The organism is uncultured Maribacter sp., from assembly GCF_947495965.1.
Classification (GTDB): Bacteria; Bacteroidota; Bacteroidia; order Flavobacteriales; family Flavobacteriaceae; genus Maribacter_B.
Map to the genome: position 1 here is coordinate 519,042 of NZ_CANMBB010000002.1, position 115,343 is coordinate 634,384.

The window sequence follows — 115,343 nt, forward strand, 5'->3', positions numbered from 1 at the left end:
GGGTAAATATACAGTAGTACATTACAAACAAAAACAATTAAAAGTTTCTTTTTCATGAAAAAAACACCTAATTATTAGTCATATATGACAAAAAAACAATCCATTTTTTAATCAAAATCATTAAAATATGTAGTTCCTGTTGTTAAGTCTTTAATTTTTAAATAATCTAGCATTCCAGAACCTTTAAAAGAATTTTCTACTCCTACAATATTCCCATTAGGATTGGTGTAATTGCCAGTATAAATTACAATATTGTTTACAGAAACTTTTACATTCTTTTTATGAACCTTTATATATAAAGTATTCCATTCTTCAGGGTTTATCTTAAAATCTGATAAGTTCTCATGACTTCCATTAATTGTATTTTCTCCAAATTTTAATCCTGAAAATTGGGAGCAACCTGTCTCCATTAATTTTATACTATTCCTATTATTTTCACAATACAATCGTAAAATAAAATCGTAACAAGTAATGCCTCCAAATGCTTTGGCATTTTTAAATTTTGTTTTTAATGTAAAATTATCTCCGTCTATATTAAATTTCTTAAAAATTCTATTTACCAAATAATAAACTGGAGGCACTTTCATTCCATTTTGCTTCATTTCATCTGGAGAATAATACAAGAAACCTTTTGTCGTATTCTTAGGCATTTTGTTGTCCATCCAATATCTACCAATGTAACCTTCATCTGTTAAATAACTATTCCAACCTTTAGACATTGCTAATATATTTTTAGTTTTTAAAGTGTCTAGATTGTCTTTTACTATCATTTGATAATAGCCAGGAATTTGGTATGTAAAGTTATATGCAAACTTGTTCTTATCTGGTTTTATTATTTGATCTCCCATTACAGGATGCTTAAAATCATAATCTATATAAATACTATCTGAACTATTTTTTGAAAAATCATAATTAGCTTGTACTGTAAAAGGCACCGTACCCACAGAGTCTTTTAAAGCAAATAAAAAGGGCTCTTCTACTTTAATTTTTTTATGTTCTTTGCTTTTAACACTATACACAACAAAAACTATAGCAACAATTAATAAAGGAATTGCATAAAGTAAATTTCTTTTATTTTTGGTAGTAACAGCAGCCTCCTTTTTATAAATATTTTCTTTATTGTTTTTAACAAAATCTTCCCATGAGGCGTATCCCAAAAATTTAGACAATGCATTTTTAGTAGCCTGCTGCGGATTGTAATGCTCTTTATACTTTATCTTCCCAAATAATCTTTTTAAAGTATGCGGGCTAATAGATATTTCTGATGTATTAGAAATAGTATCTGCAAGTTTTATAAAGTCTGACTCTTTCCATAAAGAAGATTTTCTCCAATTTAATTTCTTCTCTACTTGCGATAAACAATAGTTTAAGTAATCTTGTTCTATCATCCCTTTTTGTACTATATGCAAAACTTTGAATAGGTTTTGCATACCTAATTTTTCTTTATTTATTCAATATTCTCTTAAATTTAAAGAAGTATTAATAATTTTTACCTCCAAAAATTGAATTTAACATAATAACCTTTAAAAAAGACTATATATAATGAAAAAAACAGAACGTAATTATTTTACATTTTTTGCTCTCTTTATTTTAATAAGTACCAATAGTCTTTTTGCACAAGTAAGAATGACCGAAGAATCTTGGACTTTACCAACATATAAAGTTATGCCTTCTGAAAAAGCTCCTATGTTTTTTACAAATGGTAATTTCCAAGGGGCGCAAAGGGTTATATATCCGTATGCCGCTAATGATGAAATTTCTGGGGAGAGAACCACACAAGATTGGAAAGCTCTTATATTAGAAAATGAGTATATAAAATTATGTGTTACTCCTGAAATTGGTGGTAAATTATATTACGCTACAGATAAAACTAATGACTATAATTTTATTTATAAAAATAATGAGGTAAAGCCTGGTAATATAGGAATGACAGGTGCATGGGTTTCTGGAGGAATAGAATGGTGTGTTTTACACCACCATAGAGCTTCTACTTTTTTACCTATGGATTATGATTTGGTTGAAAATAAAGATGGTAGTAAAACAATTTTTATAGGCGAAACAGAACCAAGACATAGAATGCGGTGGAATGTAGGTGTAACCGTATCTCCTGGTAAATCTTATTTTGAAGCAGAAGTGTCTATTTACAACCCTACACCTTACACTCATAATTTTTTGTATTGGGCAAATGTTGCCGCACATACTAACAATACATACCAAACTATATTTCCGCCAAGTGTTGAGTTTGTAACTTTTCACCAAAAAAACCAGTTTACTAGATGGCCTATATCTAATGATATTTATAGAGGGCAAGACTTTACAAAAGGGGTAGATATAAGCAGGTGGAAAAATGTTAAAGAACACGCTTCCTTTTTTGCTCATGATTTAAAAGAGGATTTTATGGGAGGCTACGACCATGGAAAAAATAGTGGAACAGTACATATTGGCGATCATAATATTGTAAAAGGTGCTAAACTTTGGGAATGGGGCTCTGGAAAGGTAGGACAAGCTACAGAGGGAAGATTAACAGAAACTAGTGGCCCATATGTAGAAATTATGGTTGGTGCATTCTCTGACAACCAACCAGACTATACTTGGATAAGACCATATGAAGTAAAAAAATGGAAACAATACTGGTATCCTGTTAAAGACATTGAAGGTTTTAAAAACGCAAATCTAAATGCTGCAGTTAATTTAGAGCAAAGACAAAATAACACCATTTTTTTGGGGTACCATTCTACCCAAAAAGTAAAAAATGCTAGAATTATCTTAAAAAATGGAAACCAAGTTATATTAGAAAAGAACCTCCTAATTTCTCCTGAAAAAGCATTTACAGAAAAGGTTAAAATAAATTCTGACTATAAATTTACAGAACTATATACAGAACTAAGAGATTTGGATACTAATGCTATAATCATATCCTATCAGCCAAAAAAACCTAAAAATACTAAAAACCTACCTCCTGTGGTTACACCCCCTGCTGCCCCAGAAGATATTACTAGTGTAGAAGAGTTGTTCATTGTTGGCAATAGAATGGAACAATTTTACAAAACTGCAAACGGAGGAGAAACGCCTTATTATAAAGAAGCTCTTAAAAGAGACCCTAATCACACTAAAACAAATATTGCAATTGGTAATAAATTACTTAAAAATGGGGACTATACTACTGCTAGAACTTATTTTTCTAGAGCTATAAAAAGGCAAACAAACAACTATACAAGACCGTCTAACGGAGAAGGACTGTATCTACAAGGCATAACATTAAAAAAACTAGAATTATATGAAGAAGCTATTGATACGCTCTATAGAGCAACTTGGGATAATGCTTATTTTTCTGCTGCTTTTTTTGAATTAGCACAAATATCTTCTATAAATAAAGACTACAAAAAGGCTCTTAAAGAAATTAATGAAGCTATTTCTAGTAATACTAAAAATACTAGATTATATGGCTTAAAATCTGCTATTCAAAGAAAATTAGGGAATTACAATAATGCCTTAGAAACACTACAACAGGTTTCTACTATAGATCCACTTAATTTTAGAATACAAAATGAACTTTATTTAACAGCTAAAGAAACAAACAAAGAACAAGAAGCTTCCAATTTACTTGCATCGTTAAACAAAAAAATGCGAGATTTTGAACAAAACTATATAGAGTTAGCTGTAGAATATCTTAATGACGGAATGCTAAAAGAATCTGAAGAGGTTTTAAAACGGTATAAAGGAAAAAATCCTATTTCTATATATTACCTAGGGTATATACAAGATAAATTTAAAAATAAAGATGCCGCTAAAAAACTATTTAGTGAAGCACAATCTTTATCGGAAGAGGGTATTTTCCCTTATAGATTAGAAACTATTGAAGTTTTAAAAAAAGCAATAGAATATAACCCCAAGGACGGTAAAGCGTATTACTATTTAGGTAACATTTTGTATGACAAACAACCAGAAAAAGCAATACTACATTGGGAAAATGCAGTAAAAAAAGCTCCTAAATTAGCAATGGCACATAGAAATATAGGTTTTGGTTATTACCGCCACTACAAAGATTATCCTAAAGCCATACTTTCTTACGAAAAAGCAATTGCTTTAGATAAAACTGATGCTGTTTTTTACAATGAGTTAGATGTTCTTTATGAATTAAATAATAGTCCTGTAAAAAAGAGGCTTGCTATATTTGAAGGTAATAACAAGTATGTAAAAAATAGAGATGATGCTTTTGTTAGACAAATGCAAGTGCTTACACTAGCAGGGCAAGCAGACAAAGTGGTAGCTTATTTAAAAGATAAAACATTTAGCTATAGAGAAGGTACTTCTAGAGTTAGAGAAAATATTATAGACGCACAATTATCTTTGGGAATTAAATTTTACAAAGCCAAAAACTACGAAAAAGCATTAGAACACTTTTTATTAGCACAAGTACCAGATGAGGCAGCTGGTAGAGCAAAATTTGGAAATAGAGAAATACAGGTTAATTACTTTATAGGTTTAGCTTATGAAGCCTTAAATAAAACTTCCGATGCCAAGCGTTTTTACACTTTATCAACTAACGTAGAAAGTGTAAAAAACATAACGCAAAGAAGCGGTTTTATGAGTTATTATGAAGGGTTAAGTTTTTTAAAACTAGGAAACAAAACTAAGGCAAATGAAATTTTTAACTCTCTTGTTGCTAATGGAGAAAAACAACTTAATTTTAATTCTGATGAGAATAGTTACTTTCAAATCTTTGGAGAAAAAGATAGCGAAAACACAAAGAAATCTTTAGCATATACAATGAGAGGTCTTGGGTACAAAGGTCTAAATAAGAAAAAACAAGCAAAAGAGGATTTAAAGAAAGCCATACAAATATCAGTAAGTAATTTGTGGGCAGGCATAGAGTTAGAATAGAGATTATAAAGGCAAAAACAACTAGGTTCTAGTTATTTTTGCCTTTACTTACTATATTTTTTATTTGAATATGATTATACAAACAAGACCTCCATTACTAATTATTTTAATAATTTTTTAATCTTAATTACTTCGTGAGCTGTTTTAACATACCTTTAAAAATAAAACCGTGAAATGGTAACACAGAATACCAATATAACCTTCCAGATAACCCTAAAGGCCTAAATGTTGCAGTTTGGATTAAAACTTCGTCTTTAATCTTAAACTCTAACCAAGCCTCTCCTGGTAATTTCATTTCTGCAAATAACAATAACCTACCTTCTTTTTTATTTGCGTAAAGTACGCGCCAAAAATCTATAGAATCGCCAGCTATTACGGCATTTTCATTTGTTCTTCCTCTACGTAAGCCAACACCTCCAAATAGCTTGTCTATGTAGCCCCGTATCCTCCATAACCAATTTGCATAATACCAACCTGTTGTACCTCCTATACTCCATATTTTTTCTATACAATCTTGTTTGTTATTATATTTTCTTGTTCGGGCATCTGTAAAACAACCAAATTTTGGCACTTTAATGTATTGTGCTATTTTCATATCCATGCCTCCACTACTAAAAGCATCTTTCCAGCTAGAAGCTATTTGGTTACTTTTGATTTTCACAAAAGCTTTATCTAAACTTTCCCTATAAGAAAGAGGTGTTATGCCTAAAATTTCTGATAGATCATTATTTTTACAAATAACCTCAACTTTCATACTACTTACTAGTGCTGTTGCTAATTTATAAGAGGTGGAAGTAACAAAATATAACCAGTAAGAAGATAGCTTAGGCGTCATTACAGGTATCGTAATTATTGTTCTTTTTAAGTTTCTAGCTTTTCCAAACTGAAGCAACATTTCTTTATATGTAAGTATATCTGCACCTCCAATATCAAAACTCTTATTAAAGACCTCTTCTCTAAATAAGGCTTTTTCTAAAAAGGACAAAACATCGGTTATTCCTATGGGTTGACACTTTGTATTTAGCCATTTTGGTGTAATCATTAATGGCAATTTCTCTACAATATCCCTTATAATTTCAAAAGATGCGCTGCCAGACCCAATAATAATACCTGCTCTTAAAGTGGTAAAATTATACGTTCCTTTTGCAAGTTCATTCTCTACATCTTTTCTAGATGATAAATGTTTAGATAAATTTTTATCATTTACAATACCGCTTAAATAAATAACATGTTTAACCTTAATTTTATCTAATGCAGTTCTAAAATTAATAGCGCATTTTAATTCTAATTCTTTATAGTTACTGGAGGTGGACATAGAGTGTATTAAATAATACGCACCATCTATATCTTCTGGTATAGAATTAAGAGTGGTAGCATCTAATAAATCTAACTTTATTACAGTTACGTCTTGTTCTAATTCTTCCGGAACTACAAACCTATCTAAATCTCTTACTCCACAAATTACATGAAATCCTTTTTGAATTAGAATAGGTAAAAAACGCTTACCAATATATCCTGTTGCTCCAGTAAGCAATATTTTCTTTTTAGACATCATTGTATGTATTTATAGATTTTCTAGATATAAATTTCCTTTTTCTATATGTTGTTTTCGTTTTTCCATAGGCATTTTATCAAACATACGAACTAGCATTCCTAGCCTAGGGTTAGATAAAAAGAAATCTCTTTGAGTATGCATAAATCTCCAAAAAAGACCATCCCAAGTAGCTTGCCAATCTCCCTTTTTATAATTACTCATTTTCATTATATAATTACTGCCACTTATATAAGGTTTCGTGGCCATTAAGCCACCATCTGCAAATTGGCTCATGCCATAAACATTAGCTACCATAACCCAATCGTAAGCGTCTATAAAAAGCTCCATAAACCATGTATATACCTCATCTGGGTCAAATTCACACAACAACATAAAGTTACCTAAAACCATTAAACGTTCAATATGATGGCAATATCCTGTTTTTAACACCTTCTTTATAGTTTGGTCTATTGGCGCTATACCAGTGGTTCCATTATAAAAAGAAGTAGGAATTTTTCTTTTAAATTTCCAGAAGTTAGTAATCCGCTCTTTACTACCATGAACTTCATAAATACCTCTCATAAACTCTCGCCAACCCATAATTTGACGCACAAAACCTTCGGTAGAATTTATAGGAATAGCATTAGCCTTTGCGTATTTTAAACATGCTTCTATAACATTTTTTGGAGTTATTAAACCCACATTAAGCATTGGTGTTAAAACGCTATGATTTAATATAGAATTTTCTGCAACTATAGCATCTTCATAAGTCCCAAATTCTAAAAAGCGCTGTTCAAAAAATTGCTGTAACCAATCTTTGGCACTTTTAAAACTAGTAGGATACAAGGAATACGTAGTAAGTAAACCTATATTTTTAGAGAAATTAGTTTCTACATAAGATGTTGCTTCTTTAAAATAACTATCCACATCTGGAAATTGAATAGATGGCGGTATTTTTTTTGCAGGGTATTTTTTTCTGTTTTCAGTATCAAAAGTCCATTTTCCTCCACTAGGCTTTCCATCATGCTCTATAAGTATATTTCTTTTTTTACGCTGTTCTTTGTAAAATGTAGTTTGATGGAATGTTTTTTTATCTTTTTTAAAGAAAACTTCTAACTCTTCTTTAGTATTTAAAAACAAAGGAGAATCATAAATTACAGTTTCTATTTTATGATCCTTACAAGCATTCTGCATCCTTTTTTGTAACCAATTATCTGTTGGATCTATGTAGTTAATATGTGTAATTCCTTTTTTCTTTAAAGCTGGAATTAATATTCTTATATCCGATATGTCTTTTATTGCTTCAATATAATGAACTTCCATTTTTTTTTCTTCCTCAAGAAAATCTGCATAATGTTTCATGCTTGCTCTATGGAAAGCAATTTTTTGTTTATGAAAGGAGTATTGATTAAAAAAAAGATATTCTTCTACTAGATATACGGGGTCTTTTCCTTGAAAAATTGGAGATTCTTCAAATAATTGATGCGGAAATACTACATTACATTTTTTCATTTATTTCTTCTACAACGTTCACTACAATATTTTACAGCACCCCAATTCTTTTCCCATTTTTTTCGCCAAGTAAAAGGTCGCTCACAAACAACACATATTTTTTGAGGAAGATCTTGCTTTTCATTTTTAAAACTCGGGTACATCTTCTATTCTTACATAAGGGTGTTTAGCAATCTTTTTTAAAGAGTAGTAACTATTTAATCCAGAAATACCTATACCACTAGTAGCCTCTAAATCTATATCCCCATCTACAAAAGCATTATCCGGAAAAATTAGATGTTCTATTTCTCCTATAATTAACTTAGTTCCATTTTGCTTAATATCTATTGCTTCTACAAAACGCATACCTATTTTAAAATTACTTTCTTTTACAAAAGGAGCTTTAAAATCTTCTAAATATTCTTCGGTTAGGTTACAGCGCTTAAACTCTGATATATTTTTATTAAATTTTGCTGAAGTGTAATGTGCATTTTTTATAAAATCTTTGTGAATATGATTTATAGTATAAACCTTATTTTCTATAATATTAAAATAAGTATGCCCCACTTCTTCTGTTTGTGGTCTTGTAATAAACCCTAATAATGGCGGAGCACTCCCTAGGTGAACTACGGAACTAAAAATTGCTACATTAGTTTGCGCATTATTGTTTATGGTACCTATTAGGTTCGCTGGTTTTATTCCTGTTACTGAATTTATTATTTTTAATTTTGTAACACGGTCCAGCTCCTCTATTTCTTTTTTAGTATACTTCATTATTTTTTATTTACGTGCATTTTTAAAATACGATGCTTTTCTTTTTGCACTGCCGGATGTTTTTTATGTTCCCAATTTTTTTCTCTTGCAAGCCTTGCACTTTCTTGTAAATTAACAATTGGCAGTGGGTAATCTTCCCCAATAATTGTTTCACAAAAAGTTTGCTCTATTAGTGTCATTTTCCAAGGCTCATGAATATGAGCTAGAGGAACTTTTTCTAATTCTGGAATCCATTTTTTTATAAAAACACCTTCTGGGTCGTGTTCCTGAGAATTTTTCACTGGATTGTATAAACGTATGGTATTAACTCCTGTTGTTCCTGCTTGCATTTGAAACTGCGTATAATGTATTCCTGGCTCGTAATCTAAAAATTGCCTTGCTAAATGGTAAACGCCATGTCTCCAATCTTGGTCTAAGTTCATAGTTAAGAAAGAAACTACCATGGCACGCATTCTAAAATTAATCCAACCCGTTTTTTCTACAGCACGCATACAGGAATCTACCAAAGGATAACCCGTATTTCCTGTTTTCCATGCTCTAATAAAAGCTTCGTTTTCTTTATGTGGTAATAATTCATACCCCTGATTAATACAAACAGTTTCGTATCTACACTCTACTTCAAACTTTTGTATAAAATGACAATGCCAGTGTAAACGAGTTAGCATTGCCGAAAATGCCCTAGCACTGTTCTTCTTTTTAGGATGTGTAGCTACAAATTGATACGCTTGTTTTACACTTATATTTCCCCAAGCTAAATAAGGAGATAATCTACTACAAGATAGTCTGCTTTCTGCAGGTTTTGATATATGTCGTTGGTAATTAACACCTCGTTTATCTACAAAAGATTTTAAATATTGCCAAGCCTTTTTTTCCCCTGCTGGTTGATATTTTTTTGGGTATTGCCTCCACCCTGCTTCAATTACTTTAGGAATTAAAAAAGGATGTTTTAATGGTGCTATTTTAGATATTGAATACTTGTTTTGTATAACGGGCGAATGCATTTTTAGATACCAAAGCGTATTCCAATCCTTTCTATTTTTTATTCCACGTATAATGCCATCGCGTTGTAACTCTTCCCAAACTATATTCTTTTGTTTAAAAAACAAACCTACTTCTTTGTCTCTGTCCCAGGTTATTTGCGTACCGCTTTCTTGATAACTAAAAACGTTCTTTATTAAAAACTCTTTATCTAAGTATTTAAATATAGTTATAGCCTCTCCATAAAGTTCCTCTACACACCTATGAAAAGGTTTTAAAACCGTATTTAAATCCTGTATTGAATTATATATAAATTTTAAATGTCTTGGACTTGTATCTGGATATTCTATAATTGAAGGCTCGTATATATACAGAATTTTATAAGGAATACCAGATTGCTCTGCTTTAAATAAAGGTTCATGGTCTTGCGAACGAATATCTCGTTTTAACCAAACAATATTTATAGGTTGTTTTTTCAATAGTTAAGTTCTCCCGTAGTAGCTTTATTACCGCTTACTTATTTTATTTCCAGATATTGCTCTTTGTCGGGAACACTTAAAACGAGAAATATCTGGATTACGTTTTTTTAAATGTTTTTGACTAACGCCACTATTTACTCTTTTTCGCCAACGTTTAAAGCTTGAAGTTTTAAGATTTAGGCGCATTGTCTTTACAACCTCTTTTTCAGGCAAACCAAACTGAAACAATATAGCTTCAAAAGGCGTACGGTCTTCCCAAGCCATTTCTATGATACGGTCTAATTCTCTTTCTGTAAATTCTGTTTTAATACTTCTCATTTATCACGTAATTTTTTCCCAAATCTGGTCTACATTTAAATAAAAACTTCCAACTAAATTAAATCTGCATTGATTTGGCGCTATTATGGAAAGGAAAAAATCATTGCTTTCTCTTTTGTATAAATGGTACACTTCTCCAATAATAGGCTCAAAGCTAAAATTTGCACTAAAAATGATTTTATTATATTCAAATTGCTCCATCATTTTATCATAAGAAGCCTTTAATTCTAGATATTTTGTTTTAGTTTGATGATTTAGCTTATTAATACTTCTTTTTTTCCATGGAGTGGTATCCTCAATAGTAATTACAGGAGCACCAACAGATGTTGCATAAGGTTTTAAAGCGGCATCGTACTTTTTAGTTTTACTATTAAAAACTACATTATCTGGCTTCTTATCCGTTTTCATGTAATTACAATTTCTCAATTTTTTTTAGAATTTCTTCTGCCTCGAAGATTTTTTGATCACTCATTTTTCTATTTGTTGTAGAAAAATTATGTGCCTCACTTAAAAGCTTTTTATATGTAGCTTCTAATTTTTCTTTTTCTGATTTCTTTTTGAATACCCCAAACATATCTTGCTATTTTCTATAAAAATACAACTTTTGTTTAATTTTTAATTGAAAAAATTAAACAAAATAATTTTCGCCTTCTATACATGTAATCTATTTAATAGGCTATTACTCTATTTTATATAATTTTTATGAATAAAAAGCTTAAAAATTAAATTCGTAATCATAGCTTTGCATGTTATTTTTAAAACTACATTTTCTTTGATACAAGATTATATCATAGCATTCTTATGGAGCATCTCCCCTTTTGGAGAGGCCAAAGTTGGTATTCCCTATGGTTTATTAAAAGGAGCTGATAAATATTTAGTATTTACTATTTGTTTTGCTGCTAACGTATTGGTATTTCCGCTTATGTTTTTCTTTTTAGAAAAAATAAATAAGTATTTACTACGTATGCATTTTTATAAAAAATCTGCATTATATGTTGCACGTAAAGCAAAAACAGGTTCTGGAGATAAAATAAAAAAATATGGATTCTGGGGATTAATATTCTTTGTAATGTTACCTATACCTGGCACAGGAGTTTATGCAGGTAGCATAGCTAGTTATTTATTTAAGATGGAAAAGAAAAGAGCTTTTGTTGCAAATACTATAGGCATATTTATTTCCTCTGTAATTGTATGGGTTACAACCATACTTACTATGAAAGGTGTTAATTAAAAAGGCACAACACATATAGTTTGCATTTTCATATTTGTTCTATCCTTTCCAAATACTTTATAAACAGCGGTAAAATTATCTTTCCCTTTCAAATATTTTTTAGTGAATACAGCCAAAGAGTCTTTATTAGAAAAATACTCTACAGTAGATAACACTCCTATATCATGATTAGAGAAAAACAAAAATTGTTCTTTAGCATTAAGACTCTTTGATCTAGAAACTATAGCATATTCCATATCAGGAGCGGTATTAATTAAATTTAGAACACTATCCTTTTTATTAGGAATGTTTACCATCTCTAAAGTAGTATCAGAAATTTTAAAATGACTGTTTTCGTTATTAAATAAAGTGGCAAATTTGGATCTTTTATGAAAAGGACCAACATAAATTATATTCCCTTCTTTTAAATCGTTATAAGTAGTTTTAGATGCAAAACGTATAGAAAAAGATTTAGTATACTTAGAAAACACTCTAGATATATTATTTGCCGCATAGGCTCCCATTCCTGTAATATAGGAATAAGGAGCAGGCTTTAATAGATCTTTATACTCTGTATTTTTCTCTATAAAATTATAATATTCTGTTGCATTATTAATTTTAAAATCTCTAGTTACTCCTTGCCCACCAGTAATAGTTTTACCATAAAGGCTATAAGCATCTCCAATAAACATGGTAGTTTTAAAATCGTTTTTAAAATAATCTTTCCAAATTTTAGGAGCATTAAGGTTACTATTACTTACAAAAAAATATAATAAAACTAATAGTAAACCTAAGTATGGTAATAGTTGCCATAAATTAATGTTTTTTGTCTTCTTTTTTATGCTAGAAACTTTTGCGTACCGTATTCCATACTGCCCCTTATCTATAATTAATCGCCAAGCATCCTCTTTTCCTTCAGAAGCATAATAAATATTTAGTTTTTTTCTTAAATTATAGACATTAACTCGTACTCTAGCATTTGTTTTATCTCCCTCTAAATCTCCTCCAAAAAATTCTATATCTATTATATTTTCCTTTAAGTAGTTCCCTTCTAAATCTGCTTTTACTAAATATCTTAATAAAGCGGAACTCTTAGGTGCTTTTAAGAAAATTTTACTTTGTAATATTTTAGAACTTATCTCTCTTTTATCCATAGAACCATTAAAACAGCAACTTACAGTTAATTTTTAACCGTTATAAGTACCGTTAAATATAGGTTAAATCTAAATACCCAAATAACTTCCGCTATATTCCAGACTAGAAATGCCTTTAAAATATACTTACTAAGCAACTCTTAAATAATTTATTTTATGACCACCTCTTTATTAAAATACGTATTAATTATCCTTATTCTACTAAATTTTAGTAGTTGTAAAACCTTCTCTAAAATTCCTTCTTCAACCAGCATAAAAGCTATGAATAATAAAGTAGCAAATTGGCAAATAAATACTTTTGAAGAAATGGGAAAGTATAGGGCGCTACCTCCTATAGAAAAAAGAAAAAATTGGCATACTAGAGACAAACATAATGAATTAGATTGGACTAACGCTGCATTATATTCTGGCATGTTCCAATGGGCAGAAATTTCTGGAGACAATAAATATTTAGAATGGCTGTATTCTATAGCAGAAAAGAATAACTGGCAACTTCTTAAAAGAAAATACCATGCAGATGACCATGCCGTTGGGCAATTATATTTAAAACTAAAAACAGTTTATGGTAACAGTCATGGCAAACGTAAAACACATTTAGAACAACGTTTTGATTCTATTTTAGTAGATACTAATAAAGACAAATTACATTGGAATTGGTGTGATGCCTTATTTATGGCTCCTCCTGTTTGGACTAAAATGGCGAAGCAAAAAAATGATGCCAAATATTTAGATTACATGCATAGTCAATATAAAAAAACCTACGATTTATTATGGGATAAAGAAGAGGCTTTATTTTATAGAGATGCAAATTATTTTGACAAAAGAGAAAAAAATGGCAAAAAAATATTTTGGTCTAGAGGAAATGGCTGGGTATTTGGTGGTTTAGCTCTTATGATACCTGATTTTCCTGAAAATTGGGAGCATACCAATTTTTATTTAGAGACCTATAAACAAATGGCCAACACTTTAAAAAGAACCCAGCGTAAAGACGGCACATGGTCTTCTGGTATTCTTGGGGACATAAACACATACAAAAACATAGAGACAAGCGGAACTTCTTTTTTCGTATTTGGGTTGGCTTGGGGTATAAATCAAAATATACTAGACAAAACTACTTACGAACCAGTATTATTAAAAGGTTGGGATGCATTGGTTAATGCTATAAACCAAGAAGGGATGCTTACCTATGTACAAGGCATAGGAGCAGAACCTGGGGTTAGTTACAAAAATTACAGTGAAGTATATGGTATAGGAGCTTTTTTAGCTGCAGGATCAGAAATGTATAAATATGCAAAAAAGAATGAATTAAACTTAAGCAAAAATACCGCAACACATACAAATGTATTTACATTTATGAAAGATGGTGGTTGGTGCTGGTACCAAGATCCTAGAGCAATAATTAAAAACAACAAAGTAATATTAGGTGGTCTTAGTGGTCAATCTGGAGACGTAAAAATTTCTGTATTCGATTTAAAAAATAAAGAAAATGAAGGAGAATATATTCTACACAAAAATTTTCAAAAAGACGATCATAATGTTCCTGCACTATTTGCAAAAAAAGATGGAAGCATTCTTGCATTTTGGGCAAAACACGGTACGGAGAAAAAACATTATTACAGTTCTACATCTTCCAGTAATTATTTAGACTGGAATACTACTAAAGAATTTAATCATGAGTATGAAGAAAAATTTGGGGTAACCTATATGAATTTGCATTATATGCAAAAGGAGAACCTACTCTATAATTTTTTTAGAGATGGCCCTACATACAACCCAAGTTTTATTACCTCTAAAGACCATGGAGAAACATGGGGTAACCGCAGTCATTTTATAGCCGACGATGTAGAAGGAAGACAAAGACCCTATGCTAAATACTTTCAGAAAGATGCTAATACCATAGGCGTTTCGTTTACAGATGGGCACCCAAGGAATTACGGAAATAGTCTTTACTATGTTGAATTTAAAAACAATGCATTTTATAAGGCCGATGGAACTTTAATAAAAAAGTACACGGGCAAACCACTATTTACATCAGAAGCCGAAAAAATATTTATAGGAAGCGAAACCAAAGAAAAACCTGAATATTGTGAGAGCGTTCCTAATTCTGCTTGGACGTGCACTAGCGCTAAGGACAAAAAAAACAATCCATATATTGGCTATACACTATACATAAATAATAACGACCATAGATATAGAGTTGCACATTGGAACGGAAACAAATGGATAGATAAAGAAATTGCGTACGCAGGAACTTGTTTATACGGTATAGAAAGTAGTTATACAGGTTTAATGGATTTTGATCCTGAAGACCCATCTATTGTATACATATCTACAGATGTAAACCCTAATACTGGAGAAGCCACAGGAGGTACTCATGAAATTTATAGTGCTAAAATTAACTCTAACGACTCTATAGAAACAATTGCATGGAAACCAATAACACAAAATTCTGAATACAGAAACATTAGACCTATTGTAGTAGCCAATGAAGGTAAAAAAGTATTATTATGGCTTAATGGTGTTTGGAACTCCTATATAAACTATAATGTTGATGTAAAAGGGGTTATTCTAGAATAGATTATATCTTTTTGTAATTCATAAAAAAGTTAATCCAAATATTTCTTGAAATCCTTAAAATAATTGGTAAAGAAACTATCATAACACCAACTATAACAAGGTAAGAATTTACTATAGTTAAATTAAAAAAGTAATACGCTATTACTAAAGCGGCAGTTGCAAAAGCAATACCTACAGGGTAGCTAACATACATTGCTCCATAAAAAAAAGAAGGCTCTATTTTATATTTTGTACGACAATGAGAACAACGTTCTTCCATTTTTAAAGTACTCCCTAACTTGTATGGGTTAGGTTCTACATACATACTTTCTTTTTGACAAACAGGACAATTTCCTGTTAAAATACTATATACTTTTGTTCCTTTTAACACCTTCATCACTTCCTATTAAAACACGAATTAAAAATAACTAAATACATAATTATTAGATAATTACAAAATTATAACACTATAACTTATAAATTCTAGGGTAATTTTCTCCATTTTTTGTACTTTTAAGACATATATAAGTATATGAATACGGTACCAATACTAAACATTAAGCAGTTTAACCAAGAAGAAACACAACTAAATTTTTATAGCAATGTACTTTCTACACATTTAAAGAAAAATGAAAAAATTATACATAAGGCCCATAAGCACGACTTTTACTTATGTGTACTTTTTACAAAAGGAACTGGTATTCATGAAATTGATTTTAACTCCTATACCGTAAATCCTGGAAGTGTTTTTTTCTTAAAGCCTGGACAAGTACATAGTTGGTTATTTAAAAGTCCTCCAGAGGGATTTATCTTTTTTCATACACAGGAATTTTATGATTTTTATTTTTCTTCAAAAAGCCTATCACAATTTCCCTTTTATTATTCTTATAAAAACCCTCCAAACTTACATTTAAAAACTACAGAATTAGCAATTCTAGAAAGTAGGTTTAAAGAAATAAATAATGAGAGTAATAGTAATCATATCTACAAAAAACAAAAAATAGCTAGTCTTCTTAATGTAACTTATATAGATTTAAGCAGAATTTATTCTACAGAAATAAAGCCCAGAAAAGTAATTTCATCAACTTATCTAGAAACTTTAGAAGGATTAGAAATTCTTATTGAAGAATTTTATAAAAAAGAAAAATCTGCTCTATTTTATGCTAACAAACTTAATATAACCACAAAGCATCTTAATAGAATAACAAAATCATCTATAAATAAAACTACTAGCGAATTAATCTCTGAACGAATTATACTAGAAGCTAAGAGACTATTAATACATTCCAAAAACACACTATCTCTGGTATCAGAAACATTAGGTTATGAAGATTACGCTTACTTTTCTAGAATATTTAAATTAAAAACAAAAAGTACTCCCAAAGAATTTAAAAGACAATTTTAAAAAAACCTTCTTGTAATACTTACTAACAAAAAACTATGAATTTTTGCTAATGATAGATTTAGAATGTTTCTGCAACTTTGACAAACAAACATTTAAATCTTACGTTATGAAACACAATTTAACCTACAACATGTTGCTTTGCTGTGTATTTAGCATAAGCTTCCTTACCCTTTCCGCCCAAACCCCTACTTCTTCTAAAAAAATTAACAATAGAGTAAAAGAATACTTAGAACTCCAAAAGCTTGGCTATTCTGATAATGCAATTTTTCAGGATTTAGGAAATGCACATTTTTTAATGGAAAATTATGATACTGCTGTTTTTTGGTATTCTAAATTAAAAGAAATGGGAGATTTAGAAGGAAACTACACAGAACGTTATAGTTATGCCCTTGAAAAAATTAAAACACCAAGCGGAATAACCAGTAATAAAGACTGGGTTGCAGAAATAGAAAAAGATTATGAAGTAAATAAAACTAGTAAACATACTAATTTTAGAAAATTAGATTTCTTAAACACTAATACTACAGCAAGTTTAGAAACCTTAATAGAACAGGAAACCACTCCAAAAGAATATACTACAGATAAAGCTTTACTCTATAAAAATGCCTACAAGTCCCCTATTTCTGTGACTAAAGATGGTAAAACTGCTTATTTTAGTAAACCTTTTTATATTAAACCTAAGGTAGGCGTACTATCAAAAAAACAAATGGTTTACAAAACCTATTCTGCAAAAAAAGTAAATGGAAAGTGGACAAATATAAAAGAAATTGCACTTTGTCCTAAACACTATTCTAGCATACACCCAACAGTATCTGACGATGGCAAAAGACTATTCTTTGCATCGAATATGCCAGGAACTTTTGGGAAATATGACATTTATGTATCCGAAATTAATACAGATGGTTCACTTGGAGTAGCTAAAAACCTTGGACAAAAAGTAAACACAAAAAAGAACGATTTATATCCAAAAATTATAAATGGAACGTCCTTATTTTATGCATCAGAAGGTCATAAAGGATATGGTGGCTTAGATGTTTATGTTTCTAATGTTTACAAAAGAAAAGTTAGTCCTTCCACTAATTTAGGAGCATCTATAAATAGCAATAAAGACGATTTTGCAATTGCTTTTAAAGATAATGGACAAGGGTATGTTGTTAGTAACAGAGGTGCCACAGAAAATGGTTTACAGCAAATTGCCTTTTCTATAAAACCAAAAGCAACAGAAAAGAACATATATAACTCTTTAGAAGCCTTAACAACACATGCCACACATACAAACTATACTAACTCTGTATTTGAAGATGAATAGCGTCATAAGAATCCTAAACACTAACCATTTTATATTCCAGACTATCTATTTAGATATATGCACAAATAACGTATCTAAATTTGGTAGAAGCCCCATAGAAAATATACCCCGGGGCAATCTCACGAGGTGTTAGAATGAAAATTAACATTGATTTCGACGCAAGCTTCGGAGCATTTAAATCTCGATTATCGAGTAATAAAGAACCCAAATTTTAGTATCATGCAAAACTCCACCCCCCAAATTTTAAAAAGTTGCGTGCTAATTATTGTTTACTACCTATTACAAATGCAAACAATAAATGCACAGGAAACAGTTACCAATAGTAACAGTAATAATGGTTACCACAATCAATTATTCTTTAATAGATATTTAGTAAACCCCACGTTCTCTCTAGTTCGTGAGAATAAATCTTATTTAACAATTTTACACCGTAACCAGTATACCACCTTTGAAGATAATAATCAGAATTATTATTTAGGGTTTAGTAATTTAATAAATGAAAATACCGCTTTAGGTATTGGCGTATATAGCCAATGGTCTGGCGTGGTGCAACAATTTGGTTTTAATGCTAATTATGCTACAGGCGCACAATTAGGTTCTAATAGTAGACTTACTTTTGGCACTAATATTACTTATTATAATGAAGGTGTAGACAAGAATAAAATTGTTGCCAATACAAATGATGTGCAAATTAGTAATGCTAAAAAAGAAAGTAAACTAGCAATACAACCCGGCATGGCTCTTTCAATTGGTAAATTTGATGTTGGTATATATGCTACTGATTTATTAAAGTACAATCAAAGTACAAATGAGTTTAGCACAAATATTAATTCTAAAACTATAAAAGCATCTTTACAGTATACCTATGATTTTAATAACACACGAGGTATTTTTAAAGAGGCTAGGCTGCTTCCGCTACTACAAATAGGTCAAAACATAGATAATTCTATTTCTTATATGGGTTCATTGGTGTTAGACATGCCTAAATATGGATGGTTACAAGGTACCTATGATATAGAAAATGGAATTTCGGCAGGAGTTGGATTTAACTTAAGTAAAAAGATGTCTTTAGGATATTTAATGGAAAAAAATGTTGCCAAAGAGGAAGCAAATCTTGGGTGGAATCACGAACTATCTCTTGCGTACACTTTTAAAGATACAAATGCTTATGGTGGTGCATTTACAGAAAACTCACAAGACAAAAAAATAGATGGTATTATTCGTAATTATGAAGAACAAATAGTACAACTCATAGCTGATAAAAATGAAATGCTTGCAGAAAACCAAGCAATTAAAATAACAAATGCCATAAAGGAAGAAGAAAAAAATGAAGAAAAGAAAGAAATAGTAGTTGAAAAAATAATTAAAAAACCTCTAAGCACAAATGATTTGGCCTATGAGAATAGATTAATATTAGATGCACTAATATTAAGACAAGACTCTATTGAAGCCGCTCGTAATGCGGATTTAGAACAGCGATTTAAAACTTTAGCTCGTTTAGTAAAATCAGAAATTAGAAGAAATACTATAGAAAAACCTACTACCATACCCGTTAAAAAAACATATAATAGCCTAGCAGTACACAAAAAGAAAAGCACCCCTAAAACAAAAATTACAAAATCATTACCCAATAAAGAAACAAGACATTACGTAAAGCTTCCTATAAAAGTATTGGACCAAGAAGATATTGTAGGAGTAAAATCTGGCTACTATGTTATAGCAAACGTATATAAGACTAAAAAGTATTTAGATGCATTTATACATACTTTAAAAGAACAAGGTTTAGATGCCAGAAAATTTTTTAATAAAGAAAACGGACTCTACTATGTGTATTTAGCAGATTATAATTACAAGCAAGATGCAGAAATTGCATATACATCAAACTTAAATGGAAAATACAATCATGAAAAATGGATTATGCAAGTAAATAATAATACAGCAACTGCTGCTAATATTTACGAAGATTAATAGAGTCACTAAAAAACTAAATGTTTTTGTGCAGATAAAAGGAGGGACTCTGGGGGGAGTAACACTTCCCTCCTTTTTATTATTAGTGCACTTCATCTAGTAAAAAATATAAAAACTGTCAAAAAGAATGCATTTGAACGAATTTTCATACGATTATGACGATTAAATACAATAAATTAATATATTTAAATAAGTGAAATGATAGTTTAAGTTTAACCTTTAAAATCCCCCCAAATATGGAAGTAAAACTTTACTCTAAAAAATCTAGTATTCTAAAATCCTTAAAAATAGCCCCTAGAATACAACAACTTTTACACCAAGTAATGCATCTAAATTTTCTTAATCTACGACAGCATTATAATTCTTTTATTATTTCGTAATAAAGAGCTTTAAAGCTAATACCTACAATAGTTTTAACACTATCTAAAAAAAATATTTTTCTTTTAGAAAGGGATTCTTATGTTTTTTTTGAAAAGCATAACACACTATTTATTTATAATACTACTTGCATTTTTAATCCCCCAGATAAAAATGCAAGTATTAAAACAATACACTATGAAATCTAATTTGCACAAAATAATAGTACTAGAAAAAGACCCAAATTATAATGCTATCTATAAAGAATATTTTAAAAATTATGAGGAGTATTCTCTTATTGGCATTTACACATCGGTACAAGAAGTACTTGATAAATATGATACTTTAAAACCAAATATTATAGTTTCCGAGGTAGACTTATTAAAAAATAATGGAATAAATGGTATTGCATTGTTAAAAAGAAAAGACCCAAACGTAAAAATTATAATGATAAGTAAAAACCCTTCTTTTGAACTTATAAAAAAGGCTTTTAAAAATGGCGCAAATGGATATTTAACAAAACCATTAAGCTCTAAAAGACTACGCAGAGCATTGCATACAATAACAGCAGAAGGAGCAATTATGAGTAATGATATTATAAAACAAATAATTCATAATTTCCGAAAAAAATCCTACGCTTTTTTCTCTAGTAGAGAAAATCAAATTATAGACTATTTATGTAAAGGCGCTACTTATAAAGATATAGCAGAAAAGCTATTTGTAACCCATAGTGCTGTTAACTACCATATACAAAACATATATGAAAAGCTAAATGTAAATAGCAAATCTGAAGCCCTTTATAAATTACAACAGATGTAAACAAAACTGTATTGTGCCCAATTATAACCTCTATGCCATAAAAATCATAGGGGTTATATATTTTATATACTATACAAAATTCTTATCCCAATCTTTCCAAACCACTTCATATCCTTGTGATTTTATCATGGTAGCAATTTCTTCCGTAGAACGCTCATCAGATATTTCAAACTGCTCTAAAGATTGTGGTTCTACGCTATACCCACCAGGATTTGTTTTAGATTCTGCGCTTATAGAAGTTATTCCTAATTTTATAATATTATTTCTAAACACTTCGCTTTCTCGAGTAGACATAGACAATTCCACGTCTTCATCTAACAACCTATACGCACAGATTAGTTGCACCAAATCAGAATCGGTCATTTCCACTTTTGGTTGCACTTCTCCTTGGTGCGGACGTAATCTTGGAAAAGAAATAGAATACTTTGTTTTCCAATACGTTTTTTGTAAATATTTTAGGTGCAAAGCGGTATAAAAACTATCTACACGCCAATCTTCTAATCCAAATAATGCCCCTATTCCTATTTTATGAACACCCGCTTTACCTAACCTATCTGGAGTATCTAAACGATAATCAAAATTAGATTTTTTCCCTTTTGGGTGATGTTGTTTATAAGTTGCTTTATGATACGTTTCTTGATAAACCAAAACTGCATACAAACCTTCCGCAACTAATTCTTCGTATTCTGCTTGATGTAATGGCTGTACTTCTATACTAATATTAGAAAAATGTTCTTTAATTAAACCAATAGCATGTTTTAAATAAGAAACTCCAACCGTTCTATTCGCTTCTCCTGTTACTAATAAAATATGGTCATACCCCAATTTTTTAATATGAGAAACCTCTTTTAGTATCTCTGTATCGGTAAGTGTTTTTCTAGGAATTTTATTGGTCATGCTAAATCCGCAATATGTGCAAATATTCTGGCATTCGTTAGATAAATACATAGGCACATACATTTGCATTGTATTCCCAAATCTTTTTTTTGTAATTGCACTACTACGTTGCGCAATCTCTTCCAAAAATGGTTTGGCTGCTGGTGAAATAAGAACCTTAAAATCTTCTAAATCTATTTTTTCTTTTAGTAAAACTCTACTAACATCTTCTCTAGAAAAAGAGTAAATTTCTTTTTCCAGTGCATTCCAATTATAAGTATCAAAAGTATTTTTAAAAGACATTTATTTTTTCTTTTGGTCTTTAGCTATTTGCCTCTGACTATTTACTTTAGCTAATTGCTATTTTAATTTAAAAAAGAAGTTAACGGACTACTTGCCTCAGCATGTTTTTGCTTTGGTGCTAGTTTTGCATTATATGCCATACGCCCTGCTTCTACTGCCATTTTAAAAGCTTTTCCCATTGCAATAGGATTTTCAGAAACTGCAATTGCAGTGTTTACTAATACTGCATCTGCACCTATTTCCATAGCATAAGCCGCATGCGATGGTGCTCCAATACCTGCATCTACAATCACAGGAACATTACTTTGTTCTATAATAATTTCTAGAAAATCTTGTGTTTTAAGCCCCTTATTACTACCAATAGGAGCTCCTAAAGGCATTACACACTGTGTTCCTACTTCTTCTAAACGTTTACATAAAACAGGATCTGCATGTATATATGGCATAACAACAAAACCTAATTTTACCAATTCTTCTGCTGCTTTTAAAGTTTCTATAGGATCCGGTAGTAAATATTTAGGATCTGGATGAATTTCTAATTTAACCCAATTAGTTTCTAAAGCTTCTCTTGCTAATTGTGCTGCAAAAACAGCCTCTTTAGAGGTACGTACACCTGATGTATTTGGTAGTAAATTTATATGATTTTCTTTTAAATGTACAAGTATATCATCACTTTCATTTTTTACATCTACTCGTTTTAAAGCCACTGTAACCAACTCACTTTCAGAAGCCAATATAGCTTCTCGCATTTTTAACGAACTACTAAATTTACCCGTTCCAGTAAATAATCTAGAGTTAAATGTTTTATCTGCTATTTTTAATATATCACTCATTTTCCTTTCTGTTATTTTTCAAAACTGTGGCGCTGCTCTAAAGCACTTCCTGTATTTAATAATTTATGGAACTCCCCTATTTTATTAAAATCTTGTGTAATCTCTCCTGATATTGCAATACCAGAAATTCCTGTTTCCAAAATTTCTTTTACATCATCAACTAAAATACCTCCAATTGCAATAATTGGTGTATTTGTTTTTAGCACATCTAAAATTCCTTGATATCCCAAAATTCCTAGTACAGGACTCAAATTTTTCTTTGTTGTTGTAAATCTATACGGTCCTAAACCTATATAATCTACTTCTTTTTCTATTAAAGCTTCGCAATCTTGTAAAATGTTTGCTGTACCTCCAATAATCTGCCAAGAATACAAATGTTTTCTTGCTTCTTTAGGGCAAGTATCTTCTTTACCTAAATGCGCCCCATCTGCTTTTACTTTTTTAGCAATTTTATAATGGTCGTTTATGATTAAACGTGTTTGAAAATGCGACGTTATTTCTCTTGCCTGTTCTGCCGCTTTTAATATTTTTTTTTTTGAAACATTTTTTAGGCGTAATTGTACTAACTCTGCTCCAGATTGACAGGCTTTTTGTATGTTTTCTAGATGCTCTTTAACTGTAGCGCCTTGTGATATATAATGGAGTTTTGGTATAATCATGGTTATTTGAATATGAGAATTATGGGAGTTAAGAATTTGAATAGTTAAAACTGTTTTTGTAATTATGAACTCCTAACAAAGACTTATTACTATTTAAAAACGTTTCGGTATAGTATTTAGAGTTTTTTGAAGCATCCTCTAAGCTTTGCTCTAATAAAATATTACTTGCTAAAGCAGAAGATAAAACGCAACCGCTACCGTGTTTTTCCGAAATTTTTTCGGTTGTTGGCGGTATGTTTATCATTACAATTTTATTATAGTACAGTACATCCCATCCTTTTTTATCGATTCTATGTCCCCCTTTTAGATAAATATTTGTAAAACTACTGATGTGTTCAATGGTTTCTTCGATATCTTTTTCTGGATATAGCTGTTGAATTTCATCATAATTTGGCGTGATTAAAAAACATTGTTCCCAAATATTATCTAATAACTCTTGACTTTCGGTGGTATGAAAATCAAAACCAGCACTTGCTTTTATAATAGGATCTAGAACAATTTTTACTTCGGAATTTAAAGCGTGTAATTTATTGATTACGATTGATAATACATCCCAAGATTGAATGATGCCAATTTTAACTACTGAAATTTCAAAACGGTCAAACAGGGTTTCAATTTGCGCTAGAATCACTTCTACATCAGTCCAAATACATGCTTTAAAATCAATATCATTCTGAACGGTTATTGCGCTACAAACGGACAAACCATACACACCATGTGCTTCAAAAGTTTTAATATCTGAAGTTAAACCAGCCCCTCCCGAAGGATCGTGACCTGCTATAGTTAATATGTATTTGTTGTTACTCAAAATAACGCTTCATTTTTTTAAACTCCTTTAAAGGCTCGCTACTATTCCATATGCCTCCTAAAACACCAACACCTTTAAAACCTAGTTTATCAAATTCTACAAGGTTTTCAGTGGTAACTCCGCCCATACCAACAATCCTTTTATCGATGTGATTTACATCAAAACCGCGACCTTCATAACCTTGTTTTGAGATAGACGAAAAAACCGGACTTAACAGGTGATAATCGAATTCAAAATAACAGGTTTCTAAATCTTCAGGTTCGTGAAAGGAAGAACTTATGGATTTACCAAACATGTTTAAATTTTTAAAGTACTGCCCAGGATTATCAATGTTATCCCTTCTTTTTTGCTCCTGAAAATGAATACCTTTTAAATTGAAATCGTTAATCAATTCATGAAAATAATGCACTACAATTCTATGGTGATATTTTTTATCTATTTGATTTAAATAAGCGCAATGTTGTTCGTAATTTTTATTTGGTTTCCTTAAGTGATAGTACTGCAAACCTTCTTGAAATAACTGATGTAGTATTTCAATTTCGTTTGGAACGTCTTTTTCTGGTGCTATTAAAACTATCATAATCTTAGCTCTTGGCTTTTAGCCCTTTGCTATTCGCTCTCTTTTTTATTCAAAAGCAAATAGCTAAAGGCTAACAACTATAAATATACCTCTGAACCTTTCTCTTTAAATTCTTTCGATTTTTCTTCCATTCCTTTTTGCAACACTTCGTTATCATCCGATATTTTATTTTCTGCAGCAAAGTCACGAACTTCTTGAGAAATTTTCATAGAACAGAATTTTGGTCCACACATAGAACAGAAATGTGCAATTTTAGCACCTGCCGCTGGTAGCGTTTCATCATGATACTCACGAGCACGTTCTGGGTCTAATCCTAAGTTGAATTGATCTTCCCAACGGAACTCAAAACGAGCCATACTTAAAGCATTATCTCTATGTTGAGAACCTGGGTGTCCTTTAGCTAAATCTGCAGCATGTGCAGCTAATTTGTATGTAACAACACCTACACGTACATCTTCTTTATTAGGCAATCCTAAATGTTCTTTTGGTGTTACGTAACATAACATGGCGCAACCGTACCAACCAATCATGGCAGCACCAATACCAGAAGTAATGTGGTCGTAACCAGGAGCAATATCAGTAGTTAAAGGTCCTAAAGTATAAAAAGGCGCTTCGTCACAAACCTCAATTTGCTTTTCCATGTTTTCCTTAATCATGTGCATTGGTACGTGACCTGGTCCTTCTATAAAGCATTGCACTTCGTGCTTACGCGCAATTTGAGTTAATTCTCCTAAAGTTTCTAATTCTGCAAATTGCGCCTCGTCATTAGCATCGGCAACAGAACCTGGACGTAAACCATCTCCTAAAGAAAAGGCTACATCGTAAGATTTTAAAATTTCACAAATCTCCTCAAAATGCGTGTACAAGAAACTTTCTTTGTGGTGCGCTAAACACCATTTTGCCATAATAGAACCACCACGAGATACAATACCTGTTACACGTTTAGCTGTCATGGGTACATAACGTAATAATACCCCAGCGTGAATGGTAAAGTAATCTACGCCTTGTTCTGCTTGTTCAATTAAAGTGTCACGGAAAATTTCCCAAGTTAAATCTTCGGCAACACCGTTTACTTTTTCTAAGGCTTGATAAATGGGTACGGTACCAACTGGTACTGGAGAATTACGTACAATCCACTCGCGCGTTTCGTGAATGTTTTGCCCTGTAGATAAATCCATGATATTATCTGCTCCCCAACGGCAAGCCCAAACTGCTTTTTCTACTTCTTCTTCTATTGATGATGTCGTGGCAGAATTACCAATATTTGCGTTTATTTTTACTAAGAAGTTGCGACCTAAAATCATAGGTTCTGCTTCTGGGTGGTTAATGTTAGATGGTATTACTGCACGTCCTCTAGCAACCTCTTCACGTACAAACTCCGGAGTAATTTTAGCTGGAATTGATGCTCCAAAATGTTCTCCTGGGTGTTGCTTTCTAATTTCGGTCATTTCATCTATTCGCTGATTTTCACGAATAGCAATATATTCCATCTCTGGAGTAATAATACCTTTTTTTGCGTAGTGTAGCTGTGTTACGTTTTGTCCTTTTTTGGCACGTTTTGGTTTATGCTTTAAGTCAAAACGCATGTGATCTAAACTTTTATCGTTTAAACGCTCATTACAATATTCTGAGGTAAAAGCATCTAATTCTTCTACATCGTCACGATCTAAAATCCACTGCTCTCTAATTCTTTCAATACCATTGTGTACATTGATTTCTTTGTTAGGATCTGTATAGGGCCCGGAAGTATCATAAACTGTAACTGGTTCGTTTGGCGTTTTCTTTTTCGTCATAGAATCAACCGTATCACTCAGTTCAATTTCACGCATGGCCACCTTAATTTGTGGATGTATTTTTCCTTGTACGTAAATCTTTTTAGAATTAGGAAATGGCTTTCTTGTAATTTGCCCTTCTTTTGGTGCTGTGTCTTTACTTTTCATTTTGTCTAAGCTATTAGCAGTTGGCTTTTGGCCGTTAGTAATTAGATATTTGGTTTTATAGTATTGCTAATGGCTAACAGCCAAAAGCTAATGGCTATCTTATCCGCCTTGTGCGGCCTGAATTATTAAAATTTTATTGTTAGGATTTAAAAGATGGGTTTCCCAGGAGGAATTAGGAACTACAGTATCGTCTATTGCTACAGCAACGCCTTGTGTTGGAGATTTTAACTCGTTTAAAAGGTCTAAAACATTGCTATTCTCTCGCATTTTTAACGGAGAATCATTTACATAAATAGTAATCATATACAGTATATTTAAATATGCTGTAAATAATAAAGGCTTAAGAAATCTTTGAAAAAAAACACAAAAAGAACAAATGTGTTTTATGAAAAGGTTGTAAATGTATATTGCAATACACTTTTCAACTTTTCCCTTCGGCGGTACTAACCGCATCAGGTTCAAAGGGTATGTCTCAGTTCCCAAAATAGGAACACCCCTAAAGTTTACTCTGTAAATGTAGCAAATTATCTAAAACAAGAATATAAAATTCTATAATTTTATTTTTCCTTTTAATTACCTTGCACCCATGCAAAACGCTTTAGTAAGTATTCTTATACCAGTAAAAAACACCGAGACATTTTTAAAAGAATGTATAGACTCTATAGTAAAACAAGAATATAAAAACTGGGAAGTTTTAGCTGTTGACGATACATCAACCGATTCTAGTTTAGCTATTTTAAAGAGCTTTTCAGAGAAAGACATTAGAATAAAGGTATACTCTAATTCTGGCACAGGGATTATAGATGCCTTACGTTTGGCTTACGCAAAAAGTAATGGGAAATTCATAACAAGAATGGATTCTGATGATATAATGCCAACTAATAAATTAGCTGTTCTAGTAAATAATTTAATAGAAAATGGCAAGGGGCATGTAGCAACAGGAAAAGTAAACTACTTTTCAAAGGAAGGTATTAGCAATGGTTATGCGCGTTATGAGAAATGGCTAAACGGGCTGACCGAAAATGGAAATAATTTTAAAGAGATTTACAAAGAATGTGTTATTCCCTCTCCTTGCTGGATGGTTTATAAAGAGGATTTTGAGGATTGCGGTGCTTTTTTTTCTAATAGATATCCAGAAGATTACGACCTAACATTCCGATTTTATGAAAAAGGGTTAAAAGTTATTCCTTGTTCCAAAATGCTTCATTATTGGAGAGATTATACTACACGTACCTCTAGAACTAGTGAACATTATGCGGCCAATTATTTTATAGACTTAAAAATGCATTATTTTCTAGAGTTAGATTTTAACCCAAACAGACCATTAGCCTTATGGGGAGCGGGCAATAAAGGAAAAGAAATTGCAAAAATCCTAGATAAAAAAGGTGTTGCCTTTACTTGGCATTGTGATAATCCAAAAAAAATAGGAAAAGAAATTTATAATAAGCTATTAGAACATTTTAATTCTATTTCTGATTTACAAAATCCGCAATGTATAATCACCGTTGCAAACGAAGAAGAACAGCTAAAAATTAAAAGCTTCTTTATAGAAAAAAACAAACGACAGGGAAAAGATTACTTTATTTTTTGCTAGAACACTTCATAAATAAAAAAGGAACTTATGCTTAATTTTTTAAGTATCTTTGGGAAATTAATAAGAGGTATGCAGTTTAAATATCCAGAACTTCTTTGGGGGCTTTTTCTACTAGTTATCCCTATTATTATTCATCTTTTTCAGCTTAGAAAATTTAAGAAAACACCTTTTACGAATGTAAAACTTTTACAAGAAGTTATTTCTGAATCCAGAAAAAGTAGTTCTATAAAAAAATGGCTCCTATTATTAAGTAGATTAGGTATTCTTGCAGCTTTAATACTTGCTTTTGCACAACCATTTTTTGCTAACAAAACGGCTTTAGTGGCTAAAGAAACTGTAATTTATATAGACAATTCTTTTAGTATGCAAGCGCCTACAGAAAATGAAACGGTATTAACTTCTAGTATTCAAGAATTATTGAAGACCTCTCCTAAAAATGAAAAAATAAGTCTTTTCACAAACAACAAAGTCTTTAAAAATGTAGCTATTAAAGAAATTCAGAATGAATTGCTTTCTCTAGAGCATAGTACCTCTCAATTACCTTTAGATGCTATTTTATTAAAAGCTAGGACACTTTTTTCTGACAACTCCAACTCCCCCTCTATCAAAAATACCATACTAATTTCTGATTTTCAAGAAAATAACAATTCTATAGTTCTAGATAGTTTGCAAAAAAACAACACCAACTTTATTGTTAAAAGGCCAAGTAGCATAACTAATATTAGTATAGATTCTCTTTTCCTAAAAGAAGTAAAAGATGAAAACATAAATATTGTAGCAAATTTAACTAGCAGTACAGCTATTAAAAGTACACCAGTTTCTCTCTATAACAAGGATAAACTCATTGCTAAAACCGCAGCCGTTTTTAATAATAACAAAAAAGCAAGTTTAACTTTTACCATCCCAAAAAACGAAACTATAGATGGGAAGCTACATATTATAGATAACGGGCTTAAATACGATAACAACTTATATTTTAACCTAGATATTGAACCCAAAATAAAAGTGTTAGCAATTGGAAAAAATAATTCATTCCTTAAAAGAATATATACCAAAGACAAATTTAGTTTTAAAACCTACAGTCTAAAAAATCTTAATTATAGTTTATTGCAAAAACAAAATACTATAATTCTTAATGAGTTGCCTGCCATTCCTAATTCGTTAGCTACTGCATTACATTCATTTACAAAAGAAGGAGGTACACTAATTATTATTCCAGACGTTATGATTGATGCAAATTCATATAAAACGTTAACAACACCTTATAATAATACTAGTTTACAAAAAAACATAAACAAAGAGCAAAAAATAGCAAACATTACTTTTAGTCACCCATTATATACTAATGTATTTGAGAAAAAAGTCACCAATTTTCAAAACCCAATTACTAAAACTAATTACACAATAAACACTAATGCTCCTGTTGTATTATCCTATCAAAATAATGCAGCATTCTTAATAGGTTCTAAAGGGTTTTACCTTTTTTCGGCTTCTCTTTCTACAGAGAATTCTAACTTTAAAAATTCGCCATTAATTGTTCCTACCTTTTATTCCATGGCTACACAAAGTTTAAAATTGCCGCAACTGTATACACAACTAGGAACCAATACAACTACAGATTTAAATATTTCCCTAGGAAGAGACCAAATTTTAACAGTTAAAAAAGGAGAATATCAATTTATACCAAGACAAGAATCTCATGCTAATAAAGTAAGTTTATCCTTTTTTGATAACCCTACGCAAGATGGTATTTATCAAGTAAACAACAAAGAAAAGACAATACAAAATATGAGTTTTAATTATACTCGTTCCGAGAGTAATTTAAACTATGTACCAATAGAAAATTTGAATGCAAAAAGTGTTGGAACAAGTATAGAAAATCTTTTTACAGAAATGCAAAAAGACAACTCTATAAATGCCCTTTGGAAATGGTTTATTATTTTAGCATTGCTTTTTGTATTTCTTGAAATAATATTTCAAAAATTTTTAAAGTAAGTATTATACTTTATATACTAAAGAAGACCTATTAAAAGAAAAGTACCTTATATGAATTTACTTTTAAAATCTGCCACAATAGTCGATAGTTCTAACAAAGGACTTCATCTTAAAAAAAGAGATATTCTAATAAAAAATGGAAGCATAAGTTCTATAGCTTCTAAAATAGATACTCCGGCAAATACAAAAGAAATAAAGTTAAAAAACTTACATGTATCTATTGGTTGGTTTGATAGTAGCGTAAGCTTTGGAGAGCCAGGTTATGAAGAAAGAGAAACTATTGCAAATGGAATAGCAACCGCTGCCAAAAGTGGTTTTACAGACATTATTTTAAACCCTAGCTCTACTCCTGTTCCAGATACTAGTTCTGATATTGTTTTCTTAAAAAATGCGGCACAAAATAAAGGAGTTAACTTATATCCTTTAGGATGCTTAACAAATAACGCAGAAGGAGAATCTTTAGCAGAATTGTTTGATATGAAAAATGCGGGCGCGGTTGGTTTCTATGACACGAAACACCCAATAACCAATCCTAATCTTTTAAAAATTGCTTTACAATATACCGAAAGCTTTGGAGGGCTAGTATACTCCTTCCCTCTAGACAAAAAAATAGCAGGAAAAGGTATTGTAAACGAAGGTGCAGTAAGTACAAGGCTAGGATTAAAAGGTATTCCTGCTCTGGCAGAAGAACTGCAAATTGTTAGAGATTTATTTATATTAGAATATGCTGGAGGTAAATTACACGTACCAACAATATCTACAGCAAATGGCGTAAAATTAATAGCCGACGCAAAAAAGAAAGGACTTAATGTAAGTTGTAGTGTTGCTATTCATAACCTAATTTTTGACGATACTGTTTTACATGATTTTGATAGTAATTATAAAGTAATGCCTCCTTTACGAACCAGTAAAGACTGTAAAGCTTTAATAAAAGGGGTTAAAGACGGAGTTATAGATTTTGTGACATCGGACCATACACCAATAAATATTGAAAATAAGAAAGTAGAGTTTGATAATGCTGACTTTGGTACTATTGGTTTAGAAAGTGCGTTTGGGTCTCTTAACCTTCTTTTTGGATTAGAAAAAACCATTGAACTTTTAACAAAAGGTAGAGAACGATATAGCTTAGATACCCCTCAATTTAAAGAAGGAGAAAAAGCTTGTATTACACTTTTTACCCCAGAAGAAATTTTTAACCTTAAAAAAGAAGACAGTGTTTCTACCAGTAAAAACTCTGCCTTTATAGGAAAAGAACTTAAAGGAAAAGCATATGGTATTATTGCTAATAATGAAATTCTTTTTTAACTATCTTTAAATTTTATTACAAACAACCACTAAAAACTAAATAAAATGGATCAGAGTACAAAAGAACAAGGAAAAACAATGGCTATCATAAGCTATATTACCGTTATTGGATTATTAATTGCTTATTTTAGCACTAGAGGCGATAAAGAAAATGAATTTGTTTCTTTCCATATAGGACAATCTTTAAGAGTGTTTATTCTAGGAATTATAATTTCTGTTTCTATTGGTATTATAATATCTGTTACAGGACTTTCTATATTAAGATTTTTATCTTATGCTCCATTAGTTTTTATGGTATTAGGAGTAATGAATGCCAATAACTTAAAAGATGAAAAATTGCCTATTATTGGTGCTATTGGATAATAAAGTATTCTATTTTAAGGAATAACAAAAAGAGGTGCAAATTGCGCCTCTTTTTTTGTTTCAAAATGTATAACTTGCAAAAAATTTTAAGAATGCCCGAAGGAAAAACTACAGCAATAACAGCATACTTTACTATTATAGGTGCTTTAATAGCAATTACCATGAATTTAGAGCCAAAGCATGATTATGCCAGATTCCATACTAGACAGGCTTTTGGTTTACATATTACATTTTTAGGGTTTGCCCTATTTTTAAGTCAGTGGTTTAATGAATATGCTTGGTACGGACTTTATATTTTTTATATTGTTCTTTGGGGTTATGGCTTTATAGGCGCCATTACAGATAAAAAACAATCGGTTCCCGTATTAGGCCCTTTATTTCAAAAATGGTTTACTTTTATTCAATAATATGACTACAGCTCCTTTATCTTTAGAACACCTTATTAAACCTTCTACTATTACTGAAGGAAAAATCCCTGTTTTATTCATGTTTCATGGCTATGGTAGTAATGAAGAAGATTTATACTCTTTTGCTCCAGAATTACCAGAAAAACTGTGCATAATATCTGTAAGAGCACCCTACCCTATGCAACCATATGGTAATGCATGGTACGCTATTAATTTTGATGCTGAAAAAGGAAAATGGAGTGATGATGAACAGGCAATTGAATCTAGAGAAAAAATAATAGCTTTTGTTGAAGAAGCCTGTGAAACCTATAGTTTAGATAAAGACAATGTTACCTTATTAGGATTTAGCCAAGGTACCATTCTTAGCTTTGCAGTTGCTTTATCTTATCCAGAAAAAATTAAAAATGTTATTGCCTTAAGTGGCTATATTAATGAAGGAATTTTAAAAGAAGGATATACTAAAAAAGAGCACTCTTCTTTAAAGATATATACTTCTCACGGTTCTGTAGACCAAGTAATTCCGGTAGACTGGGCACAAAAATCGGCTCCTTTTCTTTCTAATTTAGGAATAGAACATGTATATGAAGAATTTCCTGTAGGACATGGTGTTGCGCCACAAAATTTTTACTCCTTTAAAAAATGGTTAGAAGATAAAATTTAATTACTACGGGTATATAAAAGATGGTCTACAAGAGAAAAATCTACTCCCAAATCGTCCTTAAGCTCATATTTAATTAAAACTTCTCCCCAATATTTACCATCAGAGAAATCGGCAATAATCCATTTGTGGTTTAAGATTTTAATCTTATTTATCTTAAAATCGTTATCCATACCTTCATAAGGTATTAAAGGATTATTTCCTTTTGTTTCATTTGTTTCCAATAATTTATCCGAAATGTAACGCGTAGCATCTTCTAGATTTAAATGATCATAATACGCTAAAGCATCATCATTATTTTCTAAAGAAAAATATTGCATTTCTAACGCCTTAAGCTCTGTACTCTGTACTGAATCTTGTAATTGAACTACTTTATTCTCTAACCCTACAATTCGCTTTTTTTTGGCATCTACCATAGAGCCACCGCTAACAAAAAGATATAACGCTATTAAAGATGCAAAAATAAATAAGTAAAGAAAAAGTTTATTTTTCATGAATTAGTTTTTTATTATATAGTAATAGTAAGGTTATCGTATGCCAAATGTACGTTTTCTGGCAATTTTTTCTCCACATCGTCATGAAAACCTAAAAGATGACTAATATGCGTAAAATAGGTTTTTTGTGGTTGTACTTTTTTTACAAAAGCCAAAGCCTCTTCTAAATTAAAATGAGAATGGTGCGCTTCTTCTCTAAGTGCATTAATCACTAAAACTTTTGAACCCTTTATTTTTTCAATCTCTTCGTCTTCTACATACTTAACATCCGTTAAATAAGTAAAGTCCAGAAATCTGTAGCCAAAAACTTGTAAATTATTATGGTCCCCTTCTATTGGTATTACTTCTATATTTCCTAGCGGAATATTTTTATTATTTATAACTTCAGTAGCAGAAACTGCAGGTGCACCAGGGTATCTATTTTTTTGGGCAAAAATATAGTCAAACCTTTTATTTAAAGATTTTAAAACCCTTGTATGCGCATAAATAGAAATATCTCCCTGTCTAAAGAAAAAAGGTCTAATATCATCTATACCCGCAGTGTGATCAGCATGTTCATGCGTAAATAACAGACCATCTAATCTAGCAATTGGGTTTTTAAGCATTTGCTGCCTAAAATCTGGGCCACAATCTATTACATAATTATAATTTTCCCAACTAATTAGTACAGAAACTCTAAGTCTTTTGTCTTTTGGATTACTGCTTAAACATACAGGATGTGTACTCCCAATAACTGGGATTCCTTGCGAAGTTCCTGTCCCCAAAAAAGTAATTTTCAAACTATAATTATTTTCTTTCAAATTTATAACATAAATATTTAATTGATTGCGCAAACTTTCTAACTTTGTGAAAATTAAATTTTAAAAAATGGCTTCAGTTCTTAAAAGGGATAATAATGTATTTGAAAACATTCCTTCCATAAAAGCAAAAACACTACGTATAAATCTTAATCCAGATATTTACGGAACTTTTGCTGAAATTGGTGCAGGTCAGGAGACTGCAAGGCATTTTTTTAGATCAGGCGGCGCATCTGGTACAATTGCAAAAGCAATGAGTGCTTATGACAAAGATTTTAGTGATGCTATTTATGGTGTAGAAAATGATGGGCGCTACGTATCTCAAGCACGTTTAAAAACAATGCTAGATTATGAGATGCAATTAATGGAAGAGCGTATTAGCAGAGAAAACCACCCAGAGCGTTTGTTTTTCTCCTATGCAAATACTGTAGCAACTATTGATTTTTCTAAACGTTATAAAGGTCACGGTTGGATTGGTATTCGTTTTCAACTAGACCCAAAACAAAAAGAGTTAGACGAAATTATTTTACACGTTCGTTTTAAACAAAATGAAGCTCGCTTACAACAAGAAACTTTAGGTATTCTTGGGGTGAACTTAATATATGGTGCTTTTTACAAATACCACAATCCAAAAAAATTATTACAATATCTATACGACCATATAGATAAGGATACTGTTGAAATTGATATGATTAATTTCTCTGGTCCTAATTTTGAAAGTGTAGATAACCGCTTAATGAGTTTAAGACTTATTAAGAATGATATGACAGATGCTGTTATGTTTGGGCCTGATGGTAATAATTTATTACCTGCTGCTGTCTTATACAAAAAGAATATTCTGGCACTTAGGGGTAGTTTTAGACCTGTTACTAAGGTGAACGAGGATATGTTTAAAAAATCGTATGATATTTTTATACGAGACAAAATGGTAGATGAAGAAAAAACCATTGTTATTTTTGAAATAACCTTATCTAACTTAAAAGCTTCTGGAGAGATTGATGAACAAGATTTTATGGATAGAGCGCAATTACTTTGTTCTTTAGGGCACACTGTAATGATTTCTAAATTCCAAGAATACTATAAACTTGTAGAATACTTTAATAAGTATACCAAATCTAGAATTGGTCTTACCATGGGTGTTAATAATTTGGTAGATATTTTTGATGAAAAATACTATAGAGAATTAAGTGGTGGTATTTTAGAAGCATTTGGTAAATTATTCTTTAAAGACTTACAAGTTTACCTTTACCCAATGAAAAATGCCGAAACTGGTCAGATAATGACTAGTAATAACGTTAAAGTACACCCAAGAATGAAAGAGCTTTATAAGTTCTTTAAATACAACGGAAAGGTTATGGACATTTTTGATTATGACCCAGAAATTATGCATATCTTTTCTAGAGATGTTCTCAAAAAAATAACAAATAATGAAGAAGGTTGGGAAGAAATGATACCAAAAGGTCTTGCCGAAATGATCAAAGAAAAGCAGCTTTTTGTTAGAAAAAAGGATGTAATTGAAGCTAAGAAAAAATAATTTTCCTGTAAAAAAGCTTAAAAAAAGGCATCAGATTTATAAATCTGATGCCTTTTTTGTTATTCTAAAAGTTGTGCTGCATGATCTTTAGTTTTTACTTTATCTATAACTAAAGTAACAACACCATCTTCATCTACTTTAAAGGTTTTTCTATGGATACCGTCATATTCTCTACCCATAAATTTTTTAAGCCCCCAAACACCAAAGGCATTAATTACGGTATGATCTTCATCTGCAAGTAACGGAAATGGAAAATCATATTTATCTTTAAACTTAGCTTGTCTTTTTTCAGAATCTGCACTAACACCAAGTAAACTATACCCTTGTGCTTGTAACGCTGCATAATTATCTCTTAAATTACAGGCTTCTGCCGTACAACCAGGTGTACTTGCTTTAGGGTAAAAAAATACAATAAGCTTTTTTCCTTTATAATCGGATAAGCTAACCGTATTACCATCTTGATCCTTAACAGAAAAATGTGGAACTTTATCTCCTACTTTTAATGTTTTCATATATATTTTTATTTAGTTTTATAGTTCTATTTCTGTATAAAAATAAACCAAATATGACAATAAAGGAAAAGGTTACGTTTGTAATTACTACGCTTAAAGAATTATACCCTACTATTCCTGTACCGTTAGATCACAAAGACCCTTATACCCTATTAATTGCAGTACTCATGTCTGCCCAAAGTACAGACGTTAGGGTAAACAAAATTACGCCGTTACTTTTTGCAAAAGCAGACAATCCTTATGATATGATAAAATTAACGGTAGAAGAAATTAGAGAAATTATAAAACCTGTTGGCCTCTCCCCTATGAAAGCAAAAGGGATTCATGGGCTTTCTAAAATGTTAGTAGAAAACCACAATGGTATTGTTCCTAAAGAAATGGAGATTTTAGAAACTTTCCCTGCTGTTGGTCATAAAACTGCAGGTGTTGTTGTTTCTCAAGCTTTTGGTATTCCTGCTTTTCCTGTAGATACACATATACATAGATTACTATATAGATGGGGTTTTACTAACGGTAAAAATGTAGTGCAAACAGAAAAAGATGCAAAAAGGCTATTTCCAAAAGAATTATGGAATGATCTGCATTTGCAAATAATTTGGTATGGTCGTGATTATAGTCCTGCTAGAGGATGGGACTTGGAAAAAGATGTAATTACAAAAACTATAGGAAGAAAAACAGTCTTAAACGACTATTATAAAAGTAAAAAAGCCCGTAAATAACGGGCTTATATTTTTAGTTTAACAGAATATCAAATTTTAGATCTTCATGTTTTACAGTGTAAAGTGCTCTAGAATAACTTATTAGAAATTCTATAGTTTCTGTACTTGCCTTTACTGGGCTGAATTTTTTTTGGTACTCAAAGTAAATTTTTTCCATATTTCTAATGTTGTTATACAGAGATAACGGCACTAAATTAGAAATATTGCTTATCTACTTTAAAGTAATTTTAACTTGTAAGTACTATATTATTCTTTTCTATAATTTTTCTAAGGTTAATTAATGCATAGCGCATTCTTCCTAAAGCAGTGTTTATGCTTACTCCAGTGTTTTCTGAAATTTCTTTAAAGCTCATATCTTTATAAATACGCATTAATAAAACTTCTTTCTGATCATCTGGTAATTCTTCTACCAATACTCTTAAGTCAGAGTTTACTTGATCCTTAATTAATTGCTTTTCTGCATTTAATTTATCGTCACCAATAACAGAAAAGATATTAAAATCATCGCTCCCCTCAAACATTGGCATTCTTTTGTTTTTTCTAAAGTGATCTATAATTAAGTTATGAGAAATACGCATAACCCATGGTAAAAATTTACCCTCTTCACTATATCTACCTTTTTTTAAAGTCTTAATAACTTTAATAAATGTGTCTTGAAAAATATCTTCCGTTATATCTCTATCTAATACTTTGGAATAGATAAAACTAGTAATACGTTGGTTGTGTCTGTTGATTAATACTTCTAGTGCTTTTTCATCACCGCTAATATAATCTCTTACTAATTCTGAATCTTCAATTTGTACTGACATATGAGTTTTTTTAATTTTTAAGATCAGGGGGCTTTTCTTAGTTAATGGTTATTTTATTTGTTTAATAAAAAATCAACATGATTTCTTAATTACAGTCTAAAACTATATAAAACATAGGCCTTCATAAAAAGTATGTTGTAAAACCCTTACTTTTTGATGTGAAAGTGCTGTTTTCTATTTTTTACACAATATTTTAACCTATGTATAGTTACCAAAGAAGAATTACTAGTAAATACGCGAAACAACGTATTACTTTACAAATAGTACTCTTTATTAATAATAGGAAAGATGTAAATACAAAAAAGCCATTAAGAAATAATCTTAATGGCTTTTAATATATATTGTTATGGTACCTAGTTTAGGTTACTCTCAAATTTTATTCCTTTAGCTTCTGTAACTTTTAAAGACTTTGAGTAGCTTAATAAAAACTGAATCGTTTCTGGTTGCGCCTTTATAAGTTCACATTCTTTTTGTGCTTTAGTGTAAATTTTCTCCATAGTACTTTTGATTTTGTTTCAATAGTAGAACGCTATCATTGCACAATGTAATAAAACTAGTCGACCTTTTACCTATTAATTCGTTAAAACAATATTATACTCTTCAATTATCTTTCTAAGGTTAATTAATGCATAGCGCATTCTTCCTAAAGCTGTATTAATACTTACGCCCGTATTATCAGATATTTCTTTAAAACTCATATCCTTATATATGCGCATTTCTAAAACTTCTTGTTGATCTTTAGGCAATTCCTTAATCAATTGAGAAAGTTCAGAATTAATTTGATCTTTTATAAGTTGTTTTTCAATGTTTAGCTTATCATCACCAATCATAGAAAAAATACTAAAACTATCAGAACCATCAAACTTTGGCATTCTATTCGTTTTTCTAAAGTGATCTATTATTAGGTTATGCGCAATACGCATAACCCATGGCAAAAATTTACCTTCTTCATTATAAGCTCCTCTTTTAAGGGTTCTTATAACTTTCATAAAAGTATCTTGAAAAATATCTTCGGTTACTTCACGGTCACCGACCTTAGAATAAATAAAACCGTTAATACGTTTGTTGTGCTTATTAATAAGAGCTTCTAAAGCTCTTTCGTCGCCATTTATAAATTGCTTTACTAGTAGAGAATCGTCAATTTGTAGTTCCATAGAGATTTACTTTTTAGGGTTAAAATTGGGGGCCTTTTCATATGAAAAGGTCTTTTGGGTACTATTCTAACTTTAAAAAGTAATCTTGTTTCTATAGGCGTATTAACGTTTAGTGTTTGTCAAATATACTAAAAATTAAATGTTAAAAACAAATGACCGTATATAATATATAACTTTTAGCCCCCGAGTTTAATTACTTTGCGTATAAATTAAAGGCATATTGTATCTTTGTTTTTCTAAATTATATCATGTCTGTACTACTAGAAGTTAATCCAAAAGAGAACATCATAATTAAAGGTGCTAAACTGCACAATTTAAAAAACATAGATGTTGTAATTCCACGAAATAAATTGGTAGTAATTACTGGATTATCAGGTTCAGGAAAATCCAGTTTAGCTTTTGATACACTTTATGCAGAAGGGCAAAGACGTTATGTAGAAAGTTTATCATCTTATGCAAGACAGTTTTTAGGAAAACTTAATAAACCAAAAGTAGATTATATAAAAGGTATTGCACCAGCAATAGCTATAGAACAAAAAGTAAATTCTACAAATCCTAGATCTACTGTAGGTACTACTACAGAAATTTATGATTATTTAAAGTTGTTATTTGCTCGTATTGGAAAAACTTATTCTCCTGTTTCTGGTAAACAAGTAAAAAAACATACGGTTACAGATGTGGTTAACCATGTTAAGAGTTATGCCGACAATACCAAATTACTTTTATTAGCTCCTATAACTATTGCAAAAGACAGAGATACTATTAAATCTTTAGAGCTATTTTCTAAACAAGGATATGCTAGAATAAAGTTCAATGACAAGGTTTTACGAATAGACCAAGCTCCAGATAATATTGGAAAAGAGTTTTATTTAGTAATAGATCGTATTATAACAAAAAATGATGAAGATTTTTATAATCGCTTAGCTAATGCTGTAGATACTACTTTTTTTGAAGGTAAAGGAAGTTGTATTATAGAGGATTTAGAAACACAGAAACAAAATTATTTTAGTAATAAATTTGAATTAGACGGAATGTCTTTTCTAGAACCAAACGTACATCTTTTTAGTTTTAACAATCCTTATGGAGCTTGTCCAAAATGTGAAGGTTATGGAGATATTATAGGTATAGATGAAGATTTGGTAATTCCTAATACAGCTCTTTCTATTTATGAAAACGCCATTTTTGCTTGGAGAGGAGAAAGCATGAGTGCCTATAGAGATGATCTAGTGAATGCTGCCTATAAGTTTGATTTTCCTATTCACAAACCTTGGTTTCAACTATCTGAAGAACAAAAACAATTAGTTTGGGATGGCAACTCTTATTTTACTGGGCTCCATGGATTTTTCTCTATGTTAGAAGAAAAGAGTTATAAAATTCAAAACAGAGTAATGCTTTCTAGATATAGAGGAAAGACAAAATGTCCAGTTTGTAAAGGGCGTAGGCTAAGGGAAGAAACCAATTATGTAAAGATAAACGACACATCTATTAACCAACTTGTAAACCTATCCATAGAAAAATTAATTGCTTTTTTCTCTGCATTAAAATTAAATGAACACGATACAAAAATTGCATCTAGACTATTACAAGAAATAAATTCTAGATTAGGCTTTTTAGACAATGTAGGACTTAGTTATTTAACCTTAAACAGAAAATCTAACACCTTATCTGGAGGCGAAAGTCAGCGTATAAATTTAGCAACCTCTTTAGGAAGTAGTTTAGTAGGCTCCATGTATATATTAGATGAACCTAGTATAGGTTTACATCCAAAAGACACCGAAAACCTAATTACTGTGCTACAATCTTTAAGAGACTTGGGTAATACGGTTATTGTTGTAGAACATGATGAAGATATTATGAAAGCTGCAGACCAGGTTATAGATATTGGTCCAAAAGCTGGAACTCATGGTGGTAAAGTAGTAGCCAATGGTACATTAAAAGAGGTATTAAAAACAGATTCTTTAACTGCAAGCTACCTTAATGGTTCTATGTCTATAGAAATTCCTAAAAAGAGAAGACCATACGCTAATTATATAGAAATTAAAGGAGCAAGAGAAAATAATCTAAAAAATATAGATGTACTCTTCCCTTTAAATATACTTACTGTTGTAACTGGTGTTTCTGGTAGCGGAAAAAGTACTTTAGTTAAGAAGCTATTGTATCCAATACTTTTAAAAGAAGTAGGTGGTTATGGTGAAAAAGCTGGACAATTTACTAGTGTAGAAGGAAAATATAAAGATATAAAGCACGTAGAATTTGTAGACCAAAATCCTATTGGTAGATCCTCTAGGTCTAACCCTGTTACTTACATAAAAGCTTATGATGATATTCGTAGCTTGTTTGCTGGACAAAAATTAAGTAAAATTAGAGGATACCAAGCCAAACATTTTTCTTTTAATGTAGATGGGGGCCGATGTGAAAAATGTAAAGGCGATGGTGAAATTACTGTAGAAATGCAGTTTATGGCCGATGTGCATTTAGAATGTGATGTATGTAATGGGAAACGTTTTAAGAAAGAAGTTTTAGAAGTAAAATTTGAAAACGCTAATATAGACGATGTCTTAACCATGACAATAGATGATGCTATTGCATTCTTTAAAATCCATGAGCAAAATAAAATAGTAAATAAATTACAACCTTTACAAGATGTAGGCTTAGGCTATGTAACTTTAGGACAATCCTCTTCTACCCTTTCTGGTGGAGAGGCACAACGTATTAAACTCGCATCTTTCTTAGTTAAAGGAAAAACAAAAGACAAAGCCTTATTTATTTTTGATGAACCCACCACTGGTTTACATTTTCATGATATTAAAAAACTACTAAAATCTTTTACAGCTTTAATAGAAAAAGGACATTCTATTGTGGTAATTGAGCATAATATAGAACTAATTAAATGTGCAGATTATATTATAGATTTAGGATTAGAAGGTGGTGATAATGGCGGACAATTAATTGCTCAAGGTACTCCAGAAGAGGTTGCAAAAAGTAAAAAATCTATCACCGCCCCTTATCTAAAAGAAAAATTAGTATAATTAAATTTTTATAAAATATATTTTAAATTATTGATTATCAGTAATTTAAAATAATTTATATATTTTTGGCACGCTGTTTGGTATGTACTAAGGGAATGTAAATAGTTACATTCAGAATTTAAAACCTTATATCATGAGAAAATTAGTACTCCTTTTTACAGCGATTGTTTTAGGTACATTAAGTAGCTACGCTAGTACAACTGATGATAAGGTTGCAACACGCAATGCTTATCAATACAACAACTCTTTTATTTTTGTAGAAAATGGCATTACGTTTTCTGTATTCCCAGATGGCGAATTCGATTTTTATATAGATAACCGTTTAGGAAGAACCAATAGAAATATAACATTTAACTCTGGTTACGATTATAGTCCTTACGCACAATATGATGATTACGGTGCTGTAATACAAGTAGAAAATGTTCCTATCTATTATGATTACTACGGGCGTGTTTCTAACATAGGTAATGTAGATATTGCGTATAGAAACGGACGAGTATTTAGAGTTGGTGGTATGCATGTATACTATAACCAAAGAGGAATTTTTAACTACCATACTGGTTACATTAATAGATTTAATAGAACCTATGTTTTTAGACCTTTTCACAGGCTGTTTTTAAGACCTTCTATTAATTTATGTTTAGTATATAATAGACCTTACAGAAGGTATTACACTCCTACTCGTTATACGTATTATAGACCGTATAGACATAATACAAGAAGAGTGTACGCTAAAATTGGACGTGAACACAGGTACAATAAAATGCGAAATACTAGATCTAAAGTTTATAGAAATGACAAAAGAGTTGCTGTACGTTCTAATACTTCTAGAAGTAGAAGCACAAATAGAAACATTACTCCTAGAGTAAACAGAAACAACAAAACTTCTATAAAAAGAAGTACAGCGCAAAGAGGTAATACTAAAACTTATAGAAGCAATTCTGGAAGAAATACAGTTACAAAAAGACAGGTAACAAGAACCCCTAGAAGTACTACGGTAACACGTACTACTAAAACGTATAAAAAACCAGTAACAAGAAATACTGGAAGAAATATAATAACAAAAAATAGTCGTCAGAGTAAGGCTATACAAAGACCTACTCAAAGAAGCTATAGAAGTTCTGGTATCTCATCAAGAAATACTACAAAACAAAGAACTATTAGTAAAATGCCTACTAGAAGTAGAAATACAGTTTCAAGAAGTAGTAGTTCTAATAGAGTAACTAAAGCTCCTTCTAGAAGCTCAAGAAGCAATAAAAGAACTGTAACTACAAGAAGTAGCAGAAGATAATAAAGAAAGTTTTTAGGTTGGTTGTAAACCCCGTAACAGATTTATATGTTATGGGGTTTCTTTTTTATGCATTTTTCCACAAAGTATTAATAGTTTTTAAATCTTTTTTCATAGCATCATAAACAACTTTTTTATCTACTATAATCTTACTCTTCCCTTTCTCTGCTCCTCCTAAATCATATTCTAGATGTAATGAAACTGGCGGTTTTATACCATACTTTTTTAACAGCTTAAAATAAGCGTCAAAATCTATCATACCTTCCCCTATTGGTACATTAACAAGTTTCCATTTACCTTTTACTTGCGCCCATTTAAAATCTTTAAGCACTATAGTTTTTATATAAGGATGCAATAATGCTAATCCATTTTTCCAAGACACGCCTCCTTCCACGGTTGCATGCCTAATATCATACTGTACACCAAAATAATTAGGATCTACTGTTTCCAATATTTTTTTAACTTCCCAGAATGAGCCTCCAATTTTTAAACCTGCATGGTTTTGATAACAACCAACAATACCAGCTTCTCTATTTAAAACTCCTAACTTTTGTATTCCTTCTGTATAAAAAGCTAAAGAGTCTTCCATAGAAATTTCTTCTTTATAGGTAAACCAATTGGATCTATAAAACTTTACACCTTCTTTGGCAGCAGTTTTAATAACTGCAATATCAATTTGCTTAGATGCATTCTCTATAGCCGTTGTAATCATTTTACATGAAGAGCCTCCTTTTTTAATTGCTGCTATAGCTTTTGGAAGATCCTTTTCTACATTAGAAGGCAATACATGACCTTTTGGCCTCACTGTTAAATCTACACCAGAAAACCCCATTTCCGCAGCCATTTCTCCTGTGGCTTCATAATCTAAAAACTGAAGGTGTTTAGAAAAAATAGAAACGTCTAAATCCGTATTCAAATCTACTACTGCGTTAAATAAAGGGTTGGCTAAACTATTAAAAGGCATTGCTCCTATAACGCCTAAAGCAGTGAGTTTAACAAAGTCCCTTCTTGTTTTCATAATTATTTATTTTGACGGATATATCTTTTTTAAAAACTGATTAATCAATTCAGTAATATCCTCAGATACATTAAACTTATACAGTATACCAAGATAAATGAACACCAATAAAACACTCTTAACTAGTATAGCCAAAATTGGATGAAATGGAAATGGAATAAAATAAAAAAACGCACCCAACCCAATAAGAATGCTAAATATTAAAAAGGTTTTTTTGGACAAAGGATTCATATTAAACTTCTTTTTTACAAAAAATAATTTAATCGTATTGTATATAAAAAAAGCTATAAAACTTGCTATAGCCGCTCCTATTAGTCCGTATTTAGGAATTAACCATAAATTAAATAATATAATAAGAATTGCCAAAAAAACTCCTAAAAACAAAACCGTTTTATAATAATTAGAGTTATATAATATAGAGTTATTATTACCTAATAAAGCATCATAAACTTTTATCATTCCTAACCAAAGAACAATAATAAAACCAGCAGCGTAACTCTCTGGCAAAAAGTAATATATATCTTCTAGGTTTAGTATTAATAAAAGAAATAATAATCCCGCAATACTAAAAAGTGTTAAGGAAGATTTTTTGTAAAGTTTATCTAATTCTCCAAAGTTTTTACTGTTTAATAATTCTGCAGTTAATGGGTAGGTAATTTGATGCATTGCTCTAGAAGGCACTGCAATTACAGATGCCATAAAACCAGCAACAGTATAATAGGCTACGTTTTCAATTTTTATATACTGATTTATCATTATTTTATCTACATCTAATAAGAGCATAGCTGTAGAGCCTCCAAGTATAATTAAACCGCTATACGATACTATTTCTTTCATGTTTTGGGGTATCGTAAAATTAATTGCAGGCATTCGCAATCTAAAAGCATAGATTTTCATAACCACCATACGAAGAATATTTACCCCAACTAATAAAAGTAAAAAGGTATCCACGGTAATACACTTAAAATAAAGAAGTCCTAGAAATATAGTAGCGCCCAACCTACAAAAAACTTCTTTTAAAAAGTTTCCAAAAGTAGATTTCATATGAATTTTTCCCCAGGCAAAGAAAATTTCGAAATAGGTTATAGCAAGTGCCATAAAAAAAATGTACCATACATAATTTCTAACCAGTTCATTTTTCTTAGATAAAAAATCTGCAATTAAGTCATTAGCCACATAGGATAAAACACCAATAGGAATTATGAGTACTAATGGCAAAAATAACATTAAAGTTAAAAAACCTTCTTGCTCTTTTTTTTTACTAAAACTACTATAAAACTTAACTAAAGTATTAGGAACACCAAATGCCATTATTGGCATAATAACAGAAGCTGATGAAAAAATTACCTGTACTAAACCAAAGTATTCATCAGTTAAAAAATTAGTGTACAAAAACATTACATTAATTGCACCTAAAGCAAAACCTATATAGGTTACAATGGTATTACTAATTGCTTGTTTTTTAACTATTCCCATTAAAGATGCTTGGCTAATTGTTCTGTTAATGCCCTACGACTATACTTTTCTATACCATTAGAAGTACTTTTTAATCCCGTATTAAGATACAAGTTAAACCATTTTAGAATAATCTCTTTTATTTTATCCTTACTATCATAGGTAAAAGCTTCTCCTGCACTGGTATTTTCTATTAATTGTCCAACTTCCCAATCTTTAGGTCCCACGCCAAGAATAGGCCTTTTAGCTGCAAAGTATTCAAAAACTTTTCCTGGTATTATTCCTTTGGTTTCTTCTGAATTAATTTCTACTAAAAGTAATACTTGCGATTTTCTTTGAAAAACAACAGCATCATTATGAGATAAATACCCAATAATTTCGGTATTATTAACAAGTTTGTATTTTTTTATATTCTCTAGAACATCATCACTAACAACACCTACTAATTGTAAAGAAAATAAATTTTTAAAATTTTCATTTTCAGAAAGTAATTCTGATAATGCTTTCCATAAATTATCAGGGTCTCTACCGGTTAATAAAGAACCTATGTGCGCTATTGTAAATTTAGAGTCTAATTGTACTTCCTGTGCAATTTTTAAATCATAACCATTTGTAATTACTTCTATTGGTTGTGATGTTATAGTCTTAAATTCTTTTTTTGTTGTAGCACTTGTAACTATAATTTTATCGGCTGTATTTAAAACTTCATTTTCTAAATACTCATGCTTTTTTTTAGAAGCATTTGTAAGTTTTAATTTTTTATGGTAACCTATGGTTGTCCAGGGGTCTCTAAAATCTGAAATCCATGTAATATTTAATTTTTTCTTTAAACCCAAACCAATTAAATGCACACTATGTGGTGGCCCTGTAGTAATAATTGTTTCTATTTTTTCCTTTTTAATAACATCTTCTAAAAAAGAAATAGAAGGTTTCACCCAAAATTTACGAGCGTCTGGAATAAATAAATTGCCTCTAACCCATAGAAAGGTTTTTTCTAAAAACGATTGCTTTTTAGTCTGAATTAATCCAGAACTAATCCTTTTTGTTTTTTTGGATGAAAAGATACTTGCCAATTTATAAGGCTCAAAAATGGCATTTTTATAAATAGTAATTCCTTCAGGAATTTCATTTAAAAGGCTAGCATCTTCTATAGGGTAATGCGGATTTTCTGGAATATAAAGAACAGGTTCTATATTAAAATCTCTTAGATATGTAATGAATTTTAGCCAACGCTGCACTCCTGGCCCACCAGCTGGCGGCCAATAATATGCTATTATCAGCACTTTTTTCATTACACTTTTTCCTTTTTTCTAGAACGCCAAAAAGTAAAACCTATTCCTAGTATTATTAAGAACCCTAGTAATGAAGAACTTGCTAAGGCAATTGTACTACCGTCTTTTACAACTTTAGGTTCAAATTTAAATTCTATTTTATGTTCCCCTTCTGGTATTTTTAATGCTCGCAAAACATAATCCACTTTAAAATGGTCTGTTAAAACGCCGTCTATATAAGCATTCCAACCATTACTATAATACATTTCAGAAAATACAGCTACACCTGCATTTTCATTTTTAGAAATATAGGTTAAATGATTTAGTTTATAATCTTTAAGTTGAATTGTTGTTGTAGAATCTGTTTGAAAAGTGAATCTATTTATATTTGGGAAATTTGAAGTATTAAAAATAGCTTCATTCTTATTATCTAAAGTTTCTAATCCCTGTATTTCTTCATTTGCTGTAGTAACAGGTACAAGCTTTTTAATAAACCATGCATTACCATTTGCATCTGGGTTTACTGCTGGGTAACTTTTCCCCTCTTCATCTTGCTGCACTACATATTTTACATTAAGCATGTTTAACACGCCTACTTTACCTTTATAAATATGAAAATCGAATAAATCTTGAATACCAGCAGGTTTAGCTGCATGATACCCTCCTATAGATTTATGAAAATATGAAGTACGAGCACCATTTAATCCCTCCTGAGGATCATACACCCTGTAATTCCCTTCATCCTTAGCAATTTGCTTATCTACAGCTGTTTGCCTAAAAGGTTCATTCATTTGCCTTTTACTAACAAAGTCCTCTTTATTTACATAACGCTTATCTACCCCTACTAAATCTACTAGAATTAAAACCCCTAATCCTAAAACAAGAAGATTTTCTTTTACCCTTCCTTTAATATATAGCCATAATGCTACTGATGCTAGAGCTACAAATAAAAGAGAACGCAACGTATCATTCGTATATACAGCTTCTCTATCCAGTTTAATCAATGCCATTAATTCATTGCCGTAATTTTGTTTTATAAAAGCATCATCACCACCAGAGAAATTAAACATTCCTTTAAAGAGTAACAAACCAATTAAAATAGAAACTACCGAAATTGCTGAAATTTTTAAAGCATTTATTTTTTTTGCCGATGTAATCTTATTTTTAAACAGCTCATTAACCGCTAAAACAGCTAAAACTGGTGCACATAACTCTAGAATAACTTGTATGGAAGAAACTGCCCTAAATTTATCATATAGCGGAAAATAGTCTATCATAAAATCAGTCAATAGACTAAAATTCTTTCCCCAAGATAAAATTAAAGACATGATTGTACCACCTAATAACCACCATTTTGCTTTGCGTTGTACTATAAATAATCCTACTATAAATAAGAAAAAAATAACTGCTCCAATATATGCTGGTGCAGCTACACCTGGCTGGTCTCCCCAGTATAAAGGTAACCTACTAGAAAAAGATATTGCTTGTGTTCTTGTTATTCCTTGATCCGTTAAAAAATTAAATGTTTTAGAGCTTTCTCCTAAATCTTCTCCATTAGAACCTCCAAATAACCTAGGAACAAAAATATTTAAAGACTCTACAATACCATAACTGTATTGGGTAATATATTCTTTACTAAGTCCGCCCTTATTTTCTTTTGGAGAGCCATCAGGGTTTACCGTAAGTTCAGATTTTCCTCTGGTGCTCCAATCTGCATATTCCTTAGTAGCCATTAAACCAGTAGCATTTGTAGCAATACCAAGTGCAACTGCTAGTAATAATATTCCTATTGAAATTGCAAAGTGTTTAAACTTCTTTTTAAGAATAGCGTTTACAAAATAAACAGCTCCCATAATTAATATTAAGAGCATACAATAATAGGTCATTTGGTAATGGTTTGCACCTACTTCTAAAGCCATTGCAATTGCAGTAAGTATAAAACCTCCAATGTATTTTTTTCTAAAAACTAAAACAATACCTCCTAACAACATAGGCAAATAGCCAATAGCGTGTGCCTTGGCATTGTGCCCTACGCCAAGGATTATAATTAAATAGGTAGAAAAACCAAATGCTAATGCTCCCAAAGCAGCCAATCTATAATCAACCTTAAGGCAACATAAAAGAATATAAAAGCCTAAAAAATAAACAAATAAATAATCTGCAGGACGTGGTAAAAAACGAATTAAATTATCAAGCTTCTTTACGTAATTATGAGGATAATATGCCCCTAATTGAAAAGTAGGCATACCACCAAAAGCGCTATTAGTCCAGTACGGTTCTTCTCCAGTAACTTTTCTAAAGTTATTCTGTTCTTTTGCCATACCTGTATACTGTACAATGTCCGATTGTTGTATAACTTTTCCTTGCAAAACAGGATTAAAGTAAAGCAAAGCTGCTACTACAAAAAAAACAAGAACAAAAAAATGCACAAAAAGTGCTTTAAAACCTAATTTCATTAAAATAAGATAGTCGTTAGTACTGTAAAGATAGTTACTCTACTTCTTCAAAATCTATATATTCTCCAACTTTTTTACTGTTACTCCTCTTTTTAGTTGTTTTTTTATCAATTATAACATCTCCTATAGGGTCTTCTTTAACAGTGTTTTGTTGCGAAAAATCGTTCATTTTCTCTTTAAAGTGAGCTTCGGTCTTTTTTGCCGCATACCTTAAAATATTAGGAGCAAACCATTTTGCTACTATTTTAAATAAATAATAGAATAATAGAATAAATAAAATTGTCTTTAAAAATGCCATTTAATTTGTAAAAATTTATATCAAAAATACAATTCTAGCGTTGTACTTACTGAGCAAAAGTCTTAAAAAAATACTAAAACCATAACTATGGCAAGTTCTTTTGAACAAAAAAATCTAAAAATAACAATATTTGCAATCCTTTTTGCAATTCCTTTTTTAGGTATTTCGCAATATACTAATGTTATAAACTCCAATAGACCAGGGCAATCTGTGAGTGCTTTTGCTGTTGGTAAAAACGTTGTTCAGTTAGAAGCTGGTTTACTCTATGAACAACAGGACCACAGCCTACTAAACACACAATCTAATATTTGGGCTACAGAATTTTCATTACGCTATGGCTTACTTTTTGAACGTTTAGAAATAAACTGGGAAGGTATATTCCAAAATCAAGATATAACTTTTGCGAATAACGGTACAGAAGATTCGTATACCAATTTTTCTAGAAACCGTATAGGTTTAAAATTTTTAGTATTTGACCCTTTTATAAATCCTAAAAGAGCTAACCCTAATTTATATAGCTGGAAAGCTAATAACAAATTTATCTTAGATAATTTAGTGCCTGCTATTTCTGTATATGCTGGTGTAAATTATTTATTTGGAGACAACCCTTTCTATGTTGGAGACCCTAACTTATCCTATAGAGCTATGGTTGCTACACAAAGTAGACTAACTCCTAGGTTTGTCTTAATTACTAATTTTGCATACGATCGTATAAGTACCGATTTTCCTGAAATGAGTTATTTAGTATCCTTATCTCATGCATTTAGAAACCCTAAATGGAGTGTTTTTATAGAAAACCAAGGAATTAAAAGTGACCGTTATGCAGATAACCTTCTTAGAGGAGGTGTTGCACACTTACTTAGCGAAAGATTGCAAGCAGATATTAACTTAGGTGCAAGTTTTAAAAATACACCTTCTAGAGTTTTTATTTCTTTAGGAGCTTCTTATAGATTTGATTTTCATAAAGACCCTGAGGTTTCTATAGATGAGCAAAAGGCTGGAAAAAATGGAGGTCCTATTAAAAAGAACTCTATGAAAAAGAAGAAAAAAGAAAAAAATAAAGGCTCAGGTGCAGAAGATATTGACCTAGGTCCTTCTAAAAAGCAATTAAAGAAATTAAAAAAAGAAGAAAAGAAAAAAGCTAAAAACAAGAAAAAAGAAAAAGAGGATGGTGTTATTGAGTTTTAATTTAGAAGAATAAACCCAATCATTTTTTAAATTCATTTAGTAAGAAGAACACAGGTAGTTATACATTTCAACTATCTTTGTTCTTCTATCATTTTATACAGATAGGTAATTATTTTAAACTCAAAGTAAATGCCATTTAAAAAACTTCATGCCTCTCTAAAAGAGGCCTTAGAAAGATTAGAAATAGAATCTGCAACTGCTTTTCAAAAAAATGCAATTCCTAAAATAAAGAGTGGCGCAAATATATTTGGTATTGCTCCTAAAGATAGTGGTAAAACTACAGCCATGATTATTAACACTTTACAGAAATTACAATGTAAAGCGGAAGGGGATGCTCCAAGAGCCATAGTAATAATTGAAAATAAAAAACAAGCGCAAGAACTACATTCTAAATTTTTAGAATTTACAAAATATACAGACCTTAGAGTTTATATGGGGTACGAAGAACTACATATAGATATTCAAAAATCTGAAATTTATATGGGGATTGATATTCTCATTAGCACACCAAAAAACCTTCAAAAATTATTTTTAACAAATGGTGTTAGTATATCACAATTAAAAATATTTTTTGTTGATGATGCAGATTTTCTATTACAACGTAAAGAAATTACTTCTTTAACCACAACATCAGAAAGCATAAAAAAATGCCAGTATATAATACTAGCAGAAAAATTAAACCCAAAGTTAGATCGGTTAAAAGATTATTTTATGACTAATTCTACAGTCATAAAAATCTAAAAAAACTTAGTATAATAAATCTGTTATTACTATTGGTTATTTGTACTTTTACCATTTATGCTATATTAACAAAATGTCATGATAATCTTAAAGGAAGCTACAACTAAAGGAGATTTAAAGAAATTTGTAAAATTTCCTTTTAGCATTTACAAAGATTGCAAACAGTGGGTTCCTCCTATTATTAATGACGAACTAGATAGCTTTAACAAAGACAAAAACCCAGCTTTTAAAGATGCAGAAGCTCGTTTTTTCCTTGCTTATAGAAATGATACAATAGTAGGCCGTATTGCCGCAATTGTAAATTGGATAGAAATAAAACAACAACGTATAAAAAAAATGCGTTTTGGTTGGTTTGATTTTGTAGATGATACAGAAGTCTCAGAAGCACTTTTAAACAAAGTAAAAGAAATAGGTCAAGAGTATAAACTAGAATATATGGAAGGGCCTGTAGGCTTTTCTAATTTAGACAAAGTTGGTGTTTTAATTGAGGGATTTTCTGAAATGGGAACCATGATAACTTGGTATAACCACGCCTACTACCAAGAGCACTATGAACGTTTAGGGTTTGTAAAAGAAAAAGAATACATGGAAAATCGTTTTCCTTTTTCTAATGCAGACCCAAAGTTTTTTACAAAAGTAGATTCATTAGTACAGGCTAGATACGGTGTTAAACCTCTAAGTTTTACAAAAACAGAAGAGGTTATGCCTATGGCAGATAAAATGTTTGATTTATTTAACGAAACCTATTCGCAATTATCATCATTTGTTCCTATTACTGAAATTCAAAAAGCATATTTCAAAAAAAAATATATAAGCTTTATAAATCCTGAATACATTAAATTCATTTTAGATAAAGATGATAAACTAATAGCTTTTGGCATAGTAATGCCTTCTTTTTCTAAAGCGCTACAAAAAACAAAAGGTAAATTATTCCCTTTTGGTTTTTATCACTTATTAAAAGCAAAAAAACATAGCAAAGATGTTATTTTTTATTTAATTGGAGTATTACCCGAATATCAAAACAAAGGTGTTACTGCGGTTATGTTTAATCAATACCACAAGACTTTTAGTGAAAAAGGAATTGTTAATTGTATACGAACCCCTGAATTAGAAGACAATGTTGCCATAAAACAAATATGGAAACATTTTAAACCAGAAATTTACAAACGAAGAAGAACTTACAAGAAAGACTTATAACACAAAACCCCTAAAGTAACTATACTTTAGGGGTTTTTATTTATTTGTATAAAAAAGTACTATTCTCCCATAGCTGCAGAAACAGCCGCAGAAAGTCTTTTATAAGTTCCATTCTCTAAGCGCTCTCTGATAGCAGAAAAAGCTAATAAGGTTTCTTCTACATCTTGTAAAGTATGTGTAGCAGTAGGTATTAAACGTAATAATATTAATCCTTTAGGAATTACTGGATAAACAACTATAGAACAGAAAATTCCATGATTTTCTCTTAAGTCTTTCACCAAAGCCATAGCTTCTGGTATACTACCGTTTAAATATACCGGAGTTACACAACTTGTAGTAGTTCCAATATCAAAACCTTTTTCTTTTAAACCAGATTGCAATGCATTAACATTTTCCCAAAGCTTCGCTTTAAGTTCTGGTTGCGTACGCAACATATCTAAACGTTTTAATGCTCCCTTTACATATACCATTGGCAATGATTTAGCAAACATTTGCGAACGCAAATTATATTTCAAGTAATTTATAATTTCCTGATCTGCAGCTACAAAAGCACCAATACTAGCCATAGATTTTGCAAAAGTTGCCAAGTACACATCTATTTGATCTTGTACTCCTTGCTCTTCTCCTGCTCCTGCTCCTGTTTTTCCTAAGGTTCCAAAACCATGAGCATCATCTACTAATAATCTGAAATTAAATTTTTTCTTTAAAGCAACAATTTCTTTTAGTATTCCTTGTTCGCCACGCATTCCAAAAACACCTTCAGAAATAACTAGAATTCCTCCTCCAGTTTGTTCTGCCATTTTTGTTGCTCTTTCTAAGTTTTTTTCTAAACTATCAGGATCATTATGCACAAAAGTAAAACGCTTACCCATGTGCAAACGCACTCCATCTATTATACATGCATGGCAATCTACATCATAAACAATAATATCGTCTTTAGTAACCAAAGCGTCTATTACAGACATAAAACCCTGGTAACCAAAATTTAAAAGGTAGGAAGCTTCTTTTTGAGAAAAAGCTGCTAATTCGTTCTCTAATTGCTCATGAAACTCTGTATGCCCACTCATCATTCTTGCTCCCATAGGGTAAGCTGCACCATGCTCTAGAGCTGCTTCTCCATCTACCTTTTTTATTTCAGGAAGATTTGCAAGTCCTAAATAATCATTTATACTCCAAGTAATTACATCTTTTCCTTGGAATTTCATTCTATTAGATATTGGGCCATCTAATTTTGGAAAAACAAAATATCCTTCCGCCTGTGAAGCCCATTTTCCTAAAGGCCCTTTATTCTCAATAATTCTCTCAAATAAGTCTCTCATCGCATTAAGTTGGTTCTACCTGCAAAAATAAAGATTTTTACTAAGGTTTCATAAAATATTAGAAAACAAAAAAACAGCAACCTAAAAGTTGCTGCTTTTATATAATTTAAAGTTTCTTGTTATTTAATAAATTGTATTTCTTGTGGTTGTTCTTCAGCCTGCTTGTTTAAAAAGCCTTGTGCTTCCATCCACTGGTCGCTGTACACCTTACTCATATAACGCGATCCATGATCAGGAAAAATTACAACAACATTACTATCTTTTGTAAACTCCCCTTCCTTACTCAACTGTTTTACAGCTTGCATAACAGCCCCACTAGTATAGCCAACAAATAAACCGTCTGTTTTAGCTATAGTCCTAGCCATATGTGCACTTTCCTCATCCGTAACTTTTATAAATTTGTCTATTACCGAAAAATCTGTTGCAGTAGGAATTAAGTTTTTTCCTAATCCTTCTATTCTGTAAGGGTAAATTTCTTCTTGATCCACCTTTCCTGTTTCATGATAACTTTTTAAAACAGAACCGTAAGCGTCTACTCCAATAACTTTTACATTAGGGTTTTGCTCTTTTATATATTTTCCCGTTCCAGAAATTGTACCTCCAGTTCCACTACAAACCACTAAATGAGTAATATTTCCATTTGTTTGGTTCCAAATTTCTGGACCAGTAGATTTGTAATGCGCATCTGCATTTAACTGATTAAAGTACTGGTTAATATATACAGAATCCTTTGTTTCTTTATGTATTTTTTTTGCAACTTCGTAATAAGAACGTGGGTCGTCTGCGCTTACATGAGCTGGACAAACGTACACAACTGCTCCCATTGCCCTTAGCATATCTATCTTATCTGGAGAAGATTTAGAACTAACTGCTAATATGCATTTATAACCTTTTATGATACTTACCATAGCAATACTAAATCCTGTATTACCAGAGGTTGTTTCTACTATTGTACTTCCTTTTTTTAATATACCTTTACGTTCTGCTTCTTCAATTATATGATTAGCTATACGGTCTTTAGAAGAATGTCCTGGATTAAAAGATTCTACTTTAGCGTAAAAATTACCTGTAAAGTCTTTAGCTACTTTATTAAGCTTAACAAGGGGGGTATTTCCTACTAACTCTAGGATATTATTATAAGCATTTATCTTATTTTCCATAAAATGGTTTCTAAGTTCATGAACTAGTCAAAATATATTTTTAACAAAATTCAGCTACAAAATTACTATTTTTTTTGACTTTTTGGCGTTTTCCCTTCTAAATCTAATATAAATGCATATTCTTGGGCTACTTCTTTTAGAGATTCAAACCTTCCTGAAGCTCCTCCATGACCAGCATCCATATTAATTTGAAAAATTAAAATATTAGAATCTGTTTTTAACTCTCTAAGCTTTGCTACCCATTTTGCAGGCTCAAAATATTGTACTTGCGAGTCATGCAACCCTGTTGTTACTAAAATGTTAGGATATTTTTGTTTTGTAATATTATCATAAGGAGAATAGTCTTTCATATAATCATAATACTTCTTATCATTAGGGTTACCCCATTCATCATACTCTCCTGTTGTTAGCGGTATAGAATCGTCTAACATCGTTGTTACTACATCTACAAATGGCACCGATGCAATTATACCATTATATAATTCTGGAGCCATATTCATTACAACTCCCATTAACAAGCCCCCTGCAGAACCACCCATTGCATATAAATGATTCTTACTTGTATACTTATTCTCTATTAAGTATTTAGAACAATCTATAAAATCTGTGAACGTATTTTTCTTTTTAAGGAGCTTACCGTCTTCATACCATTGCCTTCCCAAATACTCCCCTCCTCTTATATGTGCAATTGCGAATATAAATCCACGATCTAATAAACTTAAACGTATACTTGAAAAATACGGGTCTATAGTAGATCCATAAGAACCATAAGCATATTGTAAAACAGGAGTGTCTTCATGTATCTTGGTATCTTTATGATATACAATAGACATAGGCACTTTTACCCCATCTCTTGCAGTTGCCCAAATTCTTTTAGAAATATAATTTTCTTTAGAAAATTTACCTCCTAACACCTCTTGTTCTTTTTGCACCACTTCTTCCTTGGTATCCATATTAAAATCTATAACCGAACTTGGTGTTGTCATAGAATTATACCCATATCTTAAAATAGAAGTATCATAGTCTGGATTTGTGCCTACGTATGCAGTATACGTTTCATCATTAAAAGGTAAATAATAACTATTTGTGTTATCCCATCTTATAATTTTAATAGCATTTAATCCGTTTTCTCTTTCAGATAAAACATAGTACTCTTTAAATATATCTACATCTTCTAAAAGCACTTCTTTTCTATGTGGTATAAATTCTTGCCAATACTCATGAGAAGTTTTTTCTTCACTAACTTTCATAAGTTTAAAATTGGTTGCCTGATCTTTATTAGTTAACACATAAAAACAATTCTCAAAATGAGAAATTGAATATTCTAAACCTCTAACTCTAGGCGAAAAAATTACAAACTCTCCCCCTGGAGTATCTGCATTTAAGGTTCGCATCTCGGTAGTTAATGTACTGTAAGAGATTATCACTATATACTTTTTAGATTTTGTCTTGTACACGCCAACCCCAAAAGTATCGTCCTTTTCATGAAAAACTAAAACATCTTCTTTTGTATCTGTATTAAAAGTATGCTTGTATACTTTATCGGAACGCAATGTAACACTGTCCTTTTTAGTATAGAAAAAGGTTTTATTGTCATTTGCCCAAACAGCTCCTCCCGTGGTATCTTCTATTTTGTCTGCGTAAATTTCTCCCGTCACAAGATTTTTAACTTGTAACGTATACTGCCTTCTAGAAACAGTATCTACTCCAAAAACAGCTAAATTATTATCTGGGCTTATAGATATTCCTCCAATTTTAAAATACTCATGTCCTTTAGCCATCTCATTGCCATTAAACATAATTTCTTCTGCAGCGTCTAAAGTCTCTTTATGTCTAGAAAATATAGGATACTCTTTTCCTTTTTCATACCTAGTTACATACCAATAACCATTTTTCTTATATGGTACAGAAGAATCATCTTCCTTTATTCTTCCTTTCATTTCCAAAAAGAGTTCTTCTTGAAAATCTTTTGTATGCGCTGTTAAAGAGTCATAATAAGAATTTTCATCCTTTAAATATTTTAAAACATCTTTATCCTCCTTATCATTCAACCAATAGTAATTATCTATCCTAACATCATCATGTTTAATTAATTCTTTAGGTATTTTTTTTACTGTTGGAATATTAACTTTAGCCATACGTATCTATTTCATTTTAAAAAGAAAGATGCAAAAGTAATACTATTTAAAAATCTAATTTCTTATACATTTCTTAAATAAAATTATAAATCCAATCATTTTAGTAATTTTGGAGTTACTAACAATAAAAACAAATTACATGTTTGGAGATATGATGGGAATGATGGGTAAATTAAAAGAAACCCAAGCTAAAGTAGAAGCCACAAAAAAAAGGCTAGATACTGTTACACTTCAAGAAAGTTCAACGGATAATCTTTTAAATGTTACTATTACTGCTAACAGAGTTCTTAAAGAGATAACTATAGATGATAGTTTATTACAAGATAAAGAACAATTAGAAGACTACCTTATACTTACTATAAATACAGCGATAGCAAAAGCAACCCAGGTAAATGAAACCGAACTTGCTGCTGTTGCAAAAGATGGTATGCCCAATATTCCGGGAATGGATTCGTTATTTAAATAAAATGGCAAGTTTTTTGTATTAAACTTTAAAAAAGATAGAATATGAAGCGTTTTTTATTTTTATTATTATTTCCTGTATTACTATGCGCACAATCTACCATAGAGGATTCTGCAGATGCAAAATGGCTAACTAATTATGATAAGGCTTTAAAAAAATCTAAAAAGGAAGACAAAAATGTATTAATATATTTTACTGGCAGCGACTGGTGTCCTCCATGTAAAATGTTAAAAAGTGATTTATTTGAAACTTCTGAATTTAAAAGTTTAGCAGATAATTATATATTGTTGTACATAGATATGCCTAGAAATCAGGATTTACTATCTAAAGAACAATATAACCATAATAAAGAGTTATTACCTAAGCTTAATAAAAAAGGCGTTTTTCCTTTACTTAAAATCATAAATTCTAAAGGAGCTGTTTTAGATGAGTACTCTGGTTATGCCATGAATGGAGAAGTAAAATACCATTTAGATTTATTAAAAAATAATCTTTAACAAAACGATATAAAATAAAAAAAGAGCCTTCCTTTCGGAGGCTCTTTTTTTTTGGTTGGTTACTAAAATTTAGTTGTTAATCAATCTAAATTCAGTTCTTCTGTTAACAGCGTGCTCTCTTTCTGTACAAGAAACACCCTCTTTACATCTGTTCTTAGTTTTAGTTTCACCGTAACCGTTAGCTACTAATAAACTAGAATTAACTCCTTTTGTAATTAAGTAATCTGCAACTGCTTTAGCTCTTCTTTCAGAAAGGGCTTTGTTATTAGCAGCAGAACCTCTAACATCTGTATGTGAAGCTAACTCAACTTTAACACCTGGGTTTTGCGCTAAAACTGGCATTAAACGGTTATCTATAATACTTTTAGCTGCAGGTGTTAAAGTTGCACTTCCTAAGTTCCAGCTTATTGGTAATGCTTGGTATTCTACTAAAGAACATTCTACTTCTTTCCATGTAGTTAAACCACCTTTTTGTTTTAAAACCTCTTTAGATACAGTTTTTGTAACAGCAGGTACTGTTTCTTCTGTTGTAAATGCATCTTTATCTAAAACTGTTTTGGTAATTGTTTTGTATTCTGCAGGAATAACTTCTTCTACTACTTTAGCTGGAGAAATAAGAACTCTTTTAGTATAACTTGCATTTTTAGATCCAATAGGAGTTTTAGATACAGAAGCGTCTGCTCCTAAAACTTGCGTATCTATAGTTGTAAACTCTGCAGGGTATCCTTTATAACACCAGTATCTACAATCATCTGGGTTACCAGAAGCACAATCAGGTGCAGAAGCCCCTAATTCCCACTGTGCGTAAGCTGGCTTAATTTCTATAGTTTCAGAAGATGGTCTAAAAGTAGCAGGTGTAATTCTTAAAGTATTACCTCCTTCTTTAGACACATAAGAAACAGTTTCTGTTCCCCATTTTTCAGGAACAACTGTTAATTTTTTTCCAGCAGCTTTAACTTCTACTCTTTCTGTAACTGTTTTAAACGTTGCAGGTACTGTTTTTAAAACTTTATAAGCTGGCTTAACTGTTAATGTAACAGTCTCATTTACATAAACATCTGGAGTTGTACAACGAACATAGCACTTTCCAGGTTCTGGATTTGCTGGTAAATCTTGTGCCATAGACACAGATGCAGTCATAACTGCAAAAAGAAATAAAATTTTTTTCATAATGGTAATAGTGTTAATTAATGTTAAAAACTATAGTTATCGCTAAGTTACCTTTTAACAGAAAAAATACCGACAACTGTAGTCAAAAATAGTATATTAATCGATTAAATCACAAAAAACATCGATGAACTACATTTTTTATTTAGAAAAGGTTAACATTTAATCTCATAATACCTTTTTGAAAGTGAAGAAAAATAGCATAACTTTAAATGACTAAATTTAACAATGGTGATTACTATAAAAAAAAATGCTAACAACAAATACACTTTTAACTTAAAAGCGAAAAGTGGTAACATACTACTTAACAGCATTACCTTTAATGATAAGGTAGAAGCAACAAAGACTGTTAACAACCTAAAGTCTAAAAACGAGAAAGAACTCATTTTTGAAAGAAAAACTAATTTTGATGGTAAGTTCCTTTTTAATCTTAAAAATGATAAAGGACAACTTATAGGTTCAAGTAAACTATACGATTCTGAAGCCGGATTAGAAAACGGTATTAACAACACTAAAGAAAGTATCCTTTCTATCCCTTAAAGATTATAACGTTTTTAGTATTTTTAAAAATAAATCATGTTGTTTTAAGGTATACCCCAAATGGGTTACAATTCTTAATTTACCTTCTCCCATTCCAATTAAAGAAACACCATGCTCTAAGAGTTGTTCTAAAAATTCTTTTTCAGTTTTATAAGCATCATCAATTTCAAAAATCACAATATTAGTTTCTATAGGTTCTACTGTTTTAATAAAAGATAATGCACGTAAAACCTCCCCTATTTCTTTTGCTTTTTTATGATCCTCCTTTAACCTTTCTATATTATTTTCTAAGGCATAAATACCTGCTGCGGCTAAATATCCTGCTTGCCTCATTCCTCCTCCAAAAATTTTTCTTATTCTTAAAGCTTTATTCATTTGCTCTTTACTACCTACTAATACAGAGCCAACTGGGCACCCCATACCTTTACTTAAGCATACACTAATAGTATCAAAAATTTCTCCGTATTCTTCTGGTTTTTCATTCTTTGCCACCATAGCATTCCATAATCTTGCTCCATCTAAATGGTAAGCTAATTTATTAGCTATACACTTCTTTTTTATGTTTTTTAATTCTTCTATATCCCAACAAGCTCCTCCTCCTTTATTGGTTGTATTTTCTATACTAACTAAAGTTGTAAGCGGACTATGATAAAACTCTGGAGGGTTAATTGCCTTAACCACCTGCTCTGCATTAAAAAAACCTTTATTCCCTTTTAGCAATTTACAAGACACCCCACTATTAAAGCTCACACCTCCTCCTTCATAATTGTATATATGAGAATATTCATGACAAATTAGTTGCTCACCAGGTTGTGTATGTAGTTTTATAGCTGTTTGGTTTGCCATTGTTCCGCTAGGAAAAAATAATGCTGCTTCTTTATTAAAAAGTTTAGCGGTTTTTTCTTCTAGTAAATTTACGGTAGGATCTTCTTTAAAAACATCATCACCAACATTAGCAGAAAACATTACTTGCAACATTTCTGGAGAAGGCTTGGTAACGGTATCACTTATTAAGTTAATATTCATATATAAAAATCTACTTTATTTACTAATATGCGACAAAAAATAACAAATATTATATTTAAACCATTAGTAAAACGCTACAATTTTTCTATTAAAACAAAAAGAGCGCTATTTTTGTTTAAAATTATTTAAAATGACAATTACTACAGACCATTACAAAGGTCTTTTAGATCGCCTTGGTGCGTTAAGGAGGTATCTTTGACGTTGATGCGAAACTTATTGAAATAGAAAATGAACAGGAAAAAACTTTAGCTCCAGATTTTTGGGATAATGCACAGGAAGCTCAAGAGCACATGAAGTTTATTCAATCTAAAAAAAAGTGGGTAGATGATTATTTATCTTCAGAAACTTTAGTTAACGATTTAGAAGTTCTTGTAGAATTTTTAAAAGAAGGTGAAGTTTCCGAAGAGGAAGTATACACACATTACCTAAAAACTATAGATTCTCTTGAAAATTTAGAATTTAAAAACATGCTTTCAGAAGAAGGCGATGAACTTACAGCTGTACTTCAAATTACAGCCGGTGCTGGTGGTACAGAAAGTTGTGACTGGGCAGCTATGCTCATGCGTATGTATATGATGTGGAGCGAAAAAAATGGTTACAAAGTAAAAGAACTAAACTACCAAGAAGGCGATGTTGCTGGTATTAAAACCGTTACTTTAGAGATTGATGGCGAATTTGCTTTTGGTTGGTTAAAAGGAGAAAATGGCGTACATAGATTAGTACGTATTTCCCCTTTTGATAGTAATGCTAAAAGACACACCTCTTTTGCTTCTGTGTATGTTTACCCTTTAGTTGACGATAGTATTGAAATTGCCATAAATCCTGCGGATGTAGAAATTACTACAGCGCGTTCTAGTGGTGCTGGTGGCCAAAATGTAAATAAGGTAGAAACCAAAGTACAACTTACGCACAAGCCAAGCGGAATACAAATTTCATGTTCCGATTCTAGAAGCCAGCATGACAATAGAGCTACTGCTTTAAAAATGCTTAAATCGCAATTATATGAAATAGAATTGCGCAAAAAAATGGAAGCTAGGCAAGAGATAGAATCCTCTAAAATGAAGATAGAATGGGGTTCACAAATTAGAAACTATGTAATGCACCCGTACAAGTTGGTAAAAGATGTACGTACTACAAAAGAGACAGGTAATGTAGATGCTGTAATGGATGGGGACATAAATATGTTTTTAAAAGCATATTTAATGATGATGGGACAAAAAGAAGAAGAAAATTAGAAAAAATGATTACAATATATCACAATCCTAGATGCAGTAAATCTAGACAAGGACTACAAGCTTTAGAAAATTCTGGAAAAGAATTTACAATTAAAAAATATTTAGAAGATGTTCCTTCTGAAAAAGAACTTAAAGATATAATTGATAAATTAAAAATTTCTCCTCTAGAATTAGTTCGAAAAAACGAAGCCGTTTGGAAAGAACTATATAAAGGAAAATCTTTATCTGATGCCGAAATTATTAAAGTCATGGCCACACATCCAAAGTTAATTGAGCGTCCAATTGTAATAAAAAACAATACTGCAGTTATTGGCCGTCCTTTAGAAAATATTACAAATCTGCTAGATAAATAGCTTTTCATTTCATCCAAAATAAATTATGGTACATTTATTGAATATTCAACTTTAACAAAACCATTAAACACTTTAAGAAAGTTTTAACTAAACACAATTAAACCTCTTAAGTTTTTTTTAATCTAACAAAACATTACAGCATGAAAATTAACATAAAATGCTTTATAGCAATAGCAGTTCTTTTTTTAATAGGAAGTGAATTACAAGCTCAATACGGCTATGGCGGTGGTGGTTATGGATATGGAAATAGAGGTGGATATGGGAGACAACGAAACAATCTTCCGCAGGTAGAGTCTACTCCTAAAAAAGAAGAACCAAAAACTGCTGCACAAATTGTAGATAATGAAATGCCAAATATTACGGAGGCATTAAATTTAAATGAATTTGAAACTGCTGTTTTAAGTTCTGTTCTAAAAAAATATTTGCAACAACGTATAGAGATGCAAATATTAGAATTAAGTCCAGAACAAATGCGTGAGGGTCTAGAAAAGATTACAAAAAACCAAGATGAAGAATTAAAAGCTGGTTTACCTCAAGACAAATATGATGCTTTTGTAGAAATGCAAAAAAAGGGTATTGCTAAGACAAAAAAAATAAACAAAAAGAAAAAGAAAAAGAAACGAAAAAAAGATTGATATGAAAAAAACACTCCTGTTATTGCTTGCCATTTTTACAATCTACACTTCTAACGCTCAAAGACCAAATGGCAAAAAACGTAACCCAATTACAATAACAGGAACCGTTTTAGACAAAGACGACAATTTACCTTTAGAATACGCAACTTTAATTCTTCAAAATGTTAGAAACCCTGACCGCATTACAGGAGGCATAACAAATGAAAAAGGACAATTTTCCATAGAAACCTTTCCAGGAAATTACAATATAAAAATAGAATACTTATCCTATAAATCTTACGAACAAAAAGCACAAATTTTAAGAGCATCTAAAGATTTAGGAATAATAAAACTTATTCCAGATTTAGAACAACTTGAGGGCGTGGAGGTTGTAGGAGAAAAAACTACCGTAGAATTAAGATTAGACAAAAAAGTATATAATGTAGGGTCAGATTTAACGGTGAAAGGAGGTTCTGTTACCGATGTTTTAGATAATGTACCATCTGTAACCGTAGATGAAGAAGGCGCAATTAGCCTAAGAGGAAACGAAAGTGTAAGAATATTAATAAATGGTAAACCCTCTGCCCTATCTGGTTTAAGTTCTGATGCTCTACAACAACTCCCAGCAGAATCTATAGAAAAAGTAGAAGTTATTACAAACCCTTCTGCCAGGTATGATGCCGAAGGAACAGCTGGTATTTTAAATATAATTCTTAAACAAAGTAAAACTACAGGATTAAATGGCTCCGTTAGCGTTTTTACAGGCTATCCAAAAAATAACGGCGCATCGGTAAACCTCAACTTAAGACGAAAAAATTTCAATATTTTCACCAACACATCTTATCGCTATAGAGATTCTCCTGGAAACGCTCTTTTTGAACAAGAAAACTTTGCCCCCAATGGTACTACCGCTAGCTTTCAAGATGAAATAAGAGATTACAACAGGCAAAGTGATGGTTTTAATACGAATGTTGGTTTTGAATTATTTATAGACTCTACCAGTAGTATTACAAATTCTTTAGTCTACAGAAAATCTAATGGAGATAATACTGTAGATATTGACTTTTTTAATTTTGACGCCAATAGAAACCCCACTATACAAAGAAACAGATACACAAATGAAGGAGAAGAACAAGAAGACGTACAGTACTCTGTTAATTATCTAAAGAAATTTAATAACGATGGCCACGAATTAAAAATAGACTACCAGTATTCTAGAGGTATTGATATAGAAAATTCTATAATAAACGAAGTGGTTTTAAATGATAATAGCCAATTAGACACAGAGCAGACTATTAATAACGAATCTCAAAAAAATCAATTAGTACAATTAGACTACGTTTTGCCTTTTGGGAAAAATAATAGCTCTCAATTAGAATTAGGTTATCGGGGTATCTTTAACAATTTTAATACCGATTTTGATTTTGGAATTTTAGAACAAAACATATTCTATAGTAACCCCGAGTTTAGTAATGAGTTAAATTACAAAGAGTATTTAAATGCCGCATATATGCAATTAGGTACAAAAATTAATAAGTTTAATATTCTTGGTGGACTAAGAATGGAAGCATCAGACATTGGCATAGAACTAGTTAACACCAATAACATATCAAATAAAAAATATGTAGATTGGTTTCCTTCCTTATTTTTAGGATATGAATTTTCTGAAAAAGAACAATTTACATTAAGCTACAGTAGAAGACTAAGAAGACCTCGTTCTAGATACATAAATCCTTTTCCTTCTAGATCCAGTAATACAAATTTATTTCAAGGAAATCCAGATTTAGACCCAACGTATACAAATGCATTTGATTTAGGATACTTAAAAAGATGGGATAATATTAGTTTCACCACCTCAGCATATTACAACCGTTCTACTGGTGTATTTCAGTTTATTACGCAAGAAAGAGGCGATTTTGTAGAAATTGAAAACCCAGACGATGCCGCAAATCCTATTTTAGTACCAGTACAAGTAAGCACTCCAATAAATTTGGCTACAGACACAAGATATGGAATGGAGTTAACTACTACCTATACCCCTAAAAGAAATTGGAGACTAACTTGGAACGTAAATTTATTTAAACAAATTGGCAAAGGGGATTATACCTATATTAATTTTTTAAACGAATCTATAACTCAAAATTTTGATTCTAATAATTTTGCTTGGTTTACACGCTTAAGTGCAAAAATTCCTTTACCAGCAAAAATAGATTTTCAGACCAATTTATTTTACAGAGGGCCACATTCTAATACGCAAAATAGATACAAAGGAGTGCTTAGCACCAACTTAGGTTTTAGCAAAGATGTTATAAAAGACAAAGCATCATTATCCTTAAATGTTAGTGATTTATTTAACACTCGTAAAAGAAGAACAGAGGCTACCACATTAAATGTAGAAACCTATAGTGAGTTTCAAAGACGTGAAAGACAAATAACGCTTTCTTTTAGGTATAGGTTTAACCAAAAGCAAAACCAACAACAAAGAGAACGAGGAAATCGAGAAGGTGGAGATGATGATTTTGATTTTGAAGGATAATAAATAATCATAAAAAAAGGGACTGATAATCAGTCCCTTTTTAGTTATAGAGTAATTTTATATTACTTAACTTCTTCGAAGTCTACGTCTTCTACATTATCTCCTTCTTCTGCGCCTGCAGCTCCAGCAGCGTCTCCTTGAGGAGCAGCTCCACCTTGCTGTGCTTCTGCTTGTGCTTTGTACATTTCTTCAGAGGCACCTTTCCAAGCTTCATTTATTTTCTCTAAAGCTGGTGTAATAACCGCTAAATCTTTAGATTCATACGCCTTCTTAAGCTCTTCTAAAGCTTCTTCTACTGGCTTCTTGTTAGCATCAGAAATTTTGTCTCCAAATTCAGATAATTGCTTTTCTGTTTGGAAAATCATTCCGTCTGCTTCATTTAACTTATCAGCAGTTTCCTTAGCAGCTTTATCCGCTTCAGCATTTGCCTCAGCTTCCGCTTTCATTTTCTCTATCTCTTCTTCCGTTAATCCAGAAGAAGCTTCAATACGAATATCCTGCGTTTTATTCGTTGCTTTATCTGTTGCAGATACTTTAATTATACCATTTGCATCAATATCAAAAGTAACTTCAATTTGTGGCGTTCCTCTTTGTGCTGGTGGAATACCATCTAAATGGAAACGACCTATTGTCTTATTATCTCCTGCCATTGGGCGCTCTCCTTGTAAAACATGAATTTCTACAGAAGGCTGATTATCTGCAGCAGTGGAGAATACTTGCGACTTTTTAGTAGGGATAGTTGTGTTTGCTTCTATTAATTTAGTCATTACACTTCCCATAGTCTCTATCCCTAGAGATAATGGCGTAACATCTAATAATAATACATCTTTAACATCACCCGTTAAAACACCACCCTGAATAGCCGCACCTACTGCTACAACCTCATCTGGGTTAACCCCTTTAGAAGGCTTTTTACCAAAGAACTTTTCTACTGCTTCTTGTACTGCTGGTATTCTTGTAGAACCACCAACTAAGATAATCTCATCAATATCGCTCTTAGATAATCCTGCATTTTTTAATGCTGTTGCACAAGGCTCTATGGTTCTTTTTACTAAATCATCTATTAACTGATTAAATTTAGCCAATGTTAACGTACGTACTAAGTGCTTAGGTCCTGAAGCTGTTGCTGTAACATATGGTAAATTAATTTCCGTTTGTGCAGAAGAAGATAATTCTATCTTCGCTTTCTCTGCAGCTTCACGTAAACGTTGTAATGCCATAGCATCTTCACGTAAATCCATATTTTCATCAGCCTTAAACTCCTCCGCTAACCAGTCAATAATTTTTTGATCAACGTCATCTCCACCTAAGTGTGTATCTCCATCTGTAGCTAATACTTCAAAAACACCGTCTCCTAATTCTAGGATAGAAACATCATGTGTACCACCACCAAAATCAAAAACTACTATTTTCTGGTCTGTATCTTTCTTATCCATACCATATGCTAAAGAAGCAGAGGTTGGCTCGTTAATAATACGCTCTACAGTTAAGCCTGCAATTTCACCAGCTTCTTTTGTAGCTTGTCTTTGCGCATCATTAAAATATGCTGGAACTGTAATTACAGCTCTAGACACATCTTGTCCTAAATAGTCTTCTGCAGTTTTCTTCATTTTCTGAAGAATCATAGCAGAAAGTTCTTGAGGAGAATACAAACGACCGTTAATATCTACTCTTGGAGTATCATTATCTCCTTTTACCACCTTATAAGGAACTCTACCAGCTTCTTTACTAGACTCTGAGAATTTATTCCCCATAAAACGTTTTATAGAGTATATAGTGTTATGCGGATTAGTTACTGCTTGTCTTTTTGCAGGATCACCTACTTTAATTTCACCACCTTCTACAAAAGCTATTACAGACGGTGTTGTTCTTTTTCCTTCGGCATTTGGGATTACAACAGGCTCATTACCTTCCATTACAGAAACACAAGAGTTGGTTGTTCCTAAATCTATACCTATAATTTTGCTCATTATATATGTTTTAAATTATTAGTGCAATTTTTTATATCGATTTGTAAATGACAAACAATATGCCAAGCAAAAAAAACTGACAGGTTGTCATTTATACACTAATAAGTAGGAGCAATGAGCAGCAAGAACCTATTAGTACTGTCATTACAACTATATTTACCTTACCCTAAAAATTAATCCTGACAGCTTTATACGTACTACTACAATTTTAAAGTTACTCGTTATGTATCTTTTAATGTAAGTATTTCTTTCCATTGTGTTGTGTAACGCGGACTCCGTTCTTCTTTTATAAGCTCCCACTCTTTTACTCGGGTACCTACTAATGCCGAAGACACTTTTAGCTTCCCAAATTTAACATTAAGCTCGTCTACCACCTTTGTTAACGTCTTTTTAGATTCTGTTGAAATTTTAAATAGATTTCCTTGCACATATTCTTCTGGAGTAATACCAAGAAGGTTTACCCCTACCTTCTTATACTTATACCCTTCTTTATATATAAGATGTAATGCTTTTTTGGCTTCAGTTACTAATACAAAAGTGTCATTCGTTGGCATTTCTAATTTTACGGTAATACTATTGGAATACTGCTTATCTCTGGTACTAAAAAAATTAGTCACTAAAAAAACATGTATAGCGCTCGCGCAAGAATTTTGAGCTCTTAAAACTTCTGCAACCTCTCCTACATAATAAGAGCATACTTCTTCTATTATATCTAAACTCTCTAATTTTTTACCAAAAGACTTTGCGGTTCCTATTGCTTTTTTCTTTTTAGGCTCTGTAACAAACTCCATTACAGACTCCCCTCTTAGCTCTCTCCAAGTACGCTCCCCTACTACGGTCATTTCTTTACGTACCCACGCCAAAGGCAATTGCGTAAAATCATAAGCTGTAGCAACACCTATAGCCATAACACGCTCACTATGTTTTTTACCAATACCCCATACACCTGTAACAGGGCTCCATTTTAAGGCTTTGACCCTATCATCATCAGAATTTAGAACACAAACATGATTTTTATTTGGTATTTTTTTTGACATTTTATTAGCCAACTTAGACAACACTTTTGTTCTTGCTATACCTACACCTACTGGTAAACCTGTTAACCTATATATGGTGTTTTTTATTTGATGCCCAAAAGATTCTAATTCTTCATGAGGAACGGTACTTAAATCTATAAAAGATTCATCTATACTATAAACTTCTACTTTAGAAGAAAACGTTTTTAATATATTAACTACTCGTTGCGACATTTCTCCGTATAGCGTATAATTTGATGAAAAGAATACTACTTTATTTGCTATAAGCTGTTTTTTTATTTTAAAAACAGGCTGAAACATTGGAATATCTGTTAAAGCCTTTGCTTCTTTATTTGCTGCAATAACACAACCATCATTATTACTTAACACAACCACTGGCCTGCCTATTAAGTCTGGTCTAAAAACCAACTCGCACGAAGCATAAAAACTATTACAATCTACTAATGCTATCATTTGCAAGCATGTATTATATACGTAATAACACCCCAAAGTGTAAATTCTTTTTCTTTAGCTTCTAATTCAATTCTAATAACTTTAAACTCTCCATCTATAACTACCATTGCTAAACTATTTTTTTTTGGATATAAGGAACGGTCTATAATTAAAACATCATTCTTAAAAATTGTAAACTCTTCTAAAGCATTACTGTCTATACGTACATAGAAAGTAGCATCGTTATTCGTAATTAATTCTTGTTCTAAACTTATCTTAGGCTCCATATAGTGTGTAGCCGGACTAGGAAAGCCTGTCTGTTTAGATACTTCGGGCATATGCTGCCTTTCTAACTTTTTAACTTTACCATGAGAGAATGTTTCCATGATACAAAAATATGGATATATTCCAAAAATAAGTAAAAAATCCATATAATTATTTTCTAAAAAATGTGAAATTAGTCTGTATATTTACCGGTTGAGTTGTATTTATAACAAAATGAATTATGGAAGCAATAAGTACTTTTGATATGCTTAAAATAGGAATTGGGCCATCTAGCTCCCATACCCTTGGTCCTTGGCGTGCCGCCGAAAAGTGGATTAAAGAATTAAAAGAAGCGAATGTTTTTTCTCAAGTATCTACCATAAAAGTGTATATCTATGGTTCTTTATCCTTAACAGGAAAAGGGCACGCCACAGATTACGCTTTAATGCTTGGATTATCTGGACAGGATCCAGAATTTATACCCATTCCTAATATTGCAACTATGGTATCTAAAATAAAAGAAGAAAAACAGATTGAGTTTAATGGAGAAGTAACACTCCCTTTTATTCCTGAAACAAATATTATTTTTAAAAGAGAATTTTTACCTTTTCATGCCAACGGTATGACCTTTGAAGCACACTTAGCTTCTGGAAAAAAAACTAAAGCAACCTACTATTCTATTGGCGGAGGCTTTGTTGTTAAAGAGGAACTAAAAAAAGCAAAAAAGAATATTGAAAAATTTAGACAATTTCCCTTCCCCATAACCACAGGTGCAGAGTTACTAAACTTTTGTAAGAATGAAAATAAAAGTATTTCTGAAATTGTCTTAGAAAATGAAAAATCTCTTCATACAAAGGAACATATAGACAAAGAACTGCATCGCATTTGGGATACTATGTTAGAATGCATGCATACCGGATGCCATACCGAAGGAAAACTACCTGGCGGACTTAATGTAACGCGTAGAGCCTATGAGATACATAATACTCTAAAAGGAGAGTTACTATATACAACACCACAAGAATGGTTAGAGACAATACGAAATACAGAAGTAAAGTTTAGACAAATTCTAAAATGGGTTAGCTGTTTTGCCTTAGCAGTGAACGAAGTTAACGCTTCTCTTGGCAGAGTAGTTACTGCTCCCACCAATGGTAGTGCTGGGGTTATTCCTGCTGTTTTAATGTACTATATGGTAATTGAAAATCACAAAGCAAATTTTAAGCACATAAAACAATTTTTACTTGTTGCCGGGGAAATAGGCAGTATTTTTAAAAAGGGTGCTACTATTTCTGCAGCCATGGGTGGTTGTCAAGCAGAAATTGGAGTTTCTTCTGCAATGGCAGCAGGTGCCCTAACAGAACTACTAGGAGGTACTCCTGAGCAAGTTCTTATGGCTGCAGAAATTGCCATGGAACACCATTTAGGATTAACCTGCGATCCAATTGGTGGATTGGTACAAATCCCCTGTATTGAACGCAACTCTATGGGAGCTATAAAAGCTATTAATGCTGCGGAACTTGCTCTTAGCTCTAAACCAGAAGACGCAAAAGTACCTTTAGATAAAGTAGTTAATACGATGTGGGAAACTGCTAAAGATATGAGTTCTAAATACAAAGAAACTTCTGAAGGAGGTTTAGCTGTAGGGGTATATTTAAGTGATTGTTAAACAAGTAAACTACCTCTTTTTAACTCCTTTTAATTTCTATTTTAATTTTAGATAGATTATTCTCTACATCCTTTTACTCTTCGAGTGTCAATAAGGTAAATAATCTTCCATTGCTCTTCTTCTTTATAAAGTTGAAAAGAATTTACACCACAATGATGAAACTTATTTTGGAACCAAAATTCGTAAGGCACCCATACGTTAGCCATTGCTCCATCTATTTTTATTTCAAAAGAAAGTAGTTTTTCCTTAAAAGGTATACTATCAGGAATGCTAACTATAGAAGTAATTAAATCCTTAAAATTCTCTGTTTTTATTCTTGTTTCTCCTTCCCTATTTTTTCCAATAGTTTGAAGAATAACATCTAATGTAACTAAACCTTTCATTTTAATAGAATCTTGTGCATGGAACGCTTCAAAAAAATCCAAAACGGTTTGCTTTGCCTTTTCTTTTTCCAAATCTTGAGCACTCATATTAAGAAAAAACAGAAAGAGCAGAAGAAAGCTTATTTTTTTCATAACTTTTATGTTAAATAGTTAGCATTAAAATTAAGCGAAATATTTCAATGACATTATATTCTATAGAATTGAACAAATCTCCTTATTTTTAACACACTTAAAAAAATACGAATGTCTACAGCAAAAAAAGAATATAAAAGAGTTACCGTAAAGTCCTTAGTGGACATGAAAAAAAATGGCGAAAAAATATCTATGCTTACCGCCTATGATTATTCTATGGCTAAAATTGTAGATGCTGCAAATGTAGACGTAATATTAGTAGGAGATTCTGCTAGTAATGTTATGGCTGGTCATGAGACAACTTTACCTATAACTCTAGACCAAATGATATACCATGCATCTTCTGTAATAAGAGCTATAGATAGGGCTCTTGTGGTTGTAGACTTGCCTTTTGGAACCTACCAGAGTGACCCAAAAAAAGCGTTACATTCTGCCATACGAATAATGAAAGAAAGTGGTGCTCATGCTGTAAAATTAGAAGGAGGAGAAGAAATTAAAGAGTCTATAAAAAAAATACTAAATGCCGGTATTCCTGTTATGGGACACTTAGGACTTACACCACAATCTATATATAAATTTGGAACCTATACTGTACGAGCCAAAGAAGAAGAAGAGGCAGAACAATTAATGAAAGATGCTAAAATGCTAGAAAAAATAGGTTGTTTTGGTATTGTTGTAGAAAAAATACCTGCAGAATTAACGAAAGCTGTATCTGAAAGTATCTCCATACCTACTATTGGTATTGGTGGTGGAAAACATGCAGACGGACAAGTATTAGTTATTCATGATTTATTAGGAATGACACATGAATTTAACCCTCGATTTTTACGCAGATATATGAATCTTTACGAAGAAATGAGTACAGCCATATCTAACTATGTAGACGATGTAAAGAGTAGAGATTTCCCTAATGATGAGGAACAATATTAATTTATGCAATTCACTAAATTAATAAAGAGAATTTTAATAATACTTGTAGTAATACTTAACATTGGATGCGACCAAATTTCAAAAAATATAGTTCGTAAGAATGTTATTCCTGAAGATTACATCCAAGTTTTGGGAGATAATTTTATCCTCACCAATGTAGAGAATACAGGGGCTATGTTGGGTTTTGGAGAAAACTTACCCCCTATTTTTAAACGTATTATTTTACAAGGAATACCTGTTCTTGTTTTATTAGTTTTACTATACAGAACCTTACTAAAAACACAATTAAATACGGTACTTGCATTAGCATTTGCTTTTGTTATTGGTGGCGGTATTGGAAACCTTATAGATCGCATATTATACAATTCTGTTACCGATTTTTTCCTAATAAAATTTAGTTTCATTAAAACAGGAATTTTTAACATGGCCGATGTTTCTGTTACCATAGGCGCTCTATTAATTATATTCATTTCCATTAGATACAAAAACATAGAAATTTAGTGGCTACAAAAATACTTTCTAACGCTAATAATTTACAAGTTCTATACGAGGACAATCATATTATTGCCATTAATAAAAGACCAGGAGATATTGTACAAGGAGACAAAACAGGAGACATACCTTTAAGTGAAGTTGTTAAAGAATACATTAAAATAAAATACAACAAGCCTGGGAATGTATATTTGGGTGTAGCACATAGACTAGACAGGCCTACTTCGGGCATTGTGGTTTTTGCAAGAACCTCTAAAGCTCTACCTAGATTAAATAAACTATTTGCAGAAAAAGAAGCTAAAAAAACATATTGGGCTATAGTAAAAAACAAACCAGAAAAAGAAGCAAGCACTTTAACCCACTGGTTAAAAAGAAATACCAAGCAGAATAAATCTTATGCAAATAAAAAAGAAGTTACAGATAGTAAAAAAGCCATTCTTGATTATAGGATACTAAAAAAATTAGACAATTTTTATTTACTAGAGATAGATTTAAAAACAGGAAGACACCACCAAATACGTTCGCAATTAACTTTTATTGGCTGCCCAATTAAGGGAGATTTAAAATACGGTTTTAACCGTAGTAATAAAGATGGTAGTATTCACCTTCACGCAAGAAAACTCTCTTTTATTCATCCAGTAAAAAAAGAAGCCATTACTATACTAGCACCTCCTCCTAACGACCCAGTTTGGAACGCTTCTTGTTAATTTTAGTACATTTAGCACTCTAATTAAAACACTATACCATGCTAAAGAACGTTCTATTAATTTTCATTTTTCTTATAATATCCTCTTGCAGTAGCTACAATTCTATAGACTCTTTTTACAATACTCATAAAAACGATAACCATGTTACCGCAGTTAGGGTTCCACATTTTATGCTTTCTTTATTAAGTAATATATCTCCAGAAATGCAATCTTTAATTGGCAATACCAGAGATTTAAGATATATGCAATTTCCTAGTGAGACATCAGAAAAAACAAATCTTTTAAACACTCAAATGAACGGAATTACAGGTAATTCTTTTATTGAAGTATATCGAAAAAATGACAACCTAAAACGTAATGTAGTTTCTATACGCGAAAAGAAAAATAGTGTAAAAGAAATTTTAATTTACAATAACAACAATCAAACAGGTTCTTTTTTATACTTCAATGGAAATTTTGACCCTGTTAAAGTACGCGAAATGGCCAAAAACAATCAATTTGAAAATATTGGAAGTAACCTTATTAATCAACTTAATTACTCCTCTTCTTCTAAAAATGGAACTACTATAGAAAACTAAGAAGCTTTTTTCTTAAAAGATCTAATACTTTCTATAACTACCGAGCTTAATATTAGCATACCCCCTATTACTGTTCGGAAAGACGGAATTTCATCTAAAAAAAATATCCCTAAAATAATTCCATAAACGGGCTGTACACTTCCCAAAATACTAGCGCTAGTAATACTAAAATTTTTAAAACTTTTTAAAAACAATGTATGCCCTATAGCTGTGGTTAAAAAGGCTAAAGCTAGCAATGGCTTCCATTGCTCAAATACAAAAGAAATATCTACAAAAAACAAAGTTGGAGATAAAACTAGACCAGTAATAGCTACTTGATAAAACATTAGGCTAGAACCGTTATACTTACCTCCTTTTTTCTTTAAAAGAAGATTACGTAATGCATAAAAAAAAGCAGAAAGTATTCCTAAACCTATTGCTTTAGTATAACTACTTTCTATAGTAAGATCTGGAGCCAAGTAATATACTCCAAATAGCACCAACAAAGCTAGCAACAAATGTGCTTTTTCAAACTTTGTTTTTAAGATAAATGGTTCTAAAAACGCAGTTATAACAGGGTAAGTGAACAAAGAAAGCATTCCTATGGCTACATTAGAAAGCTGTAACGAATAAAAATAAGTAACCCAATGTATACAAAGAAAAACACCACTAATAAATATTAGTAACCTATCTTTTACATGCACATGAAAAGATATTTTCTTATAGCTACAGTATAGATACAATAGCAAACACGCTAATAATGCTCTTACCCCTATAGTTACCATAGGATTTAATGTTACATATCTTCCTAAAGCACCAGAAGTACTTATTAATAACATTGCTAAATTAATCTCTAATAAATGCCCTATTTGCGACTTATTTTTAAAACTACTCACAAATTAACGTTTTAAAGCCATAGCTTTTTCTCTAATAATTTGAGAAACAGGTTTGTCTTCTAAATGACTTTCTAACCAAGAAATAATATCTAAATATAAAAAAGCTCTTTTCTCATAAGGGTGGTCTTCATACTTCTTTAGTTCTGTATATAGTTTTAAAAACTCATCTCTTAATTCGTGAGGATAAATATTACCAAGGTTACGCAAGAACTTTATCATTTCTTTTTGCACTTCATGCATGTCATTCATTTTTAATAAAAACTTATAGGTACTCTTTAATTGCACCTCCAAATGATAATCCATACCTGCCTCATAATGAGCAACTAAACTTAAAACACGAGCAAAACACATAAGATCTTCTCGCATTTTTAAATTCTTATTTTCTATTATCTTTTTTAAATACTGTATGCAAGATTTGTTATCTCCATTACCAAAATATAAACAAGCAATTTTATAATACAACACCATAACATGGTGGGCATCTATACGATCCTTGTGCTTATTAATACCATACTCTACAATTTTAACCAAATACAGCCCTTTTTCAAAAGTGCCTTCTAAAAAATGCTGATTTAATCTGTTAGCATTTAAATATAAAAAAGCTAAAGAGTTTATATTGTCATTCTTAGGAAAGCTTCTAGACTCTAAAATAGCCTCAAGCTTTTGCAAAGTATGCTTAAACTGAGAACTATATTTTACGTAAAATAAAGACTCTAACAAATAATGATTTCCTTTAATAAAAAAGACAGGGTTTAAATAAATCATATCTTTATTTTCATAAAATAAATCTACCCACTTATTAGCGTACTTATAGCAAGAAAGAAAATCTTGAATTAAAAAACTATACCACAAATGAGCTTTATACAACCATAGTTTTTCCCTAAACCCTAGGTCTTCTATTTTATATTTAGGCAAGTGTTTTTGAAAATAATCTTGCACCATCTTATAACTTTCATCACTCTTTACATAGCCCACTTTAAGCATCATTCCGTATAATTGTAATGACAAATTAGATAGCTTACTTGTCATTACATTATGACCAGATAATTCTTTAGCTTGTATTGCTAATTCATTGGCTCTATCAGGAATACTTCTAGTTATATATTGGGTTTCTATGAGTTTTTCTAGCTCCACTATTTCATAAGCAATATTTTTCTCTTCGTTCTCTATAGCAGTAGTTTTTACTTTATCTAAAATTTTAAGACTTTGCTTATATAATCCTTTTTGATACAGAATAGTGGCAAAATCTAACTGCTCTCTTATCTGAACCCTAATATTTTGGTTTACTGGATTTAAACGTAAACTCACTAATATTTGCTTATAGAGGTGCGCTTTTAAGTTAGATAGTTGTTCTTTCTTTACAATACCACTTTCTAAAATATTTTTCTCATTATAGAGCTTACTTTTGTCTAATAAATTAAATAAGGCTAAAAATTTAGCATCAGAATTAACTCCTAACCTCCCAACATAGAGTTTAAACTGACGTTTCTCTGACTTAGAAAGGGACTTAACCAAAACGAACAAAGCATCTTTATGCACATTTGTCATCGTAAAAAAAATAGTTTATATGTTTGTTTATCAGCATCTTAACATCACTAAAAAGTGTATTAACATTGTAAATGTTTCTTCTTAATTTAGTTATTTTAAGGTAATGGTCATATATTCGTAATGACTAGTTAAAACTACGCAAATATAATGAGCAAAGATAAAGTACAAATTTTTGATACCACTCTAAGAGATGGAGAACAAGTTCCAGGATGTAAATTGGATACAGAGCAAAAGTTAGTAATTGCCGAAAGGTTAGAGCTTTTAGGTGTTGATATTATTGAAGCTGGATTTCCTATATCTAGCCCTGGAGATTTTAAATCTGTAACAGAAATATCTAAGTTAGTTAAAAACGTTACTGTTTGTGGCTTAACAAGAGCTGTTAAAAAAGATATTGAAGTAGCAGCAGATGCTCTTAAATATGCCAAAAGACCAAGAATACATACTGGTATTGGCACATCTGCTTCGCATATTAAATATAAATTCAACTCTAACAAAGATGCTATTATAGAAAAAGCTGTTGCTGCTGTAAAATATGCAAAAACATTTGTAGAAGATGTGGAATTTTTTGCAGAAGATGCAGGAAGAACAGACAACGAGTTCTTAGCTAGAATTTGCGAAGAGTTAATAAAAGTTGGTGTAACTGTTTTAAATATTCCAGATACAACAGGGTATTGCTTACCAGAAGAATATGGAGCTAAAATAAAATACTTAAAAGAAAACGTTACTGGAATACACAAGGCTACACTTTCTTGTCACTGCCATAACGATTTGGGTCTTGCTACCGCAAATTCTATTGCTGGTGTTGCAAACGGAGCAAGACAAATAGAATGTACTATAAATGGTATTGGAGAACGTGCCGGTAATACAGCACTGGAAGAGGTAGTTATGATCTTAAGACAACACCCAACTCTTGGCTTAGATACAAATATTAACAGCAAGTTATTAAATAGTACTAGCTTAATGGTTTCTCAAAAAATGGGAATGATGGTGCAACCAAACAAAGCTATTGTAGGTGCCAATGCATTTGCGCATAGTTCTGGAATACATCAAGATGGTGTAATAAAGAATAGAGAAACTTATGAAATTATAGACCCTGCAGATGTTGGCGTCAATGAATCTTCTATAATTTTAACTGCAAGAAGCGGACGTGCCGCATTAGCATACAGAGCAAAAATTGTGGGGTACGAACTAACGAAAATTCAATTAGATACCGTTTATCAAGAATTTTTAAAATACGCAGATACAAGAAAAGAAGTTGTAGATAATGACATTCATGAAATTATAGAAACTAGCGGTATTAACATTAAAGCTCTTAGTTAATGTATTTAAACATTGCTCTATTAGGCGGAGACGGTATTGGACCAGAAGTTCTGGCACAATCTGTAAAATGCCTACAGGCAGTTGAACATAGTTTTGGACACACCTTTTCTTTTACAAAAGCAGACATTGGAGCTGTTGCAATGAAAAAAACAGGAGAGCCCTTACCTGAAAAAACATTGAAAATTTGCAAAAACTCTGATGCAATTTTATTTGGAGCAATAGGGACCCCAGAATATGACCAAAATCCAACTTCTAAAGTATGGCCAGAACAAGGGTTATTTAAATTAAGAAAAGAGCTTGATCTATTTGCAAATATTAGACCCGTTAAAGTTTTCCCTGCATTAGCAAAATTATCTCCACTAAATAGAGGAAATATATTAGATACCGATTTAGTTATCTATAGAGAACTTACAAGTGGAATTTATTTTGGAAAAAAAAAAATCAGCAAAGACGGAGCAAAAGCATTAGACACCTGTGAGTACTCTGAAAAAGAAATTAGCAGAATTGCACACCTTGCCTTTAAAGCAGCAAAAAGTAGACAAAAAAAACTAACATTAGTAGATAAAGCAAATGTATTAGAAACCTCTAGACTTTGGAGAAGAGTAGTTACTAATATTGCTAGTAGCTACCCAGAAGTAACCCTTAACTGCATGTTTATGGATCATGCAGCTGTAGAAATGATATTACATCCAAATAAGTTTGATGTAATCTTAACAGACAATATGTTTGGGGACATCTTATCTGACCAAGGTAGTGCTATTTCAGGATCTATTGGCTTACTACCATCTTCATCTGTAGGTTTAGGCCATGCAATGTTTGAACCCATACACGGCTCCTACCCTCAAGCAAAAGGGAAAAATATAGCGAACCCTGTAGCATCTATATTAAGTGTTGCAATGCTACTACAACACTTTGATTTAATAGAGGAAGCGAATGCAGTAATATCTGCAGTTTTAAAGTCTTTTGCTAAGAAAATTGTTACCCCAGATGTATTAGGGAGTAGTAAATATGGAACAGACTATGTTGGTGATTTTATTGCAAATAATATTAATGATGATAATGATGATGATCATAATATTAATGATGAAAATATAGGTTTAGGAAAATCTACGATAATCTAAATCCAAAAACAAATAATTACAGTACCATAAAAATTAAAATTCAATAGGATTCTCTATTGAATGTCTTATTCCATTGTTTTATCTTTACCAGCTTTAAACACAACTAATGAATATTTCTTACAACTGGTTAAAACAGTTTATTAAAATAGATTGGGATTCCCAAAAAACTGCAGAATTACTAACAGATCTTGGCTTAGAAGTAGAAGGCGTTTCTTCTTTTGAATCTCTTAAAGGCGGATTATCTGGAGTTGTAGTAGGCCATGTACTTACCTGTGAAAAACATAGTAATGCAGACAAACTTAAAGTTACTACAGTAGATATTGGAGCAGAGTCCCCTGTTCAAATAGTTTGTGGAGCACCCAACGTAGCCGTAGGGCAAAAAGTTCCTGTCGCCACAATAGGAACCACTCTTTACACTAAAGAAGATGAAAGTTGGACAATAAAAAAAGGAAAAATAAGAGGCGAAGAAAGTCATGGAATGATATGCGCCGAAGATGAACTAGGCCTTGGAGAAAGCCATGATGGAATTATGGTTTTATCTGACAAATTAATCCCAGGTACTCCTTGTTCTGAAATTTTTGATATTGAAAGCGATGAGGTTTTTGAAATAGGACTAACTCCAAACAGAGCAGACGCTATGAGTCACTTTGGAGTTGCAAGAGACCTTAAAGCTGGACTTAAGCAAAAAGAAATCGCAATAGAATTAATTACACCACCTGTAAGTAATTTTAATGTAGACAACCGTTCATTAAAATTTGACATAACTGTAGAGAACAATGAATTAGCTCCAAGGTACGCAGGTGTAACCATGAGCAATTTATTGGTACAACCATCTCCAGATTGGTTAAAGAATAGACTAAATGCAATTGGAATAACTCCAAAAAATAATTTAGTTGATGCAACTAACTATGTTTTACATGAACTTGGACAACCATTACATGCTTTTGATGCTGCCAAAATAAAAGGAAACAAAATAGTTGTAAAAACACTTCCAAAGGGAACTAAATTTACAACTTTAGATGGCGTAGAAAGAGAATTACACGAAGAAGATTTAATGATTTGTGATGCCGAAAAACCAATGTGTATTGCTGGAGTTTTTGGTGGAATACATTCTGGAGTATCAGAGAATACAACTTCTATATTTTTAGAAAGTGCATACTTTAATCCCGTTTCTGTTAGAAAAACTGCAAAAAGACACGGCTTAAACACAGATGCTTCTTTTAGATTTGAAAGAGGTATTGATATTGAAAATGTAGAGTATAGCTTAAAAAGAGCAGCAATTTTAATAACAGAAATTGCAGGTGGGGAAATAACATCAGATATTATAGATTTTTACCCTAACAAAGCAAAAGATTTTGAAGTCTTCTTGCCATTTAACAAAGTACACCAACTAATAGGGCAAGAAATACCTATAGACACTATAAAATCTATCTTAACATCATTAGATATTAAGGTAATGAGTGTTACAGAAGCTGGTTTAGGATTAGTTGTCCCATCTTATAGAGTAGATGTACAAAGACCCGTAGATGTAATCGAAGAAATCTTAAGAGTTTACGGGTACAACAATATTAATTTTACTCAAAAGCTTAATGCGTCTATTGCTACTACTAGTAAGTTTGATGATCATAAAGTACAAAACACAATAGGAAACCTATTAGCATCTAAAGGATTTTATGAAATAATGACCAATAGTCTTATTTCTCCTGAATATGTATCTATTTCTAAAGAGTTATCTGAGGACAATTCTATAAAAATAATTAATCCTTTAAGTACAGATTTATCTATAATGAGACAATCTTCTTTGTTTTCTTCTTTAGAAGTTGCCTCTTATAACATTAATCGTAAAAAATCTAATTTACAGTTATTTGAATTTGGAAAGACTTACGCTTATAAAAATGAAAAGAGAATTGAAAACAAATATTTAAGTCTTTTAATAAGTGGCAATAAAAAGGATCAAAATTGGTTAGAAGAAACCAAACAAACCGACTTCTTTTTTATAAAGTCTATTGTTAAAAATATTTTAGAACGTTTAGGTATTGAAAACACAAACGAAAATCCTATTGATAATACAGATTTTTCTGAAGGATTATCTATAGAATACAAACGTAATTCAATAGTAGAGTTTGGAGTTATACAAAAAGTAATAGCTAAAAAATTTGATATAAAACAAGATATTTTATTCGCAAACTTTAATTGGGATGCAATTTTAAAATTAGCGTCTAACACTAGCATAACCTATAAAGAAATACCAAAGTTTCCGGAAGTAAAAAGAGATTTTGCTTTGTTACTAGATAACAAAATTACTTTTAAGGAAATACATGATATATCTTTACAGACAGAAAAAAAATTACTTAAGAATGTAACTCTGTTTGATGTTTATGTTGGAAAAAAACTAGCTGAAAATAAAAAATCTTATGCCGTAAGTTTTACGCTTCAAGACAATAAAAACACATTAACAGATAAACAAATCGATAAAATCATGAACAAACTAAAGTATAAGTTTGAAAATGATTTAGGAGCAGAACTTAGGTAAGACTTATATTTTATTTGGTAAAAAAACACTATCAATTTCATGGATAACACCATTGCATTGATTAGCATCTGCATTAGTTATTTTTGCAGTATTACCAAACTCATCAGTTAAAACAATATCTATACCATTCATTGTTGCAATTAACTTATTACCCAATATTGTGGTAAAAGAAGCTATACCGTTTCCTCTACACATAGCCTTTAGTATTTTAGATGCTGTTAAATTACCTGCCACTATATGGTGTGTTAAAAGAGAATACACTTCTTTTTTATGAGTAGGATCTAATAAAAAATCTATATCTGTTGCGGTACTAAACGCGATATTAGAAGGTGCAAAAACAGTAAATGGACCATCATAATTAAGAATCTCTTCTAAGTCTGCAGCTTTTATAACTGCCATTAATGTGGAATGCTTTTTTGACGCCCCAGTATTCTTGCTTATAGAATACTCAGGATTCATTTGTAATGTTTTATTTTTTTTTGCTTGGGAAGATACCTTTTGCGAAATACACAATGTAGGGATTAATAGTAATACTACTATTAGTAGGGAAACTTTATTACTCATAAGTATTCTCAGTGTGGGGTTGATAATACCGACGTCTAATCGATAAATAGCTCATTTTCATCGACAAGATACAAACTTAGTGCGCATATCCAAAAAAAATGCCATAATTTTTTGTCTATAAAAATTATGGCATTTTTTACTTTATAGTCCTAAAAGTTAATGCACTATAATATCATACGGAATTCCTGGTAAATCTATATTATCTAAAAACTCCAAGTCTGGCACAGGCTTAATACGAAGTATGCCACCTAAGTCTTGATTTCCATATTTTTTATATCCAATTAGTATAATATTATTATGTTCATCATAATTTACCGCTGTAGTCTCTTCTATTCCATACTCTACTTCTAATTGTGCTGGAGTTAAAAAATTCTCATAAATATATAACGTAGCTATATTTTCTTTTAAATTGTACACAGCTGGTATACTAGAAGTTACCCCATCTTCTAATGGCATACTATAATATATTTTTCCTTCTGCGTCTAAATTGTGTAAAGAGGCATTTGCAAATTTAGGTTCTGTACCTACGCCATATCTGGTATAATCTACACTTAAAGTTACTTTATCTAAAACAGTATGTAACTCATCATAACTTAAAATAATATCGCCATTAACATCTTTAAATATTTTTTTTACATTATACCCCAAAGTCTGGGTGTTAATAGCGTTAAAACTTGCATCATCAACAACTACAATTTCATTTTCATTAGTAACCCCTTCATCAAATAGCAAAATAAATAACCTATTATTAGAAAAGGACATCTCTACTGGTTTTTTTGACAATTCTAATTCTATAAAAGTAAAATCTGTTGTGTTTCTATCTATTTTTCTAACTACATATTTTTTTGAAGAATTTGTAATAGTAATCTCATAAGCAACAAAAAAAGAAGAATTTGTATTAACAATAGACAAAACCTTTAACTCACAATCTAATAAATCAGGAAAAACATTTAGTTTTTGCTCTTCTTCACTTAGAAAATCATAATGCACAATTTCACCATCACAATCAGAAGTTTTTTTATAAAAGGAATATTCCTTATCTCCATCATAATTAATAGCAGATGTAGAGATTGTATTAAAATTACTTTCTTTTGAACTTTTAGAAATAGAAGTTGCATCTGCATTTAGCAATGTTGCAGACAACGAATTATTCGCATCCAATAACACGGTATAAGAAGCAGCAACATTGGGTTCTTTTTTTGAATCTTGTTCGTTAGAGGAAGATTTACTGCACCCTAATATAATAAATGCAAGAAGTCCCCATAAGTAGGTATAGGTTTTCATGACAATAAAATTTGGGGTCTAATAAGAATAAAACTATTCTGCGTACATTTTTATACGCTGTTCTTTTATTGTCTTATCAGACATATATTCATCAAACGTTAAATAACGGTCAATGTTGCCTTTTGGAGTTAATTCTATAACCCTATCTGCTACAGTTTGCGCAAATTCATGATCATGTGTAGTAAACAACACCGTTCCTTTAAAATTCTTTAAAGAGTTATTAAATGCGGTGATACTCTCTAAATCTAAGTGGTTTGTAGGCTCATCTAACATAACTACGTTTGCACGCAACATCATCATTCTACTTAACATACAACGTACTTTTTCTCCTCCAGAAAGTACGGTACATTTTTTTAATGCCTCTTCTCCACTAAATAACATTTTTCCTAAAAAACCTCTAATAAAAACCTCTTCTCTTTCCTCTTCTGTTTTTGCCCATTGGCGTAACCAATCTACCAAACTAACGTTTTGATTAAAAAAAGAAGAGTTATCTGCAGGAAGATAAGACTGGTTTGTTGTAACTCCCCATTGAAATTCACCACTATCCGCTTTCTTGTTATTATTTATAATTTCATAAAATGCAGTGGTAGCTCTAGAATCTTTAGAGAATATTGCTACTTTATCTCCTTTAGCTAAGTTTATGTTTACATCTTTAAATAATAAATCTCCATCTTCAGATGTTGCCGACAAACCTTCTATATTTAAAATCTGGTCTCCTGCTTCGCGTTCTCTTTCAAAAATTATGGCTGGATATCTTCTACTTGAAGGCTTTATATCTTCAACCTTTAACTTAGAAAGCATTTTCTTTCTAGAGGTAGCTTGCTTACTTTTTGCAACGTTTGCGCTAAAACGCATAATAAACTCTTGCAACTCTTTTGCTTTTTCTTCAGATTTCTTATTCTGCTGTGCTCTTTGCCTTGCTGCTAATTGGCTACTCTCATACCAGAAAGTATAATTACCAGAATATAAGTTCATTTTACCAAAATCTATATCACCTATATGCGTACAAACCGTATCTAAAAAGTGCCTATCATGCGAAACAACAATTACAGTATTCTCGTAATCTGCAAGGAAATTTTCTAACCAGTTTATGGTTTCAAAATCTAAATCATTGGTAGGCTCATCCATTATTAATACATCTGGAGAACCAAATAATGCTTGTGCCAATAACACTCTCACTTTTAATTTTGGATCCATCTCTGCCATTAAGGTAAAATGCAAATCGGCCTGAATACCTAGATTAGATAATAATGCTGCAGCACTACTGTCTGCGTTCCAACCATTCATTTCTTCAAATTGTACTTGCAACTCCCCTATTCTATCTGCATTTTCATCAGTATAATCTGCGTAAAGAGCATCAATCTCTTTTTTAATTTTAAAAAGAGGTTTGTTACCCATAACTACAGCTTCTAGAACCGTAAAATCATCCGAAGCATTATGGTTCTGCTCTAAGATTGACATACGTTTTCCAGGCTCTAAGTGTACATGTCCAGAGGTTGGATCTATTTGCCCAGATAATATCTTAAGAAATGTAGATTTCCCTGCTCCATTTGCTCCAATTACACCATAACAATTTCCTTGAGTAAAAGCTACATTTACTTCATCAAACAACACTCTTTTTCCAAACTGTACAGATAAATTAGATACCGATAACATAACTCTTTCTTTTAAATTTCGTGCAAAAATAGAGAAATTTATCCCCTAAAACCAATATTCTTGCTGTACATATTAAATAATATATTAACGTTGCTTTATTTTTTTTAACTCCCTATTAACAGGGTAGAGCCTATGTGTTTCTTATTTTTGAGTGTTATATTGTAACTATTTCATATGAATAGAAATTTACTTTATTGTTTTATTTTATTAATAGCAAGTTGTAATACAGTAGAAAAAGGTTCCCCAAGTGTTTTTTTTGCAGGTGAAATTGTTAACCCTACTAGTAAATATGTAGTCTTACACAAAGGTGAAGAAGTAATAGACTCTTCCTTATTAGATACAAACAACAGATTTTCTTTCTCTTTTGACTCCATACCAATGGGTCTTTATCATTTTAAACACGCTCCGGAATACCAGTATGTTTATCTAGAGCCAGGAGATAGCTTAATGGTGCGTTTAAACACCGTGGATTTTGATGAATCTCTTGTGTTTTCTGGAAAAGGAGAAGAGGTTAATAATTTTTTATTAGATGTTTTTTTAGGAAATGAGAAAGAAGAACAGCTTGTTCGCAAAAACTATAATGCATTAGAATCTGAAGATTTTAAGGAAAAAATAAACACTTTAAGAGATAAAAAAATAAATGCTTTAAATACACTAAAAGAAGAAGGCAATTTATCTAATAATGCTTATAATATTGCAGAAGCAAGCATAAATTACACCTACTACAATTATAAAGAAAAATACCCTTTTGAGCATAGAAAGCACACCAAAGACAAAAAAATAGCAAAACTTTCTGATGACTTTTATGATTATAGAAAAAATATTTCTTTTAACAATAAACAATTAAACTACTTAAGACCATATTATGATTTTATGCGCTCTCATTTTGGTAATTTGTCTTACATGACTTGTTCTCATAAATGCATAATTAAAAATCAAAAAGTAAAAAACAAACTTCATTTTAATAAACATAAACTGAATCTTATTGACAGTTTAGTGGTAGAAAAAGAACTTAAAGACAATCTCTTTAGAAATGTTGCTTTTGATTATTTACTTAAATCAAATGATATAGAAAAAAACAATGAAGCTTTTATAAAAGAGTTTCATAAACTTTCTGGAAGTAATAGACATATAAAAGAAATAGATGATTTATATCTTGGAATAAAAAACATACAACCTAATAATAAAATACCTAATCTAATTGTAAACAATATTTCTGGAGACAAAATATCATTACAAGAAATAGCAAAAAATAAAAAAGTTGTATTTTATTTCTGGTCAGAAACGGATAAAAGACATTACAATAATATTTTTAAAAGAGTAGAAAGTTTAAAAACTTTAAAACCTAATTACACTTACATAGGAATAAACTTTAAAACTAATTTAGATAGCTGGAAAACTATACTAAACACAAATCAATTAAACACAGAAAACCAATATACTACTGATAACTTTGAAGAACTAACCAAATCATTAATAGTATATCCTCTTAACAAATGTATAATTACTAAAGATGCTACTATAGTTAATGCTTTTGCAAGTATTTATGGTAAAATTTAAAGCTTAGAATGTCTTAAAAGTATTTTCTCGTAAACTTTACTTGGCAATATTTTTTTTAGTTTTATAGAGAATTTTTGCAAAAAAGACCCTACCGTATAATGCACTTTAGGTTTTGGGGTATTTATAATTTTTAAAACAGTTTTTGCTACCATAATAGGATCTTCACCTTTATCCACATCAGCATCAATAGCCTTTAAAGTTTTACTATATGGTATTTTGTAGGGAGAGTTTTCCAAAATTGGAGAATGGTAACGACCCGCAGCAATATTTGTTACAAAATCTCCAGGAGCCAAACTTGTAATCTGAACACCAAAATCTTTAGTTTCCATACGCAATGTTTCTGTAATAATACTTAAAGCCCCTTTAGTTGCAGAATAAATGCCTCTATATGGCAAACCCATATAACCTGCTATAGACGTAATGTTTATTATTAAACCACTATTCTGTTCTCTCATATAAGGTAAAACACCTTTTATAACATTAATAGGGCCATTAAAATTTGTGCTAAAAACATTTAGAATTTCTTCGGTAGGTGTTTCTTCAATCGCTCCAGTGATTCCAACACCTGCGTTATTTATAACAACATCTACACTACCTTCTTTATTTATCACCTTTTTAAAAGCGTTAGTAATACTTTCTGTATCCCTAACATCCATTTGCAATAAATTAAAATCTTTAAAGTCAGGATATTTATGAACATTTCTTGTAGTTCCATATACTACATACCCTTTTTGGACCAAATAACGACCAATAGAGTTTCCTATACCAGAAGAACCGCCTGTAATTAAAACTACTTTCCTATTCATAGAATACAAAATAACAAATAAATTAAAGGAAATTGCACATAAAAAAAGAAGAAACTTTAGTGTACAAAAAAAGGCAAGCTACCTACATCGCACCGCTACAACCTAATACCCTTGCTGCGTTCCCACCCTGGGGGATTCAAAGGGAGCTGGTCGTGTAGGACTTGCCGGCTGCAAATATACAACCTTTTAAAACTTTCACAATCCTTTTAGTTTCTAATTTTTATGAATTAACTTGCTCCTACATTAAAAAATAATGCATTAAACTTAAATATGCATTAATCATATTTATTTACAAAACAATGTAACCTCATGAATATCATTAAGTTATTTATCTTTTCCCTTTCCATTTTGTTATGTATAAACTGTGGAGGAAGTAACCCAGCTGCAAGTTCTTTATTTGAAATTGGTCTAGAAAAAAATAAAAAAGAGTTTACCCCTAACCAAAAAGTAGCAGTTAGTATTATTAATAAAAAAGAAAAAAATATTAATAAAGTAGTATATTTTTTAGACAATACCCCTTTAAACATTACGGATAATAAGGTTGAGATAAAAACTAGTACTCTTGGCAATAAAACATTAACAGCAAAAATAACTTACGAGGATACGACAGTAGAAATACATAAAAAAATAAAAATTCTTTCCCCAAAAGCCCCAGAAATATACACCTATGAGATTCTTAATGAATATCCCCATGATATAGAAGCTTATACACAAGGATTAGAATTTTATAAAGATACTTTGTATGAGAGTACAGGAAGAAGAGGTTTTTCTTCTTTAAGAAAAGTAGATTATAAAACAGGCAACATACTTAAAAAAATAGATTTAGATAAAACTTATTTTGGTGAGGGTATTACAATCTTAAACGACAAAATATACCAACTTACTTGGCAAAATAAAACCGGTTTTATATATGATGTAAACTCTCTTAAAAAAACTGGAAGTTTTCAATATGGAGAAAGTAAAGAAGGTTGGGGGTTATGTAATGATGGCTCTAAAATATTTAAAAGTGATGGTACTGAAAAAATATGGTTTTTAAACGCTACCACATTAATTGAAGAAGAGCATATTGAAACGGTAACCAATAAATCTATCTTTAATAAAGCAAATGAACTGGAGTATGTTAATGGTAAATTATATGCCAATGTGTACCAAAAACCAAGTATTATGATTATTGATGCAACAAGCGGTGCTATAGAAGGTGTAATTAATTTTAGTGGTTTAAAGAATAAAGTTACTAAACACGATAACATTGATGTCTTAAACGGCATTGCATACCACCCAACTAGAAAAACTTTTTTTGTTACTGGTAAAAATTGGGATAAACTTTTTGAAGTTAAAATACTTAAAAAGTAATGTCGTTTAAAAAAACAATAACCGTTGAAGCCAATGATTTAGATAATTTAGATCATGTAAACAATGTTAGATACGTGCAGTGGATACAAGATATTTCTAAAGAACATTGGAAAGCAAAAGCTCCAAATCATTTACAGGAACTTTTTATTTGGGTAGTACTAACTCACAACATTGCTTATAAAAAACCTGCACAATTAGGAGATAAAATAATTGTAAAAACACATATTTCTGAAAGTAAAGGAGCTGTATCTATTAGAATAGTAGAAATGTACAATGCTAAAACAAATATCTTATTATTACGTTCCAGTACAGAGTGGTGTTTATTAAATGCTAAAACTCATAAACCTATGAGAATATCTGAAGAACTAAAGAATGTTTTTACAAAATCTAAAAATATAGAGGTATAATAGTATTTAATATGCGAGTATATACTTCTCTTATAATACTAATCCTAGTAATTATTTTTGGCACATCCTGCCGAAAAGATTTTGATTATGGGCCAAGTTCTGGTAACCTAGCATTTTCTAAAGACACTGTTTACTTAGATACAGTATTTACAAACATAAGCAGTAGTACGTACGCTTTAAAAGTATACAATACCACAAGAGATGATGTAAACATACCTTCCATACAGTTAAAAGAAGGAAACAATAGCGCTTATAGATTAAATGTAGACGGACAAGAAGGAAAAGCTTTTAAAAATATACCCTTATTTGCCCAAGACAGTCTTTACATTTTCATAGAAATTACCCAAGATATTTCTAAAACACAACAGACTAATTGGCTATACATAGATGTTTTACAGTTTGATTCTGGAAAAGACCTTCAAGAAATACCGCTAGTTACCTTAATTAAAGACGCTGTATTCATATCTCCAACCATTTTAGAAAATAATGTAAAAGAACAAGTTTATATAGGAAAAGATGCTAATGAGAAAAATATTTTTGTTGACGGAGCAACTCTTACTGATGAGCAATTACATTTTACTAACACTATTCCTTATATAATATATGGTTATGCATCTGTCCCAGAAGGAAAACAACTAATTATAGATGCCGGTAGTAGAATACATTTTCATAAAAACTCTGGTTTGGTTGTTCAAAAAAATGCCTCAATACAAATAAATGGCATTCTTAGCGAGGATAAAGAAATTAAAGAAGGAGAAGTTATTTTTGAAGGAGATAGATTAGAGCCTGAACTAGCAAATATATCCGGACAATGGGGATCTATAATACTTAACCAAGGTAGTATTAACAATAAAATAAACTACACGACCATTAAAAATGCAACCACAGGCGTGCTCTTTAATGGAGAAATAACCAACCCTAATAGTAACTTAGAAATTAATAATTCCCAGATATTTAATAGTTCTAGCATTAATTTATGGCTAAAAGAAGCCAAAGTAACTTCTAAAAACTTGGTCATAGGTGGTGCAGGAAAAATAGGCTTATATTGTAATTTAGGAGGCAATTATTCCTTTACACATGCAACAATAGCAAATTATTGGCTAAATGGTTTTAGAGAAGGCTCTGCTCTCAAAATAGATAATACTACAGAATTAAGTGCTGTTTTTAATAACTGTATTATAGATGGTAATAAAAGAAATGAATTAGTATTAGAAAAAAATAATGCTAGTAGTTTTAATTTTTTATTTAACCACTGTATGATAACATCAGATATAAATGACAATACTGCAAACTCTATATATAACTTTAGTAACACAAACCATTATAATACTGTATTCCTAAATAAAGACAGCTCTTTTGATGATGCATTTAATAATATTTTCGATATAAATAAATCTTCTTTTGCCATTAACATAGGAGATTTAGAAAGTGCTTTAAATGCTCCAGTAGATATTCAAAATACAAACCGCTCTTCTTCTCCTGACCTTGGCGCTTTTGAATATTTTGAATAAAACATAGGATTCAAAAATAATTTTTGTAAGTTTTTTCTTTCATTTTTATAGAATTTTCTTAATTTAGGCAAAGAACCTTTTTTTTTATAAGGTTTTACTAAGTTAGTTTGTTAGTATCAATCCTTAATTTGCATACAAACCCAAAAGATTTTGCAATATAAATATGCCATATTAGATTCTGATGCAACTTCCAATTTGCAACTACAGCATTACATGGAAGACTATGGTGATTTCTCTTGCACAACAATTTCAAAAAATAAAGAAGAAGGCTTAAAAAGTATTTTAAAATTCTCTCCAGATGTAGTCATTATTAATTTAAATGAACTAGCGGAGTCTTATTTTAATATGATTACAGAATTGCATCAATATTTAGACAAACTTCCAATTTTTATAGGAATTTCAAAAACTAAAGAACATGCTTACGATGCAATAAAAAATAATTTTTACGATTATTGGCTACAACCTTATAGTGAGTATGAAATTTTAAAATCTCTTCTTAAATTAAAAAAGAGACTTCCAAAAAAGAATACTCCGCAAACTATATGTTTAAAATCTTATCGTGATTTTCAGTATATAGATACGGACAATATATTGTATTTAAAAGCAGACAATAATGCGACCGATTTTCATATGAATGATGGCACTATAAATAATGCCTACAAAACATTAAAAACATTTGAAAACCAACTACCACCAAATTTTGTACGCATTCATCAAAGTTATATAGTAAACACAAATTATGTGTCTAGAATAAATTACGGAAAATCTATTTGTGCATTAAAGCGTACTAAAGCTCCACTACCCTTCTCTAAATCGTACAAATTAAATGTAGATGCGCTTAAAAAAATTCTTTCTAGAAATACAATATCCTCTTCTCTTAATTAAGAAAATTTTATAAAAAACTAACTAAAAGTAAAAAAATTGCAATATTATATGCAATAAATTGTTTTTACTTTATATACTTGCATGCTTTTTTAAAGCACCCAACTCTTGTTCTTTTTTTAAAAAAAAATCCTCCTATTATTTTAATTATTTAAATACTCTTAAAACTAGCCCAAATACTCACAGAACTAAGACGTTTACTAGTATTCTATTTATTCTAAATTTTTCACCTCTACTATTTTCTAGATTAGCTTAAGAAATTAAGTATAACCTTAAACAATTTAGAAAATGAAAAAAGTAGCAAGTATTTTAGCCGTAGCATTATTTACATTAGGTATGTTTGCAACAGCAGTTAGCACAATAGCTCCAGAATTCTCAGATATTTCAAATGCAATCGCGAGTGATGATCATCATCAAGATAGAGATGAAAGAGATGGATAGTAATCTTTAAATAAAAAAAGTCTTAAATTTTTAGTTTAAGGCTTTTTTTATACCTTTATTTTAATGAAGGTTATTAAACATCCCCAAAAAAGTATTTTTTTAATTAAACTCTTTATAATTAGCATAAGTTTAGGTTTATTTTGTTGCTCCGACCAGCAATTAAATAGCAGCAAAACTTCTTCTTTATACCCAAGTAATGATAGTATCTCTAATTGGATTGCTAGCGCAAAAAACAAAAATAACACTATTCAAGAACGATTCTCTTTTTTAGAAAAGGCATATCTCGCAAATAAAAAAACAGAAACAGATTCTATAAAAGTTAAAAACTTATCCTCAATTTCGTACAGATACTATTCTCTAAACGACTCTCTAAAGTTCAGAAAAATAAATAAAGAAACCATAGACCTTTCCAGAAGGATTAATGACACTACTACTTTAGCAAATTCTTATTGGGATTTAGCAAGTTTTTTTGATAGAGAAACCATCATGGATAGTTCTTTTTTTTATTACCAAAAAGCACATAAAACATTTTTACTTCAAAAAAAGAATAAACTAGCTGCTAGAATGTTACTGTCCATGGCTAAGATTCAAGAATCTATTAAAGACAATACCGGTGCAGAAATTAATTGTATAAAAGCTATTGAGATATTTAAACCATTAGAAGATTACAAATACCTATCTAGATGCTATACAACACTAGGAATACTTTCAAATAATATTGAAGAATACGACAAAGCCATTTCATATTACAAAGAAGCCATTGAATATGAGAAAAAAATAAATAATGGTGTTGTTAAAAATTTTAGTATTATTAATAATCTTGGAGTTACTAATATATCTTCTAAAAATTATAAAAAAGCTATTCCTTATTTTGAGCAAGTTTTAAAAACACCAAATTTAATACAAGATAATCCAATATTGTATGCCACTGCTTTAAATAATCTAACAAATGCCAATTTTGAATTAAATAAGCTAGAGAATGTAGAAAAAAATTATTTAGAGGTTTTAATTCTCAGAAAAAAAGAAGAAAACACTAAAGGTTTAGCTGCAACGCATTTTTATTTAGGAAAATACTATTTAAAAACAAAAGATACTATTAAAGCAAAAGAGCAAGTACTTTCTTCTATAAATTTATCTAAATTAAGTTCTAATAATGATCGTTTACTAGAAGCCTTAATACTTGCTGCAAAAGTAGAACCCAAAAAAGCTGCTGATTACTTGTTACAAAACATACAATTAAAAGATAGTTTAGAAATAGAAGATCGTAAAATTAGAAATAAATTTGCACGTATTAGGTTTGAAACAGATGAGTTTATTGCTCAAAATGAATTACTACAAAAGCAAAAACAATTATGGGCAGGTATTACTGCTGGCCTTATATTACTATTATTAGCAATTTATGTAATTGTCTCGCAGCGCAATAAAAATCAAAAACTAAAATTTACACAACAACAGCAAGCAAACAACCAAGAAGTGTTTAACTTAATGCTTGCTCAAAAACAAAAAGTTGATGAAGCAAAAAGAGAAGAACAAAAAAGAATATCAGAAGAATTACATGATGGTGTCTTAGGCAAAATGCTTGGAGCAAGAATGGTACTTACTGGGCTAAACAAAAAAGTAGACCCTGATGCTATAGAAGAAAAAGTAAAAGCAATAGCTGCTTTAAAAAATGTAGAGGGAGAAGTCCGTGCAATTTCCCACGAACTTAACCACGCTGCTTACCAAAAAATTCCTAACTTTATTAATTCAATCAAAGAACTATTAACTACTCTTGCCAAAAATGCAAAAATTGAACAAGAATTTAATTTCAACAATACATTTGATTGGGATACGTTATCAGGAGATATAAAGATTAATGTTTATAGAATGATTCAGGAATGTATACATAACTCTATAAAGCATGCTGAATGCCAAAAAGTTTATGTAAATTTTGATATTCATAAATATAATTTTGAAGTAACTGTAGGAGACAACGGAAAAGGATATGAGTTTAATAAAGAAAAGAAGGGAATTGGTTTGCGAAATATAAAATCTAGAATAGAAAAGCTTAATGGGCATTTTACTGTGGATTCAAAGCTAGGAAAAGGAACTTCTTTCTTTTTTAACATACCTATCTCTAGCATTAAAAAATACGAAGAACAAGAAGTACCTGCATAGCTGGGTCCCCCAATACAAAAAACAACTACGCATATAATGGAAACAATTAGAATTTTAGCTATTGATGATCATGAAATGACACCTCTTGGATATAAGTATATTTTAGAAGGTACAGAATTTGAAGATTTTGAAGTAAAAGTAGATGTTGCCAGAGGATTTGAACTTGGTAAATCTAAAATTGAAACTTCTGGGAGATCATCTATCCATTATGATATTATTTTACTTGATATACAACTTTTTCCAACGCATTTACATGACGAACGCAGTGGAGAAGATTTAGGAAAACTTGCACGCCAAGTTTCTCCAGATTCTAAAGTTGTTTTCATGTCTTCTTTTAGCGATAGCTACAAAATTAATAGTGTATTCAAAACAGTGGATCCTGACGGATACATGGTGAAATCTGAAATTGATGAAAAGTCATTAATAGCAATGGTAGAAACCGTTGTTGCAAACCCCCCTTATTATACCGCGGGAGCATTAGCTGCCGTAAGAAGAAAAATGGCAAATGATATAGTTATTGATGAAGTAGATAAAAAAATATTGTTTAACCTATCTATTGGTGTTAGAACCAAAGATATTGCTCCCTTAATTTCTGCCGCAATAACTACAGTGGAGTCTAGAAAAAGACAATTAAAAACACTTTTTGGAATAGATAGCGGAAATGATTTAGCTTTAATTGAAGAAGCTAGAAAAAGAGGATTTATTTAAATCTGAACTACAAATTTCCAAAATTTAACATTTAAATAATAAAATAAAGCAAAAACCTCATTTTATATGAGGTTTTCCTATGTTCTAAAACTAAGACTTACATATATATTTGTTTGTAGCATAAATAAATTACAAGCAATCATATGTCAACATACAAAGACAACTCAAGAAAAAGTGATGCTTGGAGGTTCCCCCACACCCTTCAAACTATATCTATATTTTCTTTTATAAAAAAAATAGAAAAAGATTTTTTTGCAGAAGTAACAGTACAAAATTTTGGTTATATAGAGGATAGCTTTTCTATTTCAATACAATTAGATTGCAACCTATCTTTAATTGAAATATTAAATCATGCAAACCTAGGTACTTGGGGAGATTTTAAAAATAATAGAGATATAAATCCTTTGTGCAAAGCTATTGAAACCTTACAGAATGAAAATAATTGTAATATAGCTATAAGTGAGTTCTCCCTTTTTTTAAAAGATACATCAATCATCATTAATGAAACGAACAACCTAAATATATCTAAAGAATTAAATAACATCCTTAAAGAAATAGCTAGTCAATATATTTACATTACGAATGGTTTTACTAAAAAGCCATACGAAATATATATTCCAGTTCTAGAAGAAAATGATTTTGATATGGAAATGTTTATCCCTGAAGAATGTGGTGCAAAAAGCTACAATGAATACTGGGGTATATATTTTGAGTCAGAAGAAGAGGCTGTAATATATGACGTTAAAGAAAATTCATATTTACCAGAAGAGCTGCATCTTTGTTTGGTAGAATATTAGTTTTTAATTTAGTTCAACAAAAAATCCCATTATATAGAATAATGGGATTTTTTAATTTAAACAAATATATTTATTTAACTATGCATTAAATAAATCTCTTCCTTTCATTAAAGCATTTACTTTTAATTTTACCGCAGCAAGTACTTCTGCATCTTCTGGACTAGAAATTACTGCATCAATAAAATCTACAATTACATTCATATCTGCTTCTTTTAATCCTCTTGTTGTTATTGCTGCTGTACCAAAACGCACACCAGAAGTAACAAATGGAGATTTATCATCAAAAGGAACCATATTTTTGTTTGCCGTAATATCTGCTAGTACAAGAGCTTTCTCAGCATCTTTTCCAGAAATATTCTTGTTTCTTAAATCTATTAGCATCATATGATTATCTGTTCCACCAGAAATAATATCATACCCCTTAGCTACAAATGCTTTAGCCATTGCCTCTGCATTTTTCTTTACTTGCACCATATAATGTAAATACTCGTCAGATAAAGCTTCTCCAAAAGCAATTGCTTTTGCAGCTATAATATGTTCTAATGGCCCACCTTGATTCCCTGGGAAAACAGCTAAATCTAATAATGCAGACATTTTTCTTAATTTTCCATTCTTAAGAGTTATTCCAAATGGGTTATCAAAATCTTCTCCCATTAATATAAGTCCACCTCTTGGTCCTCTTAAAGTTTTATGGGTTGTTGTAGTAACTATATGACAATGAGGAATTGGGTCATTTAAAATTCCTTTTGCAATTAAACCTGCAGGATGAGAAATATCTGCTAACAATAACGCTCCAACACTATCTGCAATTTCTCTAAATTTTTTAAAGTCTATATCTCTAGAATATGCAGATGCTCCTGCAATTATCATTTTTGGTTTTTCTTTAGTTGCAATTTCTTGAATTACATCATAATCTAATCTTCCTGTTTCTTTATCTACACCATAAAATACAGGGTTATATAAACGACCAGAAAAATTTACTGGAGAACCGTGTGTTAAGTGCCCTCCATGAGATAAATCAAAACCTAGTATTGTATCTCCTGGTTTTAAACATGCATGGTATACAGAAGCGTTTGCTTGTGAACCTGAATGTGGTTGCACATTAGCATATACAGCACCAAATAATTCTTTTGCTCTATCTATTGCTAATTGCTCTACTTTATCAACAACTTCACAACCACCATAATATCTTTTTCCTGGGTAGCCTTCTGCATATTTATTGGTTAATACAGAGCCTGCCGCTTCCATTACTTGTGGGCTAGTAAAATTCTCAGAGGCAATTAATTCTACACCATTAATCTGGCGTTCTCTTTCTTCTTCAATTAAATCAAAAATCAGGTTGTCGCGTTGCATATTATATGTTTGCATTAAATGAAATGCAAAAATACAAATTGGGAATCATTTTTAATACTATAAATTCATTTTTGGAATAGATTTTATTAAAAAAAATTAACAAATATTATGGTTTAAATAATTATAAATATTCTTTTAACACCAAATCGTTAATTCCGCCATGAGAAGAACTAGCCTCTACTACTCCATTTTTAATTAATAGTACTTGAGGAGATTGATGTATTAACTGAAATTTTACGGCCACCTCGTTAGAAACAGGTCTATAACTATGTAAATCTAAATAATATAAATCTGCCTGTTGTTCATTTAAATCATACGTTTCTTGAAACATATTCATAACCATTCTACTAATACCACAAGTAGTAGAATGCTTAAAAATAATCTGTAATTTACTTTTAGATTGTTCTTCTATATTATTTAATTGCGCAACATTAGTTAAAGATATCCAAGGAATTACTTTTTTTTCTTTTTTCTCTTCATTACCACTACCTCCAAATAGGCTATTTAATATTCCCATAATTACTTTATTTAATAAGTCGCACAACTATTATTTTCTTACAAACTGCCGTTATGTCTTGTATTAATAGGCAATTACAGACATTTTGTCTATACTTACTTCTTGGTAAGATTGTTGACTTCTATATATCAAAATTAAGAAATAACATTAAATTATAAGAGCTATGAACTTTAATAATTTTACTATAAAATCCCAAGAAGCTGTACAGCAAGCACAAATACTTGCACAATCTTTGGGGCATCAACAAATAGAAAATGAACATTTATATAAAGGAATATCTGAAGTAGATGAAAATGTACTTCCGTTTCTTTTGAAAAAATTAAATGTAAATAATAATTTATTAAAACAAATATTAGACAAAGAGCTAGAGAGTTTCCCTAAAGTGTCTGGGGGAGATACAATGGCATCTAGAGAAACTAGTAAAACATTGACTGAAGCAAGTGTTCTTGCCAAGAAAATGAATGACGATTATGTTTCTTTGGAACATTTATTACTTGCCATTTTTAAATCTAAAAGCAAAATAGCACAGATATTAAAAGACCAAGGCGTTACTCTAAAAGATTTAGAAGCTGCTATAGATCAGTTACGAAAAGGAGGAAATGTAACTTCTCAAAGTGCAGAAGAAACGTATAATTCCCTAGATAAATATGCTAAAAATCTAAACAAATTAGCAGACAATGGTAATTTAGACCCCGTTATAGGTCGTGATGAAGAAATTCGTAGAATCCTTCAAATATTATCTAGAAGAACCAAAAACAACCCAATGTTAGTTGGGGAACCTGGTGTTGGTAAAACTGCTATCGCAGAAGGTCTTGCGCATAGAATTGTACTAGGTGATGTTCCAGAAAATTTAAAAGAAAAAATTATTTATTCTTTAGATATGGGCGCGCTTATAGCTGGTGCAAAATACAAAGGGGAATTTGAAGAAAGATTAAAATCTGTAATTAAGGAAGTAACAGAATCTGACGGGGATATTGTATTATTTATTGATGAAATACACACCTTAGTTGGTGCTGGTGGGGGTCAAGGTGCAATGGATGCTGCAAACATTCTTAAACCAGCATTAGCAAGAGGAGAGTTAAGAGCAATTGGAGCAACAACTTTAGATGAATATCAAAAATATTTTGAAAAAGATAAAGCCCTAGAACGTCGTTTTCAAAAAGTAATCGTAGATGAACCAGATACTGAGAGCGCAATTTCTATTCTTAGAGGTATTAAAGAAAAATATGAAGCGCATCATAAAGTAAGAATAAAAGATGAAGCCGTAATAGCTGCAGTAGAACTATCGCAACGTTACATTACAAATCGTTTTTTACCAGATAAGGCTATAGATTTAATGGATGAAGCGGCTTCTAAATTAAGAATGGAAATTAATTCTAAACCAGAAGAGTTAGACGTTTTAGACAGAAAAATAATGCAGTTAGAGATTGAAATTGAAGCCATAAAACGTGAAAACGATACTGCTAAAGTAAAATCTTTGAATATAGAATTAGCAAACCTTAAAGAAGAGCGAATTGAAATTTTTGCAAAATGGGAAAGTGAAAAAACAGTAGTAGACAATATCCAAAAAACAAAACAGGATATTGAAAATTACAAGCTAGAAGCAGAAAGAGCAGAAAGAAATGGAGATTATGGTAAAGTTGCTGAACTGCGGTATGGTAAGATAAAAGACGCGCAAGAAAATCTAGAAAAACTACAGGTAGAACTTGAACAGCAACAAAATGCAGGAACACTTATAAAAGAAGAAGTTACTAATGAAGACATTGCAGATGTAGTTGCAAAATGGACCGGAATACCTGTTACAAAAATGCTGCAAAGCGAAAGAGAAAAACTATTGCAATTAGAAGATGTTTTACACAAACGCGTTGTAGGGCAAGAAGAAGCAATAGTTGCTGTTTCTGATGCCATTAGAAGAAGTAGAGCTGGCTTACAAGACACAAAAAAGCCAATAGGTTCTTTCTTATTTCTAGGAACCACAGGAGTTGGTAAAACAGAACTTGCAAAGACATTAGCTTCTTATTTATTTGATGACGAAAACGCTATGACAAGAATTGATATGAGTGAATATCAAGAACGTCATTCTGTAAGTAGATTAGTAGGTGCGCCTCCAGGATATGTTGGTTATGATGAAGGCGGACAATTAACAGAAGCTGTACGAAGACGCCCCTACTCCGTAATACTATTAGATGAAATAGAAAAAGCACATCCAGATACATTCAATATTTTATTGCAAGTCTTGGATGAAGGTAGATTAACAGATAATAAAGGTAGGGTTGCAGATTTTAAAAACGCTATTATAATTATGACAAGTAATATGGGAAGCCATATTATTCAAGAAAAGTTTGAAAATAGTAAAGACGCTTATAGTGCAACAGAATCTGCTAGAGTAGAAGTTTTAGGTTTATTACGCAAAACTATTAGACCCGAATTTTTAAATAGAATAGATGACATTATTATGTTTACCCCTTTAAGCAAAGAGAATATTAAAAAAATAGTAGAATTACAGGTAGAACAACTTAAAAAAATGCTCCATAAGCAAAATATTGCTATAGATGCCACACAAGAAGCTATTACGTACTTAGCAAATAAAGGTTATGAACCGCAGTATGGTGCTAGACCAATAAAAAGAGTAATACAAAAAGAAGTTCTAAATAATTTATCTAAAGAACTTTTAAAAGGAAGTATTAAAGCGGAAAGTATAGTATTAATAGATTCTTTTAATGATACTTTAGTTTTTAGAAATCAAAACGAACTAGCTTCATAAATTTTATATATTTTATCGATATAGCTATATATAATTATAGCTATATCGATTTTTTTTATTGATATTTATACCATACAGTATATAGTTTTTTTATATTCGTAAAAAATAACACCCCATTAATGTCTGGAAAAGCAAAAAAAACAACCGCTTTTATTATAGAAACTGTAGCTCCTGTTTTTAACAAACATGGTTATATTGGAACCAGCATGAGCGATCTAACAGAAGCTACTGGTTTAACCAAGGGTGCTTTATATGGGAATTTTGAAAACAAAGAAGCCCTAGCTTTATCTGCCTTTGAATATAGCCGTAATATACTATTAAATGCTATAGATGAACAGCTTGCTATAGAAGGAAAATCTTTAGACAAATTATTTAACCTTATAAAGTTTTACCGTAAATATGACATCTTTACGCTCCCTTTAGGTGGTTGCCCTATTCTTAATACAGGTGTAGATGCACAACATAATAATAAATTATTGGCTGCGGCATCTAGAGAAACAATTAAAGACATTGAAGGCAAAATAGCTCTAATTCTAGAAAATGGTGTAAACAATAATGAAATTCACTTACCAGTAACTCCATTACAATTTGCAAAGCAAATGTACACTATGATACAAGGAGCTGTAGCAATGTCTACTATTACAAATGACCGCAAATATTTATTAAATACCGTAGCTTATTTAGAAGTATTAATTAAAAAAGAGATTAAAAAATAATTTCTAACCTCTTTAAAAGTATTATACCACATTTATTTTATTATTCTCCTTTTACCCTAAATATCCAGAGTTTTTTTTCATACCGTCCATTTATACCACTATCTCTTCCTTCTCTAGCCTCTTTAATTGTATTATAGCGAATTAAATATACATAATTATACTTGTTTTTACTTCTATAAAAAGAGCCTGGGTTAAAACCAGCTTTCTTCATATCACTCATAAAAGCTTCATAGTACTTTTTAGTACCAAATACATTTGCTATTAAATAATATCCTGGCTCTAAATTACCTTCTTTAACTACTTCCTCATATTTCTCACCAGCTTGTACTGTAACTATTTCTGTTTTAGTTATATTGTTTATTCTTTTTTCTTCTTCAAGAGCTAATTTAATAGCATTGATAGAATCTTTAGCCTTTTCTTCCCTTAACTTTCTAGAATACGCTAAAGCTTCTTCCAAACGTATATTTTCAATAGAATCTGCAACCTTCTTTTCTTGAACCCTAATTGCTGCTAATCTTGTTTCTTTTTTCTTAGCATCTTTCTCAAGTTTTAATTTACGTTTATTGTTCCTAATAGAATCTTTTTTGCGTTTACGATTATCTTTTGTTGAAATAGCTAGCCTAGTATCTTTAACTTGGAGTAATGAATCTTTCTTAATTTTAGCTTTTTCCTTAGCTTCTTTTTCTTTTTTCTTAGTTTCTTCTTTTACTGCAAGAGCTTCAGTTTTAGATAATTTTTCTTTTAACTTCTCCTTTTCTCTAAGTTCTTTTTCTTGCTTTTCTTTTTCAATATCCTTTGGGGTTTGTTTTTTTAATTCTTTACCAAAATTATACGCGGTAACAATCTCAAAAGTTGGATCCACATCATTTAAATTATTACTAGTTGCAAACTCTACTAATGCGCCAACAGAAAACTTTTTAAAAAAATGCCCTCCTACTCCTGCAGATATACCATAAAAATTATTATACCCTATTTGGGACCAAAACTTAGAGGAATTTAAAATTGTAGTAATGCCAAACTGAGAATCTTGGTTGGGCACAGATTTATAGTAAATGTTGGGCTGTAAATAAGCATTTTCATTAAATAAGGATAAAGGAAACTCGTAAGCTCCTGAGACATAATAAACACGATCAGAAGAAAAAGAAGACCTTTCTTTAGTTTTAAAATTATAATCAAATAAATTCTCTGCGACAAAACCAAGACTAAAACGATCTATTTGTAAGTTTACCCCAGGTGCCACTTGTAATATAAATGCACTTGCACTACTATTTCTAATAAAATGTGGTAATTGAACTTGTTGATTTGTTTGAAAACGAGTATCTGCTAATTCTTGTTGGTAGCCAATAACATTAAGACCAACTCCCAAGATTATACCCGACCCTAAATCTATAGAATGTGCATAATTAATTACTCCTCCGGTATTAATAAAAACTCCTGTATTATTTTGTAAATACCCAACCCCTAAAGAGGAAACATCTGTTAAATTTCTATTATAATTTAAAAATATAGATGTTGGGTCTGCGTCTATACTTTGCCATTGCCAACGTGTCCAAAGGCCTATTGATTGAGTTGTTCGCCCTAGTAATGAACTTACAGGATTTAATAAACTACCATTAATATTTGTAATATTATGTTGTCTAATATCTGAAGGCAAAGTAACATTTTGCCCATTAGACACCAAGAACATTAAAAAAACTATATAAAGTATTTTATTTTTTAGCATATGCAAAAAAACAAAAAAAACTGCTTCTAAATACTATTTCCCCCTATTTTTAGTTATTATCTAAGTTACAGACTATTCAATTATGAAAGCAATTAAAAGCCTACTAGTTATATTATTTGTTGTTAGTTTTTTCTCTTGTAAAGACAACACTAAATTAGAAGATACAAATATTACTAAAGAAGTATCTACCTACTATTTTATTAGACATGCAGAAAAAGACAGGAGCAACCCAGATAATGTAGATCCCGAACTTATTCAAAAAGGATTAGGAAGAGCAATGCATTGGGCAGAAATTTTTGACGATGTAGAACTAGATGCTATTTATTCTACAGATTTTTTAAGAAGCTCTATGACTGCTGCACCAACATCTGTTAAAAAAAATATAGATGTAAAATATTATAATTTTGAAGATATAAATGTAAATCAATTTAAAAAGGACCATGTAAATCAGAATATTTTAATTGTTGGTCATAGTGATACTACTCCAGAATTTGCTAATCAACTATTAGAAGAAGATAAATATAGTATCATGGAAGACTATGACAATGGCAGTCTTTTTATTGTTCAAATAACTAATGGGGTTGCAACTTCACAACGTTTACATATAAACTGTAATTGCCCAGATTAATTAGGAACTTTAATATCCTTTAACTCTATTTTAGATAAAAACTCTAATTCTTTTGTATTGTACAGCTTATCAATATCTTGAATAGGATACTTATTATCTATGGTTTTATAATTTTTATAATCAACAAATCGTATTCCGTTTACATACCTTTCATTATAAGCTATTCTAAAACGATTACCGCCTCCGTTTACTGTAAAGGAATAAGCCAAAAAATCTGGTAAATAGGTTTGGACGTTAAACCAGTAGATATAAACGTCATCAAAATCATCGCCACCACCTTCTTTGCTAAAGGTTATTTGTATCTTATAATATTCTTCATTATTAAAAAAAACTATTCCTAACATTTTCTTTTGAACGGCAGAATCGTTTAAACCATAAGGTAACCTAGAAAAATAGTGAACAGAGTTTATAGAATTAGCGTGTAAAGATATTAATGAATCTGAAAGCTTCACTAAAACATTATTCTCAAAATGGCTTAAAGTATTCTTATGCTTTATCTCTTTTATCTCCACGGAGTCTTTTATAAATTTTCTTTGTAATTTAAAACCTTGCTCCATTGGTATAGAAGTATACTCCTTATCTCTAAAAGTAAAAGAAACTTCTTGGTTTGTAAAAAAATTTGTACCGCTAACTTCAATACTTTTATCAATTACAGCTTGTGCTGTAGGCATTTTTCTTTTTCATTACAAGAAAACAAAAGCATAACACTTAAAAAAACAAGCACTTTTCTCATAAACAATTTTAAAATTTGTTCGAAAATAATACTCTTAATTACATTAATACTAATATTTTTAATCTATATAAAAAGACTTATAATAATATTGTGCTTACTTTTGTTTTATTATGCAAACTAACATCAATATTAAAAACAAAAAAGCTCGTTTTGAGTACGAGTTATTAGATAAATACACTGCCGGTATTGTTTTATCTGGTACAGAAATTAAATCTATTAGATACGGAAGAGCATCTATTACAGAAAGTTTTTGTGAGTTTAATGACAAAGGAGAGCTCTTTGTTATTAACATGCAAGTTGATGAATACTCTCATGGATCTCATTATAATCACCTACCAAAGGCTGCTCGCAAATTATTATTAAACAAGAGAGAGTTAAAAAAATTAGACCGAGAAGTAAAAACTTCAGGACTAACCATAGTGCCTCTTAACCTTTTTATAAATGACAAAGGTTTTGCTAAAATGAATATTGCTTTAGCTAAAGGTAAAAAGCTTTACGACAAAAGAGAAACCATAAAAGATCGTGATAACAAAAGAGATTTAGCAAGAGTTAAAAAAAGCTTCAACTCTTAATTTTTATTTTCTAATAGAGGCACAAAACGAAAAGAACCATACTCGGTTTTTTGAAACTCTTTCTCAGATTTTCTAACAAATAATGTCATTATTTGATCATTAACACCAACAGGAATAACTAACCTACCTCCTATTTTTAATTGTGCCAGTAAGGGTTTTGGCACTTCTGGAGCACCAGCAGTAACAATAATACCATCAAAAGGGGCTTCTTCTGGCATACCTTTATAACCATCGCCAAAAATCATTTTTTTTGGTCTATATCCCATTTTCTTAAAAAAGATAGATGTTTTTTTAAAAAGCTCTAATTGCCTTTCTATAGAATAAACTTTAGTATGTAAAGCCAATAAAACTGCCGTTTGGTATCCACTACCCGTTCCAATTTCTAATATTTTTTTATTTGCAGATACTTGTAATAGCTCAGTCTGAAAAGCCACAGTATACGGTTGTGAAATAGTTTGATTTGCTGCAATTGGAAAAGCCTTGTCCTGGTACGCATGCCCTTCAAAGCTACTATCCATAAACAAATGCCTTGGAATTTTCCTAATAGCATTTAAAACATTCTTATCCTCTATACCTTTTTCAATTAGCACTTCTGCTAATTTGTTACGCATTCCGCTATGTTTTAATGTATCTTTCAATCGGGGTTGGTTTTGGTTCTCAAAGTTAGGAAAGTTAATTAGAAGATTAAAAACGAAATGCTATTTCTTGGTATATTTTTAATATCTAACATTTGTATTATTATAACCATAAAGTTTTAAAATATCAAGACAATAAACTTCTAAAGTATCCGTATTTTTGAAAAAACGAAACTTATGCTTAAAGTTGGTGTTCTTGGCGCTGGTCACTTAGGAAAAATTCATCTTCGATTATTAAACGAATCTAATAAATATACCTTAATTGGTTTTTATGACCCTGATGCAATAAATGGCAAAAAAGTAGCCGATCAATTTGGGTACACATATTTTGATAATATAAACGCACTTATAGATGTTGTAGATGTTGTAGATATAGTAACTCCTACTCTTTCTCATTATGACTGTGCTAAAAAAGCAATAGAAAAAGGCAAACACATATTTATAGAAAAACCAATAACAAATACTTTAGAAGAAGCCGAAGAACTTATTTCTTTGGCCACTAAAAATAATGTAAAAGGACAAGTTGGCCATGTAGAAAGGTTTAACCCAGCTTTCTCTGCTGTTAAAAATAGCATAGACTCTCCTATGTTTATTGAAACGCACCGTTTGGCAGAATTTAATCCAAGAGGAACAGATGTACCTGTGGTTTTAGATTTAATGATTCATGATATAGACGCTATTCTAAGCGTTGTAAAATCTAAAGTAAAAAAAATAAATGCTAGTGGCGTTTCGGTTATCAGTAAATCTCCAGACATTGCAAATGCACGTTTAGAATTTGAAAATGGTTGTGTTGCTAATTTAACAGCTAGTAGAATCTCTTTAAAAAACATGCGTAAGTCTAGATTTTTTCAAAAAGATGCTTATATCTCTGTAGATTTTTTAGAGAAAAAAGTAGAAGTTGTAAAAATGAAAGATGCCCCCGAAAAAGCTGGCGATTTTGATATGATTTTACAAAATGCAGAAGGAGAAAAAAAACAAATTTATTTTGAAAATCCTGAAATAGAAACAAACAACGCAATTTTAGACGAATTAGAAACCTTTGCAGATGCAATAAACTCTAACTCCACCCCTATTGTAACCCTACAAGACGGTACTGCAGCTTTAAAAGTTGCATTAGAAATTATAGAATCTTTTAATCACATTTAGTATGAAAAATATTGCTGTTATTGGAGCAGGAACAATGGGTAATGGTATTGCTCATGTATTTGCTCAAAATAATTTTAAGGTTAATCTTATAGATATATCTGAGGCATCTTTAGAAAAAGGTATTGCTACAATTACTAAAAATTTAGACCGTCTTATTTCTAAAGAAAAAATAACGGAAGATGTTAAAACAAACACATTAGAAAATATTACAACATACACTTCTATTCCTAATGGTGTTAAAAACACAGATTTAGTAGTAGAGGTAGCTACAGAAAGAACCGATTTAAAACTAAAAATATTTAAAGAATTGGATGAAGTTTGCCAAGAAAATACTATTCTAGCAACAAACACTTCCTCTATTTCTATTACCAAAATTGCAGCAGTTACGAATAGACCTGATAAGGTTATAGGAATGCATTTTATGAATCCTGTTCCTATCATGAAATTAGTAGAAATTATTAGAGGATACAACACATCAGACGATACTACAAAAACCATAATGGACGTTTCACTACAATTAGGAAAAACTCCAACCGAAGTTAATGACTATCCTGGTTTTGTTGCCAATCGTATTTTAATGCCTATGCTAAATGAAGCAATAGAAACATTATATAACAGAGTTGCAGGAGTATCCGAAATTGATACCGTTATGAAATTAGGTATGGCGCACCCAATGGGGCCTTTACAATTAGCAGATTTTATAGGCTTAGATGTATGTTTATCTATTCTTAATGTACTTTATGATGGTTTTAAAAACCCAAAATATGCTCCGTGTCCACTTTTGGTAAATATGGTCATGGCAGGCAAACTCGGTGTAAAATCAGGAGAAGGTTTTTATGATTATTCCGAATCTAAAAAAGCAGAAAAAATAGCAAAGCAATTTGCTTAAAATAGCATTTTACCTCTATGTCTATAAAGCAAAATTTACAAAACATAAAAGACACAATACCTAATGAAGTTACATTAGTTGCTGTTTCTAAAACAAAGCCTATTCCAGATTTACAAGAAGCTTACAACGCTGGTCAACGCATTTTTGGCGAAAATAAGATTCAGGAAATGGTGCAAAAATGGGAAACACTTCCTAAAGACATAGAATGGCACATGATTGGGCATGTACAACGCAATAAAGTTAAGTACATGGCCAAATTTGTTTCTTTAATTCATGGGGTAGATAGTTTAAAGCTACTTACCGAAATTAATAAACAAGCAGCAAAACACAACAGAATAATTCCTTGCCTTTTACAAGTTCATATTGCAACCGAAGAAACCAAATTTGGGTTAAATGAAGAAGAACTTAATGAACTTTTAAATTCAGAAGATTTTAAAAAATTAAAGAATATTCAAATAAAAGGACTTATGGGAATGGCTACTTTTACAAGTGACAAGAGTCAAATAAAAAAAGAATTCAATTCTTTAAAATCCATTTACAACAATACAAAAAATAGTATTCCTACCATTACAATCTTATCTATGGGTATGAGTGGAGATTACCAAATAGCTATAAAAGAAGGAAGCACCATGGTAAGAATAGGCAGTAGTATTTTTGGAGTTAGAAATTATAAGTAACACCAAACACGCTTAAAAAAGTAACTTAATGTACGTAATACTAGATATAGAAACCACAGGCGGAAAATACAATGAAGAAGGTATTACAGAAATTGCTATTCATAAATTTGATGGACACAAAGTAATAGATACGTTCATTAGTTTAGTTAATCCTGAAAAAGAAATACAACCCTTTGTAGTTAAGCTTACAGGAATAAACAACAAAATGCTACGTACAGCACCTAAATTTTATGAGGTTGCCAAACGTATCATAGAAATTACCGAAGGTGCGGTAATAGTTGCACATAATGCGCAGTTTGATTATAGAATATTAAGAACTGAATTTAAAAGACTGGGATACAATTTTGAAAGAAAAACCTTGTGCACTGTAGAACTTTCAAAAAGGTTACTACCAGATGCTGAATCGTATAGTTTAGGAAAATTAGTAAGATCATTAGGTATACCTGTTAGTGATAGACACAGAGCTAATGGAGATGCCTTAGCTACAGTAAAATTATTTAAATTACTACTTGCTAAAGATACCGATAAAGAAATCCTTAAAACTGTAATAAGAAAAGAAACCCATGGAGAACTTTCAGAAAAGCAACTTCATATTATAGAAGACCTACCTTCTGATGTTGGCGTTTATTACATGCATAATAAAGACGGAGAAATTCTCTTTTTAGGACACAGTAAAAACATTAAAAAAAGAGTTAATGTTCATTTTACAAAAAGAGGAGATAGAGCTCGTAAACTTCAAAAAGAAACAAAGAAAGTTACTTACGAGAAAACAGGAAATGAACTAATAGCTCTATTAAAAGAGCTAGAAGAGCAAAACAAAACAAAACCTAGATACAACAATAAGAATAAACCAAAAATATACTCACACGCGGTATATCAAGGAGAAACAAAAGAAGGCTACATTAGTTTTAATGCAAGTCATATTTCTGGCAATAGACCCAATCTTACAACCTTTAACAGTATTCATGGCGCTAAAAATTTTATCTATAAAATAAATGAAGAATTTAATTTATGTGATAAAATAAATGGAGTATCAGAAGCTAAAAAAAACTGTTCTAAATACGATGAAAATAAATGTAATGGAGCTTGTATAGAAAAGGAACTTGTTACAGAGTATAACCAGAGAGCACTAATGGTAATTAATAAATATAGTCTTGATAATAAAAGCATAATTATTGTTGACAAAGGAAGAGAAATTGGAGAATATAGCGCTATTTTAATAAAAGATGGTATTTTTATAGGGTTAGGATTTTATGATTTAAATTTTCAAATAAATAATTTAAACATATTAGAATCTATCATAACACCTATGAATGGTGGCAAAAATGCCATACATTTAATTGAAACTTATCTTAGAAAAAAGAGAGTTGTAAAGATTATAGAATTGAACCCCTAAATTTTGAACACAAAAAAAACTAACACTACTTGGAAGAATAAAATTCATGAGATTATTTATGAAGCAGATACTCCTATGGGTAAATGGTTTGATATTGTTCTTTTTATTCTGATTATAATAAGTGTAATATTAGTAATGTTAGAAAGCGTAAAAGAGATTGATGCTAAGTATCATGATGCCCTATATGCTTTTGAATGGGTAGTTACTATTTTTTTTAGTATAGAATATATTCTAAGAATAATAAGTATAAAAAAACCTTTAAAATATGTTTTTAGTTTTTATGGTATTATAGATTTTATATCTACAATCCCTTTATACATTTCTTACTTTTTTGCAGGCTCCCAAATATTTTTAGCCGTTAGAGCTTTACGGTTATTACGTGTTTTTAGAATATTAAAACTCGTGAAATTTATTGGAGAAGCATCCGAATTAACTAGGGCATTAAAAGCCAGTAGAGCAAAGATTGCTGTTTTTATATATGTAGTAATCATTCTATCCATAATAATGGGTACTCTAATGTATTATATAGAAAGTGATGATACAGGGTTTACGAGCATACCTAGGAGTATTTATTGGACAATAGTTACCTTAACCACCGTTGGGTACGGAGATATTGCACCGCAAACACATTGGGGTCAGTTTATTGCAACATTAATTATGATTTTAGGTTATGGCATTATTGCGGTTCCTACTGGAATTGTAACTACTGAGTTTGCTAAAAACAACAAACAAAAAGGTAATGCCGTTGATAATGGAAGTAACTTTGTACATACAAACACACAAAGTTGTCCAAATTGCTCTGCGGAAGGCCATAGAGACAATGCCAAACATTGTTACAATTGCGGAGGAATCATATAATGAAAAACACCATTATTTCTGTTGTAGGACCTACAGCTATAGGAAAAACAAAACTAGCAATTAAAATAGCGCAGCATTTTAATACTGAAATTGTTTCTGCAGATTCTAGACAATTTTTTAAAGAAATGTGTATTGGAACGGCTGTTCCTACAAAAGAGGAATTACAAGCAGTTAAGCACCATTTTATACAAAATAAAAGTATTGCAGACCCCTATTCCGTTGGAGATTTTGAAAAAGAAGGACTTTCTTGTATTGCAGAAATTCACAAAAAGCATTCTATTGTTGTACTAGTTGGTGGTAGCGGATTGTATGTAGATGCTATAACTAAAGGCTTTGATAAATTTCCAAAAGTAGCACCTAAAATAAGAGAAGAACTAAATAATATTTTAGTAAATGATGGCATTAGTACTCTCCAAGAGCAATTAAAACTATTAGACCCTAAATACTATGCTACGGTAGACAAAGAAAACCCACATAGAGTAATTAGGGCTTTAGAGATTTGTATTGGCTCAAATAAACCTTATTCTTCTTTCATTACGGATAAAAAAGAAAACAGGCCTTTTAATGTAATTACAGTAGGACTTACTGCAGATAGAGAAATAATTTACGACCGTATAAACCAAAGAGTAGATATTATGCTACAAGAAGGACTTTTAGAAGAAGTTAAATCTTTGGAAAGTAAAAAACACTTAAATGCTTTAAATACTGTTGGCTACAAAGAGTTATTTAATTATTTAAATGGAGAGTGGACTTTAGAGTTTGCTATTTCTGAAATTAAAAAAAATACCCGCCGATTTGCCAAAAGACAACAAACTTGGTTTAAAAAAAATGAAGACACCCTTTGGGTTGATTTTAATTATGATTGGAACACATTTTTAAGTACATTAGAAAAACACGTAAAAGAAAAAAGCATCTAAAAATATTTAGATGCTTTTTTATCTTTTTAAAATACAGAGATTATTCTTCTGTTTTTACTACTAATCTAAACCCTTCTCCGTGGATGTTTAGAATCTCTACAGAATCGTCCTTTTTTAAATATTTTCTAAGTTTTGCTATATAAACATCCATACTTCTAGAGGTAAAGTAATTATCGTCTCTCCATATTTTTGTTAGCGCTAATTCTCTAGGCATTAAATCATTTTCGTGTAAGGCCAATAAACGCAACAACTCATTTTCTTTAGGAGAAAGTTTTACTGCCTCTTCTTCCCCAAATTTTAAAAATCTTAGTTTAGAGTTTAAATGAAATCCACCAATTACAAATTCAAATTTTCTACTATCTGCCAATGTATTAGATGTCTTTCTTTGAAGTATTGCTTTAAGTTTCATTAAAAGCACTTCAGAGTCAAAAGGCTTGTTTAAATAATCATCCGCACCAGCTTTGTATCCTTTTAAAACATCTTCCTTCATTGTTTTAGCAGTTAAGAAAACAATAGGAACATTCTCGTTCTTTTCTCTAATCTCTTTTGCTAAAGTATACCCATCTTTATAAGGCATCATTACGTCTAAAATACAAACGTCATAATTATCCTTTTTAAACTTCTCAAAACCTTCCATACCGTTTTTAGCAAGCGTAACATCAAAGTTATTCATTGCCAAGTAATCTTTTAAAACAATACCAAAATTTGGATCATCTTCTACTAATAATATTTTTTTCTCTACTGTCTCCATATTATTTTAAATTAACGGTAACTTTATATAGAAAGTACTTCCTTTTCCCTTTTCACTTTCTGCATAAACCTCACCTTGGTGATCATCTATTATTTTTTTAACATAAGAAAGCCCTAAGCCGTGCCCTTTTACATTATGAATATCTCCTGTGTGTTCTCTATAAAATTTTTCGAACACTTTCTTTAAAACCGCTTTACTCATTCCTGAGCCTTGGTCTTTTATTTTTATTATTATATTACTCTTCGCAATTTCTGTATACACATCAATCCTTGGTGCTTCTACTGAGTATTTAATTGCATTATCTAAAACATTTACAACTACATTTGTAAAATGCATTTCATTAGCCAAAACATCTGTTCTTTGTGCTTCTAAATGTGTATTTATATAACCTCCTCTATCTTCAACAATTAATTCTACATGCGCTATTGCATCGTCTATTATCTCGTGTACATCTACCCTATCCTTACTAATATCTAACTGGTTTTTTTCTAATTTAGATATTCGTAATACATTTTCTACTTGCGCATGCATACGCTTATTTTCATCCCGTATCATTTGCAAATACCGCATTACTTTTTCTTTATCTTCTATTATTTTAGGATTCTTAATAGCTTCTACTGCCAAATTAATAGTTGCAATGGGGGTTTTAAACTCATGCGTCATATTATTTATAAAATCTGTCTTAATCTCAGATATTTGTTTTTGCTGTATTAACTGGTATATAGCTCCTGCATATGCTAGAACAATAATTAAGGTAAATAACAAGGATAAACCTGCCATACCTAAAATAGATTGTATTAAAAATCTTTTTTTCTTCGGAAAATTAATAAGCAAAGAAAAATTAGAATTCCCTTCTAAATCTTTAAAAATAGGCGATTGGTAAATATTAGTTTTGGTATACTTAAATTTTTTAGATTTTACTTTTGTTGGCAAACCTTTACTATAAACTCCGTATTCAAAATCTACATTTAATCCTCTATTTTTTAATTCACGGTCTAACAACAACTCTATTTCCTGCGTAGAAACTCTTCTATGAATAGGTACTTTTTTAGCATATTCGCTAAAAACATCCTCCATTTGCGCCCTTTCTATTTCAGATAAGCCCCCAATTTTTTCAAATTTCTGAACTGCATTTAATTCATACTGCTTCCCATCTAGACCTATATTTTCTTTATAAATTGCAGTGGTACGCTTACTTGTATAGTTTTTAATTGTTGTTACGGTATCTATACTTCCATTGTCAAAGAACGTAGATGCTATATTATAATCTTCTTCTAAGATACCATGTGAATACATCCGTATCTCATTAGAATTTATATCTCTATCTATAAAAAAGAAATTCCTTAAGTGAGAACTCTTAGGCTTTCCTATACTATCTCTAAGATTAAAATACCTATCAAAATAGTTTCTTGTTTCTCTACTAGCTATTTTATTTGTAACATTATTAAGAGCTTCTGACACTGTATTGGAAAATTGTTCTTCCTTATCTTCTACAGATTGTTTGATCCAAAAGATTTGAACAAAAATAATTCCAACAAGTGAGAGGCTCATTAAGACAACTAAAATAACAAACAACCTCTTATTCATTCTTTGTAAAATTAAGATTTAACCTATAGAAAATTGCACCTTTAACCTAACCTTAACAAAAATGTTAAAATCTCTCTATGCTAGCTATATACAAGCAGAGACTTATGCAATGCTTCTACTTTTTGTTCTGTTTCTTTAATATCAATATTCTCTAGGATAAAATTTGCCTTTGCTATTTTCTCTTTATCACTTAATTGATTATTAATACGAGCTAAAACAGCTTCCTTACTTGTAGCGTCTCTATGTAAAACTCGCTCTACTCTAAGTTCTTCCGGAGCTGTAACTAAAATTACAGCATCATATAATGAGGCTGCATTGTTTTCATACAAAAGTGCTGTTTCCTGAATTACGTATGAAGTATTTTGTTCACTTACCCACTGCAAAAAATTTTCTCGTACAGCTGGGTGCACTATAGCATTAAGTTTTTGTAATAATTTTTTGTCCTTAAAAACTTTCCCAGCAATATAGCGTCTATTTAATTCCGATTCCTTATACGCCTCTTCTCCTAGTAATTCCTTAATTTCTTTAATCAAAACTTTAGAGGTATTCATTAAAATTTTAGCCTCCTTATCTGAATCATAAACAGGAACACCCAATGCTACAAATAATTTTGCCACAGTAGTTTTTCCGCTACCAATACCTCCTGTTAAACCAATTATTTTCATTGTTTACTAATAATGTAGGTTGCTTTGTTTTCTATAAGAGTTGCACTATAAACTTCATTTGGCGCACTAATAATTTTCAGTGCTACTTTTTCTTTGCCTTGTAGCATGTTATTGTAATTTGCTGTGACAACAAAATC

At 30.9% G+C, this 115,343-nt stretch carries 108 protein-coding genes, 1 other RNA gene and 1 riboswitch (2 of these 110 cut by a window edge); of the genes, 55 read left to right on the forward strand and 54 right to left on the reverse strand.

The genetic code is table 11. From position 1 onward, the window contains the following. Window positions 1-6 carry the 3' portion of a D-2-hydroxyacid dehydrogenase gene (locus Q0820_RS06610; protein WP_298486261.1) on the forward strand. The gene continues 960 nt to the left of window position 1, outside the view, so only the last 6 of its 966 coding nucleotides appear in the window; its start codon lies off the left edge, out of view; it ends in the stop codon at window positions 4-6. Window positions 7-107: 101 nt separating this feature from the next. On the opposite strand, the gene Q0820_RS06615 is transcribed toward Q0820_RS06610, so the two are convergent. Beyond that, on the reverse strand, window positions 108-1,430 hold the full coding sequence (locus tag Q0820_RS06615; RefSeq protein ID WP_298486262.1) for a hypothetical protein: 1,323 nt from the start codon (window positions 1,428-1,430) through the stop codon (window positions 108-110). 112 nt (window positions 1,431-1,542) lie between these two features. Here Q0820_RS06615 and Q0820_RS06620 point away from each other — a divergent pair, with 112 nt between their 5' ends. Beyond that, the gene (locus tag Q0820_RS06620) at window positions 1,543-4,884 is read left to right on the forward strand and encodes a DUF5107 domain-containing protein (RefSeq protein WP_298486264.1); all 3,342 of its coding nucleotides are present in this window, start codon (window positions 1,543-1,545) and stop codon (window positions 4,882-4,884) included. 127 nt (window positions 4,885-5,011) lie between these two features. On the opposite strand, the gene Q0820_RS06625 is transcribed toward Q0820_RS06620, so the two are convergent. From Q0820_RS06625 to Q0820_RS06660, 8 genes are read right to left on the reverse strand one after another with little or no spacing between them, the layout of a single operon-like run. After that, window positions 5,012-6,439, reverse strand: a complete 1,428-nt coding sequence (locus Q0820_RS06625) for an SDR family oxidoreductase (protein ID WP_298486265.1) — start codon at window positions 6,437-6,439, stop codon at window positions 5,012-5,014. Between the two features lie 9 nt (window positions 6,440-6,448). Further along, window positions 6,449-7,930 carry a cryptochrome/photolyase family protein gene (locus Q0820_RS06630; RefSeq protein ID WP_298486267.1) on the reverse strand — a complete coding sequence of 494 codons (1,482 nt, stop codon included), beginning with the start codon at window positions 7,928-7,930 and terminating at the stop codon, window positions 6,449-6,451. Beyond that, window positions 7,927-8,073 carry a DUF2256 domain-containing protein gene (locus Q0820_RS06635; protein ID WP_298486270.1) on the reverse strand — a complete coding sequence of 49 codons (147 nt, stop codon included), beginning with the start codon at window positions 8,071-8,073 and terminating at the stop codon, window positions 7,927-7,929. The genes Q0820_RS06630 and Q0820_RS06635 overlap by 4 nt, the downstream gene beginning before the upstream one ends. After that, the gene (locus tag Q0820_RS06640) at window positions 8,057-8,683 is read right to left on the reverse strand and encodes a flavin reductase (RefSeq protein WP_298486272.1); all 627 of its coding nucleotides are present in this window, start codon (window positions 8,681-8,683) and stop codon (window positions 8,057-8,059) included. The genes Q0820_RS06635 and Q0820_RS06640 overlap by 17 nt, the downstream gene beginning before the upstream one ends. Then, a complete protein-coding gene (locus tag Q0820_RS06645) occupies window positions 8,683-10,140 on the reverse strand; it encodes a cryptochrome/deoxyribodipyrimidine photo-lyase family protein (protein ID WP_298486274.1) in 1,458 nt (485 codons plus the stop codon). The genes Q0820_RS06640 and Q0820_RS06645 overlap by 1 nt, the downstream gene beginning before the upstream one ends. A gap of 27 nt (window positions 10,141-10,167) precedes the next feature. Beyond that, entirely contained in the window at window positions 10,168-10,458 is a 291-nt protein-coding gene (locus tag Q0820_RS06650) for a TIGR03643 family protein (RefSeq protein ID WP_298486275.1), read from the reverse strand. A 3-nt stretch (window positions 10,459-10,461) separates the two neighbouring features. Further along, window positions 10,462-10,866, reverse strand: a complete 405-nt coding sequence (locus Q0820_RS06655) for a DUF2452 domain-containing protein (RefSeq protein WP_298486277.1) — start codon at window positions 10,864-10,866, stop codon at window positions 10,462-10,464. A gap of 4 nt (window positions 10,867-10,870) precedes the next feature. Next, entirely contained in the window at window positions 10,871-11,032 is a 162-nt protein-coding gene (locus tag Q0820_RS06660; protein ID WP_298486279.1) for a Lacal_2735 family protein, read from the reverse strand. A 198-nt stretch (window positions 11,033-11,230) separates the two neighbouring features. Between Q0820_RS06660 and Q0820_RS06665 the strand changes: the two genes are divergently transcribed. Beyond that, entirely contained in the window at window positions 11,231-11,689 is a 459-nt protein-coding gene (locus Q0820_RS06665) for a small multi-drug export protein (protein WP_298486280.1), read from the forward strand. Here the strand turns inward: Q0820_RS06665 and Q0820_RS06670 are convergent. Next, entirely contained in the window at window positions 11,686-12,822 is a 1,137-nt protein-coding gene (locus Q0820_RS06670; protein WP_298486282.1) for a hypothetical protein, read from the reverse strand. The genes Q0820_RS06665 and Q0820_RS06670 overlap by 4 nt on opposite strands. A gap of 261 nt (window positions 12,823-13,083) precedes the next feature. On the opposite strand from Q0820_RS06670, the gene Q0820_RS06675 reads away from it, so the two are divergent. Further along, window positions 13,084-15,399 carry a glycoside hydrolase family 88 protein gene (locus Q0820_RS06675; protein ID WP_298486284.1) on the forward strand — a complete coding sequence of 772 codons (2,316 nt, stop codon included), beginning with the start codon at window positions 13,084-13,086 and terminating at the stop codon, window positions 15,397-15,399. Between the two features lies 1 nt (window position 15,400). Here the strand turns inward: Q0820_RS06675 and Q0820_RS06680 are convergent, their stop codons facing one another. Beyond that, window positions 15,401-15,775: a DUF983 domain-containing protein gene (locus tag Q0820_RS06680; protein ID WP_298486286.1), complete on the reverse strand. Its 375-nt coding sequence runs from the start codon at window positions 15,773-15,775 to the stop codon at window positions 15,401-15,403. A gap of 135 nt (window positions 15,776-15,910) precedes the next feature. Between Q0820_RS06680 and Q0820_RS06685 the strand changes: the two genes are divergently transcribed. From Q0820_RS06685 to Q0820_RS06700, 4 genes are all read left to right on the forward strand, one after another. Next, on the forward strand, window positions 15,911-16,783 hold the full coding sequence (locus tag Q0820_RS06685) for an AraC family transcriptional regulator (protein ID WP_298486288.1): 873 nt from the start codon (window positions 15,911-15,913) through the stop codon (window positions 16,781-16,783). Window positions 16,784-16,889: 106 nt separating this feature from the next. Beyond that, window positions 16,890-18,092, forward strand: a complete 1,203-nt coding sequence (locus Q0820_RS06690; protein ID WP_298486289.1) for a cell envelope biogenesis protein OmpA — start codon at window positions 16,890-16,892, stop codon at window positions 18,090-18,092. 219 nt (window positions 18,093-18,311) lie between these two features. Then, window positions 18,312-20,060, forward strand: a complete 1,749-nt coding sequence (locus tag Q0820_RS06695; protein WP_298486290.1) for a type IX secretion system membrane protein PorP/SprF — start codon at window positions 18,312-18,314, stop codon at window positions 20,058-20,060. A gap of 555 nt (window positions 20,061-20,615) precedes the next feature. Next, complete coding sequence (locus Q0820_RS06700; protein ID WP_298486292.1) at window positions 20,616-21,236, forward strand: response regulator transcription factor; 621 nt, start codon at window positions 20,616-20,618, stop codon at window positions 21,234-21,236. A 69-nt stretch (window positions 21,237-21,305) separates the two neighbouring features. Here the strand turns inward: Q0820_RS06700 and thiH are convergent, their stop codons facing one another. The 7 genes from thiH to thiS form a co-directional block, all read right to left on the reverse strand. Then, window positions 21,306-22,415, reverse strand: coding sequence for a 2-iminoacetate synthase ThiH (thiH, locus tag Q0820_RS06705; protein WP_298486293.1), 1,110 nt, complete (start codon window positions 22,413-22,415; stop codon window positions 21,306-21,308). A gap of 62 nt (window positions 22,416-22,477) precedes the next feature. Continuing rightward, window positions 22,478-23,248 carry a thiazole synthase gene (locus tag Q0820_RS06710; RefSeq protein WP_298486295.1) on the reverse strand — a complete coding sequence of 257 codons (771 nt, stop codon included), beginning with the start codon at window positions 23,246-23,248 and terminating at the stop codon, window positions 22,478-22,480. An 11-nt stretch (window positions 23,249-23,259) separates the two neighbouring features. Next, window positions 23,260-23,907 (reverse strand): thiamine phosphate synthase, encoded by a 648-nt coding sequence (thiE, locus tag Q0820_RS06715; protein WP_298486296.1) that lies wholly within the window; start codon window positions 23,905-23,907, stop codon window positions 23,260-23,262. A 28-nt stretch (window positions 23,908-23,935) separates the two neighbouring features. Next, window positions 23,936-24,715 (reverse strand): hydroxymethylpyrimidine/phosphomethylpyrimidine kinase, encoded by a 780-nt coding sequence (locus Q0820_RS06720; protein ID WP_298486298.1) that lies wholly within the window; start codon window positions 24,713-24,715, stop codon window positions 23,936-23,938. After that, window positions 24,708-25,295, reverse strand: coding sequence for a thiamine phosphate synthase (locus Q0820_RS06725; protein WP_298486300.1), 588 nt, complete (start codon window positions 25,293-25,295; stop codon window positions 24,708-24,710). Before Q0820_RS06725 ends, Q0820_RS06720 begins: the two co-directional genes overlap by 8 nt. Window positions 25,296-25,372: 77 nt before the next feature. After that, window positions 25,373-27,235, reverse strand: a complete 1,863-nt coding sequence (gene thiC, locus Q0820_RS06730; RefSeq protein ID WP_298486302.1) for a phosphomethylpyrimidine synthase ThiC — start codon at window positions 27,233-27,235, stop codon at window positions 25,373-25,375. Window positions 27,236-27,334: 99 nt separating this feature from the next. Next, entirely contained in the window at window positions 27,335-27,538 is a 204-nt protein-coding gene (gene thiS, locus Q0820_RS06735) for a sulfur carrier protein ThiS (protein WP_298486304.1), read from the reverse strand. A 109-nt stretch (window positions 27,539-27,647) separates the two neighbouring features. Beyond that, window positions 27,648-27,743: riboswitch (TPP riboswitch) on the reverse strand. Window positions 27,744-27,821: 78 nt separating this feature from the next. Between thiS and Q0820_RS06740 the strand changes: the two genes are divergently transcribed. From Q0820_RS06740 to Q0820_RS06765, 6 genes are all read left to right on the forward strand, one after another. Beyond that, complete coding sequence (locus tag Q0820_RS06740) at window positions 27,822-28,829, forward strand: glycosyltransferase family 2 protein (RefSeq protein WP_298486305.1); 1,008 nt, start codon at window positions 27,822-27,824, stop codon at window positions 28,827-28,829. Window positions 28,830-28,856: 27 nt separating this feature from the next. Beyond that, window positions 28,857-30,824, forward strand: a complete 1,968-nt coding sequence (locus tag Q0820_RS06745) for a BatA domain-containing protein (protein WP_298486307.1) — start codon at window positions 28,857-28,859, stop codon at window positions 30,822-30,824. A 51-nt stretch (window positions 30,825-30,875) separates the two neighbouring features. Then, entirely contained in the window at window positions 30,876-32,129 is a 1,254-nt protein-coding gene (locus Q0820_RS06750; RefSeq protein WP_298486309.1) for a dihydroorotase family protein, read from the forward strand. A gap of 45 nt (window positions 32,130-32,174) precedes the next feature. Next, window positions 32,175-32,492, forward strand: coding sequence for a DUF4870 domain-containing protein (locus tag Q0820_RS06755; protein ID WP_298486311.1), 318 nt, complete (start codon window positions 32,175-32,177; stop codon window positions 32,490-32,492). Window positions 32,493-32,584: 92 nt separating this feature from the next. Next, window positions 32,585-32,899 (forward strand): hypothetical protein, encoded by a 315-nt coding sequence (locus Q0820_RS06760; protein ID WP_298486711.1) that lies wholly within the window; start codon window positions 32,585-32,587, stop codon window positions 32,897-32,899. Window position 32,900: 1 nt separating this feature from the next. Then, the gene (locus Q0820_RS06765) at window positions 32,901-33,560 is read left to right on the forward strand and encodes an alpha/beta fold hydrolase (protein ID WP_298486312.1); all 660 of its coding nucleotides are present in this window, start codon (window positions 32,901-32,903) and stop codon (window positions 33,558-33,560) included. Here the strand turns inward: Q0820_RS06765 and Q0820_RS06770 are convergent. Next, the gene (locus tag Q0820_RS06770; protein WP_298486314.1) at window positions 33,557-34,051 is read right to left on the reverse strand and encodes a hydrolase; all 495 of its coding nucleotides are present in this window, start codon (window positions 34,049-34,051) and stop codon (window positions 33,557-33,559) included. The two genes, Q0820_RS06765 and Q0820_RS06770, sit on opposite strands and share 4 nt — an antisense overlap. A 14-nt stretch (window positions 34,052-34,065) precedes the next feature. After that, window positions 34,066-34,830, reverse strand: a complete 765-nt coding sequence (locus Q0820_RS06775; RefSeq protein ID WP_298486316.1) for an MBL fold metallo-hydrolase — start codon at window positions 34,828-34,830, stop codon at window positions 34,066-34,068. 88 nt (window positions 34,831-34,918) lie between these two features. On the opposite strand from Q0820_RS06775, the gene Q0820_RS06780 reads away from it, so the two are divergent. After that, window positions 34,919-36,382, forward strand: a complete 1,464-nt coding sequence (locus Q0820_RS06780) for a TonB-dependent receptor (protein ID WP_298486317.1) — start codon at window positions 34,919-34,921, stop codon at window positions 36,380-36,382. A gap of 59 nt (window positions 36,383-36,441) precedes the next feature. Here Q0820_RS06780 and bcp read toward each other — a convergent pair whose 3' ends face one another. Continuing rightward, on the reverse strand, window positions 36,442-36,894 hold the full coding sequence (bcp, locus tag Q0820_RS06785; protein ID WP_298486319.1) for a thioredoxin-dependent thiol peroxidase: 453 nt from the start codon (window positions 36,892-36,894) through the stop codon (window positions 36,442-36,444). Between the two features lie 53 nt (window positions 36,895-36,947). On the opposite strand from bcp, the gene nth reads away from it, so the two are divergent. Continuing rightward, window positions 36,948-37,613 (forward strand): endonuclease III, encoded by a 666-nt coding sequence (gene nth / locus Q0820_RS06790; protein WP_298486321.1) that lies wholly within the window; start codon window positions 36,948-36,950, stop codon window positions 37,611-37,613. Between the two features lie 227 nt (window positions 37,614-37,840). Here the strand turns inward: nth and Q0820_RS06795 are convergent, their stop codons facing one another. From Q0820_RS06795 to Q0820_RS06805, 3 genes are all read right to left on the reverse strand, one after another. After that, window positions 37,841-38,422 carry a sigma-70 family RNA polymerase sigma factor gene (locus Q0820_RS06795; RefSeq protein ID WP_298486323.1) on the reverse strand — a complete coding sequence of 194 codons (582 nt, stop codon included), beginning with the start codon at window positions 38,420-38,422 and terminating at the stop codon, window positions 37,841-37,843. Between the two features lie 353 nt (window positions 38,423-38,775). Next, on the reverse strand, window positions 38,776-38,919 hold the full coding sequence (locus tag Q0820_RS06800; protein WP_298486325.1) for a hypothetical protein: 144 nt from the start codon (window positions 38,917-38,919) through the stop codon (window positions 38,776-38,778). Window positions 38,920-38,994: 75 nt separating this feature from the next. After that, window positions 38,995-39,576 carry a sigma-70 family RNA polymerase sigma factor gene (locus tag Q0820_RS06805; protein WP_298486327.1) on the reverse strand — a complete coding sequence of 194 codons (582 nt, stop codon included), beginning with the start codon at window positions 39,574-39,576 and terminating at the stop codon, window positions 38,995-38,997. Window positions 39,577-39,824: 248 nt separating this feature from the next. On the opposite strand from Q0820_RS06805, the gene uvrA reads away from it, so the two are divergent. Continuing rightward, entirely contained in the window at window positions 39,825-42,605 is a 2,781-nt protein-coding gene (gene uvrA, locus Q0820_RS06810; RefSeq protein ID WP_298486329.1) for an excinuclease ABC subunit UvrA, read from the forward strand. 133 nt (window positions 42,606-42,738) lie between these two features. Further along, window positions 42,739-43,896, forward strand: a complete 1,158-nt coding sequence (locus Q0820_RS06815; protein WP_298486330.1) for a hypothetical protein — start codon at window positions 42,739-42,741, stop codon at window positions 43,894-43,896. A gap of 64 nt (window positions 43,897-43,960) precedes the next feature. Here the strand turns inward: Q0820_RS06815 and Q0820_RS06820 are convergent, their stop codons facing one another. The 5 genes from Q0820_RS06820 to Q0820_RS06840 are packed head-to-tail and all read right to left on the reverse strand — an operon-like array spanning window position 43,961 to window position 50,391. After that, complete coding sequence (locus Q0820_RS06820) at window positions 43,961-44,911, reverse strand: sugar phosphate isomerase/epimerase (protein ID WP_298486332.1); 951 nt, start codon at window positions 44,909-44,911, stop codon at window positions 43,961-43,963. A gap of 6 nt (window positions 44,912-44,917) precedes the next feature. After that, window positions 44,918-46,387 carry a polysaccharide biosynthesis C-terminal domain-containing protein gene (locus Q0820_RS06825; protein ID WP_298486334.1) on the reverse strand — a complete coding sequence of 490 codons (1,470 nt, stop codon included), beginning with the start codon at window positions 46,385-46,387 and terminating at the stop codon, window positions 44,918-44,920. Beyond that, window positions 46,387-47,658: a glycosyltransferase family 4 protein gene (locus Q0820_RS06830; protein WP_298486336.1), complete on the reverse strand. Its 1,272-nt coding sequence runs from the start codon at window positions 47,656-47,658 to the stop codon at window positions 46,387-46,389. Before Q0820_RS06830 ends, Q0820_RS06825 begins: the two co-directional genes overlap by 1 nt. Beyond that, window positions 47,658-50,093 (reverse strand): YfhO family protein, encoded by a 2,436-nt coding sequence (locus Q0820_RS06835; RefSeq protein WP_298486338.1) that lies wholly within the window; start codon window positions 50,091-50,093, stop codon window positions 47,658-47,660. The genes Q0820_RS06830 and Q0820_RS06835 overlap by 1 nt, the downstream gene beginning before the upstream one ends. Before the next feature lie 34 nt (window positions 50,094-50,127). After that, window positions 50,128-50,391, reverse strand: a complete 264-nt coding sequence (locus Q0820_RS06840; RefSeq protein WP_298486340.1) for a DUF4834 family protein — start codon at window positions 50,389-50,391, stop codon at window positions 50,128-50,130. A gap of 87 nt (window positions 50,392-50,478) precedes the next feature. On the opposite strand from Q0820_RS06840, the gene Q0820_RS06845 reads away from it, so the two are divergent. From Q0820_RS06845 to Q0820_RS06855, 3 genes are all read left to right on the forward strand, one after another. Beyond that, window positions 50,479-51,579 (forward strand): transporter, encoded by a 1,101-nt coding sequence (locus tag Q0820_RS06845; RefSeq protein WP_298486342.1) that lies wholly within the window; start codon window positions 50,479-50,481, stop codon window positions 51,577-51,579. A gap of 129 nt (window positions 51,580-51,708) precedes the next feature. Then, window positions 51,709-52,320 (forward strand): DEAD/DEAH box helicase, encoded by a 612-nt coding sequence (locus tag Q0820_RS06850; RefSeq protein ID WP_298486344.1) that lies wholly within the window; start codon window positions 51,709-51,711, stop codon window positions 52,318-52,320. Window positions 52,321-52,398: 78 nt separating this feature from the next. Further along, window positions 52,399-53,517: a GTP cyclohydrolase gene (locus tag Q0820_RS06855; protein ID WP_298486346.1), complete on the forward strand. Its 1,119-nt coding sequence runs from the start codon at window positions 52,399-52,401 to the stop codon at window positions 53,515-53,517. Between the two features lie 59 nt (window positions 53,518-53,576). On the opposite strand, the gene Q0820_RS06860 is transcribed toward Q0820_RS06855, so the two are convergent. The 3 genes from Q0820_RS06860 to Q0820_RS06870 form a co-directional block, all read right to left on the reverse strand. Further along, complete coding sequence (locus Q0820_RS06860; protein WP_298486348.1) at window positions 53,577-54,836, reverse strand: aminotransferase class I/II-fold pyridoxal phosphate-dependent enzyme; 1,260 nt, start codon at window positions 54,834-54,836, stop codon at window positions 53,577-53,579. A 119-nt stretch (window positions 54,837-54,955) separates the two neighbouring features. Then, window positions 54,956-55,996: a PLP-dependent cysteine synthase family protein gene (locus Q0820_RS06865; RefSeq protein ID WP_298486350.1), complete on the reverse strand. Its 1,041-nt coding sequence runs from the start codon at window positions 55,994-55,996 to the stop codon at window positions 54,956-54,958. Between the two features lie 65 nt (window positions 55,997-56,061). Then, window positions 56,062-58,134, reverse strand: a complete 2,073-nt coding sequence (locus Q0820_RS06870; protein ID WP_298486352.1) for a S9 family peptidase — start codon at window positions 58,132-58,134, stop codon at window positions 56,062-56,064. A 139-nt stretch (window positions 58,135-58,273) separates the two neighbouring features. On the opposite strand from Q0820_RS06870, the gene Q0820_RS06875 reads away from it, so the two are divergent. Continuing rightward, window positions 58,274-58,600, forward strand: a complete 327-nt coding sequence (locus Q0820_RS06875) for a YbaB/EbfC family nucleoid-associated protein (RefSeq protein ID WP_298486354.1) — start codon at window positions 58,274-58,276, stop codon at window positions 58,598-58,600. A 41-nt stretch (window positions 58,601-58,641) separates the two neighbouring features. Beyond that, window positions 58,642-59,094: a thioredoxin family protein gene (locus Q0820_RS06880; protein ID WP_298486356.1), complete on the forward strand. Its 453-nt coding sequence runs from the start codon at window positions 58,642-58,644 to the stop codon at window positions 59,092-59,094. Between the two features lie 69 nt (window positions 59,095-59,163). Here the strand turns inward: Q0820_RS06880 and Q0820_RS06885 are convergent, their stop codons facing one another. Beyond that, window positions 59,164-60,264: an OmpA family protein gene (locus tag Q0820_RS06885; protein ID WP_298486357.1), complete on the reverse strand. Its 1,101-nt coding sequence runs from the start codon at window positions 60,262-60,264 to the stop codon at window positions 59,164-59,166. 228 nt (window positions 60,265-60,492) lie between these two features. Between Q0820_RS06885 and Q0820_RS06890 the strand changes: the two genes are divergently transcribed. Next, a complete protein-coding gene (locus tag Q0820_RS06890) occupies window positions 60,493-60,801 on the forward strand; it encodes a YegP family protein (protein WP_298486359.1) in 309 nt (102 codons plus the stop codon). A gap of 3 nt (window positions 60,802-60,804) precedes the next feature. Here Q0820_RS06890 and Q0820_RS06895 read toward each other — a convergent pair whose 3' ends face one another. Then, window positions 60,805-61,827 (reverse strand): GntG family PLP-dependent aldolase, encoded by a 1,023-nt coding sequence (locus Q0820_RS06895; protein WP_298486361.1) that lies wholly within the window; start codon window positions 61,825-61,827, stop codon window positions 60,805-60,807. A gap of 130 nt (window positions 61,828-61,957) precedes the next feature. Between Q0820_RS06895 and prfB the strand changes: the two genes are divergently transcribed. From prfB to Q0820_RS06915, 4 genes are all read left to right on the forward strand, one after another. Beyond that, window positions 61,958-63,062 (forward strand): peptide chain release factor 2 gene (gene prfB / locus Q0820_RS06900; RefSeq protein ID WP_298486362.1). Its coding sequence is split into 2 segments (ribosomal slippage): window positions 61,958-62,023 and window positions 62,025-63,062, totalling 1,104 coding nucleotides; the frame shifts between segments, so codons are not numbered across the junction. Window positions 63,063-63,067: 5 nt separating this feature from the next. Beyond that, window positions 63,068-63,415 carry an arsenate reductase (glutaredoxin) gene (arsC, locus tag Q0820_RS06905; protein ID WP_298486363.1) on the forward strand — a complete coding sequence of 116 codons (348 nt, stop codon included), beginning with the start codon at window positions 63,068-63,070 and terminating at the stop codon, window positions 63,413-63,415. A 140-nt stretch (window positions 63,416-63,555) separates the two neighbouring features. After that, window positions 63,556-64,050, forward strand: coding sequence for a hypothetical protein (locus Q0820_RS06910; protein WP_298486364.1), 495 nt, complete (start codon window positions 63,556-63,558; stop codon window positions 64,048-64,050). A gap of 1 nt (window position 64,051) precedes the next feature. After that, window positions 64,052-66,565, forward strand: a complete 2,514-nt coding sequence (locus Q0820_RS06915) for a TonB-dependent receptor (protein ID WP_298486366.1) — start codon at window positions 64,052-64,054, stop codon at window positions 66,563-66,565. A 62-nt stretch (window positions 66,566-66,627) separates the two neighbouring features. On the opposite strand, the gene dnaK is transcribed toward Q0820_RS06915, so the two are convergent. The 3 genes from dnaK to Q0820_RS06930 all read right to left on the reverse strand — a co-directional run bounded on the left by dnaK (window position 66,628) and on the right by Q0820_RS06930 (window position 70,435). Further along, window positions 66,628-68,535 (reverse strand): molecular chaperone DnaK, encoded by a 1,908-nt coding sequence (dnaK, locus tag Q0820_RS06920; protein ID WP_298486368.1) that lies wholly within the window; start codon window positions 68,533-68,535, stop codon window positions 66,628-66,630. 221 nt (window positions 68,536-68,756) lie between these two features. After that, window positions 68,757-70,025, reverse strand: coding sequence for a Y-family DNA polymerase (locus Q0820_RS06925; RefSeq protein ID WP_298486370.1), 1,269 nt, complete (start codon window positions 70,023-70,025; stop codon window positions 68,757-68,759). Further along, window positions 70,022-70,435 carry a S24 family peptidase gene (locus Q0820_RS06930; protein WP_298486372.1) on the reverse strand — a complete coding sequence of 138 codons (414 nt, stop codon included), beginning with the start codon at window positions 70,433-70,435 and terminating at the stop codon, window positions 70,022-70,024. Before Q0820_RS06930 ends, Q0820_RS06925 begins: the two co-directional genes overlap by 4 nt. A 74-nt stretch (window positions 70,436-70,509) precedes the next feature. Here Q0820_RS06930 and Q0820_RS06935 point away from each other — a divergent pair, with 74 nt between their 5' ends. Continuing rightward, the gene (locus Q0820_RS06935) at window positions 70,510-71,934 is read left to right on the forward strand and encodes an L-serine ammonia-lyase (protein ID WP_298486374.1); all 1,425 of its coding nucleotides are present in this window, start codon (window positions 70,510-70,512) and stop codon (window positions 71,932-71,934) included. Window positions 71,935-71,990: 56 nt separating this feature from the next. On the opposite strand, the gene Q0820_RS06940 is transcribed toward Q0820_RS06935, so the two are convergent. Beyond that, window positions 71,991-72,449, reverse strand: a complete 459-nt coding sequence (locus Q0820_RS06940; protein ID WP_298486376.1) for a nuclear transport factor 2 family protein — start codon at window positions 72,447-72,449, stop codon at window positions 71,991-71,993. A gap of 111 nt (window positions 72,450-72,560) precedes the next feature. Between Q0820_RS06940 and panB the strand changes: the two genes are divergently transcribed. From panB to Q0820_RS06960, 4 genes are read left to right on the forward strand one after another with little or no spacing between them, the layout of a single operon-like run. Further along, entirely contained in the window at window positions 72,561-73,379 is an 819-nt protein-coding gene (panB, locus tag Q0820_RS06945) for a 3-methyl-2-oxobutanoate hydroxymethyltransferase (protein ID WP_298486378.1), read from the forward strand. 3 nt (window positions 73,380-73,382) lie between these two features. Beyond that, entirely contained in the window at window positions 73,383-73,880 is a 498-nt protein-coding gene (gene lspA, locus Q0820_RS06950) for a signal peptidase II (protein ID WP_298486380.1), read from the forward strand. Next, entirely contained in the window at window positions 73,880-74,578 is a 699-nt protein-coding gene (locus tag Q0820_RS06955) for an RluA family pseudouridine synthase (RefSeq protein ID WP_298486382.1), read from the forward strand. The genes lspA and Q0820_RS06955 overlap by 1 nt, the downstream gene beginning before the upstream one ends. Window positions 74,579-74,616: 38 nt before the next feature. Next, on the forward strand, window positions 74,617-75,156 hold the full coding sequence (locus tag Q0820_RS06960; protein WP_298486384.1) for a DUF4252 domain-containing protein: 540 nt from the start codon (window positions 74,617-74,619) through the stop codon (window positions 75,154-75,156). Here the strand turns inward: Q0820_RS06960 and Q0820_RS06965 are convergent. Both Q0820_RS06965 and Q0820_RS06970 read right to left on the reverse strand, forming a co-directional pair. Further along, the gene (locus Q0820_RS06965) at window positions 75,153-76,031 is read right to left on the reverse strand and encodes a DMT family transporter (RefSeq protein WP_366941646.1); all 879 of its coding nucleotides are present in this window, start codon (window positions 76,029-76,031) and stop codon (window positions 75,153-75,155) included. The two genes, Q0820_RS06960 and Q0820_RS06965, sit on opposite strands and share 4 nt — an antisense overlap. Before the next feature lie 3 nt (window positions 76,032-76,034). Beyond that, entirely contained in the window at window positions 76,035-77,579 is a 1,545-nt protein-coding gene (locus Q0820_RS06970) for a hypothetical protein (RefSeq protein WP_298486386.1), read from the reverse strand. Between the two features lie 147 nt (window positions 77,580-77,726). Here Q0820_RS06970 and Q0820_RS06975 point away from each other — a divergent pair, with 147 nt between their 5' ends. The 3 genes from Q0820_RS06975 (at window position 77,727) to pheT (ending at window position 82,553) form a co-directional block, all read left to right on the forward strand. Further along, on the forward strand, window positions 77,727-78,899 hold the full coding sequence (locus Q0820_RS06975; protein ID WP_298486388.1) for a 2-isopropylmalate synthase: 1,173 nt from the start codon (window positions 77,727-77,729) through the stop codon (window positions 78,897-78,899). Next, complete coding sequence (gene leuB / locus Q0820_RS06980) at window positions 78,899-80,020, forward strand: 3-isopropylmalate dehydrogenase (RefSeq protein ID WP_298486390.1); 1,122 nt, start codon at window positions 78,899-78,901, stop codon at window positions 80,018-80,020. Before Q0820_RS06975 ends, leuB begins: the two co-directional genes overlap by 1 nt. A gap of 106 nt (window positions 80,021-80,126) precedes the next feature. Continuing rightward, window positions 80,127-82,553, forward strand: coding sequence for a phenylalanine--tRNA ligase subunit beta (gene pheT / locus Q0820_RS06985; protein WP_298486392.1), 2,427 nt, complete (start codon window positions 80,127-80,129; stop codon window positions 82,551-82,553). A 3-nt stretch (window positions 82,554-82,556) separates the two neighbouring features. Here the strand turns inward: pheT and Q0820_RS06990 are convergent, their stop codons facing one another. From Q0820_RS06990 to Q0820_RS07000, 3 genes are all read right to left on the reverse strand, one after another. Next, window positions 82,557-83,117 (reverse strand): fasciclin domain-containing protein, encoded by a 561-nt coding sequence (locus Q0820_RS06990; RefSeq protein ID WP_298486394.1) that lies wholly within the window; start codon window positions 83,115-83,117, stop codon window positions 82,557-82,559. A gap of 156 nt (window positions 83,118-83,273) precedes the next feature. Then, complete coding sequence (locus tag Q0820_RS06995) at window positions 83,274-84,401, reverse strand: hypothetical protein (protein WP_298486396.1); 1,128 nt, start codon at window positions 84,399-84,401, stop codon at window positions 83,274-83,276. Between the two features lie 33 nt (window positions 84,402-84,434). Continuing rightward, window positions 84,435-86,057: an ATP-binding cassette domain-containing protein gene (locus Q0820_RS07000; RefSeq protein ID WP_298486398.1), complete on the reverse strand. Its 1,623-nt coding sequence runs from the start codon at window positions 86,055-86,057 to the stop codon at window positions 84,435-84,437. Window positions 86,058-86,231: 174 nt separating this feature from the next. Here Q0820_RS07000 and Q0820_RS07005 point away from each other — a divergent pair, with 174 nt between their 5' ends. Next, a complete protein-coding gene (locus Q0820_RS07005) occupies window positions 86,232-87,617 on the forward strand; it encodes a transaldolase (protein WP_298486400.1) in 1,386 nt (461 codons plus the stop codon). On the opposite strand, the gene Q0820_RS07010 is transcribed toward Q0820_RS07005, so the two are convergent. Continuing rightward, on the reverse strand, window positions 87,614-88,423 hold the full coding sequence (locus Q0820_RS07010) for an SDR family oxidoreductase (protein ID WP_298486402.1): 810 nt from the start codon (window positions 88,421-88,423) through the stop codon (window positions 87,614-87,616). The genes Q0820_RS07005 and Q0820_RS07010 overlap by 4 nt on opposite strands. A 68-nt stretch (window positions 88,424-88,491) precedes the next feature. Next, an RNA gene (gene ffs, locus Q0820_RS07015) (signal recognition particle sRNA small type) lies at window positions 88,492-88,590 on the reverse strand. A 142-nt stretch (window positions 88,591-88,732) separates the two neighbouring features. Here ffs and Q0820_RS07020 point away from each other — a divergent pair. The 8 genes from Q0820_RS07020 (at window position 88,733) to Q0820_RS07055 (ending at window position 96,679) form a co-directional block, all read left to right on the forward strand. Further along, entirely contained in the window at window positions 88,733-89,776 is a 1,044-nt protein-coding gene (locus tag Q0820_RS07020; RefSeq protein ID WP_298486404.1) for a glutaminyl-peptide cyclotransferase, read from the forward strand. Continuing rightward, window positions 89,776-90,183, forward strand: coding sequence for a thioesterase family protein (locus Q0820_RS07025; RefSeq protein WP_298486407.1), 408 nt, complete (start codon window positions 89,776-89,778; stop codon window positions 90,181-90,183). Before Q0820_RS07020 ends, Q0820_RS07025 begins: the two co-directional genes overlap by 1 nt. Window positions 90,184-90,194: 11 nt before the next feature. Next, the gene (locus Q0820_RS07030; RefSeq protein WP_298486409.1) at window positions 90,195-91,694 is read left to right on the forward strand and encodes a hypothetical protein; all 1,500 of its coding nucleotides are present in this window, start codon (window positions 90,195-90,197) and stop codon (window positions 91,692-91,694) included. 150 nt (window positions 91,695-91,844) lie between these two features. After that, on the forward strand, window positions 91,845-92,579 hold the full coding sequence (locus tag Q0820_RS07035) for a LytTR family DNA-binding domain-containing protein (RefSeq protein WP_298486411.1): 735 nt from the start codon (window positions 91,845-91,847) through the stop codon (window positions 92,577-92,579). A 285-nt stretch (window positions 92,580-92,864) separates the two neighbouring features. Next, window positions 92,865-93,017, forward strand: coding sequence for a hypothetical protein (locus tag Q0820_RS07040; protein WP_298486413.1), 153 nt, complete (start codon window positions 92,865-92,867; stop codon window positions 93,015-93,017). A 63-nt stretch (window positions 93,018-93,080) separates the two neighbouring features. Next, complete coding sequence (locus tag Q0820_RS07045) at window positions 93,081-95,174, forward strand: ATP-binding protein (protein ID WP_298486415.1); 2,094 nt, start codon at window positions 93,081-93,083, stop codon at window positions 95,172-95,174. 36 nt (window positions 95,175-95,210) lie between these two features. Next, window positions 95,211-95,882 carry a histidine kinase gene (locus Q0820_RS07050; protein ID WP_298486417.1) on the forward strand — a complete coding sequence of 224 codons (672 nt, stop codon included), beginning with the start codon at window positions 95,211-95,213 and terminating at the stop codon, window positions 95,880-95,882. A 143-nt stretch (window positions 95,883-96,025) separates the two neighbouring features. Next, window positions 96,026-96,679: a hypothetical protein gene (locus tag Q0820_RS07055; protein ID WP_298486418.1), complete on the forward strand. Its 654-nt coding sequence runs from the start codon at window positions 96,026-96,028 to the stop codon at window positions 96,677-96,679. 78 nt (window positions 96,680-96,757) lie between these two features. Here the strand turns inward: Q0820_RS07055 and glyA are convergent, their stop codons facing one another. Then, entirely contained in the window at window positions 96,758-98,032 is a 1,275-nt protein-coding gene (gene glyA / locus Q0820_RS07060; protein WP_298486715.1) for a serine hydroxymethyltransferase, read from the reverse strand. A gap of 121 nt (window positions 98,033-98,153) precedes the next feature. After that, on the reverse strand, window positions 98,154-98,549 hold the full coding sequence (gene ytxJ / locus Q0820_RS07065; RefSeq protein ID WP_298486419.1) for a bacillithiol system redox-active protein YtxJ: 396 nt from the start codon (window positions 98,547-98,549) through the stop codon (window positions 98,154-98,156). A 163-nt stretch (window positions 98,550-98,712) separates the two neighbouring features. Here ytxJ and clpB point away from each other — a divergent pair, with 163 nt between their 5' ends. Continuing rightward, on the forward strand, window positions 98,713-101,313 hold the full coding sequence (clpB, locus tag Q0820_RS07070; RefSeq protein ID WP_298486421.1) for an ATP-dependent chaperone ClpB: 2,601 nt from the start codon (window positions 98,713-98,715) through the stop codon (window positions 101,311-101,313). Window positions 101,314-101,432: 119 nt separating this feature from the next. Further along, window positions 101,433-102,029 (forward strand): TetR/AcrR family transcriptional regulator, encoded by a 597-nt coding sequence (locus Q0820_RS07075; RefSeq protein WP_298486423.1) that lies wholly within the window; start codon window positions 101,433-101,435, stop codon window positions 102,027-102,029. Between the two features lie 40 nt (window positions 102,030-102,069). Here the strand turns inward: Q0820_RS07075 and Q0820_RS07080 are convergent, their stop codons facing one another. Next, on the reverse strand, window positions 102,070-103,752 hold the full coding sequence (locus tag Q0820_RS07080) for a PorP/SprF family type IX secretion system membrane protein (RefSeq protein WP_298486424.1): 1,683 nt from the start codon (window positions 103,750-103,752) through the stop codon (window positions 102,070-102,072). A gap of 82 nt (window positions 103,753-103,834) precedes the next feature. On the opposite strand from Q0820_RS07080, the gene Q0820_RS07085 reads away from it, so the two are divergent. Further along, entirely contained in the window at window positions 103,835-104,380 is a 546-nt protein-coding gene (locus Q0820_RS07085; RefSeq protein ID WP_298486426.1) for a phosphoglycerate mutase family protein, read from the forward strand. On the opposite strand, the gene Q0820_RS07090 is transcribed toward Q0820_RS07085, so the two are convergent. Beyond that, the gene (locus tag Q0820_RS07090; RefSeq protein ID WP_298486428.1) at window positions 104,377-105,051 is read right to left on the reverse strand and encodes a DUF6503 family protein; all 675 of its coding nucleotides are present in this window, start codon (window positions 105,049-105,051) and stop codon (window positions 104,377-104,379) included. The two genes, Q0820_RS07085 and Q0820_RS07090, sit on opposite strands and share 4 nt — an antisense overlap. A gap of 172 nt (window positions 105,052-105,223) precedes the next feature. Here Q0820_RS07090 and smpB point away from each other — a divergent pair, with 172 nt between their 5' ends. After that, on the forward strand, window positions 105,224-105,685 hold the full coding sequence (smpB, locus tag Q0820_RS07095; protein WP_298486430.1) for an SsrA-binding protein SmpB: 462 nt from the start codon (window positions 105,224-105,226) through the stop codon (window positions 105,683-105,685). Here smpB and Q0820_RS07100 read toward each other — a convergent pair. Continuing rightward, a complete protein-coding gene (locus tag Q0820_RS07100; RefSeq protein ID WP_298486432.1) occupies window positions 105,682-106,323 on the reverse strand; it encodes a protein-L-isoaspartate(D-aspartate) O-methyltransferase in 642 nt (213 codons plus the stop codon). The two genes, smpB and Q0820_RS07100, sit on opposite strands and share 4 nt — an antisense overlap. Before the next feature lie 174 nt (window positions 106,324-106,497). Here Q0820_RS07100 and Q0820_RS07105 point away from each other — a divergent pair, with 174 nt between their 5' ends. The 6 genes from Q0820_RS07105 to miaA are packed head-to-tail and all read left to right on the forward strand — an operon-like array spanning window position 106,498 to window position 112,203. After that, the gene (locus Q0820_RS07105; RefSeq protein WP_298486433.1) at window positions 106,498-107,466 is read left to right on the forward strand and encodes a Gfo/Idh/MocA family oxidoreductase; all 969 of its coding nucleotides are present in this window, start codon (window positions 106,498-106,500) and stop codon (window positions 107,464-107,466) included. A 1-nt stretch (window position 107,467) separates the two neighbouring features. Next, window positions 107,468-108,355 carry a 3-hydroxybutyryl-CoA dehydrogenase gene (locus tag Q0820_RS07110; RefSeq protein WP_298486435.1) on the forward strand — a complete coding sequence of 296 codons (888 nt, stop codon included), beginning with the start codon at window positions 107,468-107,470 and terminating at the stop codon, window positions 108,353-108,355. A 17-nt stretch (window positions 108,356-108,372) separates the two neighbouring features. Then, complete coding sequence (locus Q0820_RS07115) at window positions 108,373-109,032, forward strand: YggS family pyridoxal phosphate-dependent enzyme (protein ID WP_298486436.1); 660 nt, start codon at window positions 108,373-108,375, stop codon at window positions 109,030-109,032. Between the two features lie 28 nt (window positions 109,033-109,060). Beyond that, window positions 109,061-110,428, forward strand: a complete 1,368-nt coding sequence (locus tag Q0820_RS07120) for an exonuclease domain-containing protein (RefSeq protein ID WP_298486437.1) — start codon at window positions 109,061-109,063, stop codon at window positions 110,426-110,428. Between the two features lie 3 nt (window positions 110,429-110,431). Next, window positions 110,432-111,286 (forward strand): ion transporter, encoded by an 855-nt coding sequence (locus tag Q0820_RS07125; RefSeq protein ID WP_298486439.1) that lies wholly within the window; start codon window positions 110,432-110,434, stop codon window positions 111,284-111,286. Continuing rightward, window positions 111,286-112,203: a tRNA (adenosine(37)-N6)-dimethylallyltransferase MiaA gene (miaA, locus tag Q0820_RS07130; RefSeq protein ID WP_298486440.1), complete on the forward strand. Its 918-nt coding sequence runs from the start codon at window positions 111,286-111,288 to the stop codon at window positions 112,201-112,203. The genes Q0820_RS07125 and miaA overlap by 1 nt, the downstream gene beginning before the upstream one ends. Window positions 112,204-112,243: 40 nt before the next feature. Here miaA and Q0820_RS07135 read toward each other — a convergent pair whose 3' ends face one another. The 4 genes from Q0820_RS07135 to Q0820_RS07150 all read right to left on the reverse strand — a co-directional run. Beyond that, on the reverse strand, window positions 112,244-112,954 hold the full coding sequence (locus tag Q0820_RS07135) for a response regulator transcription factor (RefSeq protein ID WP_298486441.1): 711 nt from the start codon (window positions 112,952-112,954) through the stop codon (window positions 112,244-112,246). Between the two features lie 6 nt (window positions 112,955-112,960). After that, window positions 112,961-114,505 (reverse strand): HAMP domain-containing sensor histidine kinase, encoded by a 1,545-nt coding sequence (locus Q0820_RS07140; RefSeq protein ID WP_298486455.1) that lies wholly within the window; start codon window positions 114,503-114,505, stop codon window positions 112,961-112,963. 116 nt (window positions 114,506-114,621) lie between these two features. Then, the gene (gene coaE / locus Q0820_RS07145) at window positions 114,622-115,206 is read right to left on the reverse strand and encodes a dephospho-CoA kinase (protein ID WP_298486456.1); all 585 of its coding nucleotides are present in this window, start codon (window positions 115,204-115,206) and stop codon (window positions 114,622-114,624) included. Then, window positions 115,203-115,343, reverse strand: partial view of a YbbR-like domain-containing protein gene (locus Q0820_RS07150; protein ID WP_298486458.1) — the final stretch only. The gene runs 816 nt beyond the window's last position; 141 of the gene's 957 nt are visible here — the last part of the coding sequence; its start codon lies beyond the right edge, outside the window — the gene reads right to left on this strand; it ends in the stop codon at window positions 115,203-115,205. Before Q0820_RS07150 ends, coaE begins: the two co-directional genes overlap by 4 nt.

Coding starts and splice junctions, on each gene's coding strand:
- thiH (WP_298486293.1), bottom strand. CDS start 22,415: ATGTCTTTTAAAAATACTTTTGATACTTATAATTGGAATGCACTGGAA.
- Q0820_RS06670 (WP_298486282.1), bottom strand. CDS start 12,822: ATGGATAAAAGAGAGATAAGTTCTAAAATATTACAAAGTAAAATTTTC.
- lspA (WP_298486380.1), top strand. CDS start 73,383: ATGCAATTCACTAAATTAATAAAGAGAATTTTAATAATACTTGTAGTA.
- Q0820_RS06625 (WP_298486265.1), bottom strand. CDS start 6,439: ATGATGTCTAAAAAGAAAATATTGCTTACTGGAGCAACAGGATATATT.
- uvrA (WP_298486329.1), top strand. CDS start 39,825: ATGTCTGTACTACTAGAAGTTAATCCAAAAGAGAACATCATAATTAAA.
- Q0820_RS06940 (WP_298486376.1), bottom strand. CDS start 72,449: ATGAAAAAAATAAGCTTTCTTCTGCTCTTTCTGTTTTTTCTTAATATG.
- Q0820_RS06870 (WP_298486352.1), bottom strand. CDS start 58,134: ATGGCTAAAGTTAATATTCCAACAGTAAAAAAAATACCTAAAGAATTA.
- panB (WP_298486378.1), top strand. CDS start 72,561: ATGTCTACAGCAAAAAAAGAATATAAAAGAGTTACCGTAAAGTCCTTA.
- thiC (WP_298486302.1), bottom strand. CDS start 27,235: ATGAAAAGTAAAGACACAGCACCAAAAGAAGGGCAAATTACAAGAAAG.
- clpB (WP_298486421.1), top strand. CDS start 98,713: ATGAACTTTAATAATTTTACTATAAAATCCCAAGAAGCTGTACAGCAA.
- Q0820_RS06975 (WP_298486388.1), top strand. CDS start 77,727: ATGAGCAAAGATAAAGTACAAATTTTTGATACCACTCTAAGAGATGGA.
- thiS (WP_298486304.1), bottom strand. CDS start 27,538: ATGATTACTATTTATGTAAATGATTCTCCGTTAAAAATGCGAGAGAAT.
- Q0820_RS06835 (WP_298486338.1), bottom strand. CDS start 50,093: ATGAAATTAGGTTTTAAAGCACTTTTTGTGCATTTTTTTGTTCTTGTT.
- Q0820_RS07090 (WP_298486428.1), bottom strand. CDS start 105,051: ATGCCTACAGCACAAGCTGTAATTGATAAAAGTATTGAAGTTAGCGGT.
- Q0820_RS07135 (WP_298486441.1), bottom strand. CDS start 112,954: ATGGAGACAGTAGAGAAAAAAATATTATTAGTAGAAGATGATCCAAAT.
- Q0820_RS06640 (WP_298486272.1), bottom strand. CDS start 8,683: ATGAAGTATACTAAAAAAGAAATAGAGGAGCTGGACCGTGTTACAAAA.
- Q0820_RS07010 (WP_298486402.1), bottom strand. CDS start 88,423: ATGAATAGGAAAGTAGTTTTAATTACAGGCGGTTCTTCTGGTATAGGA.
- Q0820_RS06750 (WP_298486309.1), top strand. CDS start 30,876: ATGAATTTACTTTTAAAATCTGCCACAATAGTCGATAGTTCTAACAAA.
- Q0820_RS07020 (WP_298486404.1), top strand. CDS start 88,733: ATGAATATCATTAAGTTATTTATCTTTTCCCTTTCCATTTTGTTATGT.
- Q0820_RS06990 (WP_298486394.1), bottom strand. CDS start 83,117: ATGAGTAATAAAGTTTCCCTACTAATAGTAGTATTACTATTAATCCCT.
- pheT (WP_298486392.1), top strand. CDS start 80,127: ATGAATATTTCTTACAACTGGTTAAAACAGTTTATTAAAATAGATTGG.
- Q0820_RS06675 (WP_298486284.1), top strand. CDS start 13,084: ATGAATAATAAAGTAGCAAATTGGCAAATAAATACTTTTGAAGAAATG.
- Q0820_RS06700 (WP_298486292.1), top strand. CDS start 20,616: ATGAAATCTAATTTGCACAAAATAATAGTACTAGAAAAAGACCCAAAT.
- coaE (WP_298486456.1), bottom strand. CDS start 115,206: ATGAAAATAATTGGTTTAACAGGAGGTATTGGTAGCGGAAAAACTACT.
- Q0820_RS07115 (WP_298486436.1), top strand. CDS start 108,373: ATGTCTATAAAGCAAAATTTACAAAACATAAAAGACACAATACCTAAT.
- Q0820_RS06875 (WP_298486354.1), top strand. CDS start 58,274: ATGTTTGGAGATATGATGGGAATGATGGGTAAATTAAAAGAAACCCAA.
- Q0820_RS06770 (WP_298486314.1), bottom strand. CDS start 34,051: ATGAAAAATAAACTTTTTCTTTACTTATTTATTTTTGCATCTTTAATA.
- Q0820_RS06685 (WP_298486288.1), top strand. CDS start 15,911: ATGAATACGGTACCAATACTAAACATTAAGCAGTTTAACCAAGAAGAA.
- Q0820_RS06935 (WP_298486374.1), top strand. CDS start 70,510: ATGGAAGCAATAAGTACTTTTGATATGCTTAAAATAGGAATTGGGCCA.
- leuB (WP_298486390.1), top strand. CDS start 78,899: ATGTATTTAAACATTGCTCTATTAGGCGGAGACGGTATTGGACCAGAA.
- Q0820_RS07030 (WP_298486409.1), top strand. CDS start 90,195: ATGCGAGTATATACTTCTCTTATAATACTAATCCTAGTAATTATTTTT.
- Q0820_RS07075 (WP_298486423.1), top strand. CDS start 101,433: ATGTCTGGAAAAGCAAAAAAAACAACCGCTTTTATTATAGAAACTGTA.
- Q0820_RS06655 (WP_298486277.1), bottom strand. CDS start 10,866: ATGAAAACGGATAAGAAGCCAGATAATGTAGTTTTTAATAGTAAAACT.
- Q0820_RS06915 (WP_298486366.1), top strand. CDS start 64,052: ATGAAAAAAACACTCCTGTTATTGCTTGCCATTTTTACAATCTACACT.
- Q0820_RS06635 (WP_298486270.1), bottom strand. CDS start 8,073: ATGTACCCGAGTTTTAAAAATGAAAAGCAAGATCTTCCTCAAAAAATA.
- Q0820_RS06830 (WP_298486336.1), bottom strand. CDS start 47,658: ATGAAAAAAGTGCTGATAATAGCATATTATTGGCCGCCAGCTGGTGGG.
- Q0820_RS06930 (WP_298486372.1), bottom strand. CDS start 70,435: ATGGATTTTTTACTTATTTTTGGAATATATCCATATTTTTGTATCATG.
- Q0820_RS07080 (WP_298486424.1), bottom strand. CDS start 103,752: ATGCTAAAAAATAAAATACTTTATATAGTTTTTTTAATGTTCTTGGTG.
- Q0820_RS06740 (WP_298486305.1), top strand. CDS start 27,822: ATGCAAAACGCTTTAGTAAGTATTCTTATACCAGTAAAAAACACCGAG.
- dnaK (WP_298486368.1), bottom strand. CDS start 68,535: ATGAGCAAAATTATAGGTATAGATTTAGGAACAACCAACTCTTGTGTT.
- glyA (WP_298486715.1), bottom strand. CDS start 98,032: ATGCAACGCGACAACCTGATTTTTGATTTAATTGAAGAAGAAAGAGAA.
- Q0820_RS06615 (WP_298486262.1), bottom strand. CDS start 1,430: ATGCAAAACCTATTCAAAGTTTTGCATATAGTACAAAAAGGGATGATA.
- Q0820_RS06755 (WP_298486311.1), top strand. CDS start 32,175: ATGGATCAGAGTACAAAAGAACAAGGAAAAACAATGGCTATCATAAGC.
- Q0820_RS06650 (WP_298486275.1), bottom strand. CDS start 10,458: ATGAGAAGTATTAAAACAGAATTTACAGAAAGAGAATTAGACCGTATC.
- Q0820_RS07055 (WP_298486418.1), top strand. CDS start 96,026: ATGTCAACATACAAAGACAACTCAAGAAAAAGTGATGCTTGGAGGTTC.
- Q0820_RS06680 (WP_298486286.1), bottom strand. CDS start 15,775: ATGAAGGTGTTAAAAGGAACAAAAGTATATAGTATTTTAACAGGAAAT.
- Q0820_RS06760 (WP_298486711.1), top strand. CDS start 32,585: ATGCCCGAAGGAAAAACTACAGCAATAACAGCATACTTTACTATTATA.
- Q0820_RS06765 (WP_298486312.1), top strand. CDS start 32,901: ATGACTACAGCTCCTTTATCTTTAGAACACCTTATTAAACCTTCTACT.
- ytxJ (WP_298486419.1), bottom strand. CDS start 98,549: ATGGGAATATTAAATAGCCTATTTGGAGGTAGTGGTAATGAAGAGAAA.
- Q0820_RS06620 (WP_298486264.1), top strand. CDS start 1,543: ATGAAAAAAACAGAACGTAATTATTTTACATTTTTTGCTCTCTTTATT.
- Q0820_RS07140 (WP_298486455.1), bottom strand. CDS start 114,505: ATGAGCCTCTCACTTGTTGGAATTATTTTTGTTCAAATCTTTTGGATC.
- Q0820_RS07085 (WP_298486426.1), top strand. CDS start 103,835: ATGAAAGCAATTAAAAGCCTACTAGTTATATTATTTGTTGTTAGTTTT.
- Q0820_RS06805 (WP_298486327.1), bottom strand. CDS start 39,576: ATGGAACTACAAATTGACGATTCTCTACTAGTAAAGCAATTTATAAAT.
- Q0820_RS07120 (WP_298486437.1), top strand. CDS start 109,061: ATGTACGTAATACTAGATATAGAAACCACAGGCGGAAAATACAATGAA.
- Q0820_RS06725 (WP_298486300.1), bottom strand. CDS start 25,295: ATGATAGTTTTAATAGCACCAGAAAAAGACGTTCCAAACGAAATTGAA.
- arsC (WP_298486363.1), top strand. CDS start 63,068: ATGATTACAATATATCACAATCCTAGATGCAGTAAATCTAGACAAGGA.
- nth (WP_298486321.1), top strand. CDS start 36,948: ATGACAATAAAGGAAAAGGTTACGTTTGTAATTACTACGCTTAAAGAA.
- Q0820_RS06850 (WP_298486344.1), top strand. CDS start 51,709: ATGCCATTTAAAAAACTTCATGCCTCTCTAAAAGAGGCCTTAGAAAGA.
- Q0820_RS06845 (WP_298486342.1), top strand. CDS start 50,479: ATGGCAAGTTCTTTTGAACAAAAAAATCTAAAAATAACAATATTTGCA.
- Q0820_RS06855 (WP_298486346.1), top strand. CDS start 52,399: ATGATAATCTTAAAGGAAGCTACAACTAAAGGAGATTTAAAGAAATTT.
- miaA (WP_298486440.1), top strand. CDS start 111,286: ATGAAAAACACCATTATTTCTGTTGTAGGACCTACAGCTATAGGAAAA.
- Q0820_RS06660 (WP_298486279.1), bottom strand. CDS start 11,032: ATGTTTGGGGTATTCAAAAAGAAATCAGAAAAAGAAAAATTAGAAGCT.
- Q0820_RS06840 (WP_298486340.1), bottom strand. CDS start 50,391: ATGGCATTTTTAAAGACAATTTTATTTATTCTATTATTCTATTATTTA.
- Q0820_RS06865 (WP_298486350.1), bottom strand. CDS start 55,996: ATGGAAAATAAGATAAATGCTTATAATAATATCCTAGAGTTAGTAGGA.
- Q0820_RS06895 (WP_298486361.1), bottom strand. CDS start 61,827: ATGAATATTAACTTAATAAGTGATACCGTTACCAAGCCTTCTCCAGAA.
- Q0820_RS06820 (WP_298486332.1), bottom strand. CDS start 44,911: ATGAAAACAAGAAGGGACTTTGTTAAACTCACTGCTTTAGGCGTTATA.
- Q0820_RS06690 (WP_298486289.1), top strand. CDS start 16,890: ATGAAACACAATTTAACCTACAACATGTTGCTTTGCTGTGTATTTAGC.
- Q0820_RS07040 (WP_298486413.1), top strand. CDS start 92,865: ATGAAAAAAGTAGCAAGTATTTTAGCCGTAGCATTATTTACATTAGGT.
- Q0820_RS06710 (WP_298486295.1), bottom strand. CDS start 23,248: ATGAGTGATATATTAAAAATAGCAGATAAAACATTTAACTCTAGATTA.
- Q0820_RS07110 (WP_298486435.1), top strand. CDS start 107,468: ATGAAAAATATTGCTGTTATTGGAGCAGGAACAATGGGTAATGGTATT.
- Q0820_RS07105 (WP_298486433.1), top strand. CDS start 106,498: ATGCTTAAAGTTGGTGTTCTTGGCGCTGGTCACTTAGGAAAAATTCAT.
- Q0820_RS06910 (WP_298486364.1), top strand. CDS start 63,556: ATGAAAATTAACATAAAATGCTTTATAGCAATAGCAGTTCTTTTTTTA.
- Q0820_RS06825 (WP_298486334.1), bottom strand. CDS start 46,387: ATGGGAATAGTTAAAAAACAAGCAATTAGTAATACCATTGTAACCTAT.
- Q0820_RS07025 (WP_298486407.1), top strand. CDS start 89,776: ATGTCGTTTAAAAAAACAATAACCGTTGAAGCCAATGATTTAGATAAT.
- Q0820_RS06780 (WP_298486317.1), top strand. CDS start 34,919: ATGGCTTCAGTTCTTAAAAGGGATAATAATGTATTTGAAAACATTCCT.
- Q0820_RS07045 (WP_298486415.1), top strand. CDS start 93,081: ATGAAGGTTATTAAACATCCCCAAAAAAGTATTTTTTTAATTAAACTC.
- Q0820_RS06800 (WP_298486325.1), bottom strand. CDS start 38,919: ATGGAGAAAATTTACACTAAAGCACAAAAAGAATGTGAACTTATAAAG.
- Q0820_RS06970 (WP_298486386.1), bottom strand. CDS start 77,579: ATGACAAATGTGCATAAAGATGCTTTGTTCGTTTTGGTTAAGTCCCTT.
- Q0820_RS06925 (WP_298486370.1), bottom strand. CDS start 70,025: ATGATAGCATTAGTAGATTGTAATAGTTTTTATGCTTCGTGCGAGTTG.
- thiE (WP_298486296.1), bottom strand. CDS start 23,907: ATGATTATACCAAAACTCCATTATATATCACAAGGCGCTACAGTTAAA.
- Q0820_RS06860 (WP_298486348.1), bottom strand. CDS start 54,836: ATGAGAGACTTATTTGAGAGAATTATTGAGAATAAAGGGCCTTTAGGA.
- Q0820_RS06745 (WP_298486307.1), top strand. CDS start 28,857: ATGCTTAATTTTTTAAGTATCTTTGGGAAATTAATAAGAGGTATGCAG.
- Q0820_RS06815 (WP_298486330.1), top strand. CDS start 42,739: ATGAGAAAATTAGTACTCCTTTTTACAGCGATTGTTTTAGGTACATTA.
- Q0820_RS06885 (WP_298486357.1), bottom strand. CDS start 60,264: ATGAAAAAAATTTTATTTCTTTTTGCAGTTATGACTGCATCTGTGTCT.
- Q0820_RS06880 (WP_298486356.1), top strand. CDS start 58,642: ATGAAGCGTTTTTTATTTTTATTATTATTTCCTGTATTACTATGCGCA.
- smpB (WP_298486430.1), top strand. CDS start 105,224: ATGCAAACTAACATCAATATTAAAAACAAAAAAGCTCGTTTTGAGTAC.
- Q0820_RS06795 (WP_298486323.1), bottom strand. CDS start 38,422: ATGTCAGTACAAATTGAAGATTCAGAATTAGTAAGAGATTATATTAGC.
- Q0820_RS07050 (WP_298486417.1), top strand. CDS start 95,211: ATGGAAACAATTAGAATTTTAGCTATTGATGATCATGAAATGACACCT.
- Q0820_RS06630 (WP_298486267.1), bottom strand. CDS start 7,930: ATGAAAAAATGTAATGTAGTATTTCCGCATCAATTATTTGAAGAATCT.
- Q0820_RS07005 (WP_298486400.1), top strand. CDS start 86,232: ATGAATAGAAATTTACTTTATTGTTTTATTTTATTAATAGCAAGTTGT.
- Q0820_RS07000 (WP_298486398.1), bottom strand. CDS start 86,057: ATGTTATCGGTATCTAATTTATCTGTACAGTTTGGAAAAAGAGTGTTG.
- Q0820_RS06995 (WP_298486396.1), bottom strand. CDS start 84,401: ATGAAAACCTATACCTACTTATGGGGACTTCTTGCATTTATTATATTA.
- Q0820_RS06695 (WP_298486290.1), top strand. CDS start 18,312: ATGCAAAACTCCACCCCCCAAATTTTAAAAAGTTGCGTGCTAATTATT.
- Q0820_RS06960 (WP_298486384.1), top strand. CDS start 74,617: ATGCTAAAGAACGTTCTATTAATTTTCATTTTTCTTATAATATCCTCT.
- bcp (WP_298486319.1), bottom strand. CDS start 36,894: ATGAAAACATTAAAAGTAGGAGATAAAGTTCCACATTTTTCTGTTAAG.